General features: G+C 44.7%; 105 protein-coding genes, 1 riboswitch and 1 other annotated feature (1 of these 107 running past the window's edge). Of the genes, 45 read left to right on the top strand and 60 right to left on the bottom strand.

From position 1 onward, the window contains the following. The 8 genes from R7R24_RS07210 to R7R24_RS07175 all read left to right on the top strand — a co-directional run. A protein-coding gene (locus R7R24_RS07210; protein ID WP_042522009.1) for an ABC transporter substrate-binding protein crosses the window boundary here: on the top strand, positions 1-342 show its 3' portion. The gene continues 819 nt to the left of window position 1, outside the view; 342 of the gene's 1,161 nt are visible here — the last part of the coding sequence; the start codon falls outside the window, past its left edge; it ends in the stop codon at positions 340-342. Positions 343-351: 9 nt separating this feature from the next. Continuing rightward, a complete protein-coding gene (locus R7R24_RS07205) occupies positions 352-2,061 on the top strand; it encodes an ABC transporter permease (protein ID WP_054577933.1) in 1,710 nt (569 codons plus the stop codon). Further along, positions 2,027-2,674, top strand: coding sequence for an ATP-binding cassette domain-containing protein (locus tag R7R24_RS07200; protein ID WP_054577934.1), 648 nt, complete (start codon positions 2,027-2,029; stop codon positions 2,672-2,674). The genes R7R24_RS07205 and R7R24_RS07200 overlap by 35 nt, the downstream gene beginning before the upstream one ends. Continuing rightward, the gene (locus R7R24_RS07195; protein ID WP_054577935.1) at positions 2,667-3,278 is read left to right on the top strand and encodes a CDP-alcohol phosphatidyltransferase family protein; all 612 of its coding nucleotides are present in this window, start codon (positions 2,667-2,669) and stop codon (positions 3,276-3,278) included. The genes R7R24_RS07200 and R7R24_RS07195 overlap by 8 nt, the downstream gene beginning before the upstream one ends. A 123-nt stretch (positions 3,279-3,401) precedes the next feature. Beyond that, on the top strand, positions 3,402-3,881 hold the full coding sequence (locus R7R24_RS07190) for a glycine zipper 2TM domain-containing protein (RefSeq protein WP_005386695.1): 480 nt from the start codon (positions 3,402-3,404) through the stop codon (positions 3,879-3,881). A 202-nt stretch (positions 3,882-4,083) separates the two neighbouring features. Then, positions 4,084-5,613 carry a nitric oxide reductase transcriptional regulator NorR gene (gene norR / locus R7R24_RS07185; protein WP_054577936.1) on the top strand — a complete coding sequence of 510 codons (1,530 nt, stop codon included), beginning with the start codon at positions 4,084-4,086 and terminating at the stop codon, positions 5,611-5,613. Positions 5,614-5,787: 174 nt separating this feature from the next. Next, positions 5,788-7,449, top strand: coding sequence for a hydroxylamine reductase (hcp, locus tag R7R24_RS07180; protein ID WP_054577937.1), 1,662 nt, complete (start codon positions 5,788-5,790; stop codon positions 7,447-7,449). Between the two features lie 81 nt (positions 7,450-7,530). Continuing rightward, a complete protein-coding gene (locus R7R24_RS07175; protein ID WP_054577938.1) occupies positions 7,531-8,586 on the top strand; it encodes a hybrid-cluster NAD(P)-dependent oxidoreductase in 1,056 nt (351 codons plus the stop codon). A 213-nt stretch (positions 8,587-8,799) separates the two neighbouring features. On the opposite strand, the gene R7R24_RS07170 is transcribed toward R7R24_RS07175, so the two are convergent. From R7R24_RS07170 to R7R24_RS07160, 3 genes are all read right to left on the bottom strand, one after another. Beyond that, the gene (locus R7R24_RS07170) at positions 8,800-9,741 is read right to left on the bottom strand and encodes a class I SAM-dependent methyltransferase (RefSeq protein ID WP_054577939.1); all 942 of its coding nucleotides are present in this window, start codon (positions 9,739-9,741) and stop codon (positions 8,800-8,802) included. Between the two features lie 31 nt (positions 9,742-9,772). After that, positions 9,773-10,465, bottom strand: coding sequence for a TIGR01621 family pseudouridine synthase (locus R7R24_RS07165; RefSeq protein WP_054577940.1), 693 nt, complete (start codon positions 10,463-10,465; stop codon positions 9,773-9,775). 81 nt (positions 10,466-10,546) lie between these two features. Continuing rightward, positions 10,547-11,917 (bottom strand): sodium-dependent transporter, encoded by a 1,371-nt coding sequence (locus R7R24_RS07160; protein WP_042522154.1) that lies wholly within the window; start codon positions 11,915-11,917, stop codon positions 10,547-10,549. A gap of 430 nt (positions 11,918-12,347) precedes the next feature. Between R7R24_RS07160 and cls the strand changes: the two genes are divergently transcribed. The 4 genes from cls (at position 12,348) to R7R24_RS07140 (ending at position 17,246) form a co-directional block, all read left to right on the top strand. Continuing rightward, on the top strand, positions 12,348-13,802 hold the full coding sequence (gene cls, locus R7R24_RS07155; RefSeq protein WP_005378105.1) for a cardiolipin synthase: 1,455 nt from the start codon (positions 12,348-12,350) through the stop codon (positions 13,800-13,802). A gap of 211 nt (positions 13,803-14,013) precedes the next feature. Next, a complete protein-coding gene (locus R7R24_RS07150; RefSeq protein WP_053303199.1) occupies positions 14,014-15,219 on the top strand; it encodes a cystathionine beta-lyase in 1,206 nt (401 codons plus the stop codon). Between the two features lie 248 nt (positions 15,220-15,467). Beyond that, a complete protein-coding gene (locus R7R24_RS07145; RefSeq protein ID WP_053307435.1) occupies positions 15,468-16,373 on the top strand; it encodes an esterase/lipase family protein in 906 nt (301 codons plus the stop codon). A gap of 12 nt (positions 16,374-16,385) precedes the next feature. Further along, on the top strand, positions 16,386-17,246 hold the full coding sequence (locus R7R24_RS07140; RefSeq protein WP_054577941.1) for a lipase secretion chaperone: 861 nt from the start codon (positions 16,386-16,388) through the stop codon (positions 17,244-17,246). A 24-nt stretch (positions 17,247-17,270) separates the two neighbouring features. Here R7R24_RS07140 and R7R24_RS07135 read toward each other — a convergent pair whose 3' ends face one another. The 7 genes from R7R24_RS07135 to pspA all read right to left on the bottom strand — a co-directional run bounded on the left by R7R24_RS07135 (position 17,271) and on the right by pspA (position 24,610). Beyond that, entirely contained in the window at positions 17,271-17,837 is a 567-nt protein-coding gene (locus R7R24_RS07135; protein ID WP_005378109.1) for a DNA-3-methyladenine glycosylase I, read from the bottom strand. A 72-nt stretch (positions 17,838-17,909) separates the two neighbouring features. Next, positions 17,910-21,020 (bottom strand): efflux RND transporter permease subunit VmeI, encoded by a 3,111-nt coding sequence (gene vmeI / locus R7R24_RS07130; protein ID WP_054577942.1) that lies wholly within the window; start codon positions 21,018-21,020, stop codon positions 17,910-17,912. Beyond that, positions 21,017-22,114 (bottom strand): efflux RND transporter periplasmic adaptor subunit, encoded by a 1,098-nt coding sequence (locus R7R24_RS07125; protein WP_005378112.1) that lies wholly within the window; start codon positions 22,112-22,114, stop codon positions 21,017-21,019. The genes vmeI and R7R24_RS07125 overlap by 4 nt, the downstream gene beginning before the upstream one ends. Before the next feature lies 1 nt (position 22,115). After that, positions 22,116-23,147: an efflux RND transporter periplasmic adaptor subunit gene (locus R7R24_RS07120; protein ID WP_054577943.1), complete on the bottom strand. Its 1,032-nt coding sequence runs from the start codon at positions 23,145-23,147 to the stop codon at positions 22,116-22,118. Positions 23,148-23,308: 161 nt separating this feature from the next. After that, positions 23,309-23,698 carry an envelope stress response membrane protein PspC gene (gene pspC / locus R7R24_RS07115; RefSeq protein ID WP_017634673.1) on the bottom strand — a complete coding sequence of 130 codons (390 nt, stop codon included), beginning with the start codon at positions 23,696-23,698 and terminating at the stop codon, positions 23,309-23,311. Continuing rightward, positions 23,691-23,924: an envelope stress response membrane protein PspB gene (gene pspB / locus R7R24_RS07110; protein ID WP_005378117.1), complete on the bottom strand. Its 234-nt coding sequence runs from the start codon at positions 23,922-23,924 to the stop codon at positions 23,691-23,693. The genes pspC and pspB overlap by 8 nt, the downstream gene beginning before the upstream one ends. Before the next feature lie 14 nt (positions 23,925-23,938). Then, positions 23,939-24,610, bottom strand: a complete 672-nt coding sequence (gene pspA, locus R7R24_RS07105) for a phage shock protein PspA (RefSeq protein ID WP_005378119.1) — start codon at positions 24,608-24,610, stop codon at positions 23,939-23,941. A 232-nt stretch (positions 24,611-24,842) separates the two neighbouring features. On the opposite strand from pspA, the gene pspF reads away from it, so the two are divergent. From pspF to R7R24_RS07075, 6 genes are all read left to right on the top strand, one after another. Beyond that, complete coding sequence (gene pspF, locus R7R24_RS07100) at positions 24,843-25,850, top strand: phage shock protein operon transcriptional activator (protein ID WP_017820869.1); 1,008 nt, start codon at positions 24,843-24,845, stop codon at positions 25,848-25,850. Between the two features lie 205 nt (positions 25,851-26,055). Next, positions 26,056-27,675, top strand: coding sequence for an ABC transporter substrate-binding protein SapA (gene sapA / locus R7R24_RS07095; RefSeq protein ID WP_033905101.1), 1,620 nt, complete (start codon positions 26,056-26,058; stop codon positions 27,673-27,675). Beyond that, a complete protein-coding gene (locus tag R7R24_RS07090; protein ID WP_005378122.1) occupies positions 27,675-28,637 on the top strand; it encodes an ABC transporter permease in 963 nt (320 codons plus the stop codon). The genes sapA and R7R24_RS07090 overlap by 1 nt, the downstream gene beginning before the upstream one ends. Continuing rightward, a complete protein-coding gene (locus R7R24_RS07085; protein WP_005378123.1) occupies positions 28,624-29,511 on the top strand; it encodes an ABC transporter permease subunit in 888 nt (295 codons plus the stop codon). Before R7R24_RS07090 ends, R7R24_RS07085 begins: the two co-directional genes overlap by 14 nt. Next, positions 29,511-30,506: an oligopeptide/dipeptide ABC transporter ATP-binding protein gene (locus R7R24_RS07080; RefSeq protein ID WP_005378126.1), complete on the top strand. Its 996-nt coding sequence runs from the start codon at positions 29,511-29,513 to the stop codon at positions 30,504-30,506. The genes R7R24_RS07085 and R7R24_RS07080 overlap by 1 nt, the downstream gene beginning before the upstream one ends. Next, positions 30,503-31,294: an ATP-binding cassette domain-containing protein gene (locus R7R24_RS07075; protein WP_005393308.1), complete on the top strand. Its 792-nt coding sequence runs from the start codon at positions 30,503-30,505 to the stop codon at positions 31,292-31,294. Before R7R24_RS07080 ends, R7R24_RS07075 begins: the two co-directional genes overlap by 4 nt. Before the next feature lie 82 nt (positions 31,295-31,376). On the opposite strand, the gene R7R24_RS07070 is transcribed toward R7R24_RS07075, so the two are convergent. Together R7R24_RS07070 and R7R24_RS07065 are read right to left on the bottom strand one after the other, a co-directional pair. Then, positions 31,377-31,766: a DUF2750 domain-containing protein gene (locus R7R24_RS07070; RefSeq protein ID WP_005378129.1), complete on the bottom strand. Its 390-nt coding sequence runs from the start codon at positions 31,764-31,766 to the stop codon at positions 31,377-31,379. Between the two features lie 68 nt (positions 31,767-31,834). Beyond that, a complete protein-coding gene (locus tag R7R24_RS07065) occupies positions 31,835-32,740 on the bottom strand; it encodes a manganese-dependent inorganic pyrophosphatase (protein WP_017634678.1) in 906 nt (301 codons plus the stop codon). Between the two features lie 186 nt (positions 32,741-32,926). On the opposite strand from R7R24_RS07065, the gene R7R24_RS07060 reads away from it, so the two are divergent. Further along, positions 32,927-34,141, top strand: a complete 1,215-nt coding sequence (locus R7R24_RS07060) for a putative manganese transporter (RefSeq protein WP_017820871.1) — start codon at positions 32,927-32,929, stop codon at positions 34,139-34,141. Positions 34,142-34,219: 78 nt separating this feature from the next. On the opposite strand, the gene R7R24_RS07055 is transcribed toward R7R24_RS07060, so the two are convergent. The 4 genes from R7R24_RS07055 to torE all read right to left on the bottom strand — a co-directional run bounded on the left by R7R24_RS07055 (position 34,220) and on the right by torE (position 40,061). After that, a complete protein-coding gene (locus tag R7R24_RS07055; RefSeq protein ID WP_054577944.1) occupies positions 34,220-35,959 on the bottom strand; it encodes a glycoside hydrolase family 36 protein in 1,740 nt (579 codons plus the stop codon). A 198-nt stretch (positions 35,960-36,157) separates the two neighbouring features. Further along, complete coding sequence (gene torA, locus R7R24_RS07050; protein WP_041156583.1) at positions 36,158-38,620, bottom strand: trimethylamine-N-oxide reductase TorA; 2,463 nt, start codon at positions 38,618-38,620, stop codon at positions 36,158-36,160. A gap of 26 nt (positions 38,621-38,646) precedes the next feature. Continuing rightward, positions 38,647-39,831: a pentaheme c-type cytochrome TorC gene (torC, locus tag R7R24_RS07045; RefSeq protein WP_005378139.1), complete on the bottom strand. Its 1,185-nt coding sequence runs from the start codon at positions 39,829-39,831 to the stop codon at positions 38,647-38,649. A gap of 50 nt (positions 39,832-39,881) precedes the next feature. Next, the gene (torE, locus tag R7R24_RS07040; RefSeq protein ID WP_005378141.1) at positions 39,882-40,061 is read right to left on the bottom strand and encodes a trimethylamine N-oxide reductase system protein TorE; all 180 of its coding nucleotides are present in this window, start codon (positions 40,059-40,061) and stop codon (positions 39,882-39,884) included. A 462-nt stretch (positions 40,062-40,523) separates the two neighbouring features. Between torE and R7R24_RS07035 the strand changes: the two genes are divergently transcribed. Further along, entirely contained in the window at positions 40,524-41,336 is an 813-nt protein-coding gene (locus R7R24_RS07035) for an ABC transporter permease (RefSeq protein WP_017634681.1), read from the top strand. 354 nt (positions 41,337-41,690) lie between these two features. Beyond that, complete coding sequence (locus R7R24_RS07030; RefSeq protein WP_005378145.1) at positions 41,691-41,828, top strand: hypothetical protein; 138 nt, start codon at positions 41,691-41,693, stop codon at positions 41,826-41,828. 85 nt (positions 41,829-41,913) lie between these two features. Here the strand turns inward: R7R24_RS07030 and focA are convergent, their stop codons facing one another. Further along, positions 41,914-42,774, bottom strand: a complete 861-nt coding sequence (focA, locus tag R7R24_RS07025; RefSeq protein ID WP_054577945.1) for a formate transporter FocA — start codon at positions 42,772-42,774, stop codon at positions 41,914-41,916. Positions 42,775-43,073: 299 nt separating this feature from the next. Here focA and R7R24_RS07020 point away from each other — a divergent pair, with 299 nt between their 5' ends. Further along, positions 43,074-43,307, top strand: a complete 234-nt coding sequence (locus R7R24_RS07020; protein WP_005378148.1) for a TIGR02647 family protein — start codon at positions 43,074-43,076, stop codon at positions 43,305-43,307. Positions 43,308-43,350: 43 nt separating this feature from the next. On the opposite strand, the gene R7R24_RS07015 is transcribed toward R7R24_RS07020, so the two are convergent. After that, a complete protein-coding gene (locus R7R24_RS07015; RefSeq protein ID WP_005378150.1) occupies positions 43,351-43,797 on the bottom strand; it encodes a PACE efflux transporter in 447 nt (148 codons plus the stop codon). An 89-nt stretch (positions 43,798-43,886) separates the two neighbouring features. Here R7R24_RS07015 and R7R24_RS07010 point away from each other — a divergent pair, with 89 nt between their 5' ends. The 3 genes from R7R24_RS07010 to R7R24_RS07000 are packed head-to-tail and all read left to right on the top strand — an operon-like array spanning position 43,887 to position 46,246. Then, positions 43,887-44,765, top strand: a complete 879-nt coding sequence (locus R7R24_RS07010; RefSeq protein WP_005378151.1) for a LysR family transcriptional regulator — start codon at positions 43,887-43,889, stop codon at positions 44,763-44,765. Between the two features lie 18 nt (positions 44,766-44,783). After that, positions 44,784-45,611: an NAD-dependent epimerase/dehydratase family protein gene (locus R7R24_RS07005; protein WP_054575137.1), complete on the top strand. Its 828-nt coding sequence runs from the start codon at positions 44,784-44,786 to the stop codon at positions 45,609-45,611. Continuing rightward, the gene (locus R7R24_RS07000; protein ID WP_017821723.1) at positions 45,608-46,246 is read left to right on the top strand and encodes a YdcF family protein; all 639 of its coding nucleotides are present in this window, start codon (positions 45,608-45,610) and stop codon (positions 46,244-46,246) included. The genes R7R24_RS07005 and R7R24_RS07000 overlap by 4 nt, the downstream gene beginning before the upstream one ends. 60 nt (positions 46,247-46,306) lie before the next feature. Here R7R24_RS07000 and R7R24_RS06995 read toward each other — a convergent pair whose 3' ends face one another. Both R7R24_RS06995 and cysS read right to left on the bottom strand, forming a co-directional pair. Beyond that, positions 46,307-46,885 (bottom strand): thymidine kinase, encoded by a 579-nt coding sequence (locus tag R7R24_RS06995; RefSeq protein WP_005378154.1) that lies wholly within the window; start codon positions 46,883-46,885, stop codon positions 46,307-46,309. An 87-nt stretch (positions 46,886-46,972) separates the two neighbouring features. Beyond that, entirely contained in the window at positions 46,973-48,355 is a 1,383-nt protein-coding gene (gene cysS / locus R7R24_RS06990) for a cysteine--tRNA ligase (RefSeq protein ID WP_005378155.1), read from the bottom strand. A 202-nt stretch (positions 48,356-48,557) separates the two neighbouring features. On the opposite strand from cysS, the gene R7R24_RS06985 reads away from it, so the two are divergent. From R7R24_RS06985 to R7R24_RS06970, 4 genes are all read left to right on the top strand, one after another. Beyond that, positions 48,558-49,052: a peptidylprolyl isomerase gene (locus R7R24_RS06985; RefSeq protein ID WP_005378156.1), complete on the top strand. Its 495-nt coding sequence runs from the start codon at positions 48,558-48,560 to the stop codon at positions 49,050-49,052. 60 nt (positions 49,053-49,112) lie between these two features. After that, positions 49,113-49,850 (top strand): UDP-2,3-diacylglucosamine diphosphatase, encoded by a 738-nt coding sequence (lpxH, locus tag R7R24_RS06980; protein ID WP_005378157.1) that lies wholly within the window; start codon positions 49,113-49,115, stop codon positions 49,848-49,850. A gap of 98 nt (positions 49,851-49,948) precedes the next feature. Beyond that, positions 49,949-51,163 carry an EAL and HDOD domain-containing protein gene (locus R7R24_RS06975; protein ID WP_017821720.1) on the top strand — a complete coding sequence of 405 codons (1,215 nt, stop codon included), beginning with the start codon at positions 49,949-49,951 and terminating at the stop codon, positions 51,161-51,163. An 87-nt stretch (positions 51,164-51,250) separates the two neighbouring features. Then, entirely contained in the window at positions 51,251-51,766 is a 516-nt protein-coding gene (locus R7R24_RS06970) for a YchJ family protein (RefSeq protein WP_031812834.1), read from the top strand. 275 nt (positions 51,767-52,041) lie between these two features. On the opposite strand, the gene hisIE is transcribed toward R7R24_RS06970, so the two are convergent. The 9 genes from hisIE to tet(35) all read right to left on the bottom strand — a co-directional run bounded on the left by hisIE (position 52,042) and on the right by tet(35) (position 61,189). After that, entirely contained in the window at positions 52,042-52,677 is a 636-nt protein-coding gene (gene hisIE, locus R7R24_RS06965) for a bifunctional phosphoribosyl-AMP cyclohydrolase/phosphoribosyl-ATP diphosphatase HisIE (RefSeq protein ID WP_053307441.1), read from the bottom strand. Beyond that, positions 52,674-53,447: an imidazole glycerol phosphate synthase subunit HisF gene (gene hisF, locus R7R24_RS06960; RefSeq protein WP_004749837.1), complete on the bottom strand. Its 774-nt coding sequence runs from the start codon at positions 53,445-53,447 to the stop codon at positions 52,674-52,676. Before hisF ends, hisIE begins: the two co-directional genes overlap by 4 nt. After that, positions 53,429-54,166 (bottom strand): 1-(5-phosphoribosyl)-5-[(5-phosphoribosylamino)methylideneamino]imidazole-4-carboxamide isomerase, encoded by a 738-nt coding sequence (gene hisA / locus R7R24_RS06955; protein WP_053307442.1) that lies wholly within the window; start codon positions 54,164-54,166, stop codon positions 53,429-53,431. The genes hisF and hisA overlap by 19 nt, the downstream gene beginning before the upstream one ends. A gap of 12 nt (positions 54,167-54,178) precedes the next feature. Further along, the gene (gene hisH / locus R7R24_RS06950) at positions 54,179-54,793 is read right to left on the bottom strand and encodes an imidazole glycerol phosphate synthase subunit HisH (RefSeq protein ID WP_017821716.1); all 615 of its coding nucleotides are present in this window, start codon (positions 54,791-54,793) and stop codon (positions 54,179-54,181) included. A gap of 26 nt (positions 54,794-54,819) precedes the next feature. After that, positions 54,820-55,893 carry a bifunctional histidinol-phosphatase/imidazoleglycerol-phosphate dehydratase HisB gene (hisB, locus tag R7R24_RS06945; protein ID WP_005389832.1) on the bottom strand — a complete coding sequence of 358 codons (1,074 nt, stop codon included), beginning with the start codon at positions 55,891-55,893 and terminating at the stop codon, positions 54,820-54,822. Between the two features lie 69 nt (positions 55,894-55,962). After that, complete coding sequence (gene hisC, locus R7R24_RS06940) at positions 55,963-57,003, bottom strand: histidinol-phosphate transaminase (protein ID WP_017634689.1); 1,041 nt, start codon at positions 57,001-57,003, stop codon at positions 55,963-55,965. Between the two features lie 12 nt (positions 57,004-57,015). After that, positions 57,016-58,314, bottom strand: coding sequence for a histidinol dehydrogenase (gene hisD / locus R7R24_RS06935; protein ID WP_054575132.1), 1,299 nt, complete (start codon positions 58,312-58,314; stop codon positions 57,016-57,018). 5 nt (positions 58,315-58,319) lie between these two features. After that, positions 58,320-59,216, bottom strand: coding sequence for an ATP phosphoribosyltransferase (gene hisG, locus R7R24_RS06930; RefSeq protein WP_005378180.1), 897 nt, complete (start codon positions 59,214-59,216; stop codon positions 58,320-58,322). 53 nt (positions 59,217-59,269) lie between these two features. Then, positions 59,270-59,407 (bottom strand) — a sequence feature (His leader region). A gap of 180 nt (positions 59,408-59,587) precedes the next feature. Beyond that, the gene (tet(35), locus tag R7R24_RS06925; RefSeq protein WP_005378182.1) at positions 59,588-61,189 is read right to left on the bottom strand and encodes a tetracycline efflux Na+/H+ antiporter family transporter Tet(35); all 1,602 of its coding nucleotides are present in this window, start codon (positions 61,187-61,189) and stop codon (positions 59,588-59,590) included. Between the two features lie 109 nt (positions 61,190-61,298). Then, positions 61,299-61,481: riboswitch (Lysine riboswitch) on the bottom strand. Between the two features lie 582 nt (positions 61,482-62,063). On the opposite strand from tet(35), the gene R7R24_RS06920 reads away from it, so the two are divergent. Continuing rightward, positions 62,064-62,471 (top strand): H-NS family nucleoid-associated regulatory protein, encoded by a 408-nt coding sequence (locus R7R24_RS06920; protein ID WP_005378185.1) that lies wholly within the window; start codon positions 62,064-62,066, stop codon positions 62,469-62,471. 126 nt (positions 62,472-62,597) lie between these two features. Here R7R24_RS06920 and R7R24_RS06915 read toward each other — a convergent pair whose 3' ends face one another. Both R7R24_RS06915 and R7R24_RS06910 read right to left on the bottom strand, forming a co-directional pair. Next, the gene (locus tag R7R24_RS06915; RefSeq protein WP_005378187.1) at positions 62,598-63,902 is read right to left on the bottom strand and encodes an inosine/guanosine kinase; all 1,305 of its coding nucleotides are present in this window, start codon (positions 63,900-63,902) and stop codon (positions 62,598-62,600) included. Positions 63,903-64,019: 117 nt separating this feature from the next. Further along, positions 64,020-64,289, bottom strand: a complete 270-nt coding sequence (locus R7R24_RS06910; protein ID WP_005378190.1) for a hypothetical protein — start codon at positions 64,287-64,289, stop codon at positions 64,020-64,022. A gap of 188 nt (positions 64,290-64,477) precedes the next feature. Here R7R24_RS06910 and mnmA point away from each other — a divergent pair, with 188 nt between their 5' ends. The 3 genes from mnmA (at position 64,478) to purB (ending at position 67,754) form a co-directional block, all read left to right on the top strand. Continuing rightward, positions 64,478-65,602, top strand: coding sequence for a tRNA 2-thiouridine(34) synthase MnmA (gene mnmA, locus R7R24_RS06905; protein WP_005378192.1), 1,125 nt, complete (start codon positions 64,478-64,480; stop codon positions 65,600-65,602). Positions 65,603-65,612: 10 nt separating this feature from the next. Then, complete coding sequence (gene hflD, locus R7R24_RS06900; RefSeq protein WP_005378194.1) at positions 65,613-66,230, top strand: high frequency lysogenization protein HflD; 618 nt, start codon at positions 65,613-65,615, stop codon at positions 66,228-66,230. Between the two features lie 153 nt (positions 66,231-66,383). Then, positions 66,384-67,754 (top strand): adenylosuccinate lyase, encoded by a 1,371-nt coding sequence (gene purB / locus R7R24_RS06895; protein ID WP_005378198.1) that lies wholly within the window; start codon positions 66,384-66,386, stop codon positions 67,752-67,754. A gap of 133 nt (positions 67,755-67,887) precedes the next feature. Here purB and R7R24_RS06890 read toward each other — a convergent pair whose 3' ends face one another. From R7R24_RS06890 to htpX, 9 genes are all read right to left on the bottom strand, one after another. Continuing rightward, entirely contained in the window at positions 67,888-68,421 is a 534-nt protein-coding gene (locus R7R24_RS06890; protein ID WP_017634388.1) for a DUF3833 domain-containing protein, read from the bottom strand. Next, complete coding sequence (locus R7R24_RS06885) at positions 68,421-69,014, bottom strand: chalcone isomerase family protein (protein WP_017821712.1); 594 nt, start codon at positions 69,012-69,014, stop codon at positions 68,421-68,423. Before R7R24_RS06885 ends, R7R24_RS06890 begins: the two co-directional genes overlap by 1 nt. Next, on the bottom strand, positions 68,974-69,486 hold the full coding sequence (locus tag R7R24_RS06880; protein ID WP_005378203.1) for a DUF2878 domain-containing protein: 513 nt from the start codon (positions 69,484-69,486) through the stop codon (positions 68,974-68,976). Before R7R24_RS06880 ends, R7R24_RS06885 begins: the two co-directional genes overlap by 41 nt. 6 nt (positions 69,487-69,492) lie before the next feature. Further along, positions 69,493-70,749, bottom strand: a complete 1,257-nt coding sequence (locus R7R24_RS06875) for an SAM-dependent methyltransferase (protein WP_054577958.1) — start codon at positions 70,747-70,749, stop codon at positions 69,493-69,495. Next, a complete protein-coding gene (locus R7R24_RS06870; protein ID WP_054575131.1) occupies positions 70,743-71,561 on the bottom strand; it encodes a DUF1365 domain-containing protein in 819 nt (272 codons plus the stop codon). The genes R7R24_RS06875 and R7R24_RS06870 overlap by 7 nt, the downstream gene beginning before the upstream one ends. A gap of 1 nt (position 71,562) precedes the next feature. Then, complete coding sequence (locus tag R7R24_RS06865; protein WP_054577960.1) at positions 71,563-72,873, bottom strand: NAD(P)/FAD-dependent oxidoreductase; 1,311 nt, start codon at positions 72,871-72,873, stop codon at positions 71,563-71,565. 12 nt (positions 72,874-72,885) lie between these two features. Next, complete coding sequence (locus R7R24_RS06860; protein ID WP_054577961.1) at positions 72,886-73,611, bottom strand: SDR family oxidoreductase; 726 nt, start codon at positions 73,609-73,611, stop codon at positions 72,886-72,888. Continuing rightward, positions 73,608-74,027, bottom strand: a complete 420-nt coding sequence (locus R7R24_RS06855; protein ID WP_005378211.1) for a nuclear transport factor 2 family protein — start codon at positions 74,025-74,027, stop codon at positions 73,608-73,610. Before R7R24_RS06855 ends, R7R24_RS06860 begins: the two co-directional genes overlap by 4 nt. A 209-nt stretch (positions 74,028-74,236) precedes the next feature. Beyond that, positions 74,237-75,106, bottom strand: coding sequence for a protease HtpX (htpX, locus tag R7R24_RS06850; protein ID WP_005388085.1), 870 nt, complete (start codon positions 75,104-75,106; stop codon positions 74,237-74,239). Between the two features lie 473 nt (positions 75,107-75,579). Between htpX and R7R24_RS06845 the strand changes: the two genes are divergently transcribed. Further along, positions 75,580-75,783, top strand: a complete 204-nt coding sequence (locus R7R24_RS06845; RefSeq protein ID WP_054575128.1) for a hypothetical protein — start codon at positions 75,580-75,582, stop codon at positions 75,781-75,783. A gap of 81 nt (positions 75,784-75,864) precedes the next feature. Here the strand turns inward: R7R24_RS06845 and bioD are convergent, their stop codons facing one another. Genes bioD through bioB form a run of 4 tightly spaced genes read right to left on the bottom strand, consistent with a single transcriptional unit; the run spans position 75,865 to position 79,559 of the window. After that, positions 75,865-76,551, bottom strand: a complete 687-nt coding sequence (gene bioD / locus R7R24_RS06840) for a dethiobiotin synthase (RefSeq protein ID WP_054577962.1) — start codon at positions 76,549-76,551, stop codon at positions 75,865-75,867. Continuing rightward, positions 76,548-77,369, bottom strand: coding sequence for a malonyl-ACP O-methyltransferase BioC (gene bioC, locus R7R24_RS06835; protein WP_005388087.1), 822 nt, complete (start codon positions 77,367-77,369; stop codon positions 76,548-76,550). The genes bioD and bioC overlap by 4 nt, the downstream gene beginning before the upstream one ends. Beyond that, a complete protein-coding gene (gene bioF / locus R7R24_RS06830) occupies positions 77,369-78,520 on the bottom strand; it encodes an 8-amino-7-oxononanoate synthase (protein ID WP_191115705.1) in 1,152 nt (383 codons plus the stop codon). The genes bioC and bioF overlap by 1 nt, the downstream gene beginning before the upstream one ends. After that, positions 78,507-79,559 (bottom strand): biotin synthase BioB, encoded by a 1,053-nt coding sequence (bioB, locus tag R7R24_RS06825; protein ID WP_005378222.1) that lies wholly within the window; start codon positions 79,557-79,559, stop codon positions 78,507-78,509. Before bioB ends, bioF begins: the two co-directional genes overlap by 14 nt. A 130-nt stretch (positions 79,560-79,689) precedes the next feature. On the opposite strand from bioB, the gene bioA reads away from it, so the two are divergent. Then, complete coding sequence (bioA, locus tag R7R24_RS06820) at positions 79,690-80,970, top strand: adenosylmethionine--8-amino-7-oxononanoate transaminase (RefSeq protein WP_054575124.1); 1,281 nt, start codon at positions 79,690-79,692, stop codon at positions 80,968-80,970. 69 nt (positions 80,971-81,039) lie between these two features. Here bioA and R7R24_RS06815 read toward each other — a convergent pair whose 3' ends face one another. From R7R24_RS06815 to lrp, 6 genes are all read right to left on the bottom strand, one after another. Beyond that, the gene (locus R7R24_RS06815) at positions 81,040-81,306 is read right to left on the bottom strand and encodes a DksA/TraR family C4-type zinc finger protein (RefSeq protein WP_318119475.1); all 267 of its coding nucleotides are present in this window, start codon (positions 81,304-81,306) and stop codon (positions 81,040-81,042) included. Positions 81,307-81,502: 196 nt separating this feature from the next. After that, positions 81,503-82,810, bottom strand: coding sequence for a serine--tRNA ligase (gene serS, locus R7R24_RS06810; protein WP_005378225.1), 1,308 nt, complete (start codon positions 82,808-82,810; stop codon positions 81,503-81,505). A gap of 91 nt (positions 82,811-82,901) precedes the next feature. Continuing rightward, positions 82,902-84,257, bottom strand: coding sequence for a replication-associated recombination protein A (locus R7R24_RS06805; protein ID WP_224721218.1), 1,356 nt, complete (start codon positions 84,255-84,257; stop codon positions 82,902-82,904). After that, a complete protein-coding gene (gene lolA / locus R7R24_RS06800) occupies positions 84,258-84,884 on the bottom strand; it encodes an outer membrane lipoprotein chaperone LolA (RefSeq protein WP_005388103.1) in 627 nt (208 codons plus the stop codon). Positions 84,885-84,945: 61 nt separating this feature from the next. Continuing rightward, on the bottom strand, positions 84,946-87,993 hold the full coding sequence (locus R7R24_RS06795; protein ID WP_054577964.1) for a DNA translocase FtsK 4TM domain-containing protein: 3,048 nt from the start codon (positions 87,991-87,993) through the stop codon (positions 84,946-84,948). Positions 87,994-88,145: 152 nt separating this feature from the next. Further along, positions 88,146-88,640 carry a leucine-responsive transcriptional regulator Lrp gene (lrp, locus tag R7R24_RS06790; RefSeq protein ID WP_005378234.1) on the bottom strand — a complete coding sequence of 165 codons (495 nt, stop codon included), beginning with the start codon at positions 88,638-88,640 and terminating at the stop codon, positions 88,146-88,148. A 156-nt stretch (positions 88,641-88,796) separates the two neighbouring features. Here lrp and ald point away from each other — a divergent pair, with 156 nt between their 5' ends. Further along, on the top strand, positions 88,797-89,921 hold the full coding sequence (ald, locus tag R7R24_RS06785; RefSeq protein ID WP_005378241.1) for an alanine dehydrogenase: 1,125 nt from the start codon (positions 88,797-88,799) through the stop codon (positions 89,919-89,921). 93 nt (positions 89,922-90,014) lie between these two features. Here ald and R7R24_RS06780 read toward each other — a convergent pair whose 3' ends face one another. Both R7R24_RS06780 and cysB read right to left on the bottom strand, forming a co-directional pair. Continuing rightward, positions 90,015-91,211 (bottom strand): methyltransferase, encoded by a 1,197-nt coding sequence (locus R7R24_RS06780; protein WP_054577965.1) that lies wholly within the window; start codon positions 91,209-91,211, stop codon positions 90,015-90,017. Between the two features lie 53 nt (positions 91,212-91,264). After that, complete coding sequence (gene cysB, locus R7R24_RS06775; protein ID WP_005388967.1) at positions 91,265-92,239, bottom strand: HTH-type transcriptional regulator CysB; 975 nt, start codon at positions 92,237-92,239, stop codon at positions 91,265-91,267. A gap of 313 nt (positions 92,240-92,552) precedes the next feature. On the opposite strand from cysB, the gene R7R24_RS06770 reads away from it, so the two are divergent. Continuing rightward, positions 92,553-93,317, top strand: coding sequence for a hypothetical protein (locus tag R7R24_RS06770; RefSeq protein WP_005378247.1), 765 nt, complete (start codon positions 92,553-92,555; stop codon positions 93,315-93,317). Positions 93,318-93,414: 97 nt separating this feature from the next. Further along, complete coding sequence (gene miaE, locus R7R24_RS06765; RefSeq protein ID WP_047100806.1) at positions 93,415-94,185, top strand: tRNA isopentenyl-2-thiomethyl-A-37 hydroxylase MiaE; 771 nt, start codon at positions 93,415-93,417, stop codon at positions 94,183-94,185. A gap of 105 nt (positions 94,186-94,290) precedes the next feature. Here miaE and R7R24_RS06760 read toward each other — a convergent pair whose 3' ends face one another. Together R7R24_RS06760 and R7R24_RS06755 are read right to left on the bottom strand one after the other, a co-directional pair. Next, positions 94,291-95,919 (bottom strand): methyl-accepting chemotaxis protein, encoded by a 1,629-nt coding sequence (locus R7R24_RS06760; protein WP_054577966.1) that lies wholly within the window; start codon positions 95,917-95,919, stop codon positions 94,291-94,293. 155 nt (positions 95,920-96,074) lie between these two features. Continuing rightward, entirely contained in the window at positions 96,075-96,341 is a 267-nt protein-coding gene (locus tag R7R24_RS06755) for a hypothetical protein (protein WP_025766895.1), read from the bottom strand. Positions 96,342-96,632: 291 nt separating this feature from the next. Here R7R24_RS06755 and R7R24_RS06750 point away from each other — a divergent pair, with 291 nt between their 5' ends. Then, on the top strand, positions 96,633-97,961 hold the full coding sequence (locus R7R24_RS06750) for a sphingomyelin phosphodiesterase (protein ID WP_054577967.1): 1,329 nt from the start codon (positions 96,633-96,635) through the stop codon (positions 97,959-97,961). Continuing rightward, a complete protein-coding gene (locus R7R24_RS06745) occupies positions 97,958-98,914 on the top strand; it encodes a hypothetical protein (RefSeq protein ID WP_054577968.1) in 957 nt (318 codons plus the stop codon). The genes R7R24_RS06750 and R7R24_RS06745 overlap by 4 nt, the downstream gene beginning before the upstream one ends. An 84-nt stretch (positions 98,915-98,998) precedes the next feature. Here the strand turns inward: R7R24_RS06745 and trpS are convergent, their stop codons facing one another. After that, positions 98,999-100,021, bottom strand: coding sequence for a tryptophan--tRNA ligase (gene trpS, locus R7R24_RS06740; RefSeq protein ID WP_054577969.1), 1,023 nt, complete (start codon positions 100,019-100,021; stop codon positions 98,999-99,001). Positions 100,022-100,622: 601 nt separating this feature from the next. On the opposite strand from trpS, the gene R7R24_RS06735 reads away from it, so the two are divergent. After that, on the top strand, positions 100,623-101,579 hold the full coding sequence (locus R7R24_RS06735; protein ID WP_054577970.1) for an AEC family transporter: 957 nt from the start codon (positions 100,623-100,625) through the stop codon (positions 101,577-101,579). A gap of 44 nt (positions 101,580-101,623) precedes the next feature. On the opposite strand, the gene R7R24_RS06730 is transcribed toward R7R24_RS06735, so the two are convergent. The 4 genes from R7R24_RS06730 to R7R24_RS06715 form a co-directional block, all read right to left on the bottom strand. Next, the gene (locus tag R7R24_RS06730; RefSeq protein WP_017635039.1) at positions 101,624-102,079 is read right to left on the bottom strand and encodes a MarR family winged helix-turn-helix transcriptional regulator; all 456 of its coding nucleotides are present in this window, start codon (positions 102,077-102,079) and stop codon (positions 101,624-101,626) included. A 187-nt stretch (positions 102,080-102,266) separates the two neighbouring features. Beyond that, the gene (locus R7R24_RS06725; protein WP_054577971.1) at positions 102,267-105,428 is read right to left on the bottom strand and encodes an efflux RND transporter permease subunit; all 3,162 of its coding nucleotides are present in this window, start codon (positions 105,426-105,428) and stop codon (positions 102,267-102,269) included. 2 nt (positions 105,429-105,430) lie between these two features. Continuing rightward, positions 105,431-106,570: an efflux RND transporter periplasmic adaptor subunit gene (locus R7R24_RS06720; protein WP_042522092.1), complete on the bottom strand. Its 1,140-nt coding sequence runs from the start codon at positions 106,568-106,570 to the stop codon at positions 105,431-105,433. Positions 106,571-107,036: 466 nt separating this feature from the next. Continuing rightward, positions 107,037-108,674, bottom strand: coding sequence for a methyl-accepting chemotaxis protein (locus R7R24_RS06715; RefSeq protein ID WP_042522094.1), 1,638 nt, complete (start codon positions 108,672-108,674; stop codon positions 107,037-107,039). A 775-nt stretch (positions 108,675-109,449) separates the two neighbouring features. On the opposite strand from R7R24_RS06715, the gene R7R24_RS06710 reads away from it, so the two are divergent. After that, a complete protein-coding gene (locus R7R24_RS06710; RefSeq protein WP_054577972.1) occupies positions 109,450-110,439 on the top strand; it encodes a Solitary outer membrane autotransporter beta-barrel domain in 990 nt (329 codons plus the stop codon). Positions 110,440-110,444: 5 nt separating this feature from the next. Here the strand turns inward: R7R24_RS06710 and R7R24_RS06705 are convergent, their stop codons facing one another. Continuing rightward, positions 110,445-110,693, bottom strand: a complete 249-nt coding sequence (locus R7R24_RS06705) for a hypothetical protein (RefSeq protein ID WP_005378271.1) — start codon at positions 110,691-110,693, stop codon at positions 110,445-110,447. An 817-nt stretch (positions 110,694-111,510) separates the two neighbouring features. Between R7R24_RS06705 and R7R24_RS06700 the strand changes: the two genes are divergently transcribed. The 3 genes from R7R24_RS06700 to R7R24_RS06690 all read left to right on the top strand — a co-directional run bounded on the left by R7R24_RS06700 (position 111,511) and on the right by R7R24_RS06690 (position 114,318). After that, on the top strand, positions 111,511-112,842 hold the full coding sequence (locus R7R24_RS06700; protein WP_005388402.1) for a cytochrome ubiquinol oxidase subunit I: 1,332 nt from the start codon (positions 111,511-111,513) through the stop codon (positions 112,840-112,842). A gap of 2 nt (positions 112,843-112,844) precedes the next feature. Beyond that, positions 112,845-113,837: a cytochrome d ubiquinol oxidase subunit II gene (locus R7R24_RS06695; protein ID WP_005388401.1), complete on the top strand. Its 993-nt coding sequence runs from the start codon at positions 112,845-112,847 to the stop codon at positions 113,835-113,837. A 352-nt stretch (positions 113,838-114,189) separates the two neighbouring features. Next, positions 114,190-114,318, top strand: a complete 129-nt coding sequence (locus tag R7R24_RS06690; protein WP_257789285.1) for a hypothetical protein — start codon at positions 114,190-114,192, stop codon at positions 114,316-114,318. Positions 114,319-115,343 lie beyond the last annotated feature (1,025 nt).

The raw sequence follows: 115,343 nt of genomic DNA, 5'->3' as shown, positions 1-115,343 counted from the left end.
AACCCGAACGCGGTTTTCTCTGCGCAGTCGAGCGGTAATCTTGCAGAGAGCACCAAAGCGTACGCAATGGACGCAGGAGCACTCTCAAATATCCACTTTTTAGCGATTCCTTGGAACGCAAATGCCAGTGCTGGTGCACAAGTTGCGATAAACTTTTTATTGAGCCCTGAAGCACAGTCTCGCAAAGGTAACCTAAACATCTGGGGCGACCCTTCGGTACTAAGCAACCAATACCTAACTGGTTCGGCCAAAAACACTCAACAATTCAAATCTATCGCTGAGCCACATCCAAGTTGGCAAGCGGCGTTAGAAAAAGAATGGTTGAAACGCTACGGGAATTAGTAAGAATCCATGTTAAGAGCGCTGTATTTAGTCATTATCGCAGTTTGTATTTTGCCTACCATTCCGGGACTATTTGGAGTGGTGGTCTCTGCGCTCGGTTATGTACCTCCTATCGGTCTACACCACTTTTCTTTTGATGGCTTCAATGCCGTCTTTGATTGGGAAGGTGTTTGGACATCCATCGGGCTTACTTTCTACTCCGCCATTTTCAGTAGCTACTTGGCTTGCTTCATCACGTTTGCCATTCTACAGGCGTCTTGGGGCAGCAAGTTTTGGCGAAAAATTGAAGTTAGCCTTTCCCCACTTCTCGCTATGCCGCACGTCGCTTTTGCCATTGGCTTTGCGTTCTTATTTGCCCCAACGGGTATGGGCGTTCGTGTTCTCAACCAACTGTTTGGTTACGACCCGAATGCACAAACGGTGAATGACTTAGCATTGCTGATTAAAGACCCACATGCACTCGGTTTGGTCATCATGCTAGCGATTAAAGAAGTGCCGTTTTTATTGTTGATGAGTATTCCGATCCTTCAGCAATTGAAAGTCGATAAGGTTGAAAAAGTCAGTCACTCGATGGGCTATAGTTCGGCGCAAGCGTGGTGGAAATGCGTATTTCCGCAATGGTTAGCAAAACTTCGTTTCCCAATGCTGGCGGTATTGGCTTACAGTTTGTCCGTTGTCGATGTCGCCCTGATTATTGGCCCTACCAACCCGCCGACGTTTGCGGTTTTGGTATGGCAATGGTTTAACGATCCAGATTTATCGCTCCTACCAAGAGCGGCCGCTGGGGCAGTAATACTGTTTGTGATGGCTAGTCTTTTGATTGGTTTCGCTCGATTGGTGGAATGGTTAACGACCAAAGGCTTCAAACGCTGGCAGTACTCTGGTCGAAACGGGTTTCGTTTACCCGGTAAAACCCTATTTTCACTGATTGCGCTACTTGCACTTCTAATGATTCCACTCATGGTGCTGTGGAGCTTTGCCCAACGTTGGCGCTTTCCAGATTTGCTCCCAAGCCGTTACAGCCTGCGTTTTTTGGAATACGAATGGCACAGTATTCTAGGGACTCTAGAACAAAGTATGTCAATCGCCCTAATCAGCGCGACTGTCGCGCTAGTTCTTGCTTTAATAGCACATGAGTATCGTCTCCGTTATCGCTGGCAGGTGCCCGGTTACATCATCGCCATCCCAATGCTGATTCCTCAGCTATCCGTGCTATTCGGTATGCAAGTAGTGACGCTGTACTTAAACAGTAACGCGTATTTCTTTTGGGTATGTTGGGCGCATGTATTCTTTGCGTTCCCATTTATTTACCTCTCGCTAGACGGTCCGTGGCGCAGCTTCGATAACGGCTTAACTCGCGTCGCACTCAGCTTGGGTAAATCACCGATGCAAGCTTGGTTAAAAGTGAAACTGCCAATCCTCCTGCCTGCAATTGCATTCGCGTGGGCTGTCGGTATTAGTGTCAGCCTAGCGCAATACCTACCTACATTAGTGCTAGGGGCTGGGCGCATTAGCACCATCACAACCGAAGCCGTTGCACTATCCAGTGGTTTTGACCGACGTGTCACCGCTATTTACGCCATTTGGCAAGCTCTGCTGCCATTCTTGTTCTTCTCTTTTGCGATACTGCTTAGCCACTTGCACAGAAAGTATCGCCGCTTGTCTATAAAAGGTTTACTACTGAATGAGTCTTTGTCTCGAAAACCTCGCCATCCGTAAAACCAATGGCGACGCGCTTTTCTCGGCGTTCAATATGACCGTAGAAAAAGGTGAAATCGTTACCCTGATGGGGCCTAGCGGTTGTGGTAAATCCACTTTGTTGGATGCCATTGCCGGGCACCTATCCGCCGAGTTCTACTACTCTGGATCCATTACGCTTGATAACGAAAAGTTGGATGCCCTCCCTGCCCATAAGCGTCAGGTCGGTATTCTATTCCAAGACGATTTGCTCTTCCCTCATTTAACGGTGTGGGAGAACCTTGCCTTCGCGCTACCAAACTCAATCAAAGGTGAAGAGCGTAAAGCTCACGCTATGCAAGCACTGAAGAACATTTCATTGACCAAACTAGCAGAGTCCTTTCCTGACCAAATTTCGGGAGGGCAACGTGCCCGTATCTCATTGACTCGTATGCTGCTAGCAAAGCCAAAAGTTGCGCTACTTGATGAGCCCTATAGCAAGCTGGATAAAGACCTGCGCGTGCAATTTCGCAATTGGGTGGTCGAACAATTGCAGCAAGCGAACATCCCTACTTTGATGGTAACGCACGATGAAGACGATATTCCTGATGGCAGCCGCTGCCTAAACTGGCCGTGGGAGACAAATCATGCTTGATAGCCTGAGTATAAAGCTCATCCGCAAACCGCTGGCACTCAGTGCGAAATATCTCGATAAATGTGGTATCACTGCAAATCAGACGACAGTATTTGGTTTTGTGCTTGGCTGTTTTGCCCTGCCTGCTTTGATCGCCGAACAGTACTTGTTGGCGTTGCTGTTTATTTTGCTGAACAGAATCTGTGATGGGTTAGACGGTGCACTGGCAAGGATTCAAGGCATTACCGATGCGGGTGGTTTTCTTGATATCAGCTTAGATTTTTTGTTCTATTCGTTGATTCCTTTTGGCTTTGTGCTTGCCAACCCAGAGCACAATGCCGTTGCAGGCGCATTTTTGATTTTTTCCTTCATCGGCACTGGTAGTAGCTTTTTGGCTTTTGCCATCATGGCAGGAAAACAAGGCATCGATAATCCGGTATATAAAAACAAATCGCTTTACTACATGAGCGGCTTAACCGAAGGTACAGAAACCATTGGCTGCTTGGTTTTATTTTGTTTGCTACCGCAACACTTTGCCGTCATCGCGTATATCTTTGGCGCGGCATGCTGGTTTACTACTTTTACACGTATTTATTCAGGGTTTCATACGCTTAACGATCATTAATACTGCTTAGACAATCGCGTTTCCTTAAGGGACAAGCCGCTAAGCCACTGTTTTATAAAGCACCAAAACGCAGGTTAAATTGGGGTATATACTCTTTGAATGAAGAAACCATTCGGAGGCTATATGAAAAAACAGATTAATTTAGGCATGTTGCTCACCATTACTTGTGCGCTCGTGCTTGGCGGCTGTAGCTCACCTAACCCGTACGGAGATGCATACGGCTCATCCGACACTCGCAAAGTTCAGCAGGTTTACTACGGCACAGTAGAAAAAGTAGAACCCGTAACCATTGATGCCTCTACCCAATCCAATGCCATTGGCACCATCGCTGGTGCTGCCGTGGGCGGGATATTAGGCTCAAAAGTTGGGGGCGGTTCTGGCTCGGATATCGCTGCCATTGGTGGTGGTCTATTGGGTGGCTATGCAGGCAGCAAAGCGGCTGAAGCAACCGCGAAAAGAAATGGCGTGAATCTGACCATTCGTTTAGAGGACGGAAAGATTATCTCTATTGTTCAAGAAGCAAATCCAAACATGATTTTCCAACCAGGCCAAGCGGTCCAAATCAATGTTTCTGGTAATGACGCTAGAGTCGTTCCTCGTTAATTCGGACAAACCAAACCTTTGGCCTGCTTTAATTCAAACACCTAACCCGCGCAAGCTTACATCACTGGCTTGTTAACTTGCGCGTTTCTTTTCGTATCAAACTTGATCGTCGTCAATGGAACATCAATCTCCCACACCTTTCGATGTTCAAATGACATCAAGTTGCTAGCATGAGCCCATTCCAGATAACTTTGGGCTTGTTATGACTCCGACTGTTGACCACGTACTCCTTAATATCGCGCTAAACCTCAGCTCAAATCGCTCTCACGAGCAGCAATATCAAAATCTCATTGATGGGGTCGCGCAAGTATTCCCATGTGATGCGAGCTGCCTGTTTATCTTCGATGAGGATGGTTTTCTAACTCCTGTCGCGGTAAAAGGCTTATCCAGCTCGGTCTTAGGTCGTCGCTATTTCCCCAAGGCGCACCCTCGCTTAGATGCCATTATTCATAGCCGTGAACCGGTGCGTTTCGATGCCGATTGTTCACTGCCGGATCCTTTCGACGGCACACTATTAACTGAAGACCAATGCATTGATGTTCACGATTGCATGGGCTTTAGCTTGTATGTCGAAGGCCAACTTGTTGGCGCACTAACGATGGATGCACTAACGGTGGGCGCGTTTGATGGCATCGATCCTGTCGCTATCGAAACCTTTGCGGCTTTGACCGCTGCGACATTGCGTAACATTGCGCAATTAAAAGCACTCAAAGCACAAAACCAGAAGCAAAAAAGCGTCACTCAAACCCTTATCCAGCAAGCCCGTTCTCAACATGGCGAAATGGTGGGTTTGAGTCCGCAGATCAACCAGTTACGAAACAACATTGCGACCGTTTCTCAATCAGATTACGCGGTACTTATCACAGGAGAGACCGGTACTGGTAAAGAACTGGTCGCGCACTCGGTGCACGCGCAATCTCATCGTAGCGATAAGCCGATGATTTACGTAAACTGTGCGGCCCTGCCTGAAGGTCTGGCTGAAAGTGAACTGTTTGGCCATGTCAAAGGCGCATTTACAGGTGCTAATAGCCACCGTGCCGGTAAGTTTGAACTGGCAGACGGTGGAACGATTTTCCTTGATGAAGTGGGCGAACTGCCTTTGATTTTGCAAGCAAAATTGCTGCGCGTAATTCAGCAAGGCGAGCTGCAACGTGTAGGTAGCGATCAGCATTTGATGGTCAATGTGCGCATCATCGCAGCGACCAATCGACAACTAGAAAAAGAGGTCGAAGCTGGCACGTTTCGAGCAGACCTTTTCCACCGTTTGAACGTGTTCCCAATCCAAGTCCCCCCACTGCGTGCCCGTGACGGGGATATTCCCGTTTTAGCAGGATATTTGTTGGAAAAAGTACGCCAACAATTCAATGCACCCAATCTGCACGTTCACCCTAAAGTGTTGACTCAATTGGAATCTTTACCTTGGTACGGAAACGTGCGCGAGCTCGAACACACTTTAACTCGCGCGGCTTTACACGCCATTCAACAAGGCGCAAGCACGATCATGCTTAACCATTTCGACACCTCATTGGCTCTCGATGATGTAAAAAACACATCGCATTATCTGCCTAAAGAAAGCCAACCAATGCGAGAGCTAATAGAAAGCTATCAACGTGATTTAATTGAACATGCTTTGAGCCAAACTGGTGGCGTTTGGGCAAAAGCAGCGGAGTTTTTACAAATAGATCGAGGGAACTTATATCGGATGGGTAAAAAGCTCGGGATCAATAAATAACCGACCACAAGAAGCCGATGTGATTAAGACATCAGCTGCGTTGTCTTAATCACATCAACCACTCTCCTAAATCTGATAAAATTCAATACAAATCAACAAGATAATAATTGGCACGCATTCTGCTCTCTAGTGGTCAACATCACGACTATTAAAACAATCACTGGAGAACCCAATATGTTCTGTATTCAATGTGAACAGACAATTCAAACCCCTGCTGTTAAAGGTTGTTCTTTTGCACAAGGTATGTGTGGTAAAACTTCTGAAGTATCTGACCTTCAAGACGTGTTGGTTTACACACTGCAAGGGGTTTCTTTTTGGGCATCAAAAGCACTTGAATTCAACATCATTAACGATGAAATCAACCAATGGGCACCAAAGGCATTTTTCTCTACATTGACGAACGTAAACTTTGACCCTGAACGTGTCCTAGAGCTAACTTCTCAAGCGGCAACGTACAAAGCATTGCTAAAAGAGCAAGTAATGTCTGCTGCAACACTCGCCGATACCGAAGTTGCTGACATCCCTGTTGTTGCTCACTTTGAGCTACCAAATAGCGCAGAAGCAATCTTAGCTTTTGCTCCTCAAGTCGCGGTTAACCGTGGTAAGGACCAAGTACATGAAGATGTGATTGGCCTACGCCTACTTTGCCTATACGGCCTTAAGGGTGCAGCCGCGTACATGGAGCACGCACGTGTTCTTGAGCAAACCAACAACGATATCTATGCCGAATACCATGAAATCATGGCGTGGTTGGGCACAGACCCTGAAGATCTCGGCGAACTACTTGATTGCTCAATGCGCATCGGCCTGATGAACTACAAAGTGATGGAAATGCTCGACCAAGGTGAAACAATGACCTTCGGCCATCCAGAACCAACCACGGTGAACGTCAAGCCAGTAAAAGGCAAATGTATTCTTGTTTCTGGCCATGATTTGCATGACCTAGAAAAAATCCTGCAACAGACTGAAGGCAAAGGCATTAACGTTTATACCAACGGTGAAATGCTGCCTGCACACGGCTACCCTGAGCTGAAGAAATATCCTCATCTTGTCGGCAACTACGGCAGCGCATGGCAAAACCAACAGAAAGAATTCGCAAACTTCCCTGGCGCAATCGTAATGACGTCAAACTGCTTGTTGAATCCAAATGTGGGTCAATACGCAGACCGTTTATTCACTCGTAGTATTGTTGGCTGGCCTGGTGTGGCTCACATCGAAGGCGATGATTTTAGCCAAGTGATTGAATGTGCTCTAGCGCAAGATGGTTTCCAACACGATGAAATCGAACACCACATCACGGTTGGTTTTGGTCGAAATGCACTGATGAACGCCGCCCCTGCGGTTATCGACCAAGTGAAGCAAGGCAACATCAAGCACTTCTTCCTAGTCGGCGGTTGTGACGGCGATAAAGCGGAACGTAGCTACTACACCGATTTTACGGCTGAAGCACCAGAAGACACGCTAATCCTGACCTTGGCGTGTGGTAAGTTCCGCTTCAACAAGAATACGTTTGGCGATATCAACGGCATTCCTCGCCTATTGGATGTGGGCCAATGTAACGATGCTTACTCTGCAATCCAGCTTGCACTTGCACTGGCGAAAGAGTTTGACTGTGACATCAATGAACTGCCACTCACGCTTGTGCTTTCTTGGTTCGAGCAAAAAGCGATCGTTATCTTGCTAACGCTATTTGCATTGGGCGTGAAAGGCATTTACACAGGCCCTACTGCACCGGCATTCCTAACGCCAAACCTAATCGCCATCATCCAAGAGAAGTTCGATATGCGCAGTATTGGCAATGTTCAGGATGATCTAAAAGCCATCCTAGCAGCTTAATAAACTTGCTTGTTACGCGCCTCCTTACGCGGAGGCGCTATCTATTTCGAACCAAAAATAGCCACAACCAAAGAGATTGTTATGTTTTTTGAATGGCAAGGTAACCAACCCGTCACACTCCGTTGCATCGACAAATACTTCGAAACACACGACACCGTCAGCATAAAATTGGCCGAACTAACCGAATCACTTCTGTTTCAGTTTAAGCCTGGCCAGTTTATTAACTTGGGCGTCGAAATTGATGGAAAAATGGAGTTTCGTGCCTATTCAATCAGCTCGATCAATGAAGACGATCACCTTCAACTCACCATCAAACGAGTATCTGGCGGTAAAGTATCGAACTACATCGTTGACTCGCTGCTGCTCGGTGATACTGTTCAAGCATTACCACCAGCAGGCGAATTTAACTGCATCGACCATCCACCCGTGTTACGTGATGGCGAAACAAAAGCCTTGCTTATCAGTGCAGGTTGCGGCGTCACGCCCGTATTTTCGATGGCAAAGCACTGGCTGAGTAATCAAGATGAAAACGACAACGATGTGGACATCGCATTTCTTCATATTGCACGCAGCCCAGAAGAGACGATTTACTACGATCAGCTAGAAACGTTAGACGCTGTGTATCCCAACTTCAATTTAAAGTTGTTGCTGAAAAACCGCGAAGGAACATCGCATCCACAAGGTCGTTTGAATGCCGACTGGCTTAAAGAGCTTGCTCCTGATTTCAAACAGCGCACCGTTTACCTGTGTGGTCCAAGCCAGTTTATGCAAGATGTTCACGGCTATTTGAATGACCTTGGTTTTGACATGACGAACTTCTACCAAGAGAGTTTTACGCCAGCGACTGGCGCAGAATCATCGGTCTCCGATGAGACGGTTAACGTTTCTGTTCCTGATTTTGCTCAAAGCATCGATGCTCAAAAAGGTCAGGTACTGGCCGATGTGCTCGAAGGCGCAGGTTTACCATTAATCGTCGCTTGTCGAAGCGGGATTTGTGGCTCGTGCAAATGCAAGGTTCGTAAAGGCAACGTCTCTTCCACTAGCCTAGAAACATTGACGCCAGAAGAAATTGAACAAGGCTATGTGCTCGCCTGCTCATCAATCATCGAAGCGGATCTTGAAGTGCAGATCGGTTAATGCTGCTGGTATCGAACTTTTATTGTTTCCCGTCATTCCGACGAGCCTAGGCGAGATCAGGAATCTAATATCAGCGTGTTAGGAATAACTCACTCTGATAATAGACTCTGAATCACACTCGCGTCTCGCTATTCAGATTGACGGGGTATCGCGGAGATGCCAGCCTTACTCAAACGGCTGGTATTATAGATAGGTACAACTTTCGTTTCGTCGTCATTGCTTCTCGCTAAACAGCAACACTTTCAATGCTGCTTCGCTGTCTACGTCCATAAACTCTGGTGGGTTATCCAGACGCTCACGGAATGTCAACTCTGGCGCTTCTTCTTTCATGCTTTCAATCAAGAAGTCGCTTGTCACAGATGGTGAGTTCACACATGCCATCACTTGACCGCCTTCTGCCAACAAATCCGGCAATCGACGTAGAATCTTTTTGTAGTCTTTAGTCAGCGCAAAGCTGCCTTTCTGGAATGAAGGCGGATCGATAATGATCAAATCATACTGACCAGATTTCTTAATCTTACCCCAAGATTTAAAGATATCGTGCCCCATAAAGCTTACCTGGTTGATGTTATGACCATTTAGCTTGTGGTTCTCACGACCTTTAGACAGCGACGCTTTCGCCATGTCGACGTTAACCACTTTATCTGCGCCACCGGCAATGGCAGCGACAGAAAAGCCACACGTGTAAGCAAACAAGTTAAGCACGTTCTTATGCTTCGCATTTTCGCGTACCCAATCACGACCGTAGCGCATGTCCAAAAACAGACCGAAGTTTTGGTTGCGGCCAATATCCAATTGGTATTTCAAACCGCTTTCTTCAACGACAGGGCGAGCGTCTAATTCACCGACAAGCACTTCTGAAGGCGCACCATCGGCATAACGGTGCTGAAGAACCATAGTGCGGCCTTGCTTATTTGCCCACAGTTGTGATTGTGCCAACGCATTGAGGCCGCTTTTCAGCTCAGCGAGAAACGCGTCGTCGACTTCTTTAAACAAGTTGATGATCAACTGACCTTGTAACCAGTCACAGGTGATTTGCTCTAGACCTTCAAAACGACGGCCACGACCGTGAAACAGTCGACGAATTTCATTCGGAGCTTGCGCGAGCTCGGTTTCTAGATGCTGAAAAAACAGCGAAAGTTGTGATGCTTGCATCGAGTTCTCTTATTAGTTTTCTTTGTGACGGTTATTTGATCGTAGGCCAGTTCAGTTCCCAGGGGGAAAGCCAAGTATCCAAACCCTGAGAGACGATTTCACTGTGCCATTTGTTACCAAGCACTTTGTATTCTCGTGGATCGCAAACAAAGCGATATTGCTCATCTCGGTATTGGAAGCAAAGTGAAAATGCATGCAGATAACCGCGATCAGCCTCATTGCCTGCATTGTAAATCGGGTCGCCAACAATACCTGAGCCAACCGATTTTAATGCCACGCGGATTTGATGCGTTTTACCAGTGTGCGGCTTACATAAAAATAAACGCTCTCCGGGCTCTGCCGCAAGAGAGAAAAACTGGGTAACGGCTGGGTTATTTTTGCTGTTGACCAGCTTCCATGATGAACGGCGCGAACGCTCCATATCACCAACGACCAAACCTTGTTTCTTTTTCGGCTTTTTAGAGCCAATCGCTAGGTAGAACTTTTCTACTTGGCGGTCAGCGAAGGCTTGCGATAACGCACTGGCCGCTTTGGCGTTACGTCCGAGGAGCAGAATACCCGATGTCATTTTATCCAAGCGATGGATAAGATAGAGCTGCTGATCACCACTCTGCTTAGCCACTTCTTGCAGCAGCATTGTGTCGCCATCGTCTCTATGAACAGAGACGTTGGGATGCTTATTGATGATCAGAAAATCGGGATGGGTATGTAGAATATCGAACATAAAAAACTGGCTCCACGTTTGGAGCCAGCAGTATACATAAGTTACCGGACAAAGCTATCGAGGCTTGCCCTAAGGTCTTTGCTAAAGCTTCTTAGAGAAAATGCCAGCAAGACCAATGATTGCGATACCCAGCAGCATGATTTCACCTTTGCCACTGTCAAAGCCAGACTTAATCCCCATGAAGGCAACAATAGCAATCGCAACAGGAATCAGGTATTTAACTAGGTTGTACCACAATCCAAATAGCGGGAAGGATACTTCGCCGTCATTAGTGATCTCTTTTTCTAGCTCAGCACGGCTTAGGCGCCATCCAGCAAAGATACAAACCAACATACCACCAACCGCTAAGAAGATTTTGTCCGTTAGCAAGTCGAAGATATCAAAGGCACCGGTACCAAACAGCGTTGGTCCCATTCCACCTAACGATAGTGACGCAAAAATACATAATGCCGCCATAACTGCGCTTGCAGACAGAACTGCGTTAGAGCGCTTCATGCCTTTCTCGTCGATTAGGTAAGACACGACAACTTCCAATAGTGATACTGAAGAAGTTAATGCCGCCACCGTCAAACCGATGAAAAATAGCAACGCGAATAGCAACCCAATCACTCCGCCCATTTCAGCAAATAGCTGAGGAACGACAACGAATACAAGACCAGGGCCTGCCGCAGGCTCCATGCCAAAGGCAAACATTGCTGGGAACATAGCAACACCAGCAAGAATCGCGACACCAGTATCCATCGCTGTAACCATACCGGTTGTTTGAACTAGGTTCTCTTTCTTCTTCAGGTAAGAACCGTACGTCATCATACAACCCATACCTAAGCTAAGTGAGAAGAACGCCTGTCCTAGTGCAGCAAGAACCACGTTGCTGTCGACTTTAGAAAAGTCCGGCATGAATAAGAACTCAAGGCCAGCCATTGCACCTGGCAGCATTAAGCCCTTAACAGAAACAACGATTAGGATTAAGAACAGAAGCGGCATCAGAACCTTACCGGCTTTCTCAATACCACCCGAAATCCCTTTCATCACGATCATGACGTTAAGGAACAGGTAAACACCCATCCACATTAAAGGTTGAATCGGATCTGAGATGAAACCGCCAAAACTGTCGCCAATTGCTTCTGGCGCGCTGAGTAGACCACCGCCCACTTTAAAGATGTAGGCCAATGCCCAACCACCAACCACAGGGTAGAAGCCCATGATCAAAAGACCACTGAAAACTCCCATAACGCCAGTGAACGTCCAGCGTCGGTCAGTTGTTTTGAATGCACCTACGGCAGAAAGACCTGTCTTACGACCAATAGCGAACTCTGTCAGCATCACGCTAAAACCGATAAAAATTACAAAGATAAGATAGATAGCAACGAATGCACCGCCGCCACTCTCACCTGCTGTGTAAGGGAATTTCCATATATTGCCTAAACCGACAGCGGAACCCGCTGCTGCCATTACGAAGCCTAGTTTAGACCCCCACGTATCACGTGGTGCTGCTGTATTAGTTGTAGCCACGCTTTTTCTCCAAAATTAGTTTGTTGTGTATGCATAGAGATAGGCGTCTAAAAAGTTTATGTAAAAATTATTGTACACTTATAAAATAAGCGTTCGACGCACTATGTCTAGAAAGTAAAGCAGCTCCCCTTTAAAATTGGAACCCCAAAAAAGTACATTTATCGCACAAGTGTCGAGTTACGCAGGTTAAATGCTGCTTTTTTGTTCAAAAGTTAAAGAATGACCTTATTTTTCACATTAAAATAACAGAATCAGCTGTTATGAAATTCGTTCCTCATATAAGGTCAATCCCACGTCTGAATGGGAAATCTATTCCCCCAACCCACTTTTATGCTTAATATCCTAGAAGGGCATATTACTCTGAGCGTATATGGACAAGTTTTATCACTTTCTTACTTTAGCTGGCATCGGGCTATATTGGTTACTGGTCGCAGGTGTGACCATTCGTGTCGTTTTAAAGCGCCGTGCAGTGAGCGTGTCTTTAGCTTGGCTAATGATCATTTATATCCTTCCCGTTCTGGGTGTCGCATGTTATTTCCTCTTCGGTGAACTGAACTTAGGCAGAAAGCGAGCCGAACGTGCGAAAGAGATGTTTACACCATTCGAGAAGTGGTTCAGTCAGTTGAACGACTGTAACGCGCACAACCCAGAAACGATGGGAAGGCACATCTACCGAATTGATGAACTTTGTAACAACCGCCTTGGTCTTCCCGCATTGAGCGGTAATACATTGTCGCTGCAACAGTCACCTAATGAGATTTTGCATTCCATTATTGAAGACATCGAAAACGCGCAGAGCAGTATTCGAATGGTATTCTACATTTGGCATCCAGGTGGTTTGGCTGACTCTGTCGCTTCTGCACTTATCCAAGCGGCTAAACGCGGCGTAGATGTCAAGCTATTGCTCGATTCAGCAGGTAGTCCGCGTTTTTTCAGAAGCCCTTGGTATCGAATGATGCAGGATGCTGGAATTGAAGTTATTCAAGCGCTAGAAGTGAAGATGTGGCGTATTTTCTTACGTCGTCTTGATCTTCGCCAACATCGCAAGATCATCGTAATTGATGATGAAATTGCTTATACCGGTTCAATGAACCTGGTTGACCCGGCTTACTTCAAGCAAAACAGTGGCGTCGGGCATTGGGTGGACATCATGGTTCGCATTACGGGACCAACGGTAAACGTATTGAGTGCCATCCACTGTTGGGATTGGGAAGTCGAAACTGGCGAACGTCATTTACCAAGACTACCTGAATGCAAGATCGATGAGAGTGAATTCCAACACCCTATTCAGGTTGTGCCTTCTGGCCCAGGTATGCCGGAATATCTGATCTATCAAGTATTAACATTGGCAATAAACCAAGCCAATCGCTCGGTACGAATCACAACACCATATTTCGTGCCCAATGCTGATTTACTCGAAACGTTAAAGATGACAGCACAACGAGGCATTGACGTTGAACTCATTATTCCACATAAAAATGACTCTATGATGGTGCAATGGGCGTCACGCGCTTTTTATAGTGAGCTCTTGAGTGCAGGGGTCAAGATTTATGAGTTTTATGGTGGTTTGCTGCATACAAAATCTGTCGTAATTGACGACCAATTCTGTTTAGTTGGCACCGTAAACATGGATATGCGCAGCTTGTGGCTGAACTTCGAAGTGACCCTCGCCGTTGATGACGAAGAGTTCACCAAGCAAATGTCTTGGTTACAAGATAGCTATATTAAGCAATCTCACACTGTTGTATTGGAAGAATGGGAGAAAAGGAGCCTATTTTCTCGGTTCTTAGAGCGAGTGTTCTATCTCTTCAACCCACTCCTCTAATACCTCAAATACACCGACTAAAAAACCTCCAGCGCTACATGCATCCTGCTGGAGGTTTGTTCTTTTAGCTCCCTATCTACACGATACCTCTCGACATCATTACCTGTTCATCTTGGCTGTTATTGGCTGATAGTTGACTTTTCCCTTGCATAACCTACGTCGTCCATGTTTTAAATATTCAAAACCGCAATATTTAAGACAGGGAACTTTTATGTCAGAGGGAAAAAAAACCAAACTCATTACCGCTGGCCGCGATAAAAAGTGGACAAATGGTGTTGTAAACCCACCCGTTCAACGCGCTTCAACCGTGGTATTCAATACCGTTGCAGAAAAGAACCAAGCCACCATTAATCGTGCAAACAAAACATTGTTTTATGGTCGCCGAGGCACCAACACGCACTTTGCTTTCCAAGACGCAATGGTTGAGATTGAAGGTGGAGCTGGTTGCGCGCTTTACCCTTGTGGAACGGCAGCAATTTCAAATGCCATCCTCTCTTTCGTTGAAACTGGCGATCACATTCTAATGGTGGACACTTGTTACGAACCAACTCGTGACTTTTGTAACACCATCATGAAGAAAATGGGCATCGAAACCACCTATTATGACCCAATGATCGGTGAAGGTATCCGAGACTTGATTCAGCCGAATACCAAAGTCCTTTTCTTGGAGTCTCCTGGTTCAATAACCATGGAAGTCCAAGATGTACCTACATTAGCACGCATTGCCCATGAGCAAGATATCATCGTGATGCTAGACAATACATGGGGAGCTGGCGTGAACTTCTCTCCTTTCGAGCATGGCGTAGACATTTCCATTCAAGCGGCAACTAAGTATATCGTTGGACATTCAGATGTCATGCTAGGTACTGCTGTGGCTTCTGAAAAGTATTGGGGTCAGCTTCGTGAACAAAGCTACCTGATGGGTCAGTGCGTTTCTCCTGACGACGCATACCTAGGTCTTCGAGGTATTCGCACGTTGGATGTTCGCCTAAGACAGCACGCAGAAAGCAGTTTAAAAGTCGCTCAGTGGCTCGCTTCTCGCCCAGAAGTTGATCATGTCCGCCATCCAGCTTTAGAAACAAGCCCTGGCCATGAGTTTTTCAAACGAGATTTCACAGGCGGAAACGGCTTGTTTTCATTTGTTCTCAAAACGTCTTATCCAAAAGCGACGACGGCTCTGCTTGATGGTATGAAACACTTCAGTATGGGTTACTCTTGGGGCGGTTATGAAAGCCTCATTCTAGCTAACGAACCTAAGAGCTTTAACAGCCTGAGAACCATAGCTCACCCACACTTTGAAGGTACTTTGGTTCGTATTCATATTGGCTTAGAAGACGTAAATGACTTGATCGCTGATTTAGAGGCTGGTTTTGCGCGTTATAATGCCTTAATGCTTGAAAAAGAAGCCTCCCTATAACAATGATTGAATCGCCCTGCATTGCGGGGCGTTTTTATAAGCCCCTGACTTAATTAGAATTAACTAACATTCACCCGAACCATTAATTAATGTTAATCATTTGTGTTGTTTTTCAATTGAGCAGTCACAGAATGAAATAATGTGCCACAAATAGGCTTTCCAAATTTAGAGTTTCTCTCCTACTTTTTATCATTCATAAGAGGTCATACCACAAGGAGATAGTTTTGAAACTCAAATTTATAGCGCTAATGCTTTTTACCTTAGTTACCGTCCCAATAACCTCCGTACACGCTGCAACAGGTTATACCCAAACCAAGTATCCGATTGTTCTGGTTCACGGTTTGTTTGGTTTTGATACCCTGGCAGGCGTTGATTACTTTTTCGGAATACCACATTCCTTAACAAAAGATGGCGCTACGGTTTATGTTGCACAGGTATCCGCGACCAATAGCAGCGAAGTTCGAGGGGAGCAACTGCTTGCTCAAGTTGAAACCTTACTTGCAGCAACAGGCGCAGAGAAAGTCAATCTCATTGGTCACAGTCATGGTGGTCCAACAACGCGCTATGTTGCCTCTGTCCGTCCTGACCTAGTCGCATCAGTTACGAGTATAGGAGGCGTTAATAAAGGGTCTAAAGTAGCAGATTTAGTTCGTGGCACCGTATCTGAGGGTTCGGGTAGTGAGCAGCTCGCGGTAAAACTGGCGCAAGGCTTAACTACTCTTATTAATCTTCTATCAGGTGGTTCTGATCTCGACCAAGACCCTTTAGCCTCACTAGCAGCATTAACCACGGAAGGATCATTAGCGTTTAACCAACACTACCCGGAGGGAGTCCCTACCAGTGAATGTGGTAATGGTGACTTTCTGGCTTCAAATGGCGTTTATTACTACTCATGGACCGGATCATCCACTTTTACAAACGTTTTCGATCCGACCGACGCTGCCATGATGGTACTTGGCTTAGCCTTTGATGGGCCAAATGATGGCTTAGTTGGTGCGTGCAGCACACATTTGGGCAAAGTCATACGTGATGATTATCAAATGAACCATTTGGATGAAATTAACGGTCTACTCGGTATTCATCATCTTTTTGAAACCGATCCAGTCACGCTTTATCGCCAACATGCAAATCGTCTCAAACTTCAAGGTTTATAAGAGGTCATCACAATGAAGAAAGTCGCTCTCACCACTTTTATCCTGCTCTCGATATTTGGCGTGGGAGCGCTTTCTCTGTTGCAAAGCGACAAACAACAAGAGATAACCTCTAACCATTCGCAATCTCAGCAAGATATAGCCGCCGATGTCTCTTCACCAAAAGACTTCTTCGAATATTCTCTTAGCCGGCTGGGCGAAGAAGATCTCGATACGATCAAAGCGGAAGTCAATGATGACACTTTAGCAAAGCAAACTCTGAATATTGATGCCACACTTTTTCAAGCCTACCTTTCCTACAAGCAAGCACTCACTGCATTAGAGCCTTTTGAGCACAACCACCTAACGCTTGAACAGTTAACCATGCTGAATGAAGCAATACTGAACTTACAGCTTCAATACTTTAACGAGGTGCAGATAACCCAATTGTTTGACGAAGAAAACCGACTTCGCCAACTTGCTTTAGAAAAGCTGACGATTAAAACACAGGCATCGGATATCGAGAGTCAAACACACCTTCTCAATCAAGCGTTATCAGAACAACCGGATTACATACGAGAAAGTGAACGCAATAACGCATTAGCAGAGCAGCTCGAGCAAGCTTCTCAGCTTGATTCACAAGATAAGTACATCGCCCGTGTTGCTCTGGTAGGAGATGCCGGAGCGCAGAGGCTGCAAAAGCTTGATGAGCAAAGAGCATCATTTGAGACTCAACTCGCCACTTACTTAAAGCAGCGTCAAAATATTCTGAATAGGGATTTTCTAGGGCAAGACGAAAAACAGGCAGAAATCATTGCTTTAAGAAAACAAAGCTTCGATGCCACTCAATGGCGTCGAATCGAAGCTTTGGAACGTATTCATGATAGCCAGAACTAACAACATTAGCTTAATAGCCAAACGTTACTTATTCTGCTTTTTAGGACATCCAACGATATGGTCATCCACCATGCCGACGGCTTGCATGAAAGCATAACAGATGGTTTCACCGACAAACTTGAAGCCTTTCTTTTTTAGGAATTTACTCATGGCTTTGGATTGCTCTGTCGAAGCTGGTACGTCACTCATATGTTGCCATTGATTGACGATTGGTTCGCCATCCACGAACTGCCACAACGCGTCTGATAAACTCCCGTATTCAGCAATTAACGCTTTGGCCGCTTTGGCATTACTGAATACCGAGTTAATCTTTCCGCGATGTCTCACAACATCGAAGTTTTCCACGATGTATTCAGCGCGTTCTTCATTTCTTTGTTCCAACGCATCTAGATCGTAATTCTCGAACGCTTCTCTGTAACCTTCGCGCTTTTTAAGGATGGTGATCCAACTAAGCCCGGCTTGCGCACCTTCCAACGTAATAAATTCAAACAGGACTTGGTCGTCATATACTGGCACGCCCCATTCGGAATCATGATATTCGCGCTCTAATGGGTGATTCATCGCCCACGCACACGTTTTTTGTTCTGTCATTATTCTTCCTTAAAAAGCGCCTCTAACTGATGAGCTAGAGGCGCGATATTTTTCATCGTTATATCAGTAGCACTAAGCCTTTTTCGGTACTGCCACTTTATGGAACAAACGATACAACACTGGCACGACAATCAGTGTCAGGACTGTCGCAAAACCCAAACCAAACATAATCGTAACCGCCATTGGTTTGAAGAAAATATCTGGCAACAGTGGGATCATACCAAGGATCGTCGTGATAGCAGCCATACAAACGGGACGGACGCGACTTACCGCAGCATCAACGACCGCGTCATAAGCCTCTTTACCGGACTTCATTTCAATTTCAATCTGGTCCAGTAATACGATGCCATTTTTGAGCACCATTCCCGATAAGCTTAAGAAGCCGAGCAATGCCATAAAACCAAACGGCGTGTTGAGTGCCAACAAACCGGTAGTGACACCAATTAACGCCAGCGGCACGGTAAGCCAAACAATGAGTGGCTCTTTGATAGAGTTAAATAGGAATACAGTGATCAAGAACATGAACAAGTACCCCATTGGCATAGTAGTAAACAGTGACTCTTGAGCATCACCAGAAGATTCGTATTCACCACCCCACTCTAGTGAATAGCCAGGAGGCATTTGAATCGCTTCGATTTGGGGCTGTAAACGTTTTTGCAACGTCGATGCGGTTTCTTCACCTAGAATATCAGGGTCTGCCATCACAGTGAGCATACGCTTACGGTTCTTACGCACAATAATAGGATCCTCCCAACGCATGTCGTAACCCATTGTGACTTGTTGAAGTGGAATAAACTCACTCTGTGCTGGACTCCATATTTTCATGCCTTCGATGTTACGAATATCAATACGTTCATCTTCAGGTAAGCGAGCCACGATAGGCATGAGCGTCGTGCCGTCTCGGTAAAGGCCTATCGTCATTCCAGAGAATGACATGGACAAGAAGTCATCGACATCTGATTTTGTAATGCCATAGCGACGTGCCTGACTCTCGTTAAACTGCGGTTCAAGAACTTGGGTTCGTTCACGCCAATCATGCCTGATATTTGTTGCCTGAGGATCGGCGTACATGATGTCCTTGACCTGAGCGGCTATCGTACGAAGGACGGTTGGATCTGAACCAATAATGCGCGCTTCAATTTTTGCACCACCACCAGGGCCTAACTCAATCTGTTTGAGCTTGTAATTGATTTCTGGGTAGTTGGCTTTTAAATACTCTCGAAACTTCGCCATTAATGGTTTTAACGCTTCGTAGTTTTCCATACGAGTGGTTATCTCACCATAAGCCGCATAACTTTTCTCTGGCGCGTACGTTAACATGAAGCGCTGTAAGCCTTTACCCGCGGTCGTCGTGATATGGTCAACATGCTCTTGCTTAGCTAACCAACTTTCTAACTCTTTAAGCGTTGTGTTGGTTGCTCGAATATCAGTTCCTTCTGGCATCCATACATCTAACTGAAAAATAGGCGTTGTCGACGATGGGAAAAACGCTTGCTTCACAAAAGTAAATCCATAAACACTTGCCGCTAATCCCGCAATCAGCACCACAACGGTAAACCAAGCACGACGCATACAAAACTGAAGAAACTTTTTATAAATAACGAAAATAACCCCGTTATATGGATCATTTTCTTCCCCTTCACCTTGTTTAATCTTCTGGCCTTTAAAGAAGATGTCAGCAAAGAATGGTGTCAACGAGATAGCGGTAAACCAGCTCAACATTAAAGAGATCAGCAGAACCGTAAATAAAGTGCCACAGTATTCGCCCGTCGAGTCTTCAGACAGTCCAATGGGCGCAAATGCAGTTACCGCAATCACAGTTGCCCCAAGTAATGGCCACTTGGTTTGGGTAACGATGTCAGTCGCCGCTTGGAGTCGAGTTCGCCCTTTTTGCGTACCAATCAAAATCCCCTCAACCACGACGATTGCATTGTCCACCAACATACCTAACGCGATAACCAAGGCACCTAATGAAATCCGCTGCAAATCTATCGCGAGATACTTCATGAAAATGAACGTACCCAACACCGTCAGCAGTAAAATTAAACCGATAAGCAGACCTGAACGTAGCCCCATAAAGAACAGAAGTACGATAATGACGATACCGACAGCTTGAGCCAAGCTGACAACAAAACCGCTAACCGATTTATCCACCTCTTTAGGCTGACTGTAAATTTCCGAGATTTCGATACCAACAGGTTGTTGGTACTTTAGCTCTGCAAGGCGATGATCAAACGCTTTTCCGACTTCAACGACGTTGACGCCTTCAGCAAAAGAAACACCCACGTTTAGTGCGAGGCTGCCGTTAAAATTAATAATATTATTCGGGACTTCTACGTAACCACGTTTTATTTCCGCCACATCTTTCAAGAAGATGAGCCCCTGAGCACCCGACTCAGTAATCAACAAATCGCTTAGCTCATCCACACTCTGGAACTCGCCAGTCGGCTGAATTCTGATGTACTCATCACCAATTCTGATCGCTCCTGCGTCAGAAACTACGTTTTGCGTCGAAAGAAGATTAAACACGGTATCCGGAGCAAGACCTATACTGCTCAATTTTTTCATCGATACTTCGATGAACACTTGCTCTTGCTGTTGCCCAGATACCGAAACTTTACTCACGCCATCAACCAGTTCGAGCTCTCGGCGTAAGTAATCGACGTAATCCAGTAGTTCTTTATAGCTATAACCGTCGCCAGTCACCGCTAACAAAATCCCGTAAACATCACCAAAATCATCGATCACTTGAGGTTCATTCACACCTGGAGGCAACGTCCCTTTAAGGTCGTTCACTTTACGGCGCAACTCATCCCAAATTTGTGGTAGATCATCAGGGCCATAATTGTTCTTCATCGTGACCGTGATTTGAGATAAGCCTCGGCTAGAAATCGAATTTACTTCATCAACATAAGTAAGCTGCTGAATCGCTTTTTCGATTGGATACGTCACTTCTTCTTCGACTTGTTGCGGTGTCGCACCAGGGTAAGAGGTCACTACCATCGCATCTTTAATAGTAAAAGCAGGGTCCTCAAGACGCCCTAAACCAAAGAATGCGGCGATACCACCAATCAAAAATATCAGTGCGACCATCCAACTGATGACGCGATTTCGGATGAAGTACGCAGCAATACCGGTCACATCATCATCACTTTGAGGCACTGATTTATTAAGATCGCTCATAGACCGGCCTCCTGCGTAGCCATTTCCTGTATCACTTCCACTTTCATGCCATCCCTTAATCGAGAAACACCGGCAATCACAACTTTGTCTTTGAGCATGAGACCATCAAGGATTTGAATGGACGTTTTAGATGCCTTACCTGCTCGCACCTGTTTGCGCGATACCGTATTGTCGTCATTCAGTACCCAAACAAATTTGTTTTCGCGCCCCAGCTCGTCACCGTCCGCATTAAAAATGGCTTCGATAGGGACATTAATTCCTAGGTTGAGATCAAGCCCAACATTCTCGTCTTTAGACGTTACCTCAACAGCCATACCATCTAGGATGTACTCTTCTTCCGGCATAGGAAGCGACAGTGTGACAGTAAACGTACCTGTTGTTGGATCGGGTTCGGTCGTAAATTCTTTTACCGTCGCGTTATATTCGTTACCGCTGGGCACGCGCACCAATGCTTTGATCGCTGTGAGTCTTTCTTCCGTTGGCGGTTGGTTCACATAGAGGCGGTCTGGAAGCTGAATCAACACTTCGACTCGCTCCAAGCTGTGAATATTAACGATATGCTGTCCGACTTGAACATTTTCGAATTGGTCGATATTAACTCGCGAAATAATCCCATCCACGGGCGCTTTTAAGGCAGTAAATGATAGACGAAGTTTGGCTAACTGAAGCTCAGCTAAGGCGATTTGTCGTTGTGCTGCAATTTCATCAAACTGAGACTTAGCTAATAGGCCTTTATCAACCAAAGGGCGTGAGCGGCGATACTGACTGTCGACAACAGAAAAACGCGCACTCGCATTATCTACATCCAACTCATAGTCAGTGGGATCTAGCGTTGCAATAACATCACCCTTCGTGACTTTGTCGCCCTCTTTTACCATGATGCGGCTGACTTCTCCTGCCACTCTGAAGCTCAAATGAGAGCGATCCGCTGCATTCGCAACCGCAGGGAAGTACAAGTTGTCGTCCACCTTGTTTCCCGCTAATGACGTAACTCTAACTCGTGGCGTTTCGAGCTCTTTTTCTGGCGCCTTATCCCCACAGCCAACGAGAAAAAGCGTTGAAAGTAAAGTCGCTAGAGAGATGATTCCTTTCATATTACAACCCTCTTTCCTTAATCCACGCTCTTACCTTAATTCCGGGTTCAATTACACTGACACCCGAGATAATGATTTGGTCGCCATCGTTAAGCCCAGCTAACACTTGATTTTTGTCATTCATCTCAATTGCGGCTTTGGACACAATGCCTTGCTCATCGACACGCCAAACGTATGTTTTGCCGTTCTCTACTAGCAGCGCAGAGTTAGGAATCTTTGTCGCTCCTGCACTTTTGGACAGGAGGTAAGCATTGCCAGACATTCCCGGCAAAAGGCCTATTTCTGCTGGCCGTTCCATGACCATCGTGACTTTGTAACTGCCCGTTTTAGGATCGGCTTCTGTATCGATTTCCTGAAAGGTTAAGTCAAAGGCTCGCTCGGGGAACGCATCAAATATCATTCTGGCAGAGACATCGCTCCCCTGCGTGTAACGATTTAGAAGATAGTCTGGGATTTGGAATATCACTTTGAGGAGTTGGTTGGACTGAATATTCATCACCCCTTCTTTCGCGGCAACATATTCATGGTTTTCTGCTGGAATGTACGAAATGGTGCCATCATATGGCGCGACAAGTTTGGTATACCTTAAGTTTGCCTTTGCTTGATTCCATTGAGCTTTTGCCGAGTTGTGGTTCGCTTTTGCCTCATCAAAATCTTGCTCAGATACTACTTGGTCTTTACGTAGCTTTTGGTATCGCTTGTATTGCACATCTGCGAGCAAAAAATTTGCCCGAGCTTGCTGTTCGAGCAGAGAATATTCATCTGGGTTTAATGACGCCAAAACATCACCTTTACTGACGACTTGACCTTCATTCACTTCTATCGTTTGAAGAAGCCCAGGAACTCGAAATGTCAGTACTGCTCTATCGCCAGCTTCCGTCGTGGCAGGAAAATGTCGCTCAAACTGGGCATTGCCAACAGATACTGTAAATAGCTTCGCAGGGCGCGATTCAGGTTCAGGAACAGGAGGAAGTTCTTTACCGCACCCCGACAAGACAGCCGAGATGGCAATAGGAATGAGCAATTTTCTCATTACATTCATCCATAAAAATTGGGGGATTATTTTTAAAGTAGATGAATTTTGAACGAACTTCCAGAGCAGAAAAGATTAATAGTGCTTTAAAATTAGTAATTTGTGATAAAAAAGCAGGCTTTATGCCTGCTTCAGTTAAATCTTCTTTGGATACAAAATGCCTAAAGCTTACTGAATTCTCTGTTCACCCTATATGTATCAGACGTAACATAAGCTTCCATGTTACGAATTTTGCCATCAAGACGGTCAAAATCCCTTTCCAACACACTGAGCAGTTGATCAGGGCTTTGCCCTTTCTGCCAAGGCTTACTTTTGAGCGTATGCTCTTGCTGCGCTCTGATATTTTCAGAATACGTTACTGGTTGCTTTTCTAACATAAACGCCATCGCGACGTACGCTAACAATACCAAAAACGTACCACCTAACAGCGCTGCAGAAATCACTACAATACGAATCAACCAAACTTCTGCACCAAAGTAGTTGGCAATACCGGCGCAAACACCGGAGATTTTGCCATTTACTGGATCACGATACAGTTCTCGATTATTCATACTTGCGTCTCCATGTTGGTGACTCAGCATCCAAGATGCGCTCCAATGTATCAACTCGGGACTGCATCGCTTCTGCTTTTTCAGATAGTACCTGAAGGCGCTCTAAATCCTGGCTCGACAGTGCACTATCTGTTTTGCGTTTGCTGCGATAGTGTAAGAAGAGCCATAGTGGAGCGACAAAGATTAAAAAGACAATCACTGGTCCTGCTATAAAAAATGCCGACATAAATGGCTCCTTTCTTATTTATCTTTCGATGACATCTGTTCTTTCAGTTTTGCCAACTCTTTTTCAATTTCGTCTTGTGCCTGCAACTCTGCAAACTCTTGTTCTAGCGATTTAGCATTACCGGTTTGAGCATACAGGTCTGCTTCCGCTTCCATTTCATCCACTTTACGTGAGTATTGCTCGAATTTCGCCATCGCTTCATTAGTACGGCTAGTGTGCAGGTGTTTTTGCACATCACGACGGTTAGATGCAGTTTGGTTACGAATTGCTAGTGCTTGCTGTTTTGCGCGCGTTTCAGCAATTTTGCTTTCCAACTTACCAATCTCGCCAGTAAGCTTATCGATCGTTTCTTCCACTAAGGTTTGCTCAGTGTGGAGGCCTTTAATCACTTGCTCTAGCTTTTGCTTTTCAATTAACGCTGCACGAGCTAGATCTTCACGCTCTTTAACTAATGCTAAGCTCGCTTTTTGGCCCCATTCGCCAATTTGCTCTTCTAACGTTTCAACCTTACGAGCCAACTCTTTCTTGTCTGCAATCGCTTTAGCCGAGTTAGTACGCACTTCAACAAGTGTGTCTTCCATTTCTTGAATGATAAGACGGATCATTTTTTCAGGATCTTCCGCCTTGTCCAGTAATGCACTGATGTTTGAGTTAACGATATCTGCAAATCGAGAAAAAATACCCATAACGGAACTCCTCTTTTTTCCTATTAAAACTCGACAAGGTGGTGATTAACCTTGTGTCTCCCTGAATATATAACAAGTAACGTGCCAACTTATAATTTTCTTTTAAATCAGAGTGTTATTCATTTTGTTGTCGTTACACACTATTGTGCTATGATGTTTTTCACCAACTGTTGGTGAAATTTACCAACTCTATCTCTAAATCATGGCTCGGCTGTTAAATAAGAAGGACTTTATGAAGCAAAACCTGATTGGTGAATCACCTGCTTTTCTCGCTGTACTAGATAAAGTATCACAACTTGCACCCATTGAGCGCCCTGTCCTCATCATTGGTGAACGAGGTACGGGTAAAGAACTCATCGCTCAGCGTTTGCATTATTTATCAAGACGTTGGGATAAACCACTACTATCACTCAACTGTGCGACATTAAGCGAAGGGCTAATAGATTCCGAATTGTTTGGACATGAATCCGGCTCCTTCACAGGCTCTAAAGGTAAGCATAAAGGGCGTTTCGAGCGTGCCGAGGGCGGTACTTTGTTTCTTGACGAGCTGGCGACCGCACCACTTTTAGTTCAAGAAAAGCTATTACGCGTCATCGAATATGGTGAATATGAGCGAGTTGGCGGTCATACCGCTCTCAATGCGGATGTTCGACTTGTTTGTGCAACCAATGCCGACCTACCAAAATTGGCAGAGCAAGGTGATTTTCGTGCAGATCTGCTCGACAGGCTAGCCTTCGATGTCATTATGTTACCGCCTCTTCGCGAGCGCAAAGAAGACATTCTCTCTTTAGCAGAGCACTACGCGATGAAAATGTGTCGTGAACTGCAACTGGAATACTTTGTCGGTTTTACCCCAAAAGCGCAGCAGTCGCTTATTGAATATGAATGGCCCGGTAACGTCCGCGAACTAAAAAACGTGATTGAACGTGCGATTTACCAACATGGTCTGAATGCTCACCCAATTGATGAACTGGTTTTCAATCCTTTTGAAACGGTTTGGCACAGCGCGCTTGGCCATAGTGCAAAACAAGCAGAACAACAAGAAGAGGAAGCATCAAGCAACACCATCCAATTCCCTCTAGACTATAAACAATGGCAAGAGGAACAAGATATCCATTTACTCAATCGTGCATTGGAAGAAGCCAAGTTTAATCAACGACAAGCAGCCGAGCTACTTGGCTTGAGCTATCACCAATTACGAGGGATGGTTAGAAAATATGGTTTGGTCGGACAAAGCTAACTTGACCGAGAGTACTCAATCAATACACGAGCTCGTGACTGCGCTCTAATTCGCATGCATTTATGGCATAACACCTTACAGTGTATGGATTTTATGTTTGGAGCGAGTTCACAAAGGTGATAAATTAGCGAGATCATTTTCGCTTGTTAGCTTTGAAAGAGTAAGATCAAACGAAACGAGCAAGATCCAATGAACATTTCATATTATGAATGCTTTTATAAGATTATCGCTGAGCCTTATTGGGATTAGCCTACTGACCGCTTGTGGCGATGAAATTGACCACAATGATATTCGCAAAGCTGGCTTTGTGTTTTGCGGACAAGGTAAGCCGACCACGTTTAACCCTCAGCTTATTGATAGCGGTATTACCGCAGAGGCTCTGAGCCCGCAGCTGTACGATACGCTGCTCACGCTCGATCCTAAATCACATCAGCCCGTGGCAAGCATCGCCGAGAGTTGGTCAGTAAATGAATCAGGGACGGAATACACGTTTAAGCTTAAACGTGGTGTTAAATTCCAAACCACACCTTGGTTCACACCCACTCGCCCATTGAATGCAAAAGATGTGGTATTTAGCTTCAAGCGAATCATCGATGTAGACCATCCTTTTCACCAAGTAGGTGGTGGTTTTTATCCATGGTTTGCAGGGTTAGATTTTCAAAACCTACTCCAAGACGTGGTTGCAATAGATGAGTATACGGTAAGGTTTACGTTATCTCAGCCAAACTTTTCTTTCTTGGCCAATATTGCCACCAGCCATGCGGTTATCTTGTCTGCGGAGTATGGACAGCAATTGGCAGCAAAAGATCATAAAGAAGAAATCGACCAACTTCCTATCGGTACCGGCCCTTATCAATTAAAAGAGTACCAAGTGAACGACTTGATTCGATTAGAGCGTCATTCAAATTACTGGAAGTCACCAGCAAAAATGGAACAAGTGGTGTTCGATATCTCTCACAGAGGGACGGGTACATTAGCTAAACTTTTAAGAAACGAGTGTGACGTACTCTCTTCACCTATTTCGAGCCAAATACCTGTCATTCAAGAAAATGACAACCTTGAGCTGACGGCTACACCAGCTAACAACGTTTCCTTTATTGCGATAAACACAGAAACCACCGCGCTGAGTGATGCTCGAGTTCGCCAAGCTCTTAACTTAGCGATCAACCGTCAAAATATTTTAGATTCGGTTTACTACGGAACTGGCTCCCAAGCTTATACCTTGCTACCACCTAATTCATGGGCTTATCAAAAAGACAGCGTAAAAATTCGTTATGACCGGAATTATGCATTGGCACTACTTCGAGATGCAGGCTACGAAGACGGCCTAGAATTGACCATGTGGGTACCACTTGAACCACGTGCTTTTAACCCAAGCCCTCGCAAGACCGCAGAGCTAATCCAAGCGAATTTTGCCGATATTGGGGTTAAATTAACGCTACTTACCGATGATAGGTTTGAACGTGTGGATTTGGAGAACATCAACGATATCGATTTACTTTTAACTGGTTGGATTGGTGATACCGGGGATCCTGACAACTTTTTCCGCCCTTTATTATCTTGCGAGTCTGACCGCGTTGGCCTTAACGTGTCCATGTGGTGTAACGATGACTTCGATTTCTTGCTCGATTTGGCTTTAGAAACTCAAGAACCGCGTTACCGTTTGAACCTATATCGCCAAGCACAGAACATTTTGAATCAAGAGTTCCCGGTTATTCCTCTGGCGCATGGCGTGCAGTTCCGTGTGCACGACAAATCGCTGACAGGCTTCAAATCAAGCCCTTTCAATGCCCAACCGTTTGATAGAGTTGAGAGAATTCACTGATGTTTTGGTATACCGTTCGACGCTTTAACCTATTTATCATCACTTTGATGATCCTTACATTAGTGGGTTTTTCTCTGCTGCGCCTTGACCCTCTCTCGCACTGGGCAAACGTTGATTTTTGGTCTGGCTGGCAAACTTACTTGATCAACCTTTCTCAACTCGATTTTGGCATAAGTAAAAACGGCAATGCGATTTACGACGAGCTCGCCGTTGTATTCCCAGCCACTTTGGAATTGTGTTTCTTTGCCTTTTTGGTGTCCCTTTTGATCGGCATTCCACTTGGAACCGTGGCTGGGATGAAGCAAGGTAAATGGCTCGATACCAGCATTTCATTCATGTCAATGTCTGGTTATTCCGCCCCAATCTTTTGGGTTGCTCTGTTACTTATCATGGTCTTTTCATTGGAATACCAACTCTTTCCCGTTGCGGGACGGTATGATTTACTTTACGAAATTGATCATGTAACCGGGTTTGCCATTATCGACGCATTCATGGCGAAAGGCGAATACCGCGCTCATGCACTGCAAAGCGTTATTGAGCATATGGTGCTGCCATGTTTGGTGCTCGCTTTGGCTCCAACCACCCAGGTTGTCGGACTAATGCGTTCCTCGGTAGCGGAAGTGATGAGCCAAAACTACATCCGTGCAGCGAGAATCAAAGGTCTTTCTAACCGCGAAATCGTAACTCAACATGTATTGCGGAATGCGATACCGCCTATCATTCCCAAAGTTGGTGTTCAACTTTCGAGTATGATTACCTTAGCTATCATCACGGAGTCTATTTTTAACTGGCCAGGTATTGGTCGTTGGCTTTTAGATGCGCTAGCAAGCCAAGACTATGCATCTATCCAAGCTGGCGTGATGGTACTTGCGACTTTGGTTCTTACCGCTAACATACTCTCGGATTTGATTGGCGCGATGATTAACCCTTTAGTTCGAAAGGAATGGTATGCTAACAAATAACGTTTATCAGGAAGAGCGTATTCCAACACAGTTTGAGCGTTTTTGGCGAAGCTACCGCGCCAACGGACTAGCCATGTTTGGCTTGTGGTGCTTGGTGTTTATCGTCCTTATTACCATTTTTGCCCCCCTACTTGCACCATTTGACGCCCAAGCACAGTCAGGTGAGTTGCTTGTGCCGCCATCATGGGCCCCAGCAGGAACGGTTGATTACTTTTTGGGGACCGATGACTTAGGTAGAGATATTCTTTCGCGCCTGATTATGGGCTCTCAGCTGACATTTGGCGCTGCTGTCGCCATCACCGCAATTGCTGCCGTTGTAGGCTGTTTAATTGGCGTATTGGCAGGTATGACGAAAGGCTTACTGTCGAGTACTCTCAACCACTTGCTCGATACCGTCATGTCGATCCCGTCGCTCTTATTAGCAATCATTTTTGTGGCATTTCTAGGCTTTGGTGGGTTCAATATTTTACTCGCAATCTGCTTGGCTTTGATTCCGCGTTTTATTCGCTCTGTTTATATCGCAGTCCACACCGAAGTTGAAAAAGACTACATAATGGCGGCACGCCTTGATGGCGCTAATGATTTCTACTTACTGTGGAGTTCAATTCTTCCTAACATTCTGACGGTCATTGCCGCTGAAATAACACTCGCGCTGTCTGCTGCGATTTTAGATATTACGGCACTGGGTTTTCTTGGCCTAGGTGCACAGGCCCCAAGCACCGAGTGGGGAGCAATATTAGGTGACTCTGTCGAGCTTATTTATATTGCACCTTGGACAGTGACCCTACCCGGCCTGACCATCATGTTTACTGTTATTACCCTAAACTTAGTAGGTGAAGGTGTACGTCAAGCGCTTAATGCGGGGATCGAATAATGCCGTTGTTAGATATTCGACATTTGACCATTGAGATCGAAACACCTCAAGGGTTGGTCAAAGCCGTTGACCGAATGAGCCTAACTTTGAACGAAGGCGAAATTCGTGGTCTTGTAGGTGAGTCTGGCTCTGGAAAAAGCTTAGTTGCAAAAGCGATTGTCGGTGTGAGTAAAGATAACTGGCGCATCACCGCTGACCGTATGCGCCTTGGCAATATTGACTTGCTTCAGCTTACGCCAAAAGAGCGTCGGCGCGTCATTGCTCGTGATATTGCGATGATTTTCCAAGAGCCTTCAACTTGTCTTGACCCTTCAGAGGAAGTCGGGCGTCAATTGATTGAATCCATTCCATCTCGCGCATTTGAAGGGAAATGGTGGGAGCGATTTAAATGGCGTAAAAAACAGGCCATCGCGCTTTTGCATAAAGTGGGTATTAAAGATCACAAGCGTTTAATGGGTAGCTACCCTTATGAACTGACTGATGGTGAGTGTCAAAAGGTCATGATTGCCATGGCGATTGCGACCAAACCTAAATTGCTGATAGCAGATGAACCAACCAACGACTTAGACCCGATTACCCAATCGCAAATTTTGCGTCTGTTGAGCCGCATGAACCAACTTAATAACACAACCATTCTGCTTATCGGCCACGACTTAGCGACCATAACACAGTGGGCAGGACGTATTACGGTAATGTATTGTGGTCAGTCGGTGGAGTCTGCCGATACCAGTAAAATCATTGCGGCACCCAAGCACCCGTACACCGATGCCTTGCTTAAAGCGATGCCTGACTTTAATGATTGGGTACCACACAAGCAAAAACTCCAATCCCTACCGGGCTCGATTCCGCCATTGCAGCATCTGCCTATCGGTTGTCGCCTCGGACCACGTTGCCCATATGCGCAGAAACAATGTGTAGAAATTCCACACACCAGACGAATTAAGAATCATAAATTTAACTGCCACTTTCCATTGAACACGGAGAAAAAGTCATGAGTGCGTTACTTGAAGTCGATAATTTATCGAAGCAATTTGTTACGCGCTCCCGTCTGTTCAAACGTCAGGTTAATGAGGCAGTTAAACCGGTAAGCTTTACTTTAGAGCCAGGACAAACTATTGGTTTTATTGGTCAAAACGGGTCAGGAAAATCCACACTAGCTCGTATGCTTGCTGGCGTTGTTGAACCAAGCTCCGGAGAGATCCGTGTGAATGGCGAACGATTGGAGCACAAAGATTACGCGACACGCTGCAAGCTCATCCGCATGATTTTCCAAGATCCAAACACATCGTTAAACCCACGAATCCAGATTGGTCGTATTTTAGAAGGTCCGCTAAAGCGAAATACCAACATGCCGCCAGATGCGCGCATGCAGCGTGTAAAGAACACCCTGCTCCGCGTAGGATTGCTGCCTGAGCACGCCTATTTTTATCCACAAATGCTAGCTGCCGGTCAAAAACAGCGCGTGTGTTTGGCTCGTGCACTTATTCTTCAACCTTCCATCATTGTCGCTGATGAGGCGTTAAACGGTTTGGATATGGCAATGCGCTCGCAGATCATTAACTTATTCCTCGAGTTGCAAGAAGAGATGGGATTGTCATTTGTGTACGTGTCTCAGCATATTGGCATTGTTAAGCATATTACTGATAAAGTGATGGTGATGCATGAAGGTGAAGTGGTCGAGTTTGGCGAGACCAACCAAGTATTGACTCATCCCGAGCATCCTATTACTCAACGACTAGTCGAAAGCCACTTTTATAAAGCGCCAAGCCATCAAACAAAATAGCTTATCAAAGATGTAATCGTGCAAATGTAAAGAAGCCTGCTTTAACGCAGGCTTCTTTATTGCATGGGTACTAATCAAAAAACTAACGGCGGCTCGCTTGTTTGCGCAGTTCAAAATCAAACTCGTCAGGAAACAATACGACCCCTTCTTCATTTTGATTTGGGAATACAACAATCGATAGCTCGTCATCCTCTAGACCAGAGGTCCAACGGCTGTGCCACTTGTTTAAAGAGATCGCCTCAGGCTCGCAATCTTCCCAATCACCATTCGCCCATTGCAAAGCAAATTCTTCGTTTGGCCATACTGGTACACAATCATCATCTTCTGTATTTAACATGACACAGCCATGTTCGTCTTTCAGAATCCAAACCTTACGATTCGCCACAATCTCTTTTACGCAGTACTTTAAACGTTGCTCTTCGTTGTAGCGATTAATGGTATCCATCTGCTCTTGGGTCAGTTGCTCAGACATATTCGTCTCCTATTTCCCATAGAAAAATGCCCGCAGCTAGGCGGGCATTTAAAGTATATGCTAGAAAATTAAGCTAGCTCAGTTTGAAGCCAAGGCCAACCTTGCTTCTTACGGCTTAGCGTGTTTTCCATCATTAGCATGCCGTCTTTTTCGTGCTTAACAAGCTTCTCAGCCCACTCACCTTTGTATAGAAGACGAGTTTGAGCAGTCGTGATGTCTGTTAGCATTACAGCAGCGAACGCTAGGTTATCTTTCTCACAACGAGATTCTAGGTCTGCTTCTAGTGCTTCGATCATACCGTCAACTTGCTCAAGAGTTGCAAGTTCAACCTGACCAACCACTACGTCACGACCGTTGAATGGGTAACCTTTAAGGTCTTTCTCAACAAGCTCAGCCGCTGATAGACCTTCGATGTTTGTTTTAGCAATTAGAAGATCTTTAGTGAACGCGTCAACATCTTGTACGTCTGCGATTGCCGCTAGTTCAGCAACGGCATCTTTGTCTTTTTGTGTACAAGTTGGAGAAGCAAAACCTACTGTGTCAGATAGAATTGCTGACATCATTAGCTTAGCAATTTGTGGAGTAATCGCGTGACCTTCAATCTTGAACATGTTGAATAGAACAGTGTTGGTACAACCAACAGGCCAGATCCATGCTTCCATTGGGTTTACTGTCATCACGTCACCTAGACGGTGGTGGTCAACAATACCCGCAATTTCAGCTTCTGCGATATCGTCTGGTGCTTGTGCTAGATCTGAGTAATCTACTAGCCAAACGGTCTCACCCGCAACTGATGTGCGAAGCTCAGGAACTTCAGCGCCAGCAACTTCTAGGATGTGCTGAGTTTCACGGTTGATTTCGCCTTGGCGAATTGGCATAGCTTCAACGCCACGCGCTTTTAGAAGTTCAGTTGCAACGAGTGCACTACAAATACTGTCGCTGTCTGGGTTCTTATGACCTACAACTAGAATCATGTTTCTTCCTATTCAAGTCAATTTTATACGCCGCCTAATACAGTTAATTAGGGCGTGTTTGCTCACAAAGGCCGATACTTTACCTGATTTCAGAGAGTTTGACACGAAGAAAAGTTCACAATGCTATTGCGAATAAATCTCATTTACATATAATGATAATTATTCCTATTTGCATTTGAGTAAACGATGAACGCGACCCAATTATTACACTCTGCACAACAGTTGTTTCAGCCTACTCAGTTTCGTTTAGCTTATAAGCGATTGCTGATCCCTATCGTCATGCTCATTTTGCTAGGCAATGAAAATACACGTGACGTAGCCGTACAGACGCTATCCGACTCATTCTGGGCGGTGTCATGCTATGTTGCTGCCACATTGGCTATTTATCATTATCTTTCAAACTTTATGTCGAAAACCAATCGAATTACCGAGCTATATCATCGCTCGCGTAATCATCAGGTTTTCTTTGCTTCTTTGTTGGGTGCTTTGCCTGGCTGTGGTGGCGCTATTGTTGTGACAACGCAATTTATTAGTGGCCGAGTAGGATTTGGGGCGATTGTCGCGGTACTTACTTCAACAATGGGTGACGCTGCCTTTTTACTTCTGGCCGCCAAACCAAGTGTTGGATTAGGCGTGGTTGGATTAGGCATTATCGTGGGTACTCTTTCAGGGTTAGTCGTTAATGCTTTTCATGCTGATAACTTTCTGCGACCAGAACCAAAAGAAGCACCTCAGACACATGCTTGTTGCCAACACCAGACAGACCGACACACACCCCTTGAACAACGTGCAATCAATCTACAAGGCGCATTTTGGAAATGGCTTATTGTGCCTGCTAGTGTCGTTGCTGTGTTAATGTCTTTCCAAATCGATATTAATCAGCTGTTGTCTTTGCAGGCCAATACCATTGAATGGCTAGGCGCTATCTTCGCGGTGATCACAATGTCGTTGTGGGCTATGACAAAAGAGCTCGGCGATTATCAGTCAACGGTCTCTGAAGATGAAAAAATCGTGGACTCACACCCGATTCAAAAAGCAGCACAAGATACGAATTTCGTCAGTGCTTGGGTGATCGTGGCGTTTCTGGCGTTTGAACTGACGACCTATTTTTCTGGACTCGACCTTGTAGAAACCTTTTCTCATTGGGGAATTTGGATGCCATTAGCTGGCCTAGCCATTGGTATGTTGCCTGGTTGTGGACCGCAAATTTTAGTCACTAGCCTATACATTTCTGGTGCAGCGCCACTTTCTGCGCAACTGGCCAATGCGATTTCTAACGATGGTGACGCCCTATTCCCCGCTATTGCAATGGCACCGAAAGCTGCTTTGGTCGCGACTATTTACTCGTCCATTCCTGCGTTTATTGTTGGATACGGGTATTACTTTTTATTCGAGTTCTAACGCTCAGAGCATCAAACGAGAAAGGAGCCGCAATAGGCTCCTTTCTTGATCTTGGTATTAGGCGATTTACTTCACGTTTTATGCTGTAACGATCGCTTTCGCATTGAGCCCTTTATCCACGCTCACCATTAACAACTGGCAAGGTTCTTGGTTTAGCTTTTCCCCTGTCCAGTAATCATACCAGTCCACCGGTTGATCAGACGTCAGCGTAAATTCCATCGCTCCGTAACTCGCATAATTAAACAAACAATGGAGGTCATTCTTCGTCGTTAGTTTTAAAAACGCGTGATTTAAACTCAAAGCGGTAAACTTTGCAGATTGCTGGTTACGTTGTTGACGTAACATGAGCTTAGACAGTGTCTTCTTAGCAAACGGCGTAATCTCAGGGAGCGGGTCACCAGACAGCAGCAAACCACCACTCGCTAATAACACCGTGCGATGAAATTCATACTCTTCTCTGGATGCAGATTGATTAGCTAATGAAGTGAACGTGGCGCAATCCGGGTCAATTTGCCACAATTTTCGATGCTGCCAACTACGGTAAAAGGTTTCTTTGGCTATCTGTTCGAATCGACGACTATGACGCTCTACATCGTCAGAAACACGCATTGCATCCACAAGCCCCAGAGATGGCCACATTGGCGCGTTGCAACCTAAAAGCCACGCATCACCAGCGCCTTTGGCAATCGCTTCCATTCCTAAGCGATACGCCTCAACGCCTGTAATACCAGATTGTTTACGAACACCTTTTAAGGTGCCCCAATAGTTCGCGTCTAGCTTGAACAACTCAACGCCCCACTCTTGTCTCATGACAGAGACTACATTCGTCAGATGGTCTTGTACTTCTGGGTTTGAGGTATCGAGTATGTACCAAGGCGTGCATCGCCAACCACCGTATGTGACATCTTCTGCTTTAAGTAAGCCACCATCCTTGTGACGCACAAACCAATCTGGATGCTGTTTGAAGATCTCCGACTCAGGCTGTGCAATGAAAGGCGCCATCCAAATTGCCGGCTTTTTTCCTTTTGCACGGATATTATGAATGAGCTCTTTTACGCCACCAGAAAACTTATCTGATGGGGTTAACCAATCGCCCATAAAGGCTTGATAGCCATCATCCAGAAGTACCCACTCTAGGTCTTCGAGCTTATCTTTCATACAATCTACGTTCTGCATGATGTTTTGCTCTGTCACGTCTGCGTAGTACGCGTACCACGAACACCAACCAACAGGCGCATCTTGTGTCACACCTTGGCGAACAGGATGATGCTCTGCAATCATCTCGCCATAGGTTTGATAAAGCTCGGACAGCGATTGACCACAGAGTACCGCCACGGATTCAAGTTGATTACTTTCCCAATCCGCCACTTGAGTCAACTCACCATCAATTGCGGCTGATAAAACCCAATGCCCATCACGCAGCACAACATCAAAATAGCCTGCAAAGCGATGACATGATGTGAAGCCAAATAATGTGTAGCCCGCTGAACCTTCCACTACTAAATAGTTGTAATAACGCTTAGGGGCATCTTTAGGGTAGATTCGATAAGAAGGATTATTGTCTGGGCAGCGACCAATATCAACGGGGTGATTGATCGTTCCCGCCGTTTGCGCCAACATTTGAAAACCATCCCCAATTACGTTGGCCTCGTGCTCGTACAAAAACGGCATTTCGAGCAACACTTCACGGTCGGTAAAGGTTTTATTGTGAAGACCAGCAAAAGAAAAATGTAATTGATTACCCTCGACTTCAACTTGGAAGTCATTGTTATTCACAGTGATCTCAGTGTGATTTGCCAATTGAATGCTCTGAGCCATAAAGAGTCTACTCACTTAATTATTATTGTTTAGCTTGGCGCATTATCTCCTGCTTGTCTTACCCAATTCGTTACCATCATCACGAATACCAGTCTCGTTTAACGTTATGAAGTTACTATTGAGACAACGCTCACTGAAATTTTGATAAAAAAATACCAGCTCTGTGGCTGGTATTTCGATTTATGCAAACTGCACTAATTAAGCAACTTCGATCGGACCACCAAATGAAGTGACTGGCGGCACTTTACCTGTGAACTTCTCGAAGTCTACGATACATGTGTTCGCAGAAGTCGCCTGTGCAAGCTCAGAAGAACCGATGTCTTGCGTTAGCGTGTTAGGATCACCGTAGGTACAGATTGCGCCTTCTTTCTCGTTTAGAGGACCGTACCATGCACCTTCTTCGATACGAATAACGCCACGTGGGTAGCTGTCAGTCAAAACAGCACCAGCTAACAGCTGACCACGACCGTTGAATACGCGCACTAAGTCACCGTCTTTGATGCCTTTCGCTTTCGCATCAGCTGGGTTGATGTAAACCGGCTCACGACCTTGTACCGCGTAAGTCGCGCGGAACTCTTCAGACTCACACATCTGAGAGTGCAGACGCTTATCAGGGTGACAAGACTGCAACCAGAATGGGTATTTATCTGAACCAGGGCCACCGTGTGAACGCTCTGATTTTTCGAACCACATTGGGTGTTCTTGACAGTGTTCGTAGCCGTAACGGCCGATCTTACGAGACGTGATCTCGATGAAACCAGATGGCGTACCTAGTGGGTTAAGCTCAGGGTCTTTACGGAAGTCCGCATGACGAACCCAAGGTTTACCTTCACCGAAGTCTAGTACGCTCTTCTCCCAGAACTCGTTGAATTCTGGCATTTCAAACTTACCTTCGTTCGCTTTCTTACAATCGTTGTAAAGGCTTTCGATCCATTCCATCTCGCTCATACCACGAGTGTATTCTTCGCGGCGACCAAAACGCTGAGTGAGTTCACTCATGATTTGGAAATCAGGCTTAGATTGGAACAATGGATCGACGAGACGATGCATCGCAATCAGACCTTTGTTCGAGTAGGAACCGTATACGTCGATGTCGTTACGTTCCCATTGCGTACACGCAGGTAGAACGATATCCGAGAAACGACATGTTGCAGTCCAAGCAAACTCGATCGTTACAACCGTTTGAAGTTTGCGGAACGCTTTCTTCATGCGGTTACGATCTTGATGGTGGTGCCATGGGTTACAACCCGAGATCACCATCATCTTGAAGTCTGGCAGTTTCACTTTACCGCCGTTGTAGTTGATCTCTTTGCCTGGCTCAAGCAGACAGTCGATCCAACGTGCAACTGGGATAGTACGGCTGTAACCGTTAAAGTCGTTGTTGTCCCACTTCGGCTTCATACCTTGGTCAAGGTTGCGAGGGAAACCACCAGGGCCCGCGAAACCAGTTGAAGGTACACCGATACTTGAGTAGTGGTGACCGTAAGAGATACCACCGCCAGGTAGACCGATTTGACCAACCATTGCAGCAACCACAGCCGCTGCCCAGTATGGCTGCTCACCGTGCTCTTGACGCTGGATACACCAACCCATCAGGATCTGTGTACGACCACTTACTAGCATACGCGCGAATTCGCGAATCTTGTCCGCTTTCACGCCACAGATAGCCGCAGCCCACTCTGGTGTTTTCTCTACTTTATCTTTTGTCTTACCTTGAACGTATTGAATGAACTCTTCAAAGCCTAGACAGTAAGTATCAATGAACTTCTTATCGTACAAATCTTCGTTGTACAGCACGTGCGCCACAGCAAGCATGAATGCTACGTCTGTCAGCGGGTTGATGTACAAGTGATCGTTCTCTAAGTAGCGCTGAGTCTTGTTCTTCACTGGGTCTACAGATAGAACGTTGATCTCACCTTTCGCTACTTTTTCTTTTAGTTGTGCTAGGTACTTGAACGACTCATGCGTTTCACAGTTCCAACCTACTTGAAGGTTTTTCACTGGGTCGTTAGCCCAGAGAACGATGTTGTCAGAGTTCTCTAGGATTTCAGACCAAGACGTACCTTGTGCGTAAACTTCGGTTGAACCAAGTACGTAAGGCATAATGGTTTGACCTGCACCCGTCGAGTAGTCACCTACTTTAGTGATGAAGTTGCCGTGCATACCTACTGCACGTTGCATGTGCGCGGTACAGTTGTTAAATGAACCCGTTTGGTTCCAACCTGTTTGACCTGCATGCAGCGCCCATGGGCCGTAGTCTTTTTGAATACGTTCTAGTTCGCGATAAAACAAATCTAGCGCTTCATCCCAAGTTACTCGGATGAAACGGTTGTTACCACGAGTATCCGCGCTGTATTTGTGTTTCTTCAACCAATCTAGACGAACCATTGGGTAACGCACACGTGAAGGGCTGTAGATAATACCCTTGATGCCGTTCAACATTTCTGTTGGGTTTTTGTCTAGCTCTAGCGGCTTGATCTCTTGAACTTTACCCGCGTAGATGTGGGCGCGGAACGCGCCCCAGTGAGAACCGGTTACTTTCCAAGTACCTGTCGTCTCAACGGCATTTGCAGAGGCGGACGCCAATAAGCTAGGACCAATTACTGACGCTGCACTTGTGGTTGCTACACCTTTAAGAAAACTTCTTCGTGTAATAGCCATTTAAAATTACTCCAATCCGACGCTTATTAGTGGTGACCTTCAGCATAATCTGAAGAGTGTTTCTGTAGATACTTCAAGATCAGTGCTTCACTGTCTGTATCTAGGTTAACGAACGCCAACATACCGTCGAACATACCTGGCCAGGTGTTCGCGTCGAAGTGCGCTTCCGCAGGTTGAGTGTGACATACAGAACAATTGGTCTTGTAGGCTTCACGAGATTTTTCCCAAACAGGATTGATGTCGTTCAGCATAGACTCTTTCTTAATCCATACTTTCGCCGCTACTTTTTCCCAAGGAAGGCCTGTTAACTCATCCACTTTTTTCTCACCAGTCGTCACAATGTTGCTGTCTGTTGCTGCTTCTTTCATCAGAGACGCAGTCGCAATGTTCTTACCGAAGTCTTCTTGAATTACACGACCAAAACCTTTTGCTTTGCGCCAACCGTCAATTTCGATCTCAACAAACTCGCCTTTGTCTTCAAGAACTTTAACGGTCGATGCAGGATTAAGAAGACCAGCTTCTTTACTGCCTTGCGCATCAAAGTAAATTGGTAGGTGACGAACGCTCACGAGTTGCTGACCAACGCCGTAATCCGTGTTAGAAGTCATACCCTCTAGATCACCCACGATACCGCCAATGCTGTCCATGCCTGCTGGTAGGTTGTGCGCAATACCCTTGTGACAGTCAACACAGCTTTGATCTTTCTCAGCGGCTTGCTTCATTTGGATACGAGCCGTAGGAGACATTTGCTCGAAATCCATCGATTCGTAGTTGTGACAGTTTTTACACTCCAGAGATTTGTTTGCCGAGAAACGATCCCATTCGTGTTTAGCAAGTTCGATACGACGCTCTTCGAACACACCCGGTTCGTCGTAGTTGCCAAATACTTGTGCAAATACTTCTTTAGAAGCTTGCATCTTACGAGCGATCTTATCTGTCCAGTTATGTGGAACGTGACAATCAGGACAGGTAGCACGAACACCAGAGTGGTTTTTCCAGTGCACCGTTTCTTGTAGCTCAACGTACACGTTGTCACGCATTGTGTGACAACTAATACAGAATTCTTCTGTGTTGGTTGCTTCTAGAGCGGTGTTAAAGCCACCCCAAAAGATAACACCAGCAATAAAGCCGCCCATAGTCAGCACACCTAGGCTGATATGTACAGCTGGGCGCGTCATGGTACGCCACAGTTTAATGATTAATGATTTCATTATTTGCTCTCTTAAAATCTTTTCAAAAGTGTGGTTATGAGCTCACTGGCTTACATGCCGTGCGCGCCTGGAGGTCCAAAGAAGAAGACTTGCAACATCCAAACGATGAACCCGTAGCCGCCAACAAAGGCCACACTCAGAATTGGGAAGAGAACAACTGCAATGAAGAGGAACGACTTCCACTCCAGGGAGCGTTTTTCACCACTCTCAATTTTATTAACATCACTCATACATTTGCCTATTTTGTATCTAGTGTTATTGAAAAGCCCGCGTAACCAAGCTTAAGTTTTTTACAATCTCTAATGGAAAATGTTAGACCATACTAATAGTAGGGTTCAATCAAATAAGCGACCTCAGACCTTGTAATTCAACACTTTTTTGAGCTCATCCAGAGATATGATGGATTGATGTTATTTATTAAAAAACATGAACAGATGTGACAAAATAAGTCTTTTAAGGAGTTGTTAAATAACCAACATTTAAGTAACATCGATCACATTTAAATCGTAATTACCATGCCATAAATCGACTTAAAAACTCCGAAAAAGATACCCACTTGTAAACAGAATGCTGCGTATTAATGTCTAAAATAGCACTCAAGGTTTACTTTAAGAACAGCAAAAAGTGCACATAGTGGTTCATATAAAGGGGAGGCTTAGATACAATTATTCGCGTATTTTCAAGGAGCGATTATGGATAACGTGGTGGATATAAGCTGGGTCAAACTGGCACTGTTTGGTTTGATTTTATTGGTCCCCTTCTTTATCAATGCCCGCTACAAATTAGGGATAGCAAAAGACACCATAATCAGTGTTATCCGAATGACACTTCAGCTCATATTGATTGGCGTGTATTTAGAATATCTTTTTCAATTAAACAGCTTACTTGTCAATATACTTTGGCTTGCCATCATGCTACTGATTGGTGCCAGCTCAATTGCGGGAAAAGCTCACTTACCTAAAAAGCCACTTATGCTTCCGCTACTAACGGGCCTTACCTGTGGTCTAATACCACTTCTGATAGCAATTACAGCAGGCTTAGTGCAACCATCCCCTATTTACAATGCGCAGTACATGATCCCACTTGCTGGTATGTTATTGGGTAACAGCTTGAGTAGTAATATCATCGCTCTTCAGAATTTGTTTACGGCTTTTGAGCAGAGACAAGCAGAATATGAGGCTGCAATCTCACTTGGAGCCTCTCCTCGCTACGCATCCTTCCCCTTCATTCAAGAGGCTCTTAGAAAGTCCCTTGCCCCGACTTTAGCTTCTATGGCCACTACAGGACTGGTTACCTTACCGGGTATGATGACCGGTCAAATTCTAGGTGGCGCGAGCCCGATGGTTGCGATTAAATACCAGTTAGTAATTATGCTGGCTATTTTCGTCATGTTGAGTGCCTCCGTAACCATAACGTTAGAAATGACATTGCGCTGGGTACAAACCAAAGAAGGCCGAATCAAGATAAAAATCGAGCAACCCGAATCGACCAAAACTCACGGTTAGTTGGCGCTTGTGGGTAAAGCCCGTTAAACAACTTATGGTGCCAAGTCGAACGTACTTATAACTGAATAACTCAACTATTCTTCGAGCACTCATCAAGACGCTTTCAGATGAAAAGTCAGGCAGAATTCTTTTTGATATAAGCCTCTAATTTTATGAAATTTTCTTTGCAAGTTTAGATACGCACGACCTTTGATACAGGTTATCCACAGAAAATGTGGATAAGCCCCCAAAACCTATACGCAACCAGAAACATAGCAACATAAGTGATCAATCGAATCGTCATGCATTGATCACGTGACTGACATGTTCTAATTTTAAAGTAAAGGCAGTGACCACAAACTTGGAGAGACGTACATGGATGTCTTAATGATCAAAGAAAATTACGATGAACTCCTGTCCGATGCACCTCTGGATTGGCTAGTTCAAGAACCAAAGGAAGTAACTTCTCATTGGCTCCCAACCGATTTTGGCATCAACGAAGAGTTGATTTAGCATGACTCGACTTATTTGGCATTTGCAGAGACAAATAAAAAGAAAGGCGAACCATCTGGTTCGCCTTTCTTGTGATCTTCTAAACTTATCGCAAATGGTTATCTTCATCGCGTAGATAAATCATCCAATACCACATGCCAACAAATACGCCACCACCAATAATGTTTCCTATCGTAACAGGAATTAGGTTGTTTACGATGAACCCCATCATGTTTAAGTCCGCGTAGTTTGCAATATCTACCCCTGTCATTTGCCAAAACGCTTCTGGCGCAAAGTACTTAATACCAATCGCCATAGGAACTTGGAACATATTCGCAATACAGTGCTCAAAACCTGCCGACACGAACATAGCCACAGGCAAAATCATGACCGCTATTTTATCTGTCAATGTTCGCCCACTAAACGTCATCCAAACTGCAATACAAACTAATACGTTACACATAATGCCAAGCGCAACAGCAGCAAAGAAACCATGATGTAATTTGTGTTGGGAGATCGCCATCGCGTTAAGACCAACTTGGCCATGATCAAACATATATTGCTTGGTAACTAGCATACAGGCCACGAGCAAAATGGCCCCAACCATATTGCCAAAGTAAACCACCAACCAGTTTTTGATAAGTGCTTGCCAAGAGATTTTTCCACTCGCACGCGCAACTAGTGTTAGCACAGAGCTAGTGAAAAGCTCGCCGCCAGTAACCACCACCAAAATCAAACCAAGGCTAAATGCCAGACCACCAATGAGTCGTGTAATGCCCCAAGGCAGCTCGCCTGCGCCTGTCGTTACTGTGGTATAGAAGATGAAAGCAATACCAATATGAAGCCCCGCAGAAATGGCGAGCAGAAAAGATTTGATTGGAGCTTTCGTTGCTTTGCCTACCCCCACTTCAGCCGCGCGTTCCGCAGCTTGTGGCGGTAATAGTGAGTCAAACTGATTAAAGTTCATTCTGGTGTAACATTTAGAAACATTTAAAGAGGCGCGGATAATCGCTCTATTTCCCTATTTTTTCAAGTGCTATTTGGCGTGTTTACTAAAATCGTTGTTATTGGGAGATCAAGCAATAAATAGCGCCTATCATTCGCTACCGTAAGTATCATTGATACTTAACAAGTATTCGGCCTTTCGAACAAAGATCCTGCGTTATATCAGCCTGATAGCGCCATACTTAACACTTCTTGTCGTTGAATGTTGCCCAACGCTACTTTTCAGACTAGCTTGGTAAAAAAAGCGCAAAGGAATCATTTATGAAATATTCAGCTGAACATATCGCCGAATTGAATCTACTTCTTCAGTTCGACCTAAGTAGTGCTGCAACTGGTATTAAAGTTCATACAGACGCGTCAGAAGAAATGCAGGCAGCCGTTGCTCGTCTATATGAGAAGCAACTTTGTACACAGCCTGACGGTGGTTATCTAACAGACGAAGGCATTGAAGTTGCAGAACATGCAGATAAGATTTTAAGAGTTTTGTCTGTGTAATTTGAACAAAAAACGCCACCGAACTCGGTGGCGTTTTTTAGTCCTATATTTTTCCTGTCGATGCCTGCGGCAATAATCGCTTTTTCATTTTGCTAAATGGTTGAACCTTGTCATACAACCAGTTAAAACCAGTAGCATAAAATAGGAAGAAAACGAGGAAGCCGGCTTCCAGCATCAGAGCTTGAAGAAGCGTAATTTCTAAGAACCAGGCAATCACAGGTAGAGAGATAAAGATCAATCCTCCCTCGAAACCAACAGTGTGTCCAAGCCGCATCGCTAAACTTCGCTCAGCTCGATTGCCACCAAACCACTTATCAAAGTACAAGTTGTAGATGTAGTTCCATATCACGGTATACATGCTCAACCCGACCCCAACCAACGCAAGATCACTAGAGCCCTTTCCAGTGATCAATGAAGCCGCTGGTACAATAATCGCGAGTGCGATTAACTCAAAAAGTACTGCATGAAAAATTCGTTCGTTACGAGTCATATTTCTCTGTCCAAATAGTTCTACTCAATGCTTAGAATTTTATCTATTATTTAGATAACCAAAAGTTAGATACCATCGGTTTAAGCGATATGTTTACCATCGAACAACTGCAAGCTTTTATTGCTACATCAGAAGCAGGATCATTTTCAGGAGCAGCTAGAAAACTGGGGCGAGCTCAATCTGTAGTGAGCCAGCACATCATGAATATGGAGATCGACTGTGGCGTTGAGCTTTTTGATCGATCAGGCAGGTACCCTAAATTAACTGAGAATGGCCTCGCGCTCGTACCTTATGCACAAGCAACAATCAGCCAACTCGACCGCCTAAACAATAGGGCATCGCAGCTCTTTTCCACGCCAACGAACAAATTAGTCTTAGCTATTGATGAAGGGATTCCTCTGACTCGCTTGCCGGATGTGCTAAAGAAGTTAGAGCAACGCTTTCCACACTTACAAGTTGAATGCTTAACGGCATCAAGCCCTGATATCATTGAATTGGTTAAGTCGGAACGCGCCACGACTGGGATTATTTTGAGTGATTTACAAATGCCAAGGCACATCGATTTCACCAATCTTGGCAATATTGCATTTGATGTCTATGTCTCTTCAACACATCCTTTAGCAAAGCAGCAAATCACTCACATTGATCAACTAAAACAACATCGTCAATTGGTCATACGATCCAAAAGTGCAGAGCCATGTGGTCTCAATCAAGCATTTAGCCCAGATATCTGGTACGCTGATAACTACTATATTTTGTTGGAATTGGCGAATAAAGGGTTTGGTTGGTGCTTTCTACCACAGCATTTAGTCGCGTATTCACCTAATACATTAAAAAAGGTTGGGGATGATTTCACAAAACTGGCTTGGCAAGTCAATGTTGACCTTATTCAGCACCAGAAATGGCATTCAGATCCCCTCCATCAACAAGCTAAAGCAGAACTGCTCAACCTATTCGGGCAGACATAAGTAAGTAGGAAGACCCAAATGGCAAATACATTGATCGTAGGTGCAGGCTGGCTCGGAACTCCGCTAGCAGAAACATTGATGAAAGATGGACACTATGTTGTCGTCACTCGTCGTAGCCAAACTCGATTAAAAGAGTTACCCACCTCATTAACTCACTCCGCATTGTTCGATTTCAATCAATTGAACGCCACAGCACGGCTAGATGAGCTGCTCAAACAGCATCAAATTACGCACGTTATCGGCGCTTTTCCTCCAGGATTTCGTAAAGGACGCGGTCAAGAATATGCCCAGCAATGGCAAATACTTGCCAACGCAGCTAAGCAAAACAACGTTGAAAAACTTCTCATGATCAGCTCTACCACGGTTTACCCTAACCTTGCTTCCGATATGGAAGAAGCTGACGCGTCACTCTCTTTAGCAGCCGAAAGCCATTATTTCTCTGACAATGCACGTATTATGCTTCAAGCAGAGCAGCATGTTATCGACTCGAATATTAGCTTTGTTATTCTACGTTGTAGCGGATTAATCGGGCCAGATAGACACCCATCTCGCTTTGCAGCAAGGCTTCAACAAGTTAGTCGTAAAGCACCAGCTAATATGCTTCATCAAGATGATGCTGTCTCGGCTGTGAAATTTGCCTTAGGCAACTTAAGCAACCAAGTCATTAACGTTACGACACCTCATACTGTCAGCAAGGCTGAGTTCTACCAAGCTGCCATAAACAAAATCGGAAGTGAGATACCTCTTCCACCCGTCACAGAGCAAGCTGACAAGCGTATTCTTGCTGACAAACTACTCTCACTTGGTTATCGATTTCACTTCAATTCAACTTTGGATGCGCTATGAGACTCTATAGACATATAGAAACGCTTTGGGATTACATGCAACTTAAACATGAACTGAAGCCTGCGGACTGTTTGTTTGTGATGTGCAGTAATGATGTGCGTGTAGCGGAGCACGCTGCCAAGCTCTACCACCAAAAGTTGGCACCTTTGATTGTATTTTCAGGGGGTGAAGGTCGCTTCACAGATGGACTGTTTGAAAAAAGCGAAGCAGAAACCTTTGCCGAGATTGCAAAGTTGTCGGGCGTTCCAAGCAAAGCAATTTTGCTCGAGACTAAATCCACAAACAGCGGAGAAAACGTCCGCTTTACTGAGCAACGATTAAAAGAGGAAGGAAAACAATGTTCCTCGTTTATTCTGGTACAAAAACCGTTTATGGAGCGTAGAGCAATCGCGACATTTGAAAAACAGTGGCAGTCACCCTACACTCAGCTCCAAGTAAGCTCTGCGGCTCTTCCATTTTTTGAATACATTAATGAAGACATGCCATTAATGATGGTGCTAGAAGCACTAATGGAAGATTTCTCTCGCGTAAAAAGCTATCCAGAGAAAGGATTTCAAACCGAGCAGAACATCCCTCAGCAAGTCGAATCTTCTTACCAGGTTTTACTCGAGCGGTTTGGTTTTGACTTAGTCTAATTTTTTCTAACCGACAACAAAAAGCCACCAAGTTCGGTGGCTTTTCTGTATCAATACGGCTTATTTACCGAGTGCTTCTTTGTAATGTTGGCGGCATACGGAGACATACTTATCGTTACCGCCGATCGCAACTTGATCGCCTTCTTTAATTGCCACGCCGTGTTCATCGGTACGAATAACCATATTCGCTTTGCGGCCACAATGGCAGATTGTTTTGAGCTCAACCAGCTTGTCTGCCCAAGATAATAGATACTTACTGCCTTCAAAAAGTTCGCCTAGAAAATCGGTGCGAAGGCCGTAACACAATACTGGAATATGCAACTTATCAACAACTTCAGTAAGTTGATAAACTTGTTCTTTCGACAAGAACTGACACTCATCAACAAGAATACAGTGACGTTTTTCAACCTCATTCAGAGCTGCGATCTCTTGATACAAATTGGTATCCTGACGAAATAAATGTGCGTCAGATTGAAGACCAATACGAGAGCTCACTTTACCGACACCAAAACGATCATCTAGCGCAGCCGTAAAAATAACTGGCGTCATGCCGCGTTCTTGGTAGTTGAAAGAGGATTGAAGAAGCGTTGTTGATTTACCCGCATTCATTGCTGAGTAATAGAAATACATCTGAGCCACAGAGCATTACCTAAAGTTAAAGTTTTAATTTATGGAAATGGAAAATAAAAGGGCTGAATTATCAGCCCTTTAAAAATGAAAATTCAATTACTTACGACGCCACGTTGTGCCTTCTGGACCATCTTCCAGAACAATGCCCATTTCGGTCAGCTTGTCACGAGCCATATCTGCATTCGCCCAATCTTTCGCAGCACGAGAGTCGTTACGCAACTTGATCAGAGCTTCGATTTCAGCCACTTCATCATCGTTACCCGCATCACCTTTTAGGAAGGCTTCAGGATCTTGGTGAAGAATACCGATCACGTCAGCTAGTTCACGCATTAGCGCACCGAGTTCGCTCGCTTTCTCTAGGTTTTCTGTCTTCAGGCGGTTAACTTCTCTCGCCATGTCGAACAGTACTGAGTAAGCTTCTGGTGTGTTGAAGTCATCATTCATCGCTGCAGTGAAGCGAGATACGTATTCTTCACCACCAGCAGGCGCCGCGTTTAGGTCTAAACCACGTAGAGATGTGTACAGGCGCTCAAGCGAAGCACGTGCTTGGTTTAGGTTATCTTCGCTGTAGTTTAACTGGCTACGGTAGTGACCAGACATTAGGAAGTAACGCACTGTTTCAGCATCGTAGTGACCAAGAACGTCACGGATAGTAAAGAAGTTACCTAGAGATTTAGACATCTTCTCACGGTCTACCATTACCATGCCGCTGTGCATCCATGTGTTCACGTATTGTGTATCGTGTGCACAGCATGATTGCGCGATTTCATTTTCATGGTGTGGGAACTGAAGGTCAGAACCGCCGCCGTGAATGTCGAAGTGGTTACCTAGGATTGAAGAGTTCATTGCTGAACACTCTATGTGCCAACCTGGACGACCTGGACCCCATGGTGACTCCCACGTTGGTTCACCCGGCTTAGACATCTTCCAAAGTACAAAGTCTAGAGGGCTGCGTTTTGCTGTTTCGATATCAACGCGCGCGCCAGCTTGAAGCTGATCAAGGTCTTGCTTAGAAAGCTTGCCGTATTCGTTGAATTTACCCACTTCAAACATTACGTCACCGTTATCTGCAACGTATGCAAAACCGCGCTCGATTAGCTTCTCAACCAATTCGATGATTTCAGCAATAAACTGTGTCGCACGAGGTTCAACGTCCGGACGTTTCATGTTCAGCGCATCAAAATCAGCGTGCATTTCACCAATCAAACGCTCAGTCAATGAATCGCAAGACTCACCATTTTCTGCGGCACGTTTGATGATCTTATCGTCGATATCTGTGATGTTACGTACAAACGTCAGATCATAGCCCAAGTAGCGAAGGTAACGTGATACAACGTCAAAAGAGACGAAAGTACGACCGTGACCAATGTGACAGAGATCGTAGATGGTAACTCCACAGACATACATACCGACTTTGCCAGCTGTAATTGGTTTGAATTCCTCTTTCTGTCTTGTGAGTGTGTTATATATCTTTAACATGATCTCTATCTATGATTGTGAATGAATAAAAGAAGATGAGTATATCAACTCCAACCTAGTTAGGTAATAGCAATTAACCGATAAAACGATAATCGACTAAACTTCAAGCACAAAACGAAGAATTTCCTCTTCCTGAGTTTTTAAAGCACTAGAACTTAGGCTAGAATCTCGGGCTCAACACAACACAGTAAAGGAAAGTAGCATGATCACCCTTCACACTAATTTTGGTGACATCAAGATTCAACTAAACGAAGAGAAAGCGCCAGAGACAAGCGCAAACTTCCTTCAGTACTGCCGCGACGGTTTCTACGACAACACGCTTTTCCACCGTGTTATTGACGGCTTCATGATCCAAGGTGGTGGTATGGAGTCTGGTCTACGTGAAAAAGCGACTCGTGCACCTATCAAGAACGAAGCAAACAACGGCCTAAGCAACAAAGTGGGTACACTTGCTATGGCACGTACTATGGAGCCGCATTCAGCAAGCTCTCAGTTCTTCATCAACGTAAACAACAACACATTCCTAGACTTCCGTAGCGAAAGCCTAGACGGTTGGGGTTACTGTGTGTTCGGTGAAGTAATCGAAGGCATGGACATCGTAAATAAGATCAAAGGCGTTAGCACTGGTTCTTACGGCATGCACCAAGACGTACCTCTAGAAGACGTAGTAATCACTGGTACAACAATTGAAGAGTAATTCTTAGGAATTATTTTTAAAAGATAAGTTAATGGGGAGGCATAGCTTCCCCTTATTTCTATGACGACATTATTTATTTCCGATCTTCACCTTACCCCATCACGTCCTGATATCACGGAATGTTTTGTGACGTTCATGCGAACAGAAGCAACAAAAGCTGATGCACTTTATGTACTCGGCGATCTGTTTGAATTCTGGATTGGTGACGATGACAACACCCCTTTTGCAGACCAAATCCGTGCAGAATTTAAAGCACTGACGGATGCGGGTGTGCCAACTTTTTTCATCCAAGGCAATCGAGATTTTTTACTCGGCAAACGCTTTTGCAAAGAAACCGGTATGACATTACTCGACGATGTCTGCACGATTGATCTTTATGGTCAAAAAGCCGTAATCCTACATGGCGATACGCTCTGCATTGACGATGTGAAATACCAAGAGTTTAGAAAAACCGTTCACAAGCCATGGCTACAATGGTTGTTTAACCGTATTCCTTGGTTCATTAAGAAGAAAATTGTCTCAAAAGTTCAATCCGATATTCGTGATGATAAAATGAGCAAGTCATTAGATATCATGGACGTTAACCAAAATGAGGTCGAGAAAGTGATGTCTCAGAACTGCGTCAACATAATGATTCATGGTCACACACATCGCCCGAACACACATTTTTTTGACGTCGATGGCATTAAAAAGACCCGAATTGTTTTAGGGGATTGGTATACGCAAGGCTCAGTTTTAAAAGTAAATTCTGATAGTTTTGACCTGCAAACGAGACCGTTCATACAGAATTTGCGTTAAGCATGTAGAGCGTGTAGAAGATTCACGCTCAAGTCGTAGATATTTTGTAAAAAATCGCTATTATCATAATACTAAGTTAAACAGAACGAAGTACCTAATTGAAGTATTCTTACGTAGCTCGCCAACCGATTCTGGATAGAGAAAAACGAACCATAGGTTACGAACTCCTCTTTCGAGACGGCCCTAAAAATACCTTCCCTGAAGTAGAACCAGAGCTGGCTACTAGTCGACTGCTATCCGATCATTTTTTGTCGACGCATTACAACACATTAGGAAACAAACTTGGCTTTGTTAACTTTCCGCATCAAAGCTTGGTGAACTTGGTCCCAACTTTGTTTCCTAAAGAATCTCTCGTCATTGAAGTCCTTGAAGACTGCCAACCGACAGAAGAACTGTTAGAAGCCATCAAGCACCTTCATGAGTGCGGGTACAAAATTGCTCTGGATGATTTTGTTCCGACGAAAGCTTGGAAGCGTTTTCTTCCATACGTTTCCATGATCAAGTTTGATATTAGACTTGTGCCGATCAAGAAAGCTGCCATTTTTATTCAGGCGTTGAGCCCATTTAAAATCGACTTTCTTGCGGAAAAGGTAGAGACCTATGAAGAGTTTGAGCAAGCTCTAGAAGCCGGTTTTAACTATTTTCAAGGGTATTTTTTTAGCAAACCTGAGATGATCCAGAAAAAACGGTTGAACCCCGCGTTTCTTACCGTCATCCAACTTTGTAAAGAGATTGCAGATAAGCCCATCGACTTCAATGAGGTTGAACGTCTGTTTTCGATTGATGTGACGCTGTCATACAAGCTGCTTACTTACGTAAATTCAGGATATACATTAACGACTAAGATCAAATCGTTCAGACAGGCGCTTATTTATCTGGGTGAAGAGCGACTACGACGCTTTATTTCCTTAGTTGCAATTGCCTCCGTTCAAGAAGATAAACCTGACTCTCTTTACTCTTTAGCGATTCAGCGTGCACGAATGTGTGAACTGCTACTTAGTCAAATGAACACTAGGTATGACCCTGGGCAGGCTTTTTTGACAGGCATGTTTTCTTTGCTCGGATCTTTGCTCGATCAACCGCTCTCGGATGTCATTGAAGATATCCCCGTTGACGAAGATATAAAACTCGCATTAACCAGTCGAAAAGGCGTACTTGGTCACTTACTTTCGATGACGATCGCCTACGAACAAGCGGACTGGGAGTTAGCCGAGCGATATTGCACCGTTCTTAAATTAACCGAACCTCAATTAGCAGACGCTTTTAATCAATCGACGGAATGGGCTCAAGAACTGCTGTCTCAAACGCCCTAAACGGCTATAATGCCCCAAAGAATACCTGCGACCTCACTTATGTGGGGTTGTTTGTTTTTACCGCTTAATTAATCGAGATTTCATTTTATGGCTTCTTCTTGTCCTTGCGGCTCTAACCGCACCTACCAACAGTGTTGTGAAATTGCCCACAATAACCACGCTGACGTCACCACTCCGGAGCAGCTAATGCGCTCTCGTTACAGCGCGCATGTGTTAGGTCTAGTGGATTACGTGGTGAACACATACCACCCAAGCTGTAATGCAGAAGAGCAACGTGAAGGCATTGCCCAATCTATCGACAGCGATTGGTGCAAGCTTGAAGTTGTAAAAACAGAAGCTGGCAGTAATGACAATGAAGGCTTTGTAGAGTTTAGCGCTTATTTTGATGAAGACGGCAAACGCTACTGTATGACAGAGCGTTCTCGTTTCGTGAAAGAAAATGGGCTTTGGTACTACATTGACGGCACGTTTCCAGAAGAAGAGCTAGAAGAAGAACCAGAACAAGATCCTCGCCTAAACCAACCAGTGAGTAGCCTAAAAGTAGGTCGTAACGACCCGTGTATCTGTGGAAGCGGTAAGAAATTTAAGAAGTGTTGTGGGTAAGATCATCCACTCCTAGCTTATTGAGCTCGATTTAATTGGATTCTTGACTTCGCCTAGGTTCGTTGGAGTGACGTGAATATATGTACCTATTTGAAGTAAATAACTCTACTGCAAGTACCATTAGAAAATATACCGTCATTCTGAACAGCGAGGGACGAGCGTGATTCAGAATCTAATCGCCACCAGCACTGTTGCCGGTTTTTGCCCCGAATCAAGAACACTAAAGTAAAAAGCCCCTAGGCTCGAGAGCATAGGGGCTTTCACTTATCGCAAGCTTACTTATGACGCTCTTTCAGTTTGTTCACTACGTCATTCATCGATAAGCCTTGGTCTTGAAGCAATACCATTAAGTGATAAATCAAATCTGCAGATTCACACACTAACTCCGCCTTATCGCCCGACGTCGCCGCAAGCGCGACTTCAACGCCTTCTTCGCCCACTTTTTGCGAAATACGCTTGGTGCCACGGGCATAAAGACTGGCAGTATAAGAGGAATCTGGGTCGGCACTCTTGCGGGCAGCCAATAGCTGCTCAAGTTGATGAAGCCACACCATTTGTGACTCCTCTTGAGGGTCCACATCCCAGCAAGTTGTGTTACCCAAGTGACACGTAGGACCAATGGGATTCACTTTCACCAGTAGCGTATCGTTGTCGCAATCGAGCTGAATGTTCACTAGTTGCAATACGTTGCCGGAGGTCTCACCTTTCGTCCAAAGACGCTGCTTGGTACGAGAGAAAAACGTCACTTGACCTGTTTCGCCCGTTTTTGCCAACGCATCTTGGTTCATATAACCCATCATCAGCACTTGGCTTGATTGGAAATCTTGTACGATAGCAGGTACCAGACCATCCACCTTTTCCCAGTTGATTCGCTCAACTAGCGAACTTACTTCGGCGGCTTTCACACTCATAGTCGTACCTCAATGCCTTGTTGTTTCAAATACTGCTTTAGTTCACCAATATTGATGACTTGTTTGTGGAATACCGATGCGGCAAGCGCGCCATCCACATTTGCTTTTTGGTATGCTTCCGCAAAGTGCTCCATAGCACCTGCCCCACCCGATGCAATCAATGGCACGTTACACACTTCACGCACCATGTTAAGTTGTTCAATATCGTAACCGTTACGTACGCCGTCTTGGTTCATCATGTTCAGTACGATTTCACCAGCGCCACGCTTTTGTACTTCTTGCACCCAATCACGTGTTTCCCATTGAGTTGCTTTGGTGCGTTCTTCATCGCCAGTAAACTGGTAAACCTGATACTTGCCTGTCTCTTTGTCGTAGTATGAATCGATACCAACGACGATACATTGCACACCAAACTTATCAGCAAGGTCAGTAATCAGTTGCGGGTTAGCCAATGCAGGTGAGTTAATAGACACTTTGTCTGCACCAAACTCAAGAATGCGCGCTGCATCTTCCGCTGATTTAATACCACCAGCGACACAGAAGGGAATATCAATCACTTCAGCAACGCGAGCGACCCAACTTTTGTCAACGACACGCCCATCACTTGAAGCGGTAATATCGTAGAACACAAGCTCGTCAGCGCCTTCTTCCGCATAACGCTGCGCCAGAGGAACGATGTCGCCAATGATTTCGTGGTTGCGGAACTGGACGCCCTTCACCACTTGTCCATCACGAACATCAAGACATGGAATTATTCGCTTTGCCAGCATGCAAATGCCTCCTCTGCTGTGAATTTACCATCTAACAGCGCACGACCAACAATCACACCAGCCACACCGCTGCCTTTTAGCGCTTCGATATCTGCTAATGAGCCAATGCCACCTGAAGATTGAAACTGCACTTGTGGGTACTGTTTACATAGGTCGACATAAAGCTCTACGTTTGAGCCTTCTAGCGTACCGTCACGAGAAATGTCCGTACAAAGCACGTGCTGCAAACCTACCGTCAGGTAATCGTTGATCAGAGCTTCGATAGTCACGCCTGAATCTTCTTGCCAACCAGAAATCGCTACTTTACGTGTGCCGTCTTGATCGATGTTGATGTCTAGCGCGAGAACGATTTTCTCTGCACCGTATTTTTCCATCCAACCTTTCACAAGCTCTGGCTGTTTTACTGCTGTTGAGCCAACGACAACACGCTGAGCCCCCGCTTCTAGCAGCTCAATCACGTCTTGCTCTGTGCGCACTCCGCCACCGATTTGGATGTTCGCTGGCGTGCTTGCTAGTAGCTTTGCAATTAAATCAAGTTGACGTGCTGTCGTGTCTTTCGCGCCAGTTAAATCCACCAAGTGCAGCCAGTTAGCACCAGCTTGGTGGTACAAGTTGAACTGCTCTGCTGGGTCGACTTTGTACTCAGTTACTTGGCCGTAATCACCTTGATAAAGGCGAACCACCTGTCCTTCAATTAAATCAAGAGCTGGAATAATCACACTAAATCCCTTTTATAATTCTAAGAAGTTTTGAATAAGCTTCGCGCCCGCTTTTGAAGAACGCTCAGGGTGGAATTGCACGCCGTAATAGTTACCGCTTTGTACTGCTGCTGTGAACGGGTTGCCGTATTCACATTCCGCAATCGTGTAATCCCCAACAGGCATCGCAAAGCTGTGCACGAAGTAGAAATACTCTCCTTCTTCAATATCTTTGAAAAGTGGATTACCTGCTTTTGCAGAGACCGTGTTCCACCCCATATGCGGCAACGGCAAATCGCCAGTTTGTAGTAGCTTCACTTCGCCATCACAAAGTCCAAGACACTCAACTAACTCGTCGGCTTTCTGCCCTTTCTCTTGAGACACTTTGCCCAACAGTTGCATGCCTAAACAGATACCTAGTAATGGCTTTTCTACCTGTTTTACCAAGCTGATCAGATCGCGCTCTTCTAGGTTCTTCATCGCTTCGCTGGCGGTTCCCACACCCGGTAGGAATAGCTTATCTGCGGATAATACGACTTGCGGATCTTTTGAAATCGTTACGTCATAGCCTAGGCGTTCAATGGCAAACTTCACCGAAGAAACGTTGGCACAGCCAGTATCGATAATGACAACTTTCTGTTCTGTCACTGTTTTTCTCCTTGCTAACGTTAGCCTTAAAGCACGCCTTTACTACTTGGTAGCTCAGTGCCTTCTACTTTGATTGCTTGGCGTAACGTACGACCAAACGCTTTAAATAGACTTTCAATGATGTGGTGATCATTGTTGCCCGCAGAAGAAAGGTGCAACGTACACGCTAATGTGTCAGTCAGAGAGCGGAAGAAGTGAACCACCATCTCTGTTGAAAGATCACCCACTTGCTCACGACTAAACTGCGCGTCGAACTTAAGGTAAGGACGACCTGATAGGTCTAGTGCGCATTGCGCCAAACACTCATCCATTGGCAAGCTAAAGCCAAAGCGACCAATACCACGCTTGTCACCCAGTGCTTCTTTCAACGCTTGACCCAACGCAAGAGCGGTATCTTCTACTGTGTGGTGATCATCAATGTGCAGGTCACCTTCCACTTTGCACACCATTTGGAATCCACCGTGCGTCGCAATTTGATCCAGCATGTGGTCAAAAAAGCCAAGACCTGTAGAAATATCGTTACCGCCTTGCTCGTCAAGATTAACGAATACTTTAATGTCTGTTTCTTTTGTGGTGCGAACCACTTCAGCAACGCGAGCCTTCACCGTGAGATCTTTTAGGATCTGTTTCCAACCCATGGTTTCTGGGTTGTATTGAATGCCACGAATTGCCATGTTTTCTGCAAGTTGAAGATCGGTTTGACGATCGCCAATCACAACAGAGTTTTGAAAATCCACTTTGCCACCTTGAAGGTACTCTTTTACCAAGCCCAATTTAGGCTTACGGCAAGAGCAGTTATCTTCATCGAAGTGAGGACAAATCAGCACATCATCAAACTTCACACCTTGAGATTCAAAGATCTCCATCATCATGTTGTGTGGTGCATCAAAATCAGCTTGTGGGTAGCTGTCGGTACCCAAACCATCTTGGTTCGTGACCATCACTAGACGGTATCCTGCATCCTGCAACGACAGCAGGCTTGGGATAACAAATGGTTCTAGTTTTAGCTTATCTAAACGGTCTACTTGAAAATCAATCGGCGGCTCAACAATTAAGGTGCCATCACGGTCGATAAAAAGGATTTTTTGTTGTTTGCTCACTCGAACTTCCTTATTGCTATTCTTTTGGCGCTCCCGCTATTTAGCGAGAGCGATAAATTCTGTCTCTATTTATGCGTAGTAGTTTCTGATAAATCCAAGCGTTTTTTCGCACTCGTCACGGTTACCCACACTGATACGCACACAGTTTTCAATTGGCGAGTTACGCAAAATAATGCCCGTATCCCAAGCCGCTTTGAAAAGGTCATCGCCATCTGGGAATTTCACCAATAGGTAGTTCCCCCACCCTTCAAACACTTCCAAGCCCGGAATCATTGAAAGGCCAACTTGCAAGTAAGCACGGTTTGCATTCAAATCGAGAACTTGAAACTTCGCTCGCGCTAAACCAGCTTCCGAAAGCGCCTGAGTCGCAATTTCTGCCACTGGAACTGGGACTGGGTAAGGTGCGATAACTTTAAGAAGTACATTAATCAGCTCTTCGTTCGCAAGCGTAAATCCACAACGTAGACCTGCAAGCGCAAAAGCTTTCGACAGAGTACGCAGAATTGCAAGGTTCGGGTATTGCGCCAGTAGGTCTACCGTTGACGCTTCTGGACAAAAATCGATGTACGCTTCATCCATCACCACGATTGCACGGTCTTTTGTCATCTCAAGCAGAGACACAATGTCCTCACGCTTAACCAAGTTACCTGTTGGGTTGTTTGGCGAACATACAAAAACCAGTTTCACGTTATCCAGATTAGCTTCGATGCCTGCAAGGTCTAGTTGCCAATCTGACGTTAGCGGCACGGTTTTGCGCTCTACACCGATGGTTTCTGCACTGATGGCGTACATGCCGTAAGTTGGTGGGCAGTAAAGAATCGCATCTTCACCCGGCTCACAGAATGCACGAATTAATAACTCAATACCTTCGTCTGCGCCGCGAGAAGTCAGTGTTTGTTCTGGCTTCACACCCGCATACGCTGCGTAAGCGGAAATCAGTTCTTTCGGTTGGCATTCGCTGTAACGATTAAGACGAGCAAAGTCTGTTTTGTATTCATTGTTAAATGGTGATTCGTTGGCATTTAGCCATACGTCACCCGTACCACCGATTCGGCGAGCCGACATATAAGGGGTAAGCTGTTGGACTTGTTTACGCGCTAGCTTTTCCATCTCATTACTCTCTTATTCTTTCTTACTTGCTAATTTTTCTACGCGGATAGTAACAGCACGTTTGTGAGCGTCCAGACCTTCTGCTTCAGCCATCGTGACTACCGTTGGTGCAAGGTTCTTTAAACCATCAGCAGAAAGCTCCTGAACCGTCATTCGTTTAGAGAAATCCGCCAAACCTAAGCTTGAATAAGTACGTGTGTAACCGTAAGTAGGAAGGACGTGGTTAGTCCCCGATGCGTAATCTCCCGCAGATTCAGGCGACCAATCCCCAAGGAAGATAGAGCCTGCATTATCAAGTAGAGGTAGAAGCTCACGAGGGTTCTTAGTCTGAACAATCAAGTGCTCAGGACCGTAGTAATTGGAAATAGAAACTGACTGCGTCATCGACTCGGAAATAATGATCAAGCTTGATGCCAGAGCCTTTTCTGCGATGTCTGCACGAGATAGCTCCTTAAGCTGACGTTGAACCGCATCCGTCACTTGATCAGCAATCACAGGAGAAGGAGTCACAAGTACCACTTGAGAATCAGGACCGTGTTCTGCTTGGCTCAAAAGATCCGCAGCGATAAAGTCTGCATCTGCGGTTTCATCGGCAATCACAAGAACTTCTGATGGACCTGCTGGCATATCAATCGCCGCACCACGGAAATCATTACTTACCTGACGTTTTGCTTCGGTCACGTAAGCGTTGCCCGGACCAAAGATCTTATCTACTTTCGATACAGTCTCGGTGCCATAAGCCATTGCAGCAACTGCTTGGCCACCACCGACGTTATACACCTCATCAATGCCACACAGTTTCGCGACATAAAGGATCTCATCAGCGATTGGCGGTGGAGAACAAAGAACGACTTTACGACAACCTGCAATTTTTGCAGGAACGCCGAGCATCAAAACAGTCGATGGCAAAGGCGCACTGCCACCCGGAATGTACAAACCCACTTTTTGAATTGGGCGTGTTACTTGTTCACAAAGGACACCTGGCTGGGTTTCCACCTTGATCGGTTGCGGCTTTTGCGCTTTGTGGAACTTAGAAATATTGGCGTAAGCTTGCTCTAATGCGCTCTTCATTGACTCTGACAAACGCTCTGACGCTGCCTTAATTTCCTGAGAAGAAACACGAATGGATTCAGGCTTAACACGGTCAAACTTTTCGGTCAGCTCAATAAGAGCAGAGTCACCTTCTTCTCGAACTTTAGCAATAACTTCGGCCACAGCAGTGGTGATATTGGCACCTTCTGCAATAGCAGGGCGCTCCAAAATAGAGTCTTGCTGATTCTCACTTAATGATTGCCAAACGACTGTTCTCATGATGCTTACTCCATCATTTTTTCAATTGGTAGAACGAGAATTGAACTTGCGCCCAACTCTTTCAGCTGTTCCATTGTTTCCCAGAACAGGTTTTCAGAACTCACTAAGTGAACAGCCATTTTCTGCTTATCTGCAGAAAGAGGAAGAACAGTTGGGTCTTCAGCACCTGGCAGTAGTGCTTTAATTTGATCTAACTTCTCTGCTGGGGCGTGAAGCATAATGTACTTAGATTCTTTCGCTTGCTGCACGCCTTGCATGCGAGTTAACAGCTTTTCGATTAGCGCCACTTTGTCTGCGTCGAACTCACCTGTGCGTTGAATCAATGTCGCTTTTGATTTGAAGATAATTTCAGCTTCTTTAAGGCCGTTCGCTTCCAGTGTTGCACCTGTAGAAACCAAATCAGCGATAGCATCAGCGAGACCCGCGCGAGGCGCAACTTCTACGGAGCCTGTCAGCATACATGTAGAGAATGGAACGCCGGCTTCATCCATGTACGCTTTTAGAAGTTGAGGATACGTTGTAGCAATACGCTTGCCAGCTAAGTCTTGTGGACCGTTGTACTCTTCGTCCTTGTCGATTGCGATAGATAAACGACAGCCACCAAAATCAAGTCGACGAAGCTGAACAAACTCGCAGGGTTCACCTAATGCTTTGCGGTCAAGGCGAACTTCTTCTAGCTCATTTTCGCCAATAAAGCCAAGGTCAACCACGCCATCCATAATTAAACCTGGGATGTCGTCGTCACGAACCAAGAGTAAATCAATTGGCATATTTTCAGAATGGACAACTAAACGCTCGCCCATTACGTTGAACTTTACGCCGCACTGTTTTAGTAGAGCTTGACTCTCTTTGCTAAGACGACCTTTTTTCTGAATTGCGATTCTTAAACGTTGTGTTTGCATTGCTTTGTCCCTATGCAAGATTTTGATATCTAAGTATTTTTCAAACTAATAAAACTAAAAAACCCTCGGGAGATTGAAGTCTCCCGAGGGTTTAAAATCTGCTTTTACTTTGATTTTACCTCCGGGAGTTTCCTGCCTCCCGGGTATGCGTACATCGCCCGAAAGACTAGATTGGGTGATGATGGTGATGAATGTTCATTACAAAATTACGCATACTTATTTCAAGGCTCTTCTCATTTGCTTTGTTACCAACCACACTAACCAAGCTGATTACTTTTTTCAACCCTTAATTTTAAAAAAATTCGAATTGTATAATACAAATAAAAAAGGAGGCCGAAGCCTCCTATAAATTTACTTTTTAAATCAGTGAATTACGCACTCTGGCAAGACGCTATTTTAGACTTTGAAAGCCATGACAAAATAGCGCAAACGATAACGAATGTTATCGACGCTGCAATGAACGAGAACGCTATTGAAGCAGTCATACCAAGGGCAATAAAGCCGACGCATGAAACAAGCGCGACTGATAATGCATAAGGTAGCTGTGTTGATACGTGATCAATGTGGTTACAACGTGCACCCGTCGATGACAAGATAGTCGTATCTGAGATTGGTGAACAATGGTCACCGAATACCGCACCAGCTAAAACCGCACTCAACATCGGTAGCATTAGCGCTACGTCTGTTGCACCAGCCATGTCTCCGGCGATTGGAAGCATGATGCCGAACGTACCCCATGAAGTACCTGTTGAGAACGCCATCAGGCCAGACAACAAGAATAAGATAACTGGGAGCCAATGAGGGTTGATATTTCCCTGCGCCATTGTCGAAAGGTAAGTACCAGTCTTCATATCACCGATAACAGAGCCAATGGTCCAGGCAAATACTAAGATTAGAATCGCACCAAACATAGACTTAGCACCAATCCAAAGTGTACGTGCGATCTCAGCCATTGGTAGACCTTGCTTCACAACAGTAAACAGTGCAACTGCTAAGCCAAGCAAGCTACCGTAGATTAGTGATGTACCTACATCTGTATTTTCAAAAGCACCAAGAAGCGCAAACTCCTTACCATCAGCAGCCAATGCTTGGCCACCCGTGTAAAGCATTGAAGCGATAGTCGCGATAATCAGCGTCACGATAGGAAGTATCAAATCTGACACTTTACCCTTTTCACTTTCACGGATATCTAGCTCTTCATTTAGGTCATGCGCTTCTTGCGAGTCATTTTCTTTGTCTTTATCAAAGCCACGACCTTGCGATGCAGAGATCTCATGCTCACGCATTTTACCAATATCAAGACCAAACCACGCAACAGCGAACACCATTAGCAGCGCAAAAACGGCGTAGAAGTTCATTGGGATAAGACGAACATATGCGCCAAGAGCCGAATACTCTGTGATCCCATGTGAGACTAAGATCCCGCCAATAATAGTAATAATGTAAGCACCCCAGCTAGAAGCAGGCATAATTACACACATTGGAGCAGCGGTTGAGTCTAGAATGTACGCAAGCTTAGCGCGAGACACATAAAAGCGATCGGTTACTGGGCGAGAGATCGCACCAACAGCAAGGCTATTAAAGTAATCATCGACAAAAATGAATACGCCTAAAAAGGCGGCAAGAAGTTTGGAGCCGCGTTTACTCTTAACTCGAGATTGTGCCCATTCAGCAAAAGCACGAGTACCGCCAGATAACGTTAATAAAGCTGTTGTCATACCTAATAAGATTAGGAAGCCAACAATGCTCATGTTCCAAGTGTTAATTCCGCCATCTTCAATAAAGACAGAAGAAACTTGAGAACTGACGTAACCTGCGGTGTCGCTGATAGACCAGCTATTAAGTAGCACCGCACCTAGCACGATACCTACACCCAAGGAAACTAATACACGTCGAGTCAAAATCGCCAAAGTCAAAGCGACAATAGGTGGCAATAATGAAACAGGAGAACTAGAAAAATCTATTAAATTCATGATCTTCAAAAACCAAAGTTTGGCTAGAGATCTACTGCAGACAAGTCACGTAGCATACGATACGTGCTCATGTTGAACTTAGCGACAGGGAAGCGAACACTCCACCCAACCCTACAGTAGCGCTCCATAGTTTAATGTGAATATATACTATGGCAGTGTTGTTCCTTTCAGATACAACCCCAGCAAGTAACTTTGATGAGTTACTTACTTCGGCAATCTTCGCCTTCCACTATTATTCATTGGCATCACCCCAATAATAGCTACTCTTCGAGACCGCGCCTCTACGGCAACAACAAACAATTAACCACTAACTGTACAAATTAACAACAAATTGTCTGCAATATTGCATCAGGTGGCAGCCATTGTACTTATGATGAGAGTCAATGCAACACATCAAACTAAATTAAACAAATAAATAATGGCTGAGATAATTTATAAACCTTGCCTACTTCCATAAGTTTTGTGCAACTGAAATCACATCAATCATGTTATTTATGAAACATTATTACTACCTTAGAAATATCATGGTTTATCTTATATCAATAAATTAAGGATATATGACACACCATTAAAGATGGATGCTTCATATTTTTAAGTAATAACTCAAATTTTTTTATAAAAAACCAAGCTGTCACTCTCTCTATACAATAATGATTGTTGATTTTAGTTCTCATCTAATAATGATTTATTTCGAGTGTAATAATATTAATTGCTTTAAAAAATAGTCAAATTTAAACAAAATCTTGATTTAGCATTTGCACATAAGGAAAAGATAAAGTTAAATATAAGGACTCTTTGTTTATTTATAGATTGGCATTATTTAATCGTAACGATAAAAAGTGCCCAACACATTAACCTTTTAATAGGAATCGTTATGTCAGAGCTGACTAAAACCCTTCTAAATATCCGTAGCCTTCGTGCATTTTCTCGTGAGCTGACTCTAGAACAATTGGAAGAAGCTCTAGATAAACTCACTACTGTCGTAGATGAGCGTCGTGAAGCAGAAGAAGCAGAACGCGCAGCACAAGCAGAGCAAGAAGCTAAGCTTGCAGAGATTGCTGAGAAAATCGCTCAAGACGGTATTGACGTAGAAGCACTTATTACTGCGCTATCTGGCGAAACTAAGACGAAAGGCAAAGCGAAGCGCGCACCTCGCCCTGCTAAATACAAATACACAGATTCAAACGGTAATGAGAAAACTTGGACTGGCCAAGGTCGTACACCTTCGGCGATTCAAGAGCAACTTGATGCAGGTAAATCTCTGGATGAGTTCCTAATCTAGATCCATGCTATTTTTAAAAGGCTCCCATAGGGAGCCTTTTTTATTTAAACCATTACAAAAAAAAAGGCACATTTCTTAATGTGCCTTTTACTTTAGTTACAGAATAGTTAATTAAACCGCTTCGTATTAACGTTCCCAGTATGCTTCTTCTAGGCTATCTTCTCGCTCAGGAAGTCCGCGCGACAATCGTGGTGAATGTTGCACGAGAACTTCGTAGCTAGCACGGTTTGCGTATTTGCAGACTTGAGAAAAAGAAGAGTAAGTTAAATACTCGTTACTGTGCTTGCTTGAATTAGGCACATTTTCTTTATGGTATTTATTTGCTGCCATATCATGAAGAACAGCAGATAACGCAGCATCACCTGCGCCATTTGTATTCTTAATTTTTTCTGGGCCACCCATATATGGCGAGATATGCGAGTACACTTTTATTGGCGTCTCGCATGAGTCTTTTTTCGCCGGACGACTGAATTCATAACGATTAAATTCAGCAATTGACCCTGGAAGTAATGGCAAAGAAGTTTCGCGCTTCGCGCTATCCTCCGTATACCCAGCCATAAATAGACCTACAGGACCCGCCGTGCACAATACTAGATCAGCCCACTCCAATGTTTTATCAGACGCAGCAAGTGGATCAGATTCCCCCGTCAGAGCTTCTGCTTCATCTTCATTCATCGCAACGACTGAAACGTTATCTCGAATGAATTCTTGCCAATATTTAGGGTCATCTTGAATAACAAACTTTGTGCCTAAAGTCAGAACAACAGGCACATCATTCTTTTTCGCGTACTCAATCGCTTTCATTGTTGCTTCCGGCATTGGGTCGCCGTCTTTGCAACGTACTAGATATGACGTCAGTACAAGTGCTGATGCATTTTTAAAGATTTTCTCTGGAATGCTATCAGGATGGAGTTGGTTCATTTGCCCTTCGCTGATAGCAAAAGTACGTTCACCGTCTTCTGTGATAAGAGCAAAACAACGGCCAATTGCACCATCTACACCTTGTAGGTAGTTCAAATCCATGCGGCTTGATGTATTACAAAGATAACGGTAACCGTAGCTGCCAATCTTAATATCCTGGCTCATCACTCCAAGTAGTGTGGAGCGGTCATCCGCTAGCACGGAGTAGTTATGTAGCGTGTTACCAATTGTACCGCCCGCATACTCATTGGTAATCAAGTTCTCTTCTTTCAGTTGCTGGTATAACTCTTCTGCTCTTTCGTCATCGATAACCAAAGAGTGACCTTTACTCAGACCGTACTTTTCAATCACATCCGTTGTAACTTTTGCTTCAATATCAACCAAGGTTTGGTCAATACCAATGATGTGAGTGCGCGTCATCTTCTTGCTTTCTTGTGCTTGGCTCACCAGCGGGTCACGAGCATGAACAGGAAAATAGTGCTTCGATTTGCGTTGTCCAGGAAATTTCATATTGTCAGTCTGAGTAAGGGGATGAAAAGGAGAGCGGATTCTATACCGCTAATAATAAAGCAGCAATAAAAGCGATTATAGCAAACGTTTGCTGACTACTTTTTTCTTTTAGGTGGCTTATTCACCTTCCATAAAGCTGAGATCTGGTAGTTGCTCAAGGTGCTCGCTATAACGCTTTAGGTTGAACTCACCTTCATTCTTCATCACATCAAAAATCTCAATTGACATCGCACATGCCATCATCGCAACCGCATCTTCACGTGGTGTGCCAGTCATCATTAAACGCATAAGGGTTTCTTTTACTTTAAGCGGGTTGCCATCTTCGAGCTGATTTTCCACAATTTCAATCAACTCACTTTCTTGCATAAATTGGTTTTCTTCTGTCATTTGGTGTTTCCTCTTGGATTTTGGCCAACTATGCCATATATACCTCTTCTATACTTGCGAAATTACTCGTTCGAATCTTTGTTGAAGAAAAATCCAGCGAAACGAATTGTGATTTCGATCTCGGATCTGTCACCGGTCTGTGGATTCTGATAGAATCTGCATCCCGTTTATTTAAGTGGTGTTTAGTAATGTCTGATAACAGCCAAAAGAAAGTCATCGTCGGTATGTCCGGCGGCGTTGATTCATCTGTTTCCGCGTATCTTCTAAAGCAGCAAGGCTACCAAGTAGAAGGCCTTTTCATGAAGAACTGGGAAGAAGATGACAACGAAGAATATTGTACAGCGGCAGAAGATCTTGCTGACGCTCAGGCAGTATGTGACAAGCTAGGCATCCACCTACACACTATCAACTTTGCTGCCGAATACTGGGATAACGTATTTGAGTACTTCCTTGCTGAATACAAAGCTGGCCGTACTCCGAACCCTGACATTCTTTGTAACAAAGAAATCAAGTTCAAAGCATTCCTAGAATTCGCTGATGAAGTACTTGATGCTGATTACATTGCAATGGGCCACTATGTGCGTCGCTCTTTCCCAGAAAATGGTGAAAAACCACAGATGCTACGTGGTCTAGATGGCAACAAAGATCAAAGCTACTTCCTGTACACATTAAGCAACGAGCAAATCGCACGTAGCCTATTCCCTGTTGGTGATCTAGAGAAGCCAGAAGTGCGCCGCATTGCGGAAGAACAAGATCTAATTACCGCTAAGAAGAAAGACTCAACTGGTATTTGTTTCATCGGTGAACGCAAGTTTACAGAATTCCTCGGTCGCTACCTTCCAGCTCAGCCTGGTAATATCGAGACGCCAGAAGGCGAAGTGATTGGTCAACACCAAGGCCTGATGTACCACACACTTGGTCAGCGTAAAGGTCTACACATCGGTGGCCGTAAAGGCGGCGGTGGTAACGAGGACCCCTGGTTCGTTGGTGAGAAAGATCTAGAACGTAACGTTTTGATTGCTGTTCAAGGTAAAGACCATCCAATGTTGAAATCAGAAGGTCTACTTGCATCACAACTTCATTGGGTAGATCGTGAGCCAATTCGCGATGTTATGAAGTGCACAGTGAAAACTCGTTACCGTCAGGAAGATATTCCTTGTACAATCATCCCTATCGATGATGAAAACATTAAAGTTATCTTTGACGAGCCACAAATTGCTGTAACTCCAGGTCAATCAGCAGTGTTCTACAAAGGTGACGTGTGCCTAGGTGGCGGCATCATCGAGCAACGCATTAAATATTCTCAAGCTTAGGAGTCGTTACGTGGCGAATACACTTTATGACCGTACTATCGCTTTCGCTGGGATTTGCCAAGCTGTTGCTTTAGTTCAACAGGTAGCGAGAAACGGACATTGTGATCAAGATGCTTTTGAAACATCAATCAACGCTATTTTGAGCACGAACCCTGCTAACACAGTTGGCGTATTCGGTCGCGAAGCCGATCTAAAGCTCGGCCTAGAATGCTTGGTTAAAGGGATTGATAGCACACCATCAGGCAGTGAAATTACTCGTTACATTATTAGTTTAATGGCGTTAGAGCGTAAGTTAAGCTCTCGTAACGATGCTATGTCTCAGCTTGGTGATCGTATTCAAATGGCCAAGCGTCAGTCAGAGCACTTTGAGCTACTAGACGATCAAATGATCAGCAATTTAGCGAGCATCTATCTGGATGTCGTTAGCCCTATTGGCCCACGCATTCAAGTAACGGGCACGCCATCTGTACTGCAGCAGACGGCAAGCCAACACAAAGTTCGTGCGCTGTTGTTATCTGGCATTCGTAGTGCAGTTCTTTGGCGTCAAGTTGGTGGTAAGCGTCGCCACCTAATCTTCGGGCGCAAGAAGATGGTAGAGCAAGCACAAATCCTTCTTGCTCGTCTGTAGTAAAATATCAAATAAGCAGCTCGCGTTTATCGCGAGCTCATTTTTTTCGACTAAAACAAATCTCGCGCAAACGTTTGCGCAATATTCGTGACAATTGCCACAGTTATTGGTATAAAGCTCACGAAATTTAGAAACCCAATTCAGGAGAACATCATGGAACTGTCAGCATTGACTGCTGTTTCACCAGTAGACGGCCGTTACGGAAGCAAGACAATTGCGTTACGCGAAATTTTCAGTGAATACGGTCTACTAAAGTACCGTACTATCGTTGAAATCCGCTGGCTACAAAAGCTTGCTGCTACTGCTGAAATTGCAGAAGTGCCAGCGTTTAGCGCAGAAGCAAACCAATTCCTAGACGACCTTGCTGCAAACTTCTCTGAAGAAGATGCACGCCGTATCAAAGAGATCGAGCGTACAACTAACCACGACGTAAAAGCGGTTGAGTACTTCCTAAAAGAGAAAGTAGCAGACGTTCCTGAACTGCACGCAGTAAACGAGTTCTTCCACTTCGCATGTACTTCTGAAGACATCAACAACACATCACACGCTCTAATGCTTAAAGAAGCGCGTGAGAACGTGATTCTTCCAGAAATCCGTAACCTAATCGACGCTATCAAAGCACTAGCAGTGGAATACCGCGACATTCCTCTTCTATCTCGTACACACGGTCAGCCTGCTTCTCCATCTACTATGGGTAAAGAAATGGCAAACGTGGCGTACCGTATGGAGCGTCAATTCAAGCAAATCGAAAACGTTGAGATCCTAGCGAAAATCAACGGTGCAGTAGGTAACTACAACGCACACCTTTCTGCTTACCCAGAGCTAGATTGGCACAAGTTCTCTGAAGAGTTCATCACAGAGTCTCTAGGCGTAACTTGGAACCCTTACACAACTCAAATCGAACCGCACGATTACATCGCTGAGCTGTTCGACGCTATCGCTCGTTTCAACACTATCCTGATTGACTTCGACCGCGACGTTTGGGGTTACATTGCACTAGGCCACTTCAAGCAAAAAACTATTGCTGGTGAGATCGGTTCTTCAACAATGCCTCACAAAGTTAACCCAATCGACTTTGAAAACTCAGAAGGTAACCTAGGTCTTGCGAACGCTGTATTCGGCCACCTAGCACAGAAACTGCCTATCTCTCGTTGGCAACGTGACCTAACTGACTCAACGGTTCTACGTAACCTTGGTGTTGGTGTTGGCTACGCTATCATCGCTTACACTTCTACGCTTAAAGGCATCAGCAAGCTAGAAGTAAACCGTGAAGCGCTTCTTGCTGAACTAGACAAGAACTGGGAAGTACTAGCTGAGCCAGTACAAACAGTTATGCGTCGTTACGGCATCGAGAAGCCATACGAGAAGCTGAAAGAGCTAACTCGTGGTAAGCGTGTAGACGGCGAAGCAATGCGTAACTTCATCGACGGTCTTGAGCTTCCTGAGCACGAGAAAGCACGTCTGAAAGAGATGACGCCAGCGAACTATATCGGTCAAGCAATCGAGCTGACAGATAAGCTGTAATCCTCGTGTAACGACCAGATACCTAAAAGGTTGACGCGAAAGCGTCAACCTTTTTTAGTTAGGAGAGTTAGGTCGGGAGAAAATAATTTTAGTTATATGGAATGGATTATTAATTGAAGATCAGCCCCATTTGTTATGGCTGCTTTTGGAAGAACAAGGTTATTGTTCCTACTTCCACACCAAACTTTTTTATTTTCGTTAGATTGAAAACGTGTCTGTCATCCTGACGATAAAGCCAATCATCAAAAGCAACCGTCACTGATGAATCCTCCATTTGTAGCTCAAAGTCATATTGCCACTGTAACGCATTGCCCTGCTCTTCCCCTGTTGCTACACCTATAATATCGTCTGCCTTACCTTCATAACGACCGTCTTCTAATCTAGTGATAACCCAAATTCGCTGGTCCACCTCTCCGTCATCAAACACGAAGTCTTCCACCAGCGTCAGCGTATCACCCGCTACAGTACCCACTATATCGACTTCAAAGCGACGCGTTTGCTGTCCGGTATAATCTTGCACCATCCCCCACGCCTTTATGTCGCCTTCGAAATAACCGAATACGTCAAAAGTCGGTGTAGAAGAGCGGTAATTATCAATGTCTGCGGAACATGCCGAAAGAAAAACAGCTGCCACTAAAGTCGCTGATTTAAAAATTCGTTTAAACACTATCTAACCTGCCCTATCAATTGTTTTCGGAGTTTCGGAAATTCTGTGTTGGGTGATAACCATATAGCCAAAAATGCATCGTTCATTCGTTCGTCTTCAATGATGCCAACGTTCTTTACTTGCACGTCCCCAACCTGCTTATAAAAAAGCTGACCAGATTTTCCATCTGTTAGATAAGTAAGCTCGTCACCTTTTTGAATATCAGGAAACATACGATCGAGCTCGCTGATCCAAGCTTTTCGATATGAGTCCGTAAAACCCAATTTCGCCCACTGCTCATCCGTCACATCAAGCAGCTGTTGCTTACTGATGTCTCTCTTGTAATTAATTTCCAACGCAAGGGGATGTGGCGATACGTCATCGCTTACGATGAACTTTCCATCAGGCGCTTTTAATCTTGAGTGATAAATATCGAAGATGAACCAAGTAAGTTGGGCTTCTCCAACAGTTTTCCATCCCTTCCAATTCGCAATGTTGCTGGCAGCTTCGCTATTTCCAACAGGTTGAGCTTGCAGAGCAAAAGAGCCAGTTACTATTACCAACGCAAGCAGCCTAGTCAGTCTCTGAGTTAAGTCTCTCTTCAAGCTTTTCATTTCCGTACACCTTGAGTATCAAGAGCATCATGACGCACCATTCGACAAACAACATTGCCAGTGTAGCGCCAGTGCTAAATCCAAATTCAACGGCTTGGAGCTTATAGCCAGCAAAGTAGCTCGCTGTTCCTCCGAGTCCGCCTATTATTGATACGTAGGTTTTTGGGAAACGGTACAAAATTGACTTAAGTTGATAGGCATACCAAGAAAACAAAACCCACAAGCATAATAACCAGACTGGCAGCCATGGGGTTGGAAAGACAAAGACCGATAGTTGTTGATTGAGCGTATCAAGCACGAGCCCGCTCGTGACGATCACACCAATACTTTTGAGCGAAGATGCATCGCTTTTCAGACAGTATAGTAGGGTTGCCAAAGTAAGGAATAACGTCACCCATTGCCATTGATAGGTTCCAAGCACCGCTGCAAACCAGCAGAGTTGGAACCATGTCGAAGCAAGAAATACCTTCATAACGAACTACGGGCGTTGAAACGTCATGTGAACTGCACTGATCGTGCGAGCCAAAAAGCCCCCTTCACAGTAGCTCAAATAGTAGCGCCACATACGCACAAAGCGATCGTCGTAGCCAAACGAGCGCACTTCATTCTCTGCTCGATTAAAACGAAGGTGCCATTCGTTCAGCGTCTTGGCGTAGTCCAAACCAATATCGAACAAGTCTCGCGTCACTAAGTCACTGTACTTTGTTGTTGCTTGGGTTAGTGAGGTTACCGACGGTAAAAAACCACCCGGGAAAATGTACTTTTGGATAAAGTCGACGTTGTTACTGTAGTAATCGTAACGCTGATCGGCAATCGTAATCGCTTGAATCGCCATCAAGCCACCAGACTTCAATAAAGACTCACAGACCTTAATGTACGAAGGCAGGAATTGTTTGCCCACAGCTTCAATCATTTCAATAGAAACGAGCTTGTCATAAGTGCCGGTTAGGTTTCGGTAATCTTCTTTGAGTAGAGTGATTTTGTCTTCTAAGCCACGCTCTTTGATTTTTTGCTCCGCGTACGCGTGTTGCTCTTCAGATATCGTTGTTGTGGTGACCTGACAACCGTATTGTTCAGCCATGTAAATCGCCATAGCGCCCCACCCAGTGCCAATTTCAACAACATGATCGGTAGATTTCAGCTCAAGTTGCTGACATAGACGATCCATTTTGTTGATTTGAGCCTGCTCTAGAGAGTCATCCGCATGATTGTAAAGCGCCGACGAATACAGCATATTGATATCAAGGAACGCTTCGTATAGGTTGTTACCCAAGTCGTAATGCGCATGGATATTTTTACGTGAGTTCTCTTCAGAATTTCTGTTTGACCAATGACTGAACTTGTACAGTATTTTAGTCAACCAACTGCCTTGCTCTTCGAGTTTATCTAGAGCACGCATGTTAAGGGCCATCAGTTTCATTAATGAGGTTAAATCGGGGCTATCCCACCACCCATCCATATAAGCCTCACCAGCAGCAATACTGCCGCCCTGCAAGATCCGTGAATAAAAGCCTGGATGTTTTACCTCTATAGTAGCGACAACAGGTTGACCACTGTACTCCCCATTTGGCGCACTAAAACGCTCGCTTCGCTCTGTCGTTTCCGTCTTAAAACTTTCAATAACTGTTAAGCAGCCGATTTCCATTTTTTGCAGACATTGAAAAATAACTCCGCGAGCCGCTTTTTGCGTTGTCGTCAATTTACGCGGCAATGTCATAGAACTAGTATTTAACATGCAGAATTCTCCTTGTGCTTTTTATTTTTTTTGTCTGTTTTTTCAGTATCGGCTTCTATTTCTTCATGCGTTGAATATTTAGGATGAGAATAAAATGGTGCGCCTTTCACCCAAAGTTTTAATGCGTGCCAATAAATACCAACCATTACTTTTACCGTTTGTATTGGTGTAACGATCAAACACCTCAATAAGGTTTTGCTTGAAAGTGGCTTGGCTTTCATAACCATGGTAGCATCAAAGTGTTTCTTTCCTTTGTGACATTCAAGATGAATATTCAACTTGTCTGTCAAAGGTTTAATTCTCCAGCGGTAGAGTTGGTCAATCGGGTTGAATGGTGAAACATGGAATGCTTTAACTTGTTCCCAACCAAACTTTTCTTCTTCTTTATCTGCTGACACCACGTAGTAATGTCGTTCATTCCAAGGAGTGTTACTCACCTCTGCGAGGAGATACTTCCATTCTCCTTCCGTGTTATAAACGTAGTAGAAATTAACGGGACTGAAATAAAGCCCTAGATAACGCAAGTGACAGACTGCGATTACCTTGCCGGTACAGCGAACACCTGTCAGTTCTTCAATTTTGCTGTGCACTGCCGACTTGACGCTGCCTTCACCAATGTAATCACTGCGCTTGAAGCGAGCCCAATGCCACCAACGCGAACCAAAACCCCATACTTTTTTCTCTAAAGCATCGAGCTCGTCTACATCGATGGCGGGCATAAATAAAGAGTAGTTCAACTCATGATTCACAGGCGTGAATCGACGGTGACGAACGTTGCCTATAAACAATCGGCTGTTCATTTGGCTATCCATATCACGCTGCGCCTTTTTCGAAAGGAACCACATTTTGTTCGCGGTACTTTTCTTCTAGTTCTTTCACAACATCAAGCGCGCTACGCACGCCATCTTCATGAAAACCGTTGTACCAATAAGCGCCGCAGAACCAGGTACTTTGTTTGCCCTGTATCTCATCTTTGCGCTGCTGCGCTGCAATAGACTCAGTGGTGAATACTGGATGATGATAAGTGAACGAACGCAAGACTTTATTTGAGTTAATTTGCTCAGTACTGTTCAACGTTACACAAAACGTATGTTCTGATTGAATATGCTGAAGAATGTTCATGTTATAAGTGAGCGAAGGGAGGCGTTGCTGTTCCTCTTCACTGCCTTCCAATAGGTAGTTCCATGATGCCCATGCTGCCTTACGTTTTGGTAGTACGGCAGAGTCGGTATGAAGAACAACTTCATTTGCTTGGTATGTCATATCCCCCAAGATTTCCTGCTCAATTGGGCTGATATCCTCTAGCATTCTCATTGCTTGATCACTGTGACAAGCAAAGATAACGTCATCAAACCAATGCGTTTCTCCGCGAACTTGAACGCCAACCCCTTTTTCGTTGCGAACCACTTTTTCGACAGGACTATTAAGACGAATATTCTCGGCAAAGCCTTTGGTCAATGGTGGAATGTATGAACGTGAACCACCTTTAATCACATACCATTGTGGTCGGTTAGTCACATCTAGCAGACCGTGGTTGAGGAAGAAACGTAAGAAGAACATAAGAGGGAATGCGCGCATGTCAGCTAAAGTCGACGACCAAATCGCAGCACCCATCGGTAATATGTAGTTATCGGTAAAAAAAGCACTGAATTTGTGTTCGTCAAGGAACTCACCTAACGTCTGAGAGTGCGAAGATTGCTCGCTAGCGAAGCGCTTGGCAAGTTTATTGAAACGAAGTATCTCGAAGATAAATCGATAAAATTTAGGGTTTGCCCAGTTACGTTTTTGAGCAAACAATGTCGACACTGTGTGGCCGTTGTACTCTAGTCCGTTCCCATCGTTTCTGACACTGAAGCTCATTTGAGTCGGCAGACCTTCAACGCCAATCTCGCTCATCATTTTAATGAAATTAGGGTACGTACGGTCGTTATAGACGATGAACCCAGTGTCTATCGCGTATTCTCTACCATCAAGGCTCACATCAACGGTTGCAGTATGGCCACCGATGTAATCGTTCGCTTCAAAAAGCGTTACCTCATGTTCTTTATGCAAGTAATAACCACAAGTAAGGCCAGAGATTCCCGTTCCCACAATCGCTATCTTCTTTCTTCCTGCTGTTTTCATTTTTATTCCTTCTTATGATACGAGTTTAGCAGTTAGGCGAGCTTGCCAACTGTATGGAAGTAACGAGATAAAACGTAAAATACTGGTAAATCTCGCTGGGAAATAGATATAGGTCTTGTTGGCGGCTAACTGCTTCCTGATAGAGTCCGACGCTTGCTGAGTAGAAATGATCATTGGCATTTCGAAGTCGTTTTTGTCAGTCAACGGCGTTTCAACAAAACCAGGAAACACCGTTACCACTTTGATCCCTTTCTTTTTCAAGTCGACGGCGAGCGTGCGTGCAAAATAACTGACTGCCGCTTTGGATGCGCCGTAAGCTTCTGCACGAGGCAGTGCCACTTCTGATGCGATAGAGCCAACAATAACAATGCGGTGCCCTCTCTCTAAATGTACTTGGCAGCCTTCAACGCAGTTGGCAACACCGACAACATTTACGTTCATCACACGCGCCATGAGTTTCGCGTCGACCACTCCCTCATCCATGTACTCACAATCGCCTGCGTTAAAAACCCATGTGTTTGGCGTAAAGGGCAAATTAGAGAGCGCCTGCTGAGTTTCCTCATAATTTGTCACATCAAACTGCAATGTATGAATTTTGGAAGAAACTGCCTCCAGTTCTGCAAGAACATCTTGATTCCGACCACAAGCAATCACATTCCATTCTGAGGTCGCGTAATCTAGGGCAAGCTGTCTTCCTATTCCGGAGGTGGCGCCTGTGATTAAAATGGTGTTGTTCATTGTCCTAACCTCTGCTTGATGGTTTTAACGACTGAACCAAGTAATGGTAAATGCTCATAGAGCATCTCTCCGAGATCAAAATAGTCTCGGTGATAAATGACCTGACCTTCGCTAAATTTGAGGTGCGAAACACCATTGACGAGAATAGGCGCACCCTTCTGAAGTTTGGGATGCTGAAGGTCCATTGTCCACGTTAGGAAGCCTGTATCTCCGACTTGTTGATGCTCATGGATTACAAAATCACAACTGATGACGTTGGCATATAATGAGGTGAAATAATCCGAAAGTGCTGGCCATCCTTCTAAACGATGCGCTGCGTCCTCAAATACTACATCTTGGTGATATATATCCTTAAGCAGATGTAAGTTCGCTTTGTTGAGCTTTTGATAGATATTGCCAACAGACTGTATGTCCATTTTTTACTCCTACACGCCCATTAAGTTGTACAAAATTATTATATGTACAAGATAGTTCATTCCTCCAAAGTTGTACAAAAATAATTTTGTATAACTTTATTTCTGTAAGTAGTACGTGATGAAGTTCGCACGCGATCAATCGGCGAAAAAAAAGGCTTGGTCAAAACCAAGCCTTTTCAGCAGATTAACAATTATTTAAGTAGGAACAATTAGTATTGCTGGCCTCGCAACGCTGCAATACGTTTATCTAGCGGAGGGTGGCTCATTAGTAGCTCAGTCAGCGACTGCTTGCCATTGATACCAAACGCCATCATGGTGCCATCCAGTTGAGATTCATGACTCACCTTCAAACGCTCTAGAGCCGCAATCATTTTTTCTTTGCCAACGAGGCGCGCAGCACCTGCGTCCGCGTGGAATTCGCGATGACGGCTGTACCACATAGTCAAGAAGCTAGCTAGGAAACCAAATACCAGTTCAAGCACCATGGATACGCCAAAGTAAACCATCATATTTGTACCTTGGCCTTCTTCATCATCGTTCGATGCCACGATATTGGCAATAAAGCGTGATAGGAAGATAACAAACGTGTTCACGACACCTTGCATCAACGTCATCGTGACCATATCACCATTTGCAATATGGCTCACTTCGTGTGCAAGTACTGCCTCTGCCTCATCACGAGTCATATTGTGTAAAAGACCAGTAGAAACTGCGACAAGAGAGTCATCTCGTTTTGCACCTGTCGCAAATGCATTGATATCTGGTGAATCATAAATAGCCACCGTTGGCATACCAATACCCACTTGTTGAGCTTGACGACCCACAGTTTCGACTAACCAATGCTCCGTTTCGTTGCGCGGGCTTTCAATGACCATACCACCAACCGAGCGTAGCGCCATACCCTTTGACATCATCAACGAAATAAATGCGCCACCAAAACCAAATACAGCAGCCATTACAAGTAAACCTGACAGACTGCCTGGTTGCATTCCAGTTACAGCGTAAACAATATTCAGAACAACACTAAGCACTAGCACGACAGCTAGGTTAGTTGCTAGGAATAACATAATTCGCTTCATTACTTTTCTCCGAGGAAGCTTATCGTTTTTTTAAAACGGATTGTTATAAGGAACAAATGGTAATCGCTATAAAAGCCAATTCCGTTGATTTTCATGTTCCGTGCGTTATAGATATAGTCTATCCGCGATAAAAACAAGGTTAAGCAATAAATTGCAACATTTGTTTTCGGGACTGAAATATTTGATTCAAGCGATTTCAAAACATGCTTTGGTAGGAGCCGGAACCTCCGTTCATATACATTTATCAAAATGATAAAATAAGCTCTGAGCTACCCATCATCTATTGATAGATGATCTTGGTGTTAAATCTATCACCTCTTAGCAACTTAGCTAGAAATTTTTTAATAGACCAAAAACAGTACGTTAGCTCTGCTATAGACTTTGGTCTTATTGTGCGGCTACATGGACATGCTAAATTCGAATGAGATGAACAAAACAGAGCCACTCTAAGTACATTGCAAAAAGTGCATTGGGTGAGCTCAAAAACTCCATGTATTGAGGGAAAAACCATGGTAGAAACTAACGACTATCAGATGGCTATTGATTTACTGCGTTGTCACCTAGGCATCTCAGAGGACGAGGCAAAGCAACAACTTGGTATTTCAACCGATCATCATATGTCTCAGCGTGTTGCAGAAACACAACAAGCATTGATGGGGCTCAGCCAAGATAAGTAATCTGACTTTTTAGGTTACACCAACAAGAAAGGGCTGCATTGCGCAGCCCTTTGGTTTTTTAGTCTTTTACCCTAAACACCATTAGTCAGTGTTTAGCAACGGCTCTACATTAATGTACTTGCCTAGCTCTTTACGTTTAGCACTTGGAATATATGGAATTTCCCCAAGCTTAGGTGCATCGATACGTGCTTCTAGCATCTCGATAATGTCAGCGTAGTGCTCTGTGCCTGGGTTGACGCGGTTTGCCACCCAGCCAACAAGATTCAAACCATCCGTTTTAATACTCTCCGCTGTGAGTAAAGCGTGGCTCAAACAGCCTAATTTAATGCCAACCACCAGTACAACAGGTAACTGCTCTTCTTTTACCCATGTAGATAAACAGTCCGTATCGGATACTGGCACACGCCAGCCTCCAGCACCTTCAACGAGAACAACATCGGCTTGCTGCTTATGTTGAGCCAGTTTTTGACTCAGAACATCGTAACTTATTTCGACATGTTCATGCTTCGCTGCAATGTGGGGAGAAGCAGGCAACTCTAAAGCGTATGGGTTCACATCATCATAGGCCACATCGAGTGTTGCGGCGTCTTGTAAGTGTAAAGCATCAGAGTTACGCCATCCGGCTTCAGTCTTGTCACTCCCTGCTGCCACTGGCTTATAACCAATAGTGTTTAGTCCTTTTGCGGCGATCGCTTGCAAAATGGCTTTAGACGCTACCGTCTTTCCAACATCAGTATCCGTACCAGCAATAAAAAAAGCATCAATCATAGATGTATTACTCCAAAACAAACCTGATAACTTGCAGGTAGAAGACCTTGATCGTTTTTAAACGCTTGGTACGCATGCTCAACTTTTAACAAAGTCTCGCGACTAGTTAAACCGTGTGAGCGCCCGCTTACGTGATTTGCACCTATACCTTTGAGGTCACGCATAACTGAAAATGCAGAGTCGTACCAAACTGTGATGGTGGTCAAGTCTAGTTGATGGCTGTCACATCGAGATTGCGCTAACGCAATTTTTACCTGATTGAGCGTTAGAAAGTTATTGACGTGTTGATATGCATCAATTTTTTCCCATGATGCACGCAGCTCATACAGTGATCCATCAACCAGTGTAGAGAACCACGCTTTCCCACCATTTTTTAGCACGCGGCGCACTTCTTTTAGTGGGTAACTTAAATCTGTACACCATTGCAGCGCTAAACTTGAAAACACGTAATCGAAGCTATCATCGTCAAATGGTAAGTTTTCAGCATCAGCAACTTGGTAGTGCATTCGTACTGCACCACAACGCTGCTCTGCTTTATCTAACATGGCTTGAGAGATATCGCCGCAGACTACTTCCGCACCGCGTTGTTGAAGTAGTTGGGAGAAATAACCCGTGCCACAACCTAAATCCAATACACGTTTTCCCGTCAAGTTTTCAGGAAGTTTATCAAGCAGCTGATGCCCGACATCACGTTGAAAAGCCGCATGTTTATCGTATGTTTCTGCTGCTTTACCAAACGAAGAGGCAATCGCGTCTTTATCTTGATGGAAACTCTCTAACGCGAGCGTTTGCGCTAATGCGGTAGTTGCATTATCCATTACAGCGCTCCTAATGCTTGCTTCAATGCCATTGAAAGCGTTTTAACTTGTTCGTTGGTGTGATTGGCAGTGAGTGTGATTCGAAGGCGAGACGTCCCTTTAGGCACCGTCGGTGGTCGAATAGCGGTAACCCAAATGCCGTTTTGGCGACAAGCGCTCGCAACCTGCAAAGCCAGTTCAGATTCACCAATCACAAACGGCTTAATCGAAGTCTGAGTCTCAACAAAGCCCTCCAGATCGCTGAGGCAGTCTCGATACACTTCACTAAGCTCTGAAAGCTTTTCACGTCGCCAAGACTGCTCTTGAACGATAGAAACCGCATGCGTTAGCGCATAGGCTTGTGCCGGAGGCATCGCTGTGGAATACACATGGTGACGAGCAAACTGAGTCAAAAAGTCTCCCGTTGCGTGGTCGCATAAAATAGCCGCGCCCGACATACCAAACGCTTTGCCGAAAGTAACGATCAGTATCTCAGGTTTAACCGTTGCCAACTCGCAAGAACCACCACCGGATTGACCAAGAACGCCAATACCATGAGCATCATCGACAGCAAACCAAGCATCATGACTGCGAGTGGCTTCAGCTATATCGCTGAGCGGCGCGCAGTCACCGTCCATGCTGAATACCCCTTCCGTCACAACTAGATGGTTGTCTTCGCTATTAATCAGCGACTTTAGGTGCTCGATGTCATTGTGTTTGAAGCGCTTCATCTTAGCTGGTGACAACGCCCCCGCTTCTATCAATGAAGCATGATTCAAACGGTCTTGGATCAATACGTCTGACTTTTCTAACAAGGTGAACAACAAGGCTTGATTAGCACTGAATCCAGAACCAAACAGAATTGCTCTGTCGTAGCCCAACCATTCAGTTAGTGCGGCTTCTAAATTGCTGTGTGCTGCACTAAAGCCAGTGACCATTGGCGATGCTCCACTGCCACTGCCGTATACGCTTAAACCTTGCTGCCACGCACGAACGAGCGCTTGATCATTGGCCAAGCCCAAATAATCATTACTTGAGAAATTAATGTAGCGCTTGCCTTCGTGCTCCAAAACGGACTGGTTACCGGCAAACACCACATTCATAGAACGATTCAACCCTTGCGTTTTACGCTTAGCAAGAGCGGACTCGATACGAGATTTAAACGCTGGCATCGTAGAAAAGGTCGTCTTTTGTCGGACGGGCAGCAACGCGCTCTACGACGCGATCGAGTAACTCGTTTTCTTCGATTTCATCAGGCTTTTGAGACACCTCTTGGCTGTTAATACCGAGCTTGTTGAACAGCATCATATCTTTGTCTTCAGAAGGGTTTGGCGTGGTCAGAAGCTTGCAGCCATAGAAAACGGAGTTTGCACCCGCCATAAAACACAGCGCTTGCATTTGTTCGTTCATGTTTTCACGGCCAGCGGATAAACGAACGGCTGACTGAGGCATCATGATTCGTGCAATCGCAATCAGGCGAATGAAATCGAAAGGCTCAACATCATCCACTTCTTCCAGTGGTGTCCCCTTTACCTTCACGAGCATGTTGATTGGAACGCTTTCAGGGTGTACCGGCAAGTTAGCCAATTCAACCAACAAACCTGCTCGGTCGTTAGCACTTTCACCCATGCCGATGATGCCACCAGAACAGATCTTCATGCCAGCATCACGAACGTGAGACAAAGTATCTAAACGATCTTGGTAAGTACGTGTGGTAATGATGTTGCCGTAGAACTCAGGTGAGGTATCTAGGTTGTGGTTGTAGTAATCAAGACCCGCGGTTGCCAATTGCTTTGCTTGATCTGGCGTCAGCATACCTAATGTCATACACGTTTCTAAACCCATGCCCTTCACGCCTTTGATCATGTCGGTCAAATGCGGCATGTCACGCTCTTTTGGATTTTTCCATGCTGCGCCCATACAGAATCGAGTAGAACCAGCATTTTTGGCTTTTTGCGCAGCATCGAGTACGCGTTCTACTTCCATCAGACGCTCTTTCTCGATGTCTGTGGTGTAACGAGCACTCTGAGGACAGTACTTACAATCTTCTGGACAAGCACCTGTCTTAATCGACAGAAGCGTGCTTACTTGAACATGGTTGGTTTGTTGATATTGACGATGTACAAGCTGCGCTTCGAATAGGAGATCCATGAATGGTTTTTCCATGAGATCGCGCACTTCAGCATGCGTCCAGTTATGACGAACTTCCACGTGTATTCCTTTAGTCACTTTTGTTGTTGTGTTGACAGTCTACTGAGTCTCGATAAACTGTCAACATAACACAAAGGAACAAAGTTTACATCTGTTTATTTTTTAATCTTAATTGTTATTGGAATCGCACATGGATCTCGCCTTCGACCGCCAGCATATCTGGCATCCTTACACTTCGACATTGACACCTCTGACCTGCTACCCAGTGGCATCGGCAAATGGTGTTCACATTAAACTGGAAGACGGTACAGAGCTGGTCGATGGAATGTCTTCTTGGTGGTCGACGATCCACGGCTATAACCATCCGCACTTAAATCAAGCCGCTCACCAGCAAATCGATCAGGTCTCTCACGTGATGTTTGGCGGGATTACCCACCAGCCAGCAATCAGTTTGTGTAAGAAGTTGCTATCCCTAGCCCCAAGTAATCTTGAACATGTATTCCTTGCCGATTCAGGCTCCGTTGCCGTAGAAGTCAGCTTAAAAATGGCACTGCAATATTGGCATGCAAAAGGCGAACGCCGACCGAAGTTTCTTACTTTGCGACACGGTTATCACGGCGATACGTTTGCGGCGATGTCGGTTACCGATCCTGACAACTCAATGCACTCTCTCTACAAAGGCTTTTTACCTGAACATATCTTTGCGGAGTCCCCAACTTGTGGTTATTGGGATGAATGGGATCCAGAAGCTCTTACTGACTTCGAGCATAAGATTGATACGCACCATCAAGAACTTGCTGCGGTGATCCTAGAACCTATTGTTCAAGGCGCAGGCGGCATGCGCATCTACCATCCAGAATTTCTCAAAGGCGTGCGTAGGCTTTGCGACAAATACGGCTTGTTATTGATTGCAGATGAGATCGCTACCGGATTTGGTCGTACCGGTAAGTTGTTTGCCTGCGAACATGCAGACATTCAACCAGACATTCTGTGTGTCGGGAAAGCACTCACTGGCGGCTACATGACCCTCTCTGCGACCCTGGCGAGCAAACACGTAGCAGACACCGTTTGTGGTGGTGATGCAGGCTGTTTTATGCACGGCCCAACCTTTATGGGTAACCCACTTGCCTGCGCTGTTGCCACTGCAAGTTTGGAATTGATTGAACAAGGTAACTGGCAACAGCAAACCCAACAAATCGAAGCGTTGTTTTCTGAGTTACTGCCAAAACTTGAAGAACACGAGTTGGTAAAAAACACCCGTTGGTTAGGTGCCATTGGCGTAGTGGAGACGTATCGCCCTGTGAATATGGAAACCATCCAAGCCTTGTTTGTTGAACACGGAGTGTGGATTCGTCCATTTGGCAAACTGATTTATATGATGCCGCCGTTCATCAGCAAGCCAGAAGATATTGAAAAGTTAGTGAATGCGATTGATGCTGCGTTACAACGTAAAGACTGCTTCGCTTCATAGTTCAATTGAACATGAAAACGGTTTGAGTATGAGACTCAAACCGTCTCGTTATTTATTAGAGCAGTAAAGTTATCGGAGTTGACTGTCTTTACTCGCTCGTCTATTGAACAATGCTTGGCGTTGAGACACCAATTCGATTGTTGACTGACATTCGATACACAAACGAACGCCTTTCATAGCAAAACGACGTGCTTCTGGGAACTCATCACCACACTCATCGCAATAATGGGCGCTTTCACCCCTTGCGATACTGCCACGAACACGGGAAATCTCGTCGTCTATTGTGTTTTGAATTTGTTGGCTGACGCTATCGTCATTGGCCCACCCTACGGCCATAAGCCCTCCTCGTTACTTGAATGAGAAAATCTACTTACCGTGGTAAGGTGGATGATTATATCGATTACAAATAACAAGATAATTAGGGTAAATTCGAAAACACTATTGCAGCTTAGTAATAATCAATTTTCACTCGACGCAGATAACAAAAAACCCAGCACTAAGGCTGGGTTTTGGTGTTCTAGTGGTTAATGAATTAACCGATGTGCGTTGCGCCCGCCATGTACTTCTGAAGTACTGTAGGGATTGCAATGCGGCCGTCTGCTTCTTGGTTGTTTTCTAGGATAGCAACCATTGTACGACCTACAGCAAGACCAGAACCGTTTAGCGTGTGTACAAGCTCAGGTTTCTTCTCGCCTTTACGACGGAAACGCGCTTGCATACGACGAGCTTGGAAATCCCACATGTTAGAACATGAAGAGATCTCACGGTAAGTTTCTTGAGCAGGAACCCAAACTTCTAGGTCGTAAGTCTTACGAGCGCCAAAGCCCATGTCACCTGTACATAGAACCACTTTACGGTAAGGAAGCTCAAGAAGTTGTAGAACTTTCTCAGCGTGACCTGTTAGCTCTTCTAGTGCGTTCATTGAATCTTCTGGCTTAGTGATTTGTACTAGCTCAACTTTGTCGAACTGGTGCATACGAATCAGACCACGAGTGTCACGACCGTAAGAACCCGCTTCTGAACGGAAACATGGCGTGTGAGCTGTCATCTTAATTGGTAGATCCGCTTCGTCAGAAATCGTGTCACGAACTAGGTTCGTTACAGGTACTTCTGCAGTAGGGATTAGAGACAGTTTACGTGGCTCTTCGTCGTTTACCTTTTCTGCTAGCGGCTCAGTGTGGAAAAGATCTTTACCAAACTTAGGAAGCTGACCAGTACCGAATAGGCTGTCAGAATTTACTAGGTAAGGTACGTACATTTCTGTGTAGCCGTGCTCTTCAGTGTGAAGATCCAGCATAAACTGAGCGATTGCACGGTGTAGGCGAGCGAATTGGCCTTTCATCACGATGAAACGTGCGCCAGTGATCTTAACTGCGCTTGCGAAGTCTAGACCGTCGCCCATTTCGCCTAGGTCAACGTGATCTTTCAGTTCGAAGTCGTAAGACTTTGGCTCACCCCAACGAGAGATTTCAACGTTGTCGTTTTCATCTTTGCCATCTGGCACTTCGTCTGCTGGGATGTTTGGTACAGAAAGCGTGAACTCGTCTAGTTGAGCCATTACTTGCTCAAGTTCAACTTTCTTCGCATCAAGATCGCTACCTAGCGTACCGATTTGTTTCTTGATCTCTTCTGCGCCTTCTTTGTCGCCAGCCGCCATTTTTTGGCCGATTTGCTTGGAGATGGAGTTACGCGTGGATTGTAAATTTTCTACTTCTACTTGAATGGACTTACGTTGTTCTTCAAGTTTACGAATAGTATCTACGTCTAGCTTAAAGCCACGACGCGCCAGTTTAGCAGCTGTTTCATCCAGCTCTGTACGAAGTAATTTAGAATCCAGCATTGTTAATCCTATGCTTTTTGTTGTGAAATCACGCGCACTTTCCAAGCGTACGCGTTAAAAAAATTTACTGAACAAATGTATCCAAAAACGCCTACTTTTCATAGCGCTTTTGTGGGCTATTTGCGTCTAAAGTAGCCAAGTAATCTAACTTTTCGCCGATTTTGGTCTCCAGACCACGATTTGTCGGCTGATAGTACCTACGATCGCCCATTTCAGGCGGCAAATATTGCTCACCGGCTGCGTAAGCACCAGGCTCATCGTGAGCATAACGATACTCAGCCCCATACCCCATGTCTTTCATCAAATTGGTTGGCGCATTTCGAAGGTGATGCGGCACTTCATATTCAGGTAAGTTATGAGCGTCCGTTAGCGCTTGTTTCCAAGCAACGTAAACGGCATTACTCTTTGGAGCGCACGCGAGATAAACAATAGCTTGAGCAATCGCACGTTCACCTTCTGCTGGACCAACGCGTGTAAAACAGTCCCACGCGGAGAGTGCCACTTGCATTGCGCGAGGGTCAGCATTACCTACATCTTCAGAAGCGATCGCAAGTAATCGACGGGCAATATAAAGAGGATCACATCCCGCTGCAATCATACGTGCAGCCCAGTAAAGCGCCGCATCTGGGTTAGAACCACGAATGGATTTGTGGACCGCAGAGATTAAGTCGTACCAGATATCACCTTTGTTATCGAAGCGAGAGACTTTCTCCCCTGCCACTTCAGCCAGCAACTTAAGCGTGATCTCTTTTTCACCTTGCGCATTGTCTTCTGCCATGTCGTAGAGCAGCTCAAGATAATTGAGAGACATGCGAGCATCACCGTTGACCAGTTCTGCTAGGCAGTCTAATACGTTATCAGCGAAATGTGCGGGTGTATTGCCCAAGCCACGCTCTTTGTCACTGATCGCTTGATTCAGCGCCAGTGAGATTTCATCTTTATCGAGAGACGTTAGCTTGTAGACACGTGCACGTGACAGCAATGCGTTGTTTAACTCAAACGATGGGTTTTCTGTCGTCGCACCAATAAAGGTAACCGTGCCATCTTCGATATGCGGTAAAAACGCGTCTTGTTGAGATTTGTTGAAGCGATGCACCTCATCCACAAATAAGATGGTGCGGCGACCCGCCATTTTGTTCTCACGTGCTTTCTCGATTGCAGCACGGATTTCTTTCACACCAGACGTTACGGCAGACACACGCTCTACTTCAGCATTGGCGTAGTTTGCAGCCACTTCCGCTAATGTCGTTTTGCCTGTGCCTGGTGGTCCCCAAAGGATCATAGAGTGAATGTGACCCGCCTCTAGCGCACGGCGCAGTGGCTTACCAGGGCCTAAAATGTGCTGCTGTCCAATATATTGCTCGATCGTTTCCGGTCTCATACGAGCAGCAAGGGGACGAAAATCTTCGTCCCCCGAGAAATCTAATGTGTAATTACTCACTACCAATTAATTCCTTTGGTCATCCACTTCCACACCTTTTGGAATTGTGAATGTGAATCTGTCTGCTTTTGGTTTACCCAGCTTCACGTTGTTAAAGGTGAACAAACCTTTTTGGCCGTCTTGCTCAACCACATTGAAGCCTTTCACCACACCTTTGGCATCAATATTAATCTGGAATTGACCTTGTGTGGAGTCTACTGCAGTAGGAATGAGAGTGAACTGGTCACCTTTTTGAGATATTTTGTAGTTATTCCAATCACTTGCTCGGTTACGCGTTAGCAAAACAAATGGCGTTTGCTCTGTTGCTTGCTCTTGCCAGTAGATGCTCACTTGCTCGATGAATGGGCTGTAGTACCACAATGTCTTACCGTCAGAGACCAATAGGTTCTCATCAGGGAATGTTGTACTCCAACGGAACAGGCTTGGGCGGGCAATTTCAACCGTACCTTCTCCTTCCATCACCGTTTCGCCTTCAGGGCTAATAACCTGCTGAGAGAAATCTGCACTAAAGCCATCATTCATAGAAAGGCGTTTGTTTAATTCATCTTTAGGAGACGCTGCGTGTGCAGTAGAGAAGAGGGAAAAGCTTAAAACAAGCGCAGAGAAAAGTTTCGCTGAAAATAGTTTTTTCATTCAGATACCTATTATTAGAACCACTCACCTCAGTTGGACTGAGGTGAGTAACACAAGTTCATTAATCTTTTGGTGGCGCAGGTGCCAGTACTTCACGGTTACCGTTATGACCCGGAGCACTTACGATGCCCTGCGCTTCAAGCTGCTCTACAATACGGGCGGCACGGTTGTAACCTATCTTAAATCGGCGCTGAACACCGGAAACCGAACCTCGACGTGATTGAACCACGTGCTCAACAACTTGATCGAAGAGCGGGTCTACATCTTCATCCGCTTCCATTTGCTCACCTGGCAATAGACTTTCTGGAGTTTGATCTCCACTGATGATCTCTTCAATGTAGTTCGGTTTACCACGCGCTTTCCAGTTGTTTACAACAGCATGAACATCATCATCTGATGCAAATGCACCGTGAACACGAGTTGTATGACTTGACCCCGGCGGTAGATACAACATATCACCCATACCAAGTAGTGATTCTGCGCCGCCTTGATCTAGGATTGTACGAGAGTCCGTTTTAGTCGATACCGTAAACGCAACACGAGTTGGAATGTTCGCTTTAATTAGACCGGTAATAACATCAACCGATGGACGCTGAGTCGCAAGAATTAAGTGAATACCTGCCGCACGCGCTTTTTGCGCCAAGCGAGCAATCAGTTCTTCAACTTTCTTACCGACCACCATCATTAGGTCAGCAAATTCGTCAACAACAACGACGATGTAAGGCAGCTTTTCTAGCAATGGCGGTTCAGTATCCATGCTGTCGCCTTCTTGCCAGAACGGGTCATGAATTGGGTGGCCCGCTTCTGCTGCCATCTTCAATTTTTCGTTGAAGCCCTTCACATTACGTACACCTAATGCCGACATCAATTTGTAACGACGTTCCATCTCGCCCACACACCAACGTAGAGCATTTGATGCGTCTTTCATATCAGTCACAACTTCAGAAAGAAGATGAGGGATACCTTCATAAATAGAAAGCTCTAGCATTTTCGGGTCAATCATGATGAAGCGTACATCTTCTGGGCCTGCTTTATACAGCATGCTCAAAATCATCACGTTCACACCCACCGACTTACCAGAACCTGTTGTACCTGCTACTAGTACGTGTGGCATCTTCGCAAGATCTGCCACCACAGCTTCGCCCGCAATGTCTTGACCTAACACAACCGTTGTTGGTGACGTTGCTTGCTCAAACTGAGGGCTACTGATGACATCAGATAAATAGACCGTCTGACGACTCATGTTTGGCAGTTCCAAACCGATGTAAGGCTTGCCAGGGATTACTTCCACGACACGTACCGCCATCGCAGACAATGCACGCGCTAAGTCAGTTGAAAGACCAGAAATACGACTTACTTTCACCCCCGGCGCCAAATCAAGCTCAAAACGAGTGATCACTGGACCAGGATAAATACCAACCACATCGGCTTTGATTTTGTAGTCAGCGAGTTTGCTCTCTACCAATCGAGCGACCTGCTCTAGCGCATCACGGTCGATAAAGTTTTCACGTTTTTCTGGATGATAAAGCAACTCGAGCGTTGGGAGTGGCTCTTCCGGAACTGGCAAGTTTTCTTCTTTCTGTACCAAAAATGGGTTCTGTGTTGCAGCGACTTTGGCTTGCGCATTGGAAACCATATCTTGGAATGCGGTAACGTCTTGGTCCTTGTCTTGGACCTCTTCTACTTCCACTTTTTGAGGAGCAGGTTCAAATGTTGTTGAAGGTGTTGCTGCTTGCTGATGAGGCGTTGTTGGCTGTACTTGCTGCGCAGGCTGAGACTCCACTTCGTCTTCATCATCTAACACATCAAAGTCAGAGATCGTAGGCTCAATATGTTGGCTCGACTCTGTTTGCGCCGTGATGCTATCTAATACAGCAGAATCAATTGCAGGCTCTTCATGTACAGGATGCTCAATACTTGGCTGCTGTACTTGCTCTGCTTCAAATTGTTCGTACTCCGCATAATCTGGTTCAACACTGATCGGTTCTTCTGTAGCTGTATGTTGCTCTACATAGGAAGAGTAAGTGTCTGCAAATGATGGGGCTGCCTGTTCTTCAGTTCCCCAGTCATCTGCTTGTTGCGCCGCTGCTTCAAGCTCTTCTATCGTAGCATTCAGTTGCTTGGTGCGTTCCAAGAGCGGATCAACGTTATCAGTGTTAACCGTATGGATAGGTTGTATTTGAGGCTCAGGTTCAGAATAAACTGGCGCAGCATTAACCGTAGCCTTGCGTTGTGGTGGAGTCGGTTCTACCATCGCCTGTTCCGCAGGCTTATCAGGTTTAGCTTGCGGCATATAAATAGGATACTCATGCGCTGGCGCCGACTCTTTCGGTTCATCGACATCGTACGCCGTTAAATGAGGAAGCGGCTCATCATCAATTTCATGGTCTACATTATGTTTAGGCGTAGAGACTTTATCTTCTACAAACTCATCAAGCTGAGGTTCTAAAACTTCCTGCTCTGAACCTCTTGCCTTATTTGCAAGCGCGGCGATTAGTGCTAATGCACGATCACCAAGCCATTCCACGATGTTAAGCCATGAGATGCCAGTGAAGAGCGTAAAGCCCGCTCCCCACAAGAACAGCAGTACCAATGTGGTACCGAGTACATTCAATGTAGGTAAAGCGAGGCTAGACAACACATCCCCGACCACACCTCCGGATGAAAAATACCAAATGTCATCAAAATTAATATCGGCAAGACCGCAACTGGTCATAATAAGGACGACAAGACCGAGCAGCCTTGTACCCCATAGCATGAAATCAATTGGCTCATCTTCTCCTCGTTTACGGCAAATCACCCATGCAGCCGCCGCTAGCAAGAAAGGGATTGGGTAAGCGAGAGAGCCAAATGTGAAGAATAGAGTATCAGCTAGCCAAGCGCCGAAAAGGCCACCAGCATTATCGATATCCCCTCCCCATGCGGTTTGGGACCAAGAAGGATCGGCCGGACTGAAGGTAAATAGTGCAACCGCAAGCAATACCGAGCTAAGAACGCCAACGATAAAGCAGCACTCTTTTAAGCGTTGGAAGCCATTTAAGCGTGAAGACTGGGGCTCTTCACTGGTTTTGATAATGGTTTCGACTTTCTTTGCGTTCTCTTTGAACATAAATCAACTTGAATATGGAAATGAAATAGGAAATTGCAAAACATTCCGAGCGGCATCAAGCCGCTCGGTAAATTGATTTAACCATATCAAGGAGAAAAACCCAATTACTCTCTGGCGAAAGCGGAAGCATATACCGCTTTCTTTGCAAGAAATTAACGAGTTTTGATCACAAGCTGGTTAGATTGTTTCACTTCTTCCATAACAACGTATGTGCGAGTGTCATTTACGCCAGGTAGACGTAGTAACGTATCGCCCAATAGTCGGCGGTAAGCACCCATATCTGATACACGGGTTTTAAGAAGATAGTCAAAGTCACCTGAAACAAGATGACACTCTTGTATGTCGTCTAGCTTTTGAACAGCTGAGTTAAACTGCTCAAACACATCCGGCGCACCACGGTTTAGCGTAATCTCAACGAATACTAATAGTGATGCATCCAGGAACTGCGGATTCAATAATGCAGTATACCCTGTGATATAACCCTGACGCTCTAAGCGACGTACACGCTCCAAACATGGCGTTGGAGAAAGTCCCACACGTTTTGAAAGCTCAACGTTTGAAATACGACCGTCTTTCTGCAGCTCATTAAGAATGTTGCGGTCGATACGGTCTAGTTCCTTGGACGGCTTTTTATAGTTGTCTGCCATTTTTTATTCCACCTTATTACTTCCTTGCAAAAAAATATACTACAACTTTTTAATATTTGGTGCCAAATTTTACAAATCTATAACTATACTAGTTATTAATTCGACAATAACACCCTACTAACAGTTAATACAACCATTATAGAAAGAGGATACAGGATGATCATTGGCGTACCTAAGGAAATCAAGAATCACGAATATCGTGTTGGTATGATCCCAGCTAGCGTGAGAGAACTCATCTCACATGGTCACCAAGTTTTAGTTGAGACCAATGCAGGTGCCGGCATTGGTTTTTCAGACGATGATTACATCGCTGTCGGCGCATCCATTCTCCCTCATGCTGCTGACGTATTTGCGCAAGCAGACATGATTGTAAAAGTAAAAGAACCCCAAGCAGTAGAGAGAGCAATGCTCCGCGAAGGGCAAATTTTATTTACTTATTTACACCTAGCACCAGATTTTCCACAAACTGATGAGCTAATCAAGAGCAAAGCTGTCTGTATAGCCTATGAGACTGTAACAGATAATATGGGTCGTTTGCCACTGTTAGCACCAATGTCAGAAGTGGCAGGTCGGATGTCTATCCAAGCTGGCGCGCAAACGTTGGAAAAATCGCATGGCGGTCGTGGTCTACTCCTAGGCGGCGTACCTGGTGTTGAACCTGCAAAAGTCGTTATCGTTGGTGGTGGCGTTGTTGGTGCAAACGCCGCTCGTATGGCGGTTGGCCTTCGCGCTGACGTCACCATTCTAGACCGTAACGTAGACACACTTCGTAAGCTTGACGAAGAATTCCAAGGTCGCGCAAAAGTGGTTTATTCTACTGAAGACGCTATCGAGAAGCATGTTCTAGAAGCGGACCTTGTTATCGGTGCCGTTCTAATTCCTGGCGCAGCAGCACCTAAACTGGTCACTAAAGAGCATATTGCTAAGATGAAGCCTGGTGCGGCAGTGGTTGACGTGGCAATTGACCAAGGCGGTTGTTTCGAAACTTCACACGCTACAACTCACGCAGATCCAACTTACATCGTTGATGAAGTGGTTCACTACTGTGTAGCAAATATGCCTGGCGCAGTTGCTCGCACTTCAACATTTGCACTCAACAACGCTACACTTCCATACATCGTGAAGTTAGCAAATAAAGGCTACCGCGAAGCACTTCTAGAAGATAAAGGCTTCCTTGAAGGTCTAAACGTTATTCACGGAAAAGTAACGTGTAAAGAAGTAGCAGAAAGCTTTGACTTGGAATACGTTGAACCAACTCAAGCTATTGCTATGTTCAATTAATGACAGAATAAAACATAACTTGTCACGTTTTGTTTACAAAAGCCCACACTGAAGTGGGCTTTTTCATATAGAGTATTTGGCTATAAAGAATAACTAAATCTTATATGCACAAATTAAAATATTTCTAGGCGTGACCGATTTAGGGCAAAACTCTGACAATCTAACACGGTAACCACGTTCTTCAAGATAAAGCACTTTGTCTAATGCGAGCCAGATCTCCAACGGACGTTGAAAAACAAGTTGCACTAAGCTCATTCTCTCCATTTGCCAGAAGCGTTGTTCGCTTAACTTTTCAAAATGAGAGAAATCGATTTCTTGAGGAAGAATAATGCCTTTTTGCTCCGCTGCCCAGCGACAGAACAATTCAAAACCATCACTTAATTGCGACTTACGGATACTCGGCACAGGCTGATACTCTGCCATTCCCAAAGCTTGTCGCGTGATCAAATCAAACCCAAGACGAAACATCATTTCCTGCTGACGATGACGACGCACGCGCTCTCCTCCCGTCACCGTTTGTTGTAATGGGATACGCAGTTCTTGCTTAGACAATGAGAGAGAAGAAGCCCTGCCCGATTCCGACATCGGCTGGTATTGTTCCGACTGAATCAAGTGGTAACAACAAGGTGATATGGTCATCGCAGCAACCCCATTTTCACTGCCGTACTGCATTAGACGAACGTGAAGGTCACCGCATGCATGCAGTGCTACTGCGTGTTGCGTTGGCTTAAACACGGCTTTCGCTTTGCTATCAAACGCGTCGCCTTGAATAAACGTCATCTTCCAATGATGTTCATTGGCTGCTTGTTGCCCCGAATCGCACAGTGCTTGTTGGTATTCAAAGCTGGTTACAGGCTGATCGGTTTGCGTTGTCAGGATTCGCCCCAAGTAACCTTTACCTGAGCACCATTCTAGCCATTCTTCGCCACAGTGTTGTTGAATTGCAGCTTCACCCATCGAGCTAATTTGCTCCAACTTACGTCCCGGAATACCGTTATCTAAACCACGAGCGAGTTCCAAGCCGTTTAACGACAAAAGCTCTAAATGAGTCAGTTCTGCGAGTTGTTCAAGCTCAGGCAAAAACGGACTAAGTGCTTTTAACGCGAGTTCTGGTGCTGCTTTGTATTCTTCGATTTGAGAGGGAGTAAGAGACGCTAGCCATTGGCACAGTCGAGGATGTTGCTCCTGCCAAGGTAATGATGTGTGAATGCTGCTTTTAAAAGGCTCGAATCGCCACAAAGATTGGTTCTCGATTAAGCAGTCATTAATAAACTGAAATTGCGTTTTCATAGCTCCCCCTACAACGAGCGCATTGTAGAGGGAATCGAAACATCAATGAAGTGTTATCTCACTGGAAGCTCGATATCTTTAAACATCTCTTCGATTTCTGCATTAGACTTCAACGAAATCGCCTGCTCAACCACTGGACGCGTTAAGTGCGGTGCAAAACGTTCCATAAAATCGAACATGTAAGAGCGTAAGAATGTACCACGGCGGAAGCCGATGCTCGTGGTGCTCGCGCCAAACAAATGGCTCGCATCTATTGCAACCAAGTCACCGTCCTGCTCTTCATCCACTGCCATGCTTGCAATCACACCCACACCAATACCCATACGAACGTAAGTTTTAATGACATCTGCATCAGTTGCAGTGAACACCACTCGCGGGGTTAAACCTTCGCGGTTGAATGCTGTATCCAGCTCTGAACGGCCAGTAAAACCGAACACGTAAGTGACTAATGGGTAAGCGGCAAGATCACTGATCGTTACTTTGTCTTTCTTCGCTAGTGGGTGGTCTTTAGGCACAACTATTGAACGATTCCAGTGATAACAAGGCAGCATGATGGCATCTTGATATAAGTGAAGCGCTTCTGTCGCAATCGCAAAATTCGCTGTGCCTTTAGCTATCGCCTCAGACATTTGTGACGGTGTACCTTGGTGCATGTGTAACGACACTTTTGGATAACGAGAAGTAAAACCTTTGATGACATCTGGCAGTGCATAACGAGCCTGCGTATGTGTCGTGGTGATATTCAGTGTCCCCATTTCTGGATGGGTGTGCTCTCCAGCCACCGCTTTGATACTTTCTACACGAGCGAGAATTTCTTGAGAGATACGTACAATTTCTTCTCCAGCTGGCGTCACTTGCGTTAAGTGCTTACCGCTACGTTCAAAAATCTGAATGCCTAACTCGTCTTCCAGCAACCGAACCTGTTTACTGATACCTGGCTGAGAGGTATATAAGCTTTCCGCCGTTGCAGATACATTCAGATTATGGTTTACAACCTCAACAATATACTTCAGCTGCTGCAGTTTCATCGTAATCCCTTACTTATTCATGAGAGAGTTTATTGGCCACTCAAGCGAGCGATATAATAATTAGTTATAACGCGTTCAAATCGAAATGAACAGCAATTTCTAACTTATACCTCAATCACATACTAATAATCTTCAAGCAAGAAACAATATGCACAAAGTTGAGCCAATAAATGACCGAAGTTCTATGATGTGACTTCTATCAGTAACTAAAACGTGGGAGAGACAAAATAATCAAACAAATAAGGTGCCGAGTAAGATAAGATTCATGTATTCTTTAACGCTAGCCGCAGAAAAGTAAAGCAGACGCAAAGATATGAATATTGGTTTAATAATCGCTTTGGTAGCCATCCTACTGGTGTTAATCCTAGGCTATAACATTATGTTGCAATATAAGGTTAAAGTTGAAACCGCAAAAAGGCAGGAATCAGCACGATATGTAGCCTTGATAGATGGTACTGAAGAGTTGATTGGTCATGCGCACCATATCCCTTTTAGTAAAGAGCTGTTGTTGTGTCTAAACAATCGCATTCTTGACGCGCTAGAGAGCATGCATGAGCTGGACCCGAAGAACAAGCAACTTGCTCAACGTATCGAAAATATGAAGCAGCAGATTACGCAGCTAAAAGAGAATGGCCCTACTGGCGAGAGTACCACTTTCAAGATGCCGAGTAGTGATAAACAAGCTATCGTCATGCTTAAGCTGGTTAAACGACTTCGCGACACTATCCGTAACGAGCACAACAAAGGCCGATTAGATACCCAGACCTACGTCACCGAAAATGCGCGCTTGGAAACGATGCAAATTCGCATCAACATTGAAAATGTCATCAAAAGAGCAAACGACTCTATCGCTCGTGGTCAACCAGGCACCGCGCTTCAACTGCTGCGTAAAGGTATCGATGCTTTGAGCACTAAGAGCGATCCTTATTCTATTCAAGCGAAACAAAAGCTTGAAGAGATGTTGGGTGACTTAGATAAAAAGCGCCAAGATAAAAGCGATGCTGAAATGCAGCAGATTGCTGACAAAGAGCGTGACAATGACATGGAAGCACTCTTCGGCGAGAAGAAAAAGTGGTAACATTCACTTCAGGTCAAGAAAGGCTGCAATTGCAGCCTTTTTTCTATCCGCAAGACAACGGATATGCCCAATAAAAATGTGAAGTACTAAAACTAAAATGATGAATCTAGACGCCTATCAAGATCTTCTTGCTCCCATTAACCAATTTCTGCAATGCAGTACACCTGATGAATGGGTAGAGGAAGCAAAGAAACCAGAGAACCTTCAAACCATTTTGTTAGACCACCTACTGTGCGAACTAAAAGCTGGCCAATCTGCCATGTTTTTAATTCGTAAGTATGCCGTTGATCAATCCAGTTCACATGCTCTACTTGACTGGTTTAAGCCCTACGAAGATTTTGCTTACCGTAACGTAGGCTCATTGGAAACTTTAAAAGGCAAGAGCAATATTTCTAAGGCAATCATGGCTAAGTCCGACTCACCATATAGCCAAGATTTGATCGATAAGATGGTGCTTTTGATAAAAGAGGAGTTACACCACTTTTATCAAGTTTTAGAGATCATGGAAAGTCGTGGAATTGAGTACAAAAATATTCCAGCAAGTCGTTATGCTAAAGGACTGATTTCGCATATGAAGACTCATGAGCCGGAAACGCTGATCGATAAACTCATCATTGGTGCGTACATCGAAGCTCGATCTTGTGAGCGTTTTGCCAAACTAGCACCACATATGGATGACGATATCGCAAAGTTCTACATTTCTTTATTACGTTCAGAAGCACGCCATTACCAGGATTATCTTGTATTAGCGGAGCAAATCGCAGGCAAAGATATCAGCGAGCGCATCGCCTACTTTGGACGTATAGAGGCAGATTTAATTTCTACGCCAGATACAGATTTTAAGTTTCACAGTGGTATCCCAGCCTAGCGAGCATATTCTCAACTTATATAGACAGAGAATAAATAAGCCGGACATTTCGTCCGGCTTATTTATTGTAGCAATGAGGTTAGGAATAAAGCTGAAACACAACAACTAGAGCTGGAATGAACCCATTCGAGTTTTCAAGTTGTGCGCTAGGCTACTAATCTGCTGACAAGCCACAGCCGTTTGTGAAGCTCCCTCAGCCATCTCTGTTGAAGCACTATTAATATGCTCCACGCTGCGATTCAGCTCTTCGGATACAGAATTCTGCTCACTGCACGCCGTTGCGATTTGTGTGCTCATTTGCGCTATGTTATCGACAGAATGTTCAATTTCTTTTATCTGGCTATCAGCATCATTAACTTGCTCAACACACTGAGAAATACCCTCCTGACAATCACGGCTTGAATGCCCTATTTTACTGCTGCTCTCTTGTAGTTGATTAACAATTTCCACAATTTGTGAAGTGGAGTCTTGAGTGCGTTGCGCCAGAGAACGAACCTCATCTGCCACAACAGCAAACCCACGTCCTTGTTCACCAGCCCGAGCGGCTTCAATTGCGGCGTTCAGTGCTAACAAGTTTGTTTGCTCGGCAATCCCGCGGATCACATCTACGACCACATTGATATTGTTTGAGCTCGATTCAAGCTCACGTGCCAGTTCATCTGATTCTTGGATCGTATGTGATACACGCTCAATTACTGCGATAGTTTGTTGTAACGTCACCGTTCCTTGCTTTGCCACTTCCGCAGCCGAATAAGCAGAGGTTGCGCCAACTTCGGTATTTTGTGCCACTTCACTTACAGCAGCTTGCATTTCTGTCATCGCAGAAGCCACCGAGCTAAGTTCAATTTGTTGATTTTGCATACCAGAAGCGGTCTGAGAAGAAATAGCACTCACTTCCTCTACTGCTGCCGTTAGCTGAATCGTTGAGTCATTAATCTCAGAAACCAACGAATGTAAGTTTGTTTGCATACCGACAAGCTCTTTGAGCAGCGTTCCTAACTCGTCTTTGCTCAATTCGCTTTCGTCGATTTGATTATTCAATTGACCCTTGGCGATTTTGGAAGCGAATTCCAGTGCTCGATCAACAGGCCCGCAGATGACTCGAGAAAGCAACATGGCAGACATTACCATGACCAATGCGACGACAAGCGCACCAACAGCAGCGCTGTATTGTGTAAATGCCGCTTCACTTTGTACTTCTTCGCCAATCAAATTCACCAACTCATCGTTCAACGCGAGGGTATCATCCAAGCTGCTCAACGCTTTTGAGTAGGTATCGAAACTTGATAAAATTATATCATTTGCACTTTCAGCATCGCCTTGGCTTAGCAATACGTTGTAAGTCTTCGTTTCTTTGATGTATTGATTCCAAGTTTCTTTAAAAACGCTAAAGGACTGCGTTTCACGCTTATTAAGGTCGAGCTTTTCGTATTCTGCAATACCAGCCTGCACATCAGAACGCCATTGGTCGAGGCCTTTTAACCACTCACCAATTTTGGGGTGATTTGCGTTTGGCAATAAAGAGAACTCATCTTTACGCACTTTAGTAATATCAACTTGGATACCTTTCAAAATCGCAACAGAAGGTAAACTTTTATCTGTTAACACTGAGATGTCTTTATTCAGTGTTAACAAACCTTGCACCAACATTACTGACACTAAACCAAACACGGCAAAAACGGTTAAATAACTAACCGATATTTTCTTTACGACACTTAAGTCTTTAATACGCATGCACTTTCTCCCCGCAGCCTTTCCAAACCTCTCACTTAAGTGAAAGCTTAACCTCTAAAACACACTGTTTTTTGCGCTCGATATCATTGAACGCTCTTATATACATCGGCTTGAGAGATCAAATCTTGACCAGTAATTGATAGTTTTATCACATGCTATTTTAGAGATAGGCTCGTATGCTCCTTATTGTGTCTACATCTTTTCATGAGCGCTTCTCGGCGCAGATCCAAGATCTCATCGATGAGCTTTTCTTTCGCGTTTATCCCAAAATGTTGGGCATAATTTTTTACTTTTGCTATCTCATTAGGCTGCAAGCGGTACACCTCTTTCTTTAAACGCGCTTCTGCTTCACTTCTAATCAGACCTTGCTCTTGTAACAATTTAATGATGGTTTCATCGGTTGGATTTACTGCTCTAGCCATGGTGCTCCATCTATCAATTTGAGTTCTAGCCATATGGCTAGATGAATGACGCCGCACAACTTATAGAGCAAAGATGACAGCTTGATTGCAGTGAATGCAATTCGTTGACTGTTGGTATTATTTTCCACCGCTTCAACGGCCACACACTCAATACCTCCACCCTCACCATTGAATAAAGATCACATTCTGATAACAATTTTCAGCACTGGCTTAGATGTCATCCATATTTAACGTGCAAGTAACATTTATAAACAAGAATGATTGCTCTAGTTCAAATGATGGAAAAATAAGATGAAATTTTCGCAGTGGAGCCTTTTATTAAGTAGCTTGATAGCGTTACCCAGCATTGCAGATACCGACGTTTACCTAACGAATAACTCTGATCAACCGTTAACTATTCAAGTAAAACATGAAGGTAGTGATTTGCTTCAATACGGAGAAGAGTGGCAACAACATGTGCAGGTACTTGGTCCGTGGGAAACTAAATCTGTATTAAGCTTCAACCGCTGGGAGGGCGTGAAATCAAATCAAACTTACCGTTTTGAAACGGTGGTTTCTAGCCCCGAAGGTGAAAGCATAACACTCAATCAAATAATGGAAGGCCATTGGTACAATTCGACCATTGAATACGGCTTATCCGCAGCCGATGTCGAGTTATCTCTCAAAGATGATCGTAACATTCATCGTGCCAACACTAACGCTTTTGGTACGAGAGAAACCGAACTGGCATTTAAGTCAGACAGTACCGCTCGATATGATGATCTTTACTACACCATCACGCCAAGCAAGGTAGCGGAGTCTGTCGACAACGAAGAACAAAACCTTAAGTTGATGACTTATAACATCTGGGCGTTGACGGCTATTGCATCGCACATTGGAGATCGTTACGAACTGATTCCTCAACATGTAAAAGGTTACGATGTTTTGGCGCTGCAAGAGGTGTTTGCCAGCGGTCGTGAAGCATTCTTACGTGAGTTAGCCAAGGAATATCCTTACCAAACAAAGATGTTAGATAAAGAAGGCGTTAATATTCATGATGGTGGCGTAATCATAGTTAGTCGCTACCCTATCGTGAATGAAGCGCAATATGTCTTTCCCGATTGCTCTGGTACAGACTGCTTTGCCGATAAAGGCGTAAATTATGCGGAAATAATTAAAGGTGGTCAGGCTTACCATGTGTTTGCTACCCATACCGCATCTTTCGATACAGACACCGCCCGTGAGTATCGTCAGCGCCAGTTCAAACAAATCCGCGCACTCGCCCAATCTCTTAACATTCCTTCAAGCGAAACTGTAGTATACAGCGGCGACTTTAACGTCAACAAAAGAAAGTTCCCTGGTGACTACCAACAAATGATCGCTAACTTAAGCGCCATAGAGCCTCAGTACTCTGGTTACACGGAGTCAACCTTTGATCCCCGTATCAATAACTTCGCAGGTGAAGCGTTATCAGGTGGCGAAAACGTGGAATATCTTGACTATGTTATGGTGAGTAGTGAATACGGGGTGAAATCATTCAATGACAACCGTGTAGACGTGCCGCGCACAACCGCAGAGAGTTTATGGAAACACTACAACCTTTCTGACCATTTCCCAGTAAGCGCAACAATCAAGCCATGAAGAAAATCGCTTTGATAATCATGTCCGCCATTATGGCGGGCATGATATTTTTAACTTTCAGTCACGATGTTCAAAAAGAAGAGCTTGCTTCCTCTCCTTCCCCTAAGACAAAAAATCAGAGTGTCTCCAGTACATCACCACAAACAAGCAGCATCGTGCCCGATACGGATACTTCACCACAAACAACTAAGCTCCCTTCCACAGTTCAAATAACGACTGAGCGATTAACTCAACTCAAAGGCAGGAAACTTGTCGCTGAACTTGAGACGTTTTGGCATGAGTGTATGTTGAACCGTAGTTGTGAAGAGCAGATCGCCTTGTTTGAGGCTCATTTATCTTTAGCTCGATTCCAGCTTTTGGAGAACTACCCTCAGCTCAGCAGCCAATGGCAAGAGAGTGTAGGAAATTTGTTATTTGATGAGCAACAATCACTGGTGTCGCGTATTGCACAGCTGAAGAACGAAGCAAGAAGCATCTGGGGGGAATTGGCTGATGTTGTTTTTGCGGATGAGTTCGCGCTGTACGATTTCAACTTAGAAGCCCAAAAGCTGGACACTCAAAGCCCAGATAACTTTTTGCGATCTTTCGAGCAACTCACCATTGACTGGCAAGAACATGCAGATGCTATCGGGCTAACAAGCGACCAGGAAAAATATGAGCGTGCAGTCGCCCTGATACCCAATAGCATGAGCTTTCCAGATCGCCAAACTATCATCGCAGAGCTGCAAAAAACTTACTTAGCGAAGGACGAAAGCGAAGAGATTCACGCTCGTGAGCAACAAATTGCTGAGCAAAAAGAGCAAGTCAGAGGTTACCAACAAGCATTCCAACAACTTGAGTCCAGGCTCAGAAAAGAGAGAGCCACAAGCCATTCGAATTTGTCAGAACCGGAATGGCAAAGCTATTACCAACAAGAAGTCGCGGATTTTCGTCGTGAATTTTTTTCTTCTTAACAATGCGCTTTGACTGACTGTGAACTTAAAAAGGCACGTTGCTAATCAGCCGTCGTGCCTTATGTTCAACTCTTTACTTTTAATTCAGAACAAATTCAAACCAAATACATCTTTCACATCAAATAGTACTTTTTCGGTTTTCTCGCGAGAGCGCTCACTACCATGTTTTAAAATATCAAGCAGCTGCGCTCTATCATTCAAATATATAGCGCGCTTTTCTCGAATAGGGCGAAGCATCTCTTGTAAGCATTCTTCCAACACTTTCTTGGTCAAACCATCACCTAGCCCACCTCGTCGATAATGGTCTTTTAGCTGTTCGACATAATTTTTATCAGGATGAAAAGCATCGAGGTAGATGAATACAATATTCCCTTCGACTTGGCCAGGGTCGTCAATTTTCAGGTGATTAGGGTCGGTATACATAGATTTCACCGCCGCAGAAATCTCCTTTTCAGACGCCCCTAGGTTGATTGCATTCCCCATGCTTTTAGACATCTTATTTTTGCCATCAGTACTCGGCAAACGAGGTGCATCACTAAGTAATGGACGGCATTCCCTAAGAACCTCTTTTCCACCCAGATGGTTTATTTTTCTCACGATTTCATTAGTTTGCTCTAACATCGGCAGTTGGTCATCACCCACTGGTACTAGCGTCGCATGAAACCCCGTAATATCAGCAGCTTGAGAAATTGGATACGTTAAAAAGCCTGCGGGAATAGAGCGTTCAAAGCCTTTACTTTGAATCTCATTTTTAACCGTGGGGTTTCGCTCTAATCGTGCGATAGAAACAAGATTACTGTAATACATTGTCAACTCGGCTAACGCTGGAATTTGAGACTGCAACGTGATCGTAGTTTGAGCGGGGTTGATACCAACAGCCAAATAATCTGCAACGACATTGAGAATATTAGAGGATACCTTTGATGGATTATGCGCGTTATCCGTCAACCCTTGCATGTCCGCGACCAAGATCGTTTGCTCGTGCTCCGTTTGCAATTTGACTCGTTGTTGCAATGAACCAATATAGTGCCCGAGGTGTAATGGACCTGTTGCTCGATCTCCGGTAAGTATAATTTCACGCTGAGATGTATTTTTATGGGTATTCATATTTGTCTCCAAGTAATTAATAGATCGCTACTGGAGATAAAAAGATCAAACACTCTTAGCTACCATCCAGCAGCTTAAGAATGTAAGCATTCCGCGCCGCTCTATTTAGAGCGCCACCAAGAGAAGGTTGTTAATGAAGGGCGAACGTGTATTTTCATGTTGTTTAAACTAACAGCACATACCGCAGAACTCAATCTGTTTTGTACTGAATTAGTGTGAGTGTTCCAACAGCCAATTAAGAGGATTACATTGGTAAAGACATCGCAATGACCAAAACCGCACCAAATACCGAACCAGAGACAAACGCACACAGTACAGTTTTGTTGTGTTTCCTTTTCATTGATGAACTCCTATCCATAACTACGATGACCAGCCCTCACATCTAATACGCATGTGGATGCATCACGACAACGAGTTAACCAACATATCGCACGTAGGACCAGTACCGCTTTGTTAAATTGGGACCTCGTCCATAACTTGGAGTGTAAATGACTCCGGAACCTACAACAGAAGAAAATTTCATCACGTTACTGTCCTACCCTCCGGGTTTGTGGCTTAATAGGCAACAGGAACACTTTTTTCTTTTGCTGCGGATACTTACATGGAAGCTGTTTTACATCAGTTGCAATTCTCTTTGTCGATAACCGGACCTATCTGTTTGATGTTGGTACTTGGCGTTCTTTTTAAGCGCTTTGGTCTAATCAACGATAATTTTATCGAAGTAGGCTCTAAACTGGTGTTTCAAGTTACCTTGCCTGCGATGTTATTTGTCAGCATTGTGGCTTCAGAACACGACTTTTCCGCGGCAAGTGGATTCGTCAATTTCGGCGTCATCGCTAGTATTTCGTTTTTCATTTTCACCTACCTTTCCGTCAAACTTCTGTTCAAAGCATCGCCTGACCAAGGCGTTCTCATCCAAGGTGGGTTCCGAGCAAATACAGGTATTATTGGTATCGCTTACGTTGCCAATGCGTATGGTTCTCAAGGTGTGGCGCTAGCAGCGCTCTATGTCGCGGTCACCACATTTATTTATAACGTCCAAGCGGTAATTTGCTTATCGCCCAAGGGGGCAACGTCTGCCTCGCAAGCAGCAAAGATGATGGGCCGAACACTGACTAGGAATCCGCTTATAATCTCCATTGTTCTAGGAATGACTTTTTATTTACTCGCTATTCCAGTACCGAATGTGGTTATTGACGCAGGAGACTACTTGTCCAAAATGACATTGCCTTTGGCGCTGTTGTGTACAGGTGGCTCACTTGACTTTAGCTTGATGAGAAAAGAGAAAGGTCCATCTTGGTTTGCGAGCAGTTACAAGCTCATCGTAGCACCGGTCATCATCACCATGGGGGCTTACTTAGTAGGATTTCGAGGAATTGAGCTAGGTATTCTTTTCTTTATGAACGCCTCTCCAGTCGCTGCTGCCAGCTATGTCATGGCGCGTTCCATGGGAGGCAATGCCACGTTAGCTGCAAATATCATCGCACTCACTACGGTGCTTTCTACCGTGACCTGTACGTTGGGCATCCTATTTCTTAAGTTCTACAACTTAATATAATTGGTCCGCGATAAAATAAAGACGCTAAACGGCATTGATGTAAGTTACTGGTCGTGATTCGCAAAAGTGAGCTTTCTTACCAGACGAAAAAATTCACTCGCTTCAGATTCCGACAAACAAGAAAAAAACTCTTTCTGTAAATTCGTCATGATTTGATGAACTTGCTTTAAAGCATTTGCTCCCTCTTTTGTCATGCTTAGCATTTTAAGGCGCTGATTCGATTTACTTTTAGAAACTTGAACAAACCCTCTCTTTTCCAGATTGTCCACCATCCGCTTTGCTACACTTCGCTCAGTTCGAACCGCATCAGCCAACGCTTGCTGGCTCATAGGTTGAAATTCTTCTAAAGCGGCCAGTGCACTTGCCATTTCTAGTGTCATCAAATTTTGCCGAGAGAGCTCGGCTTGGGCACGATTGCGGTACATGCGCTGCATCACACCGCAGACAAACATAGGGCTTTGATCCAAAACGGAAATTGGAGAAATTTTCTGATCTTTCATCGTCGTTTTTCTTCTTTAGGCTTCCATTCGGTCGAAAAGGCTGTGCTGATACTGCACACAACACGCCGTCTTTCAGGCTCGCGTCATAGACGGTAACCACCAAGTGAAAACATAAAATAAAGAGCGCCGAAGCGCCCTTTAATCGTGTTAATTATCACTAGTATAACTCAGTTAAAACAACCAAGTCCTACTCGCTTTGCTGACTGGGTTTAGTGCTGGTCTCAGACAACTCTGCCTCCGACTCTTTTCTCGCACGTCGATCAAACAATCGCTCAACCACTACAAAGAAGATTGGGACGAAGAATATACCCAATATCGTGGCACTGATCATGCCACCAAGTACGCCGGTACCTACTGCGTTTTGACCTGCCGATCCCACACCTGAACTGATAGCAAGTGGTACCACACCCAAACCAAAAGCAAGCGATGTCATGATAATTGGGCGCAGACGAACACGAACGGCATGCAGGGTTGCTTCGATAAGGCCAGCGCCTTTCTCGTAGTAATCTTTCGCAAACTCAACAATCAGAATCGCGTTTTTAGTTGCCAAGCCGACCGTCGTTAATAAACTCACCTGGAAGAACACATCGTTATCCATACTGCGCGTCATTACCGCAAGCACAGCACCAAGCACACCAAGAGGAACAACTAACACCACGGCGAAAGGTACTGACCAACTTTCATACAAAGCGGCAAGAACTAAGAATACGACGAGGATAGATAGCGCATATAGCATCGGCGCTTGGTTTCCGGAAAGGCGCTCTTCATACGAAATACCATTCCAGTTCACCGTGAAACCTTCTGGTAGCTTTTCTACCATTGCTTCAATTTCTTCCATGGCTTCACCAGTACTTACACCAGGAGCTGCACCGCCTTGAATATTCATTGCTGGCAAACCATCAAAGCGCTGCAAAAGAGGAGAACCATAGGTCCACTCGCCACTCGCAAAAGCAGAGAAAGGCACCATCTCTCCTTTAGCGTTGCGTACGTACCATGAATCGAAGTCTTTTGGCTGCATGCGGTATTCCGCATCACTTTGTACCATCACTTTCTTCACACGACCGCGGTCAATATAATCGTTAATGTAAGCCCCGCCCCATGCAGCTGACAGGATTTGGTTTACGTCATTGATACTGACATCCAAAGCACGAAGTTTGACGTGGTCAATGTTCACTTTGTACATTGGCGCATCTGCCTGACCGTTTGGACGAACACCGACAAGTTTCGGGTTTTGTGCTGCCATGCCCAGAAGTTGCCCTTGAGCCGCAACTAATGCATCGTGCCCTTTATTCAACGAGTCTTGGAGATAGAAATCGAAACCTGTCGAGTTACCTAGCTCTTGAATCGCTGGAGGGGCGAACGCAAACACCAAAGCTTCTTTAATGGTAGAGAAGTACCCCATCGCTCGGCCCGTAATGGAAGCGGCATCGGCGCCAGGCGCTTCACGCTCAGACCAATCTTTCAGGCCGATAAATGCCATCCCCATGTTTTGGCCTTGACCTGCGAAACTAAAGCCCGCAACGGAGAAGACGGATTTTACATTGTCTTTTTCGTCTACTAGGTAAAAGTCACGCATTTTCTCAAGTGTTTTTTCCGTCTGTTCTTGTGTTGAGTTAGGCGGCAAAATAGCCATTGAGAATACTGTGCCTTGGTCTTCATCTGGCAAAAATGACGTTGGAAGGTTCATAAATAACCAGCCAGCACCTGCACTCATTGCCAAAAATACAACCAACATGCGACCTGTGCGTTTTAGAAGTTTGGCAACTCCGGTTTCATAGCCTGCTGTCATCGCATCAAACTTGCGGTTAAACCAGCCAAAGAAGCCTTTCTTCTCTAGAAGCTCAGCATCGCCTTTTTTCAGCAACGTAGCACACAATGCTGGAGTCAGAATTATCGCAACCAAAACGGAAAGCGTCATAGCCGCCACAATAGTTATCGAAAACTGACGGTAAATAACCCCGGTAGAACCAGACATAAACGCCATAGGGACGAATACCGCTGAAAGCGTCAAACCGACACCAATCAGGGCACCAGTAATCTGTCCCATCGATTTTTTGGTCGCTTCTTTGGGCTCTAAACCATCTTCATGCATCACACGCTCGACGTTTTCTACCACAACGATGGCATCATCCACCAGCAAACCGATAGCCAGAACCATCGCGAACATGGTTAACGTGTTTACACTAAATCCAGTCGCGTACAAAATAGCGAAGGTTCCGAGCAATACGACAGGCACTGCGATCGTTGGAATGATCGTCGCACGGAAGTTCTGCAAGAACAGGTACATGATTAAGAACACAAGAAGAATGGCTTCTAATAGCGTTTTAACCACTTCTTGAATCGAGGCTTTGACGAATGGGGTTGTTTCAAATGGGTAAGCAATCTGCAACCCTTCTGGGAACGTTGCACTCAGTTGTTCTAAGCGCTCTTTTACCGCATTGGCTGTCTCAAGCGCGTTTGCGCCAGTACCTAATGAAATACCTAACCCCGATGCTGGAAAGCCATTATATTGGCCTCGAATATCATAACTTTCTGCACCACGCTCAACGCGAGCTACATCTTTCAAATAAACATTCGAACCACTGGCGTCGGACTTAAGAATGATGTCTTGGAACTCTTCTACACTGCTCAAACGACTTGCAGACGAAATCGTTGCATTCAACAACTGGCCTTCCTGCGCAGGTGCTGCACCAAGTTGACCTGAAGAAACTTGCGCGTTCTGTTCACTGATTGCATTTGCTACGTCGATCGCGGTCAAGTTGAACTGCGTAAGCTTAAAAGGGTCCAGCCAAACTCGCATTGCATACTGCGCACCAAACGCCTGCACTTGTCCTACGCCAGTTACACGACTTATCGGGTCTTGAATATTCGTTACAACAAAGTCGCCGATATCGTTTTCTGTAAAGTCCGGATCTTCAGAATAAACTGCGACAACCATGAGAAATGCCGTATTGGATTTATTTACGACAATACCTTGGTTTTGTACCTCCATCGGCAATGAAGTCAATGCCAATTGCAGTTTGTTCTGCACCTGTACTTGCGCGATATCAGGGTCAGCTTCGCTATCAAACGTCAGGGTAATTGTCGCATTACCAAATGCATCACTGCTCGATGATAGGTAGCGAAGGTAATCTAATCCTGTCATGTTTTGCTCGATAACCTGCGTTACCGAGTCTTCAACGGTTTTTGCTGATGCACCTGGATAGCGAGCACTGATGGTGATCGTCGTCGGTGAAATCGTTGGGTATTGCGAGACGGGTAAATTGAATAATGACATTACCCCCGCCAACATCGTTAGAATCGCGAGAACCCAAGCAAATACCGGACGATCGATAAAAAATCGTGCCATGATTACTCCTGTTCACCGTTTTGGATAGTTACCGAACTGCCTGGCCCTACCTTTTGTAAACCGGCGGTAATGACTTTATCACCCGCGTTCAAACCATCAATAATGCGCCATTGGCTATTGATCGCTTCAGCTGTCTTCACTGGTTTCGCTTCCACTTTGTTCTCGCCATTAACCGTCATCACTGTCGCTTTACCTGTCGCATCACGAGATACCGTATTTTGTGGTATTAGAATCGCATCAGGGTCGACACCAGTAATGACCGTCGCACGAACAAACATTCCAGGTAGCAACAAACCGTCAGGGTTTGGGAATTCGGCACGAAGCGTCACGCTGCCCGTACTTTCGTTCACATTAACCTCAGTAAATTTCATTGTGCCTTTGTGTTCGTAAGTGCTGCCATCTTCAAGCATCAATGTAACTTGCGCAGAGTCATCTTCTTGCATATGGCCTTGGGAGAGTGATGCTTTCAAACGCAGCAGTTGCGCGGATGATTGCACAATATCAACATTGATAGGGTCAAGCTGCTGAATGGTCGCTAATTTGGCAGCTTGATTAGCCGTAACCAACGCACCCGCTGTCACACTCGATTTACCGATCACCCCGCTAATCGGAGCTTTGACTTGCGTATAATCTAAGTTGATTTTTGCTGTGTTGATCTTGGCTTTTGCGACTAGGACCTGCGCTTTCGCTTCTTTGTATGCCGCTTCTGCTTCATCCAAGTCTTGTTGGCTGATGGATTTTTTGGTGATCAAGGTTCTGTAACGCTTCACCGTGGCATAGGTCGACTCTGCCGCAGCTTGCGCACGGATTAATTCCGCTTCAGCGCTCAGCAAATCCGCCTGAAATGATGAATCATCAATTTGATATAGCGACTGTCCTTGTTCAACAAGGCCACCTTCAACAAAATTTCGCTCCGAAATAATGCCAGTGACTTGCGGACGAACTTCTGCTTCTTTGAATGCTCGGCTACGACCCGGCAACTCTACTGTCAATGCTTGGCGCGTTGGCTGCACTGTTAACACTTCTACTTCGGTTGCGGGCGCAGGACCACCACCTTGGCTCGATCCTTCTTCGCTAGGTTGACATCCAACCACAAAAAGGCTCGACGCAATCAGCAGAGATAGCGTGGTTTTACGTCTCATGAATTTTTCTCTCTTATCTACCGACAAGCCTTCAAGATTCCTTATTAAAAGCTTCTAGAATGACTTAATAATGACTAAAGGATGTATATCCAGAACAAATTAATTAGGATGATAAATACCCAGTGTTGTACATACAACAAAATTTACAGTTCTATACGCTTACGAAAAACGTTTATGGTAAAGGTGTTATGAAGTTCTCAAATTTGAAGATTTTGGGTTGGAAATCACATTTTCCTGTGTGCAATTGCAATGGTTAAAAAGCAGCAAAAGTGATGATAAAAGCATCATCACGCTGTACAGAGTTTGTGACCGCTGTCCAGGGTTATTTGCCCACTCTGGTATACGAACTAAAGTGAGAAAGGAACGTAAATATAGTCGAAATTTCACAAGTCAGGTTCGCCACTTATCTAAAAAATAACCCGCTAAGAAGCGGGTTATTTCGTCAGTGAGATTGCTGTTCTCAAGCTTATACTTTGAACTGACTGACCTGATGATCTAAACGTTGAGTTTGCTCTGACAACATGGCTAAAGAAGCTTGCGCTTGGTTTACGATTTCCACAATTGAAGTGCTACTGTCTGCAATGCCTTGTACGTTGCTATTTACTTCGTCACTTACTGTACTTTGCTGGCTCGCAGCCGTTGCAATGTGTGTATTCATCTCGTTCATACGTGAAATCGCGTTCAAGATTTCAGAAAGGGATTCACTCGCTCGGCCAGCGGACTTGATCGTTTCATCACTGCTATTTTGGCTACCGCGCATCACTTCTACAGCTTGTCCTGCACCAGATTGTAGCTTTTCAATCATGGTTTGGATTTCTCCCGTACTCTGTTGCGTACGACTGGCTAAAGAACGAACCTCGTCCGCTACGACAGCAAAGCCTCGCCCTTGCTCTCCAGCGCGAGCCGCTTCAATGGCTGCGTTAAGCGCTAATAAGTTTGTTTGCTCGGCAATACCACGAATTACATCCAGTACGGACGCAATGTTACTCACATCATGATCCAATGTGTTAATGACGTGGCTTGCGCTTTCGATTTCACTTGCGAGGCTACGAATTGAGCTAACCGTTTGATCCAAAATAACATTGGTATTGGTAAGTTCATCATTCGCTGTTTGGCTCGCAACCGCAGCTTCGTTAGCGCTATCGCTTACATTTCTGCTGGTGACTTGCATTTCATGCACTGCCGCCGCTACCGCCTCGCTATCTTTTTGCTGAGAAACGGTCGAGTTCGCGATGGTCGTGGTCAACGAGCTAAGATTTGCCATTTCGTTACGTAAGGTATTTGAGCTTTCAATTACCTGAGCGACTGTCACTTGAATTTTGGACACAAACTGGTTAAATGCGTCTGCTAAATTGCCAATTTCGTCTTGTGTTTTTACATCAATTCGCTGACTTAGATCACCTTCACCGGACGCAATTTCTGTCATCGCATTTTTAATATCATTGATAGGCTTCACAACCGTTTGTAACAACAAAAAAGCCATCGCGATAGCGGCAAAAATAACAATCACAATGCCAGCCTCAAGAATGAGTTCTGCTCTTGTTGCAGCCGCTGATATTTCGCCCTTCAACTGGCTTTGCTTTTCTTCTATTGCATCTTTTACAACGTTAAGCTGCGCTCTAACCTCGATAAATTGGTCTTCAAAGGTATGTTTGTGCTCATTGTAGTAACCACGCCATTGAGATTGAGGTAAACGTAGCATCGCCTCATAACTTGCTAACCACTTTTCACCCAAAGAGACAAGCGTTCGAACTTCATTACCATGTGTAGAAGGCATCACACCGGCTTGTGATAGCTCAATCATTTGTTCCATACGTGGCAGTGCTTTGTAGGCGTTGTCTTTGTATTCACCGATGTGATGATCAATATCGTTTTGAGTATCAGAAAGTGCAACACCTTGGATTGCAGATGTTGCTTGGTAAAGATCGCGATAAGCATCCTCAATCGTTAATAAGTTCGGCACGATCTGTTCGTTGAGTGTCTCACTCAATTCAGATTGCTTCCAACTTGTCATAACGTTTAATACAGAGCTCACAATAAACAATCCAATAATCAATGACAGCGGGATCACTATCTTCTGCTTGATCGTTAAGTTCTGGAACATGAATAGACTCTCTTTATTTATGGTATACAAACTGCCGGAAATTATATCAAACAAATAGAGTATACTATTAGGTAAAAGAGGCTATTCAACATGAAATCTAATGACTTTTTGACAAGGGTTCTAATTTCAACAATTAGTTGATTTTATACAAAATTTAACAAAGAGATCTTTTCAAAAGATGCAAATTAAAATGCTCTTTCAAAACGAAAAATATGTAACAGAAAGTGAATTAAAAGGGACCACATTTTGAAGAATAGATCGACTCAATGATTTACTGAGAACACATACAAAACACAGTTCTTGGATTGAGCACCACCGCGAAATATTCAAAGGTCCGAACATTTCTTTTAAAGCTCAAAAAAAACCATTGTTTATCTGACGTATTTAAGGGTACTCCTTGATGATGTTAGTCGTGATGTTGGCAGACAGGATACTTACAAGTTTTCGAAGTTAACCAGTAGCACAGTGAACGATTCAGATTTTCTTGAGCGCCAAGGCAATAAAAAAGTTTGCTATTTTCCTCTCAAGAGACGCATTAAAGAAAATAATGCAACCTAGTCACAAAGTCTTGCTACATCTTCAGAAAAGAATGATGTTGCTAAGCAAATCTGGTGCAGCATACACATTGAAGCTAAACTCGTTTAAGGAACTTTTTCATATCAATATGAGAAAACATAGATTTCTCAAAGTTACACAGACCATTCAACGATTAAACTAATGTTAGCGTACCGATACGTCCGAAAACTCCATGCATGAACCATTTGAAAGAGCCAAAATGTTCCAACCCAACTTCGCCTCAGTGGAGTGGCGAGTCGTTTCGCTCGCTCTCCTACTCTCTCTTCCTCACACTGCTCAAGCGGATCCACTAGATAAGGAAATTAGCAACCTTCTCCAACAACGTTTTTCTATCGCGGTTTTGCTGTCCGACACTGACGCAATTGCGTTTGGTATTGGCGACTTTGATCCGAATGCATTATTTGATACCGCCAACCCAGAGTTCGGGACTGATGAATCGATCAATGAACGGAGAAGCAAATCCGTATATGTTCTCCCTTACACGACTAACTTTAATATAGAGGGTAGCGAGGATTTACATGAGCTGTCGTTTAAGGCATTTACGATACAAACAGAGAATGATCTCAAACTATTCGGCACAAGTAAGGATCTTCTCAAGGAAAGGACATACGGCGCGTCGATTGGTTATGGGTACCTATACAAAGCAAGTGAAAGCGTCACTCTTAGCACCAGAACGACGACTCACCTTATGCGTTATGAAAACTCATTCTCTACCGATAATAAACTTTCCTCCATCATTGGAAGAATCCTAGACGGCCGTGCCGTTAACGTTTCAGCATGGGCGGCAATAGTTCAACCATCCATTAAAGCCAAATACACATCTCCCACAAGTTGGGGGAAATGGCATGCCAGTTCGACATTGAATTCATTCATTGGGCACAGCTGGGGAAGCGCAAATAACGGCAATATAGGCAACCCTAAAGGTTGGTACCTATCTAATGAAATCACCGGTTACTACAATATTTATCACGGTGAGCAAGCTTTATTTACCGGGATTAAAAGAGTCGACCTTTCGCATGATTTAAGCGACGAACTTGGAAGTCCGCATTACTACGAAGCTTCTATAGGATGGCTATTTTATGCACCAAAGCCCTTTGATTGGTTGGACAATTTCGGCATAGGCGTTAACTTCAACTACGGCTCGACTCTCAGAGGTGGCAGCATTCAACTTTACTACAACAAACAATAACGCTGTCAGTACAGGAACCAGTTGGTAGCATATATAACAAGAAGAACTAGAAGACACAAAAGGAATGGCAGAGTTAGCGTCTTCGCAAACTTTTTCATGAGACTTGGGTTATCAAACACCACACCTTCCGCTTCTCTTACCCTTCGCTCTTCGTCAAAATGCCATTTAATGGCTAAGTAGGCTCCTATCCCTAATACAATAAGCTTAAAAGCTCCAGCAAAGTAAGGAAAGAAATTAGCCCAACTGTCGTTCATTATCCATCTCCATCAAATTCAATATCAGCTTTGCGGTGGCAGAATCCAAGATTCATGTAGAATGCCCCCCCTCAAAGTCAGACTCTCTGGCTAGCGTCAGTCTACTGCTCGAGATAGCTGTCCACAACTCTCTTTACCATATCGGCATTTATTAATTATTTAATAAATAACAAGAAAGACACTAGCACACTTGCTGAAAAGTAAGTGTCAGTTTGGATTGAAACTCATCAGGAATCGAAAATGGTCCACAGTCGACTTGTTGATCTAGTGAAAGCCGAATTACCTAGCTTTAAATCGTTCGCTAGTATAAAAATGTAGCCTATCGCACTTCTGGTCGAGTCCTAACAAACTTATGATGCATATGTCATTAGCGGTGCAATTTTAAGTTTATCAATTAGCTAAAGTTTCCCACCTTAACTGCCAGTAAGTTTGCTGTGTTTGAGATGATCTCGACATGACTAGTGTATAAATAGTATGGAGGTTCAAAGTGAAGGCAAGGCAATTTTCCTTACTAAAAATATTGTTTTTGTAATTTTATTTCAGGATTATCGAAACCATCATAAGGATAATTCGAACTAATCTTAATCCATGCTCCTTCAGTTACATTTGCTTTCTTTTACTCACTTCTCGCGACTATTAGTGGCATTTTGAGACAATTTCCTACACTCCTTTCTTTCCCTTAGTTGATATAAATCATGGTTAGAAGAAAACAGAATCACCTGTATTTCTCGATACATGAATCCAAACTGCCCGACTTTTCGTAACTAAATTACAGATAGACACGATTTTTAGTATGGCACGTTTTTGAGGAACCAAGATGTTAGATACCCTCATGCTGTCGCGGATCCAGTTCGCGGCCAATATCAGCTTTCACATTCTCTTCCCGACCATCACCATCGCGTTGGCATGGATGTTGGTGTTTTTCAAGTGGCGATATAACCGCACCCAAGCCCCCGTATGGCTCGATGTTTATTACTTCTGGGTCAAGATATTCGCTCTTACTTTCGCCTTAGGTGTGGTATCCGGCATTACGATGAGTTTCCAGTTTGGTACCAACTGGCCAGGCTTTATGGAACGAGTCGGTAACGTAGCTGGACCATTGCTCGGATACGAAGTGATGACCGCCTTCTTTATGGAAGCCACCTTCCTGGGTGTAATGCTTTTTGGACGAGGACGAGTACCGGAATGGGTTCATACTCTCGCCACCGTTCTGGTTGCTGTTGGGACAAGTATGTCCGCGTTTTGGATTCTAGTGCTTAACAGCTGGATGCACACACCAAGTGGCTATGAAGTGATTGACGGAATTGTACATGTAACCAGTTGGAAGGAAGTTATTTTCAATCCTTCTTTACCTTACCGTCTTCTGCACACGCTATTAGCATCGGCGCTGACTGCCAGCTTCTTGATTGCGGGTATCTCAGCTTATCAAATAATGAAAAAGCCAGATCACCGCTCAGCCAAACTTGGCCTAAAAGTCGCGCTGTTCGCGGCGGCTGGATTCATCCCAATTCAAATCTTTGTCGGTGACCTTCACGGGTTAAACACGCTTGAACATCAACCTGCAAAAATCGCAGCGATGGAAGGCGTGTGGGAGACCGAGCAAGGCGCGCCTCTTCTTCTGTTTGCGATGCCAAATGAAGAAACTCGCAGCAATGATTTTGAAGTGGGCATCCCAAAGCTGGCGAGTTTGATTCTTACGCATGACTTAGATGGGGAAATCCAAGGACTTAACGAGTTTGCACCTGACCACCCGCCAGTGAAGCCCTTGTTCTTTGGTTTCCGCGTGATGGTTGGTGTTGGTGTCCTTATGTTGCTTGTTAGCTGGTATGGCGCGGTGAAGCTAGCACGTAAAAAAGCGCTACCTAAACCTTACCTGTACACGGTATTAGCCATGACGTTCTCTGGTTGGATAGCCACACTGGCGGGTTGGTATGTTACTGAGATTGGTCGACAACCTTGGTTGGTCAGCGGTGTATTGCGAACATCCGAAGCCGTCACCACGGTTGCGAGCAGTAGCGTGATGACTTCGCTCATTATGTACTTAGCCATTTATGCTGCATTGCTGGTTGCGTACATCCATACCCTATTCTATTTGGCGCGCAAAGACGTTGCAGCCCATGAAGTCCCACTGACACAACAAGAGGCCTAATCATGCTCGACTATCTACCAGAAATTTATCTTCTGCTGCTTGGCTTCTCGGTCTTTATGTATGCTGTGCTCGACGGCTACGACCTTGGCGTCGGTATCCTTTTACCAAGTGATAATGAAGCGCAACGAGACCGAATGATAGCCTCTATCGGCCCTTTCTGGGACGCGAACGAAACGTGGTTGGTGTTAGCCGTTGGTATTTTGTTGATTGCCTTTCCTACCGCTCACAGTTTGATTTTAACGGAGCTCTATATGCCGACCGCCATAATGCTTATCGCACTGATAATGCGTGGCGTGGCGTTCGATTTCCGAGCCAAAGCGAACTCGGATCATAAACCTCATTGGGATTGGTGCTTCAGAATTGGCTCGCTAATCACCGCACTAACTCAGGGTTACATGGTGGGTCGTTACATCATGGGATTTGAACAATCAACCGAAGCATTTGGCTTTGCTTGGTTAAGCGCACTTTGTGTAGCAGCGGCGTACGTTTACATCGGTGGCGCATGGTTAGTACTAAAAACGGAAGGTGATTTGCAAATACGCTCGGCCCGTTGGTCTCGCCGTGCTGGTTGGTTAGCGGCCTTAGGAATCTTGGTGGTTAGCGTTGTAAACCCAATTGTAAATCAACAAGTTGCCTTGCGTTGGTTCAGCTTCCCAGAAATCTTGTTGCTTGCCCCAGTTCCGTTAATTGTATTGGCAACCATCTTCCTAGTTGATCGCTATTTGCGTCAGGTTCCAATGGTGAATGATCTGGGTGTGCGTTGGCCTTTCTTTGGTGTCACCGTCATTTTCGCGTTGAGCTTTCTCGGTCTTGCGTATAGCTTCTTCCCAGAAGTTGTGCCGGGGTTGATGACCGCACAACAAGCGGCCTCCTCACCTGCGACATTAATAATCGTGGGCTACGGTGTGATGATTGTTATGCCGGTGATATTGCTTTACACCTTTGTGGTATACCGGATCTTCAAAGGCAAAGCGACAGAACTTAGCTACAAGTAGGAAAGGGAATTCCTCAACAAAGCGCCGCTGCTCATGCGGCGTTTTTTTTGCAGTACTCAACGACTAAAGTATCTACCCAAGGCGACTGAGTGGGAACGCTGAGAGAATGTAGCGGCAGCCAGTAGTTTGTTCCTAACTAGAACGAGATAACCGTTTCTCAACTATAGCGATACAGGCACAAAAACAGAAAGAACATTTGATGTTACAAAAGGTAGACCGCCACTTTAAAACGCTTTGAGTATTTTTTTTGCGCTCAATGAGGTGCAAGTATACTTATGCTTTTTATGACTTGTGAACACTCAATTGCATGTTATGTTGCTGTTGAAATAGTACATGAAATAAGGACAAGAACATGAAGATACGATGCGAAACGACGCAAAGCATTGAAAAATTTAACCCAGATGACCTCAATCCAAACACAGATCTCTTTGTTATGATTGCTGTTGTATTCGTGTTCATGGCTGTTTTGCTTAGCATCTAGTAGCAATACGTTCATTCTTGTGGCCGTATTCATACCTCATGTGATATGGGTGCTAAATTCTAGATTAAAGCGGATGGGCTAACCCGCACCAATCAGATTATGGCTGCCTCTGTATAGCTTCTTCAATTTTGGCGTTGTATAGAGGTGAGATGTGAATAGTTGGCTTGTAGATAGAATGGCGCTTGCACCTTGAGCACTCTTGTGTACTTTCAATGACGCATTACTTTAGTGTAGATACGAAAAAAGGCCTGATAAATCAGACCTTTTTAGAATGTGGCGGTGAGTGAGAGATTCGAACTCTCGATTGCAAGCTACCAAGTTTAAAACATTTAAAATCAACAATTTAAACATATCCCATTTTAAAGGTTTGTACCAGTAATTTGTACCATCTCTATTGAACTCTAGGAGCACACCTGATAAGCATGCTTCCATATAGGGAGCACGCCTAGAAAGACATCCTATAGGGGAGTATATAGAGTTACCTTTAGGTTATGGGCTGTTAATCGGGATGAAACTGTGACTTTTCCTCTATTATCAAAACCTAATTCCTTGATAAGATCATGGTAAATTGAATACTACCTTTAAGGAACTTAGGTGAAAAAGAATCAACTGTTTAGTATATTCAGCACCATATTGTTACTATTTTTGTTTTCTACTAAGGCATTTTCTGACGATAACTTTCGTTATTGTTTAGGCGGCTTTACATCTATATGTAAAACAGAACTCCTTACAAACTCTCAGAAAGAAGCAGTACGTAAAGCTAAACTTCAAACTAACTATAATTATTGTTTAAGCAGTTACGAGTCACTGTGTGACCATAGCCTTCTAACAACCCCTCAGAAAGAAGCTGTACGTAAAGCTAAACTTCAGACTAACTACAATTATTGTTTAAGCAGTTACGAGTCACTTTGTAACCATAGCCTTCTAACAAACTCTCAGAAAGAAGCAGTACGTAAAGCTAAACTTCAGACTAACTACAATTATTGTTTAAGCAGTTACGAGTCACTTTGTAACCATAGCCTTCT

It is taken from the genome of Vibrio sp. 704 (assembly GCF_033339295.1).
The sequence above is the reverse complement of the archived record's forward strand: the minus strand, read 5'-3'. Positions and strand labels throughout refer to the sequence as shown.

Excerpts from the sequence above, each read along its gene's own strand:
- R7R24_RS07120 (WP_054577943.1), bottom strand. The coding sequence starts at position 23,147 with ATGAGAAAATTGCTCATTCCTATTGCCATCTCGGCTGTCTTGTCGGGG.
- R7R24_RS06855 (WP_005378211.1), bottom strand. The coding sequence starts at position 74,027 with ATGGACATACAGTCTGTTGGCAATATCTATCAAAAGCTCAACAAAGCG.
- R7R24_RS06735 (WP_054577970.1), top strand. The coding sequence starts at position 100,623 with ATGGAAGCTGTTTTACATCAGTTGCAATTCTCTTTGTCGATAACCGGA.
- R7R24_RS06875 (WP_054577958.1), bottom strand. The coding sequence starts at position 70,749 with ATGTTAAATACTAGTTCTATGACATTGCCGCGTAAATTGACGACAACG.
- R7R24_RS06915 (WP_005378187.1), bottom strand. The coding sequence starts at position 63,902 with ATGAAATTTCCTGGACAACGCAAATCGAAGCACTATTTTCCTGTTCAT.
- pspF (WP_017820869.1), top strand. The coding sequence starts at position 24,843 with ATGAAGCAAAACCTGATTGGTGAATCACCTGCTTTTCTCGCTGTACTA.
- R7R24_RS07000 (WP_017821723.1), top strand. The coding sequence starts at position 45,608 with ATGAGACTCTATAGACATATAGAAACGCTTTGGGATTACATGCAACTT.
- R7R24_RS07055 (WP_054577944.1), bottom strand. The coding sequence starts at position 35,959 with ATGGCTCAGAGCATTCAATTGGCAAATCACACTGAGATCACTGTGAAT.
- miaE (WP_047100806.1), top strand. The coding sequence starts at position 93,415 with ATGATGAATCTAGACGCCTATCAAGATCTTCTTGCTCCCATTAACCAA.
- lolA (WP_005388103.1), bottom strand. The coding sequence starts at position 84,884 with ATGAAAAAACTATTTTCAGCGAAACTTTTCTCTGCGCTTGTTTTAAGC.
- R7R24_RS07080 (WP_005378126.1), top strand. The coding sequence starts at position 29,511 with ATGCCGTTGTTAGATATTCGACATTTGACCATTGAGATCGAAACACCT.
- R7R24_RS06705 (WP_005378271.1), bottom strand. The coding sequence starts at position 110,693 with ATGAACGACAGTTGGGCTAATTTCTTTCCTTACTTTGCTGGAGCTTTT.
- hisC (WP_017634689.1), bottom strand. The coding sequence starts at position 57,003 with ATGGAAAAGCTAGCGCGTAAACAAGTCCAACAGCTTACCCCTTATATG.
- R7R24_RS06760 (WP_054577966.1), bottom strand. The coding sequence starts at position 95,919 with ATGCGTATTAAAGACTTAAGTGTCGTAAAGAAAATATCGGTTAGTTAT.
- lrp (WP_005378234.1), bottom strand. The coding sequence starts at position 88,640 with ATGGCAGACAACTATAAAAAGCCGTCCAAGGAACTAGACCGTATCGAC.
- R7R24_RS07190 (WP_005386695.1), top strand. The coding sequence starts at position 3,402 with ATGAAAAAACAGATTAATTTAGGCATGTTGCTCACCATTACTTGTGCG.
- R7R24_RS06695 (WP_005388401.1), top strand. The coding sequence starts at position 112,845 with ATGCTCGACTATCTACCAGAAATTTATCTTCTGCTGCTTGGCTTCTCG.
- R7R24_RS06795 (WP_054577964.1), bottom strand. The coding sequence starts at position 87,993 with ATGTTCAAAGAGAACGCAAAGAAAGTCGAAACCATTATCAAAACCAGT.
- bioF (WP_191115705.1), bottom strand. The coding sequence starts at position 78,520 with ATGCCAGCGTTTAAATCTCGTATCGAGTCCGCTCTTGCTAAGCGTAAA.
- R7R24_RS07165 (WP_054577940.1), bottom strand. The coding sequence starts at position 10,465 with ATGTTCGATATTCTACATACCCATCCCGATTTTCTGATCATCAATAAG.
- purB (WP_005378198.1), top strand. The coding sequence starts at position 66,384 with ATGGAACTGTCAGCATTGACTGCTGTTTCACCAGTAGACGGCCGTTAC.
- torC (WP_005378139.1), bottom strand. The coding sequence starts at position 39,831 with ATGAAATCATTAATCATTAAACTGTGGCGTACCATGACGCGCCCAGCT.
- hcp (WP_054577937.1), top strand. The coding sequence starts at position 5,788 with ATGTTCTGTATTCAATGTGAACAGACAATTCAAACCCCTGCTGTTAAA.
- R7R24_RS06865 (WP_054577960.1), bottom strand. The coding sequence starts at position 72,873 with ATGAAAACAGCAGGAAGAAAGAAGATAGCGATTGTGGGAACGGGAATC.
- R7R24_RS07060 (WP_017820871.1), top strand. The coding sequence starts at position 32,927 with ATGAACGCGACCCAATTATTACACTCTGCACAACAGTTGTTTCAGCCT.
- norR (WP_054577936.1), top strand. The coding sequence starts at position 4,084 with ATGACTCCGACTGTTGACCACGTACTCCTTAATATCGCGCTAAACCTC.
- R7R24_RS07175 (WP_054577938.1), top strand. The coding sequence starts at position 7,531 with ATGTTTTTTGAATGGCAAGGTAACCAACCCGTCACACTCCGTTGCATC.
- R7R24_RS07150 (WP_053303199.1), top strand. The coding sequence starts at position 14,014 with ATGTCAGAGGGAAAAAAAACCAAACTCATTACCGCTGGCCGCGATAAA.
- bioA (WP_054575124.1), top strand. The coding sequence starts at position 79,690 with ATGGATCTCGCCTTCGACCGCCAGCATATCTGGCATCCTTACACTTCG.
- torE (WP_005378141.1), bottom strand. The coding sequence starts at position 40,061 with ATGAGTGATGTTAATAAAATTGAGAGTGGTGAAAAACGCTCCCTGGAG.
- R7R24_RS07090 (WP_005378122.1), top strand. The coding sequence starts at position 27,675 with ATGTTTTGGTATACCGTTCGACGCTTTAACCTATTTATCATCACTTTG.
- R7R24_RS07075 (WP_005393308.1), top strand. The coding sequence starts at position 30,503 with ATGAGTGCGTTACTTGAAGTCGATAATTTATCGAAGCAATTTGTTACG.
- cysB (WP_005388967.1), bottom strand. The coding sequence starts at position 92,239 with ATGAAACTGCAGCAGCTGAAGTATATTGTTGAGGTTGTAAACCATAAT.
- R7R24_RS06725 (WP_054577971.1), bottom strand. The coding sequence starts at position 105,428 with ATGGCACGATTTTTTATCGATCGTCCGGTATTTGCTTGGGTTCTCGCG.
- R7R24_RS06730 (WP_017635039.1), bottom strand. The coding sequence starts at position 102,079 with ATGAAAGATCAGAAAATTTCTCCAATTTCCGTTTTGGATCAAAGCCCT.
- R7R24_RS07160 (WP_042522154.1), bottom strand. The coding sequence starts at position 11,917 with ATGGCAGCAGCGGGTTCCGCTGTCGGTTTAGGCAATATATGGAAATTC.
- mnmA (WP_005378192.1), top strand. The coding sequence starts at position 64,478 with ATGTCTGATAACAGCCAAAAGAAAGTCATCGTCGGTATGTCCGGCGGC.
- R7R24_RS06885 (WP_017821712.1), bottom strand. The coding sequence starts at position 69,014 with ATGAAAAGCTTGAAGAGAGACTTAACTCAGAGACTGACTAGGCTGCTT.
- R7R24_RS06880 (WP_005378203.1), bottom strand. The coding sequence starts at position 69,486 with ATGAAGGTATTTCTTGCTTCGACATGGTTCCAACTCTGCTGGTTTGCA.
- cysS (WP_005378155.1), bottom strand. The coding sequence starts at position 48,355 with ATGTTAAAGATATATAACACACTCACAAGACAGAAAGAGGAATTCAAA.
- htpX (WP_005388085.1), bottom strand. The coding sequence starts at position 75,106 with ATGAAGCGAATTATGTTATTCCTAGCAACTAACCTAGCTGTCGTGCTA.
- torA (WP_041156583.1), bottom strand. The coding sequence starts at position 38,620 with ATGGCTATTACACGAAGAAGTTTTCTTAAAGGTGTAGCAACCACAAGT.
- R7R24_RS07125 (WP_005378112.1), bottom strand. The coding sequence starts at position 22,114 with ATGAAAGGAATCATCTCTCTAGCGACTTTACTTTCAACGCTTTTTCTC.
- R7R24_RS06755 (WP_025766895.1), bottom strand. The coding sequence starts at position 96,341 with ATGGCTAGAGCAGTAAATCCAACCGATGAAACCATCATTAAATTGTTA.
- bioD (WP_054577962.1), bottom strand. The coding sequence starts at position 76,551 with ATGATTGATGCTTTTTTTATTGCTGGTACGGATACTGATGTTGGAAAG.
- pspB (WP_005378117.1), bottom strand. The coding sequence starts at position 23,924 with ATGTCGGCATTTTTTATAGCAGGACCAGTGATTGTCTTTTTAATCTTT.
- R7R24_RS07205 (WP_054577933.1), top strand. The coding sequence starts at position 352 with ATGTTAAGAGCGCTGTATTTAGTCATTATCGCAGTTTGTATTTTGCCT.
- R7R24_RS07015 (WP_005378150.1), bottom strand. The coding sequence starts at position 43,797 with ATGACTCGTAACGAACGAATTTTTCATGCAGTACTTTTTGAGTTAATC.
- R7R24_RS07135 (WP_005378109.1), bottom strand. The coding sequence starts at position 17,837 with ATGACAGAACAAAAAACGTGTGCGTGGGCGATGAATCACCCATTAGAG.
- R7R24_RS07195 (WP_054577935.1), top strand. The coding sequence starts at position 2,667 with ATGCTTGATAGCCTGAGTATAAAGCTCATCCGCAAACCGCTGGCACTC.
- R7R24_RS07020 (WP_005378148.1), top strand. The coding sequence starts at position 43,074 with ATGAAATATTCAGCTGAACATATCGCCGAATTGAATCTACTTCTTCAG.
- pspC (WP_017634673.1), bottom strand. The coding sequence starts at position 23,698 with ATGAATAATCGAGAACTGTATCGTGATCCAGTAAATGGCAAAATCTCC.
- R7R24_RS07005 (WP_054575137.1), top strand. The coding sequence starts at position 44,784 with ATGGCAAATACATTGATCGTAGGTGCAGGCTGGCTCGGAACTCCGCTA.
- R7R24_RS06870 (WP_054575131.1), bottom strand. The coding sequence starts at position 71,561 with ATGGATAGCCAAATGAACAGCCGATTGTTTATAGGCAACGTTCGTCAC.
- lpxH (WP_005378157.1), top strand. The coding sequence starts at position 49,113 with ATGACGACATTATTTATTTCCGATCTTCACCTTACCCCATCACGTCCT.
- R7R24_RS07200 (WP_054577934.1), top strand. The coding sequence starts at position 2,027 with ATGAGTCTTTGTCTCGAAAACCTCGCCATCCGTAAAACCAATGGCGAC.
- R7R24_RS06770 (WP_005378247.1), top strand. The coding sequence starts at position 92,553 with ATGAATATTGGTTTAATAATCGCTTTGGTAGCCATCCTACTGGTGTTA.
- R7R24_RS06745 (WP_054577968.1), top strand. The coding sequence starts at position 97,958 with ATGAAGAAAATCGCTTTGATAATCATGTCCGCCATTATGGCGGGCATG.
- hisD (WP_054575132.1), bottom strand. The coding sequence starts at position 58,314 with ATGAGAACAGTCGTTTGGCAATCATTAAGTGAGAATCAGCAAGACTCT.
- R7R24_RS06910 (WP_005378190.1), bottom strand. The coding sequence starts at position 64,289 with ATGACAGAAGAAAACCAATTTATGCAAGAAAGTGAGTTGATTGAAATT.
- R7R24_RS06860 (WP_054577961.1), bottom strand. The coding sequence starts at position 73,611 with ATGAACAACACCATTTTAATCACAGGCGCCACCTCCGGAATAGGAAGA.
- R7R24_RS06985 (WP_005378156.1), top strand. The coding sequence starts at position 48,558 with ATGATCACCCTTCACACTAATTTTGGTGACATCAAGATTCAACTAAAC.
- R7R24_RS07010 (WP_005378151.1), top strand. The coding sequence starts at position 43,887 with ATGTTTACCATCGAACAACTGCAAGCTTTTATTGCTACATCAGAAGCA.
- R7R24_RS07145 (WP_053307435.1), top strand. The coding sequence starts at position 15,468 with ATGCTTTTTACCTTAGTTACCGTCCCAATAACCTCCGTACACGCTGCA.
- R7R24_RS06690 (WP_257789285.1), top strand. The coding sequence starts at position 114,190 with ATGAAGATACGATGCGAAACGACGCAAAGCATTGAAAAATTTAACCCA.
- R7R24_RS06780 (WP_054577965.1), bottom strand. The coding sequence starts at position 91,211 with ATGAAAACGCAATTTCAGTTTATTAATGACTGCTTAATCGAGAACCAA.
- R7R24_RS06720 (WP_042522092.1), bottom strand. The coding sequence starts at position 106,570 with ATGAGACGTAAAACCACGCTATCTCTGCTGATTGCGTCGAGCCTTTTT.
- R7R24_RS06700 (WP_005388402.1), top strand. The coding sequence starts at position 111,511 with ATGTTAGATACCCTCATGCTGTCGCGGATCCAGTTCGCGGCCAATATC.
- cls (WP_005378105.1), top strand. The coding sequence starts at position 12,348 with ATGGACAAGTTTTATCACTTTCTTACTTTAGCTGGCATCGGGCTATAT.
- serS (WP_005378225.1), bottom strand. The coding sequence starts at position 82,810 with ATGCTGGATTCTAAATTACTTCGTACAGAGCTGGATGAAACAGCTGCT.
- R7R24_RS06710 (WP_054577972.1), top strand. The coding sequence starts at position 109,450 with ATGTTCCAACCCAACTTCGCCTCAGTGGAGTGGCGAGTCGTTTCGCTC.
- hisF (WP_004749837.1), bottom strand. The coding sequence starts at position 53,447 with ATGCTGGCAAAGCGAATAATTCCATGTCTTGATGTTCGTGATGGACAA.
- ald (WP_005378241.1), top strand. The coding sequence starts at position 88,797 with ATGATCATTGGCGTACCTAAGGAAATCAAGAATCACGAATATCGTGTT.
- R7R24_RS07030 (WP_005378145.1), top strand. The coding sequence starts at position 41,691 with ATGGATGTCTTAATGATCAAAGAAAATTACGATGAACTCCTGTCCGAT.
- R7R24_RS06750 (WP_054577967.1), top strand. The coding sequence starts at position 96,633 with ATGAAATTTTCGCAGTGGAGCCTTTTATTAAGTAGCTTGATAGCGTTA.
- R7R24_RS06715 (WP_042522094.1), bottom strand. The coding sequence starts at position 108,674 with ATGTTCCAGAACTTAACGATCAAGCAGAAGATAGTGATCCCGCTGTCA.
- bioC (WP_005388087.1), bottom strand. The coding sequence starts at position 77,369 with ATGGATAATGCAACTACCGCATTAGCGCAAACGCTCGCGTTAGAGAGT.
- pspA (WP_005378119.1), bottom strand. The coding sequence starts at position 24,610 with ATGGGTATTTTTTCTCGATTTGCAGATATCGTTAACTCAAACATCAGT.
- trpS (WP_054577969.1), bottom strand. The coding sequence starts at position 100,021 with ATGAATACCCATAAAAATACATCTCAGCGTGAAATTATACTTACCGGA.
- R7R24_RS07140 (WP_054577941.1), top strand. The coding sequence starts at position 16,386 with ATGAAGAAAGTCGCTCTCACCACTTTTATCCTGCTCTCGATATTTGGC.
- R7R24_RS06920 (WP_005378185.1), top strand. The coding sequence starts at position 62,064 with ATGTCAGAGCTGACTAAAACCCTTCTAAATATCCGTAGCCTTCGTGCA.
- sapA (WP_033905101.1), top strand. The coding sequence starts at position 26,056 with ATGAATGCTTTTATAAGATTATCGCTGAGCCTTATTGGGATTAGCCTA.
- R7R24_RS06970 (WP_031812834.1), top strand. The coding sequence starts at position 51,251 with ATGGCTTCTTCTTGTCCTTGCGGCTCTAACCGCACCTACCAACAGTGT.
- R7R24_RS07035 (WP_017634681.1), top strand. The coding sequence starts at position 40,524 with ATGGATAACGTGGTGGATATAAGCTGGGTCAAACTGGCACTGTTTGGT.
- vmeI (WP_054577942.1), bottom strand. The coding sequence starts at position 21,020 with ATGAGCGATCTTAATAAATCAGTGCCTCAAAGTGATGATGATGTGACC.
- R7R24_RS07085 (WP_005378123.1), top strand. The coding sequence starts at position 28,624 with ATGCTAACAAATAACGTTTATCAGGAAGAGCGTATTCCAACACAGTTT.
- R7R24_RS07070 (WP_005378129.1), bottom strand. The coding sequence starts at position 31,766 with ATGTCTGAGCAACTGACCCAAGAGCAGATGGATACCATTAATCGCTAC.
- R7R24_RS06815 (WP_318119475.1), bottom strand. The coding sequence starts at position 81,306 with ATGGCCGTAGGGTGGGCCAATGACGATAGCGTCAGCCAACAAATTCAA.
- focA (WP_054577945.1), bottom strand. The coding sequence starts at position 42,774 with ATGAACTTTAATCAGTTTGACTCACTATTACCGCCACAAGCTGCGGAA.
- R7R24_RS07170 (WP_054577939.1), bottom strand. The coding sequence starts at position 9,741 with ATGCAAGCATCACAACTTTCGCTGTTTTTTCAGCATCTAGAAACCGAG.
- hisIE (WP_053307441.1), bottom strand. The coding sequence starts at position 52,677 with ATGAGTGTGAAAGCCGCCGAAGTAAGTTCGCTAGTTGAGCGAATCAAC.
- R7R24_RS07065 (WP_017634678.1), bottom strand. The coding sequence starts at position 32,740 with ATGATTCTAGTTGTAGGTCATAAGAACCCAGACAGCGACAGTATTTGT.
- hisG (WP_005378180.1), bottom strand. The coding sequence starts at position 59,216 with ATGCAAACACAACGTTTAAGAATCGCAATTCAGAAAAAAGGTCGTCTT.